Consider the following 115,343-nt stretch of genomic DNA (forward strand, 5'->3'; position numbering starts at 1 on the left):
AACTACAGTTACACAAGATAATACAGGAAAAGTAACTTTCTTGCCAAGAGGTGAAGGGGTTACTCGATATGAAATTTTTTATGGTGATGGAACAACTACTCCTGGATACGTTTCCCCAGGTGGTACTGTAGATCATATTTATAAAGAAGGTGTTTACGATGCCAAAATTGTTGGAACTACTATTGACGGAAAAAGAACCGAAGTAATTCAAAAAGTAGTTGTTGCTTTTAGAGCACCAGAAAAATTGGTTGTTACTATAGAAAATGATTTGCAAGTTTCTAAAAAAGTTACTGTGAAAGCCACAGCTGATTTTGCTTTATTCTATGATGTTTATTTTGGAGAAGCAGGAAAACCGGATCCTATTTCGGCAAATAATGGGGAATCAGTTTCATATATTTATGATCAACCAGGAGTATACAAAATTCGTGTGGTTTCTAAAAGTGCTGCCATACAAACAACGGAATATTCAGTAGATTTTACGGTTACTGTTGTGAACAAACCTTTTACTTCAGCACCAACACCACCTAACAGACAAGCTACTGATGTAATTTCTCTTTACGGATCTAAATATACCAATGTAGCAGGAACTAATTTCTTCCCAGATTGGGGACAAGCAGGTCAAGGTAGTAGTTGGACGGAGTTTGATTTGAATGGAGATAAGATGTTAAACTATATCAACTTGAGTTACCAAGGAATTGCTTTAGCTGATGGAACAACTATCGATGTTTCAGGAATGGAATACATTCATATGGATGTTTGGACAGCTGATTTGGCAAAAATTGAAACCTCATTGATTAGTAAAACTAATGGTGAGAAACCTGTAGTGAAAGATCTTGTAGCCAATCAATGGACAAGTATTGATATTCCAATTTCAGCATTTACAAGCCAAGGATTGACAGTAGCAGATATTTTTCAGTTGAAATTTGTTGGAACGCCATGGGCAAAAGGTTCAGTATTTATAGATAATATTTATTTCTATAAAGCACCTACACAAACTATTCAAATGCCTATTGATTTTGAAGCCAGTATAACTTATGCTTGGAGTGGTTTTGGTGCTTCAGATTTTGGAGCGATTCCAGCTTCTGTAGTTAATAATCCAGATAAAACAGGAGCAAATGTATCCAATAAAGTGGTTAAAATAGATAAACCATCTGGAGCACAAGTTTGGGCAGGAGCTAGTTTAAATCTTGATTCTACTGTAGATTTTACAAAAGGAACCAAAGTAAAAGTGACTGTTTGGTCGCCAAAAGTTGGTGCTAAAATTTTATTCAAGATGGAAGATTCTACATCACCAAAAGATGGCAATGGGAATCCAACAATTTTTGTTGAGGTTGAAGCGACTACTACAGTAGCTAATGCATGGCAAGTACTAACATTTGATCTTACTACTTTCGGAGCATTTAGTACGTCTAATAAATATGACAGAGTGATTTTATTCCCTGATTTTGGTGTGAATGGAACAGGTACTACTTATTACTTTGACGACATCAAACAATCCAACTAAAACTATTCAAAAATGAAAAATATTTTAAAATATATAACAGCTGCCTTTTTACTGTTACTCATGGTAAATTGTCAGGACGATAATGTAGAGTTTGGCTCTTTGGATACTCCTACGAATTTAGCTGTAAAAGTAGATATCGTAGGTAAATCTGCTACTGCTCCCAACGGAGACGGGTCAGGAAAAGTGCTTTTTACAGCTACTGCTGACAATGCAATTTCCTACAAATACATTTTTAGTGATGGAACTTCTCAAAATGCTCCAAGTGGTATTTTTGAAAAAGGCTTTGCTAAACCTGGAACGAATACTTACACCGTAACCGTATTAGCGAGCGGAAAAGGAGGTATCACGACCAATACTACTGTTGAGGTTACTGTGTTTAGTAATTTCAAAGATGAAGAAGCTGTGAAATTCTTAACTGGTGGTTCATCTAAAAAATGGTATTGGGCTCAATCTGAAGTAGGTCATTTGGGCGTTGGTCCAAATACTTCACATACTGATGCTCAATTTGGAACTCAAAACTACTATCCATCGTTCTATGGTGCCGCAGCTAATGAAAAAGCATCTACTTGTTTATACAATAGTGTGATGACATTTTCTGTTGCAGGAGATCAATTGAAATTTAATTTGGATAACCAAGGGCAAACTTACTATAATGCTGCTTTTATTGGTGGAGGAAATGATGACTGTAGAGCTTTAGACACAAGTGGACAAAAAACGGTTATTTTGAGTCCATCGGAGTCTTTTGTAACCAAAAATCCAAACGCTGCTACTCAAACTCGAGGTACCTTGATGACTATTTCTGATAACGGATTTATGGGGTATTACATTGGTACTAGTTCTTATGAAATCATTTCTATTACGGATAATCGTATGGTAGTTAGAGCGGTAATGGGAGGTAATGATTTCTTAGCTTGGTATCATACTTTTACAACTACACCTCCTGGACAAGCTACAGGACCTACTGATTATACTAACTTAGTTTGGTCTGATGAGTTCAACACTGATGGAGCTCCAGATGCAACCAAATGGGGCTTTGATTTAGGTGCTGGCGGTTGGGGTAATAATGAATCTCAAACCTATACAAATAGCGCTTCGAATGTAGTTGTTCAAGGTGGAGTATTGAAAATTACAGCGAAAAAAGAAGGTTCTACTTATACATCAGCACGTTTAAAATCTGAGGACAAATATGAGTTCACCTATGGCAAAATTGAATTTAGAGCTAAATTGCCTGCTGGTGGCGGAACATGGCCTGCGGTTTGGTCTTTAGGGCAAGATTACAAAACAAATTCTTGGCCTGCTTGTGGTGAAATCGATTTTATGGAACATGTAGGAAACTCACAGAATGTAATTCACGGTTCCTTGCATTATCCTGGGAATTCTGGTGGAAATGCGAATACAGCTAGTACTACAATTACTAATGCTTCCACAGAATTTCATGTGTATAAAACCATTTGGACCCCATCGTCAATAAAGTTTTATGTAGATGATAAATTATTTCATTCATTTGCAAACAGCAACACAGTGCCATTCAATAAAGACTTTTTCTTGATTATGAATGTGGCTATGGGTGGAAATTTTGGAGGAACAATTGACCCAGCCTTTACGCAATCTACTATGGAAGTGGATTACATTAGAGTGTACCAATAATTTAAAATACTAATACCAATAGAAGATTGATTCACAATCAATCTTCTATTTTTTAACAGCGAGCTTATGATACTCACAAAGAAAAAACAACTTGTAATGGCTTTAGTTATTGCAGGTTTACACCTCGGTTCTGTAACTGCTCAAACTAAACCCGTGGCATCTGCAGTTATCTTGGATAAAAAAGTTACTTCTTTATTAAAGAAAATGACTTTGGAGGAAAAAGTTGGACAGTTAAACCAATACAATGGTTTTTGGGATGTTACTGGTCCTTCACCAAAAGAAGGTCAAGCCGCTAAAAAATACGAAAATTTAAAGAAAGGATTAGTAGGTTCGATGCTCAATGTAAAAGGAGTAAAAGAAGTTCGAACGCTACAAAAAATTGCCGTAGAACAAACCCGATTGGGTATTCCTTTGTTATTTGGTTTTGACGTAATTCACGGCTATAAGACTATCAGTCCAATTCCGTTGGCCGAATCGGCGAGTTGGGACTTACAAGCCATTCAGCAATCGGCAGCTATGGCGGCAGAAGAAGCTGGAGCTGTTGGAATCAACTGGACATTTGCACCAATGGTAGATGTTTCTCGCGATGCACGTTGGGGTAGAGTAATGGAAGGTGCTGGCGAAGACCCATATCTTGGAAGTTTGATTGCCAAAGCTAGAGTAGTTGGTTTTCAAGGAGATTTTAGTAGCAACAAAAACATTTTGGCTTGTGCTAAACATTTTGCTGGTTATGCTTTTGCCGAAGCTGGTAGAGATTATAACACAGTCGATATTGGCGAATCTACGTTACAAAATATAGTTTTTCCACCTTTTAAGGCTGCAGTCGATGCTGGAGTAAGAACGTTTATGAATTCTTTCAACGAATTGGATGGAATTCCTGCAACAGGTAATGCCTATTTGCAACGAAAAATCTTAAAAGGAGACTGGGGATTTCAAGGTTTTATGGTGTCTGACTGGGGTTCTATTATGGAAATGCAAGCGCACGGTTATGCAAAAGATTTAAAACACGCTGCCGAGTTGGCAATCAATGCAGGTTCTGATATGGATATGGAATCTAGTGCTTATGTAGAGCATTTGGTTCAGCTTGTTCGCGAAGGAAAAGTGAAAGAAAGCACCATCGATGAAGCTGTAAAACGTATACTTAGAACCAAATTTGTTTTAGGTTTATTCGATAATCCTTATAAATATTGCAATGAGGAATATGAAAAAGCAACTGTAGGTAAACCTGAATTCCATCAACAGGTTTTAGAAATGGCTAAAAAATCAATTGTATTGTTAAAAAACAAAGATGAGATTTTACCACTTAAGAAATCAGGTCAAAAAATAGCGTTAATCGGTGCACTTGCGGCAGATAAAACTAGTCCATTGGGTAGTTGGCGTATTGCAGCCGATGACAATACCGCAGTTTCTGTTTTAGAAGGATTACAGGCATACAAAGACAATCAGTTGACCTATGCCAAAGGAGCCGATGTAGCTTTAGGGGAACCTAAATTTGTTTTTGAAACCAAAATCAATACTACAGACAAAAGCGGTTTTGAAGAGGCAATTACTGCTGCCAAAAATGCGGATGTCGTGGTAATGGTTCTTGGAGAACACGGTTTGCAATCTGGCGAAGGACGCAGTAGAACTGATATTGGTTTGCCAGGCGTGCAACAAGAATTGCTTGAGGCGGTTTATGCCGTAAATCCAAAAATTGTTTTAGTCTTAAATAATGGACGTCCACTGGCTTTACCTTGGGCAGACGAACATATTCCAGCTATTGTTGAAGCTTGGCAATTAGGAACACAAAGCGGTAACGCAATTGCTCAAGTTTTATATGGCGATTACAATCCTAGCGGAAAATTACCAATGACGTTTCCTCGAAATGTAGCTCAAGTTCCTATTTACTATAATCATAAAAACACTGGTAGACCTTCTTCAAATGAACCAGAAAGTGTTTTTTGGTCGCATTATATCGATGAAAAAAACACGCCTCTTTATCCATTTGGTTACGGATTGAGTTATTCCAAATTTGACTATTCAGATTTGAAATTATCATCTCCTTCATTTACAACAAACGGTAAAATTGAAGTTTCAGTTACGGTTACCAATTCTGGTAAAGTGGCTGGTAAAGAAGTGGTTCAAATGTATATCAGGGATTTATTTGCAAGTGTTACGCGACCTGTTTTAGAATTGAAAGGATTTGAAATGATAGAGTTGCAACCCAATGAATCCAAAAAAGTAGTTTTTACGATTGATGAAAAAACAATCGAATTCTATACTGCCAATGCAAAATGGGAAGCTGAAGCTGGTGATTTCAAAGTATTTGTTGGCGGAAGTTCAGCACAAACGTTACAGGCAGATTTTCAATTTGCCCAATAATAAAGGAGTTAGTAGTTGGTTTAACTTGTATTTCGTTTTCATTACTGCTGCAAGATGAATTAATTTTTAATGGTGTTTTTTTTTTACTTCGAACGTATACTCTTTAATGAGGATACCTGAAAAAAATTAGAAATACAAGTTTAAATCAACGCTTTATATTTTATGATTTACCCTCTCTCTGGGTAAAACAATAACGAATTAATTTTTAGGGATGAAAAAGTATATAATACTAATAGTAGGAGTGGTGAGTTGTAGTTTCGCTCAGCAAACGCAACGAAAACTTGTCTGGGAAGAAAATTTTAACGGAAAAACCCTTGACGAAAAAGTTTGGAATATCGAAATTGGCGATGGTTGTCCTAATTGCGGTTGGGGAAACAACGAACGACAATTGTACACCGATTCGAATCACGCGATTGAGAAAGGGAATTTGGTAATTAAAGCTAAAAAAGAAGGCAATAAATACACTTCGACTAGAATCAACACCAAAAGCAAAAAAGAGTTCCAATACGGACGATTTGAGATTAGAGCCAAATTACCTGTGGCCAATGGTTTATGGCCTGCCTTCTGGATGTTGGGTTCTAACTTCAAAGAAGCAGGTTGGCCAAAATGCGGTGAAATTGATATTTTGGAGTACGTAGGCCGTGAACCTCACGTTATTTTCAATTCATTGCATACACAAGACAGTCACGGTAACACCATAAATACCAAGAAAACTACGATTCCAGATATCGAAAAAGGCTTTCATTTGTATGCTATCGATTGGGATAAGGACAAAATTGCTTTCTATGTAGACAATCAATTAACCTACACTTTTCAACCCAAAGAAAAGAATGAAAACACTTGGCCGTACAATCAACCGTTTTATTTCCTAGCCAATTTGGCAATAGGAGGTAATTTTGGTGGACAAATAGTAGACGATGCGGCACTTCCGGATTATTTTTATATTGATTACATCAAAGTATATCAATAATTTTTTAAGAAATAACTTTTTCCAAAAACAAGTTATATCCAAAAATGCTGAACGAGGAAAGCCTGGTTTTATTTTTAAGAATTCAGGCTTTTTTCTATTATTTATTTAACGATAGTTCTTAATTTTTGCACTTTTTATTTGTTTATTAGGATAAAAATTTGTTAAATTTGACCATTAACTAACCAAAACCAATAAAGCCTATAGTTCAAAACTACTTTTTAGAGAATTTCCCCAAATTTAAAACTAAACTAAAAGGTAAGACTATGGCTGCTAAACAATTCACCGACGCGTATTTAGTTCAAGAGTATGTTTCTGGTAACGAAAAAGCACTAGAACTATTAATCAAACGTCACGAATCCAAAATCTTTGGATTCATTTATTCTAAAATTCCAGATCGTGATGTAGCGAATGATATTTTTCAAGATACATTCATCAAAGTAATCCGTACCTTAAAATCTACTTCGTATAACGAAGAAGGCAAGTTTTTACCTTGGGTAATGCGTATTGCGCACAATCTCATTATTGATCATTTTAGAAAAAACAAAAAAATGCCACTTTACAGAGAGACCGAAGATTTTTCGATTTTTTCCGTAATGTCCGATGATTCGCTAACTATCGAGAATCAATTGGTAGCTTCCCAAGTCGAAATGGATCTTCGTCGCATCATAAACGAATTACCCGATGATCAAAAAGAAGTGGTAATGATGCGTATGTACCAAGATATGAGTTTCAAGGAAATCTCAGAAGTAACAGGGGTTAGCATCAATACCGCCTTAGGAAGAATGCGATATGCTTTGCTTAATTTGAGAAAAGTTATCGACAAACATCAAATTATTTTAACGAATTGATACTAAAAGGTAAAATTTGCCGTTGTACTTTGATTATCAGTATAATCACTAATTATATTCATTGTATATGGCCAAAATTTACTCTAAAAAAAATGCAGTTTCAAAAGAATTAAAACCAAAAAAAGAAGTAGTTTCTTTTCTTTTAAATTATTCCAAAACATTAACTGTCCTAAAAACAAAGACTAGCAGTTTTGAAATTATATCCAATTAGGAATTGCATCAGCACTTTTTTAGCACTTCACTAAAAAAAGCAAGCCCAAAATCATTCTCGATTTTGGGCTTTTTTATATTTTTTTGCCAAGTTATTTACTTCCCTTTATAATAGTCGTCAATAACAGATTTTCGACCAATTGTTTTGGTGATAATATCTTTCTCGATATCCCAACCTCTCGCCGGCGAATATTCTCTGCCATACCAAATAATTTGCAGGTGCAAGTCGTTCCAAAGCTCTTCAGGAAACAATCGCTTGGCATCTTTTTCAGTCTGAACTACATTCTTTCCGTTGGTTAAATTCCAGCGATACATCAACCGATGAATGTGCGTGTCAACCGGAAAAGCAGGTACACCAAAAGCTTGGGACATCACTACACTAGCCGTTTTGTGTCCCACAGCAGGCAATTCCTCTAGCGCTTCAAAACTCTGTGGCACCTGACCATTATGCTTCTCAATTAAAATCTCAGACAAACCATAAATTCCCTTTGATTTCATAGGCGACAAACCACACGGACGAATGATTTCTTTAATCTCCTCTACCGATAATTTCACCATATCATACGGATTATCCGCTTTGGCAAAAAGCAGCGGTGTAATTTGGTTTACCCGCACATCTGTGCATTGTGCTGAAAGCAAAACAGCAACTAATAAAGTATAAGGGTCCTTATGATCTAAGGGAATCGGAATCGTTGGGTAGAATTCTTTTAACGTATTTATAACAAATGTTACGCGCTCCTGTTTGGTCATTTTACTACTTTTATAAAAGGTAAAAATAGCCTATTTTTTATAATGTGCCTAATCCAGCTGTACGTTACAAGTCCTCCTTCAAAACTGTATTTTTCTAAGACAAAAAAGGAGCTTCCGTTGGTCGCTCTTTTTTATCAAGAAAAAATAACAGTTTTTCAGTCCGGGCTTTCCACTACCATCTGGGGCATAACGCATTTCTTTAACGATTACGAATAGCTAAAACAAATCATAAATCAGAAGGCAGAAGGCAGAAAGTAGAAAGTAGAAGTCATCAACAACAACTTTAAACTTTTAACAATAAACAATCAACAACAAACCACAAACCACAAAAAAAACAACCTTAAACCATAAACCATAAACAACAATTTTAAACAATAAACCACAAACCATAAAAAAGTTATGACCACATTACAAAAAGGAGACCAAGCTCCATCATTTTCAGGAGTTGACCAAGACGGAAAAACACATCAATTAGCAGATTATGCTGGAAAGAAACTAGTTGTTTTTTTCTACCCAAAAGCAAATACGCCAGGTTGCACTGCCGAGGCTTGTGATTTAAGAGATAATTACGCCCGATTTGAAGCGCAAAACTATGCGTTACTTGGTGTTAGTGCCGATAGTGCCAAAGCGCAAGCTAAATTCAAAGACAAATACGAATTTCCATTCCCATTATTGGCAGACGAAGACAAATCTGTGATTCAAGCTTTTGGCGTTTGGGGACCTAAAAAGTTTATGGGAAAAGAATACGATGGCATTCATCGAACTACTTTTGTCATCGATGAAAAAGGAATCATAGAAGAAGTAATCACCGACGTAAAAACAAAAGTACACGCGTCACAGATTTTGAAATAAGAACAAATTTAGTTGTAGCTAACAAGCCAAATGATCAGTGTCATTTGGCTTACTTGTTTTGTTCAGATTCTATTTACGACTTCTTTGAATGCGTTTTTTTTCTCCATTAATTGCTATTTCTATATTCGTTTGGAGTAGCACCCACACGTTGCTTAAAGAAACGCGAAAAATGCTGAGGGTATTTAAACCCCAGTTCATACGCGATTTCATTTACGCTTAAGTGGTCTTCCAAAATCCTATTTTTAGCAAGAGTAATAATTTTATTTTGGATGTATTCTTGTGCTGACTTCCCCGTTTCTTTTTTTATCAAATCCCCAAAGTAGTTCGCCGATAAATGAAGTTCATCTGCACAATAAGCCACAGACGGAAAACCAATACTAGTGGGTTTATCCGAAGAAAAATAGGTATTTAATAGGGTTTCAAATTTTTCTAAAATGCCACGATTTACATTTTCTCGGGTTATGAATTGACGATCATAAAAACGATCACAATAATTCAGAAACAATGCTATGTTCGAGGCGATGAGCTTTTTGCTATGTTTATCAACTCCAAGCTGAAGTTCGTACTCAATTTTTGAAAAGCTATCCAATACAATTTGTCTTTCTTTTTCGGATAAATGCAGGGCCTCATTGACTTTATAACTAAAAAAAGTATGCTCAGTATTATTTTTAAGCAAAGAAGTTCCGTGCAATAAGTCAGGGTGAAATACTAAAGCATATCCTTTGGGTTGGTATACTTTGCCATCGGTTTCTATCTCCATAACCTGTCCTGGCGCTACAAAAACCAATGTGCCTTCTTGGTAGTCATAATAATTACAACCATAACGCAAATCACCACATTTGATATCTTTTAAGAAAATGCAATAAAAACCATAGTAAATTTTTACACTCTTTTCTCCTTCCCAAGACCTTTCGTTAGCTTTTGAAAAATCAATAACACTAATCAAAGGGTGTAAAGTTGGATTGTTATTAAAGGTGTTGTACTCACTAATCGTGTTGAATTGAACTACTTTGTGCATAATAGTTTTATTTTGAACTACAAATTTATGTATTTACTGAAGTCATTGGGAGATAACTTGTTGTAATAAGTAATATTGGTAGTATTTTCAGTAATCTATATACCAATACCTTGGATTTCAGGATGGAAATTTGTTACCAAGTTAAAATTAAAAGGTTAAATTAATTCTAGTAAACAATTAAATGAGGAGCGATGCCTTAATGAGTTCTTGTAGACATGAAGTGTATTAGTTAATTGTCATTAGCAATTTGAATCTAATAAATCATAAATTAAAATGAATATGAAAAAAGTAGTAATAAGTTTTCTTGTCATAATTTGTTTTCAATTTTCTTTGGCACAAGACAATAAGTCAAATACTAATGCCAAAACCTATTCAGCAATAGCACAAGAAATTTTGGACCTTTCTAAGCAAAAGTGGCTATGGATGGCAGATAAAAATGTAGAGAAGTTAAAACCTTTGTTTGACGATAAGTCAAAGTTTGTTCATATGAGTGGTACGTGGAATAAAGAGGAAGAATTGGATGTGATTAAAACCGGGAGAATTTGGTACAAAACAGCTAAAATTCACGATGCAACAGTGGAATTTTTTCATAAAACGGCAATTGTTTGGAATCGAATTACCCTTGAGGCTATCGTCAGAGGAAGCGAAGTGACCACGGAATTTACAGTTACAGAAGTTTATCAAAAAAAAGGCAAAAACTGGAAACTTTTGGCGTTAACATTCAGCAGTGTTCGAGATACACATCAAATTCAGAAATAGAAAAATAAAAATACTAACTAACAATTATTCAAATGATGAAAAAAACAATTTTCGGATTACTGATGTTTATGCTATTTGCAAGCAATTCTTATGCGCAAAATGCTAGTGGGGCAGAACAAGAAATAATAACACTTTCCAAGCAAAAGTGGCAATGGATGGCCGATAAAAATGTAGACAAACTCGAACCTTTGTTTGATGACAAATCGGTTTTTGTTCATATGGGAGGAAGTTGGGGCAAAACACAAGAAATCAATGTAATTAAAAGTGGAGGAATCCATTATAAAAAAGCCGATATTTTGGAAGTTACGGTAAACATCATTGGAAATACAGCCATACTTTTAAACAAAATTACCTTATTGGCCGTGGTAGGAGGCAATGAAGTAACGAACCCATTTATCGTAACCGAAGTGTATGTAAAAGAAAATACTACTTGGAAATTAGGTTCGTTATCTTTTACTAAATTGCTAGGACCTTAATACCAAAAAAGAGCGCTATGAAATGGTTATACCAAAAGAGTTTTTTATTTCTTTTCTTCTTTTATTTTATGGTAAGTTGTTCTTCAACTAAAGCAATAAAAGAAAAAAAATATTTAATTGTAAAGGAGCAGGGAAGTTTTGCTGTAGGAGGAACCATCATTACTAATCCAGGTACATTTAATCCCTACAAACCCACGTCTGAAGGACAGACTTTCAGAGGAGACCACGCTTATGTTTTTTACCAAATTCCTCAAAAGGCCCGAAAGTTTCCGCTTGTGATGTGGCACGGAATTGGTCAATTTTCCAAAACTTGGGAAACCACACCCGATGGACGAGAGGGCTATCAGACTATTTTTTTACGCAAGAATTTTTCAGTGTATTTGATTAATCAGCCGAGAAGGGGTAATGCGGGTAGAAGTACTGTTCCAGCTGTTATCAATCCTATTCCTGATGAGCAACAATGGTTTGATGTTTTTCGAGTAGGAGTATGGCCTAATTATTTTGAAGGGGTGCAGTTTGCCAGAGATAACGAAACGCTAAATCAATATTTTAGAGCGATGACGCCCAATATTGGATCAATTGATAGTCAGCTTAATTCAGATGCGATCGCTGCTTTGTTTCATAAAATTGGCCCTGCAATATTGGTTACGCATTCTCATTCTGGCGGAATGGGATGGTTAACCGCCGTGAAAAATCAAAATGTAAAAGCAATTGTTTCTTATGAACCTGGTAGCGGATTTTTATTTCCAGAAGGAGAAGTTCCGTCAGCTTTAACAAGTTCTGCAGGTGCTTTAGAAGCGAGTGCTGTTCCTATGAAAGATTTTTTGAAACTTACTCAATTGCCTATTGTTATTTATTATGGGGATAATATTCCAACAACTCCTTCGGATAACCCAGGAGCCGACGGATGGAGAGTGCGTCTTCAAATGGCCCGTTTATGGCGTGATGTTGTAAACAAATATGGAGGTGATGTAACTGTTGTTCATTTACCAGAAATGGGCATCAAAGGAAATACACATTTTCCATTTTCTGATTTGAATAATTTAGTGATTGCTGAGGTTATGAGTCAATGGCTCAAAGAAAATGGATTGGATAAGTAGTAGTGGGTAATTTGCCAAAAACAAAAATTACTAGTAATATAATTTAGTATATTTATTAAATTTTTGTTCCCATTATTTTATCCAAACCTAGTTATGAAAAAAGCACTATTACTTTTTACAATACTTCTGTCATTTACATCAAGCTATGCTCAAAATGACAATTCAAAATATGATGCTACATTGGCCCAACAACTTGGTGCCGATGAATATGGAATGAAAAACTATGTTTTTGTATTGCTAAAAACAGGAACCAATACCACTAAAGATAAGCAATTCATAGCGGATTGTTTTGCTGGACATATGACCAATATTGCTAAATTAGCAAATGCTAAAAAACTGATTGTGGCTGGGCCAATGGGTAAAAATGAGGCCAATTTGAGAGGCATTTTTATCCTGAATGTTGCCACGATTGAAGAAGCAAATCAATTATTAGAAACCGATCCAGCTATTAAGGCAAAATTATTAAGTGCCGAGGTCTTTCCTTGGTATGGTTCAGCGGCATTACCTGAATACTTGCCATATCACGATAAAGTTTGGAAAAAGAACCATTAATAATACAAAAGCCAAGTCTAGACTTGGCTTTTGATGTTTCTTATGCTTGTAATACTTTTTCTGGATCGTAACCAAATAAGCGTTGTTTTTTGATGATTTCTGCCACACCAGAAGGCAACATAGGTTCCCATCCTGGTTTTCCTTGGCTAATCATTTTGAGTACTTCTCTTGAGAATACTTCTAAAATAGTCGGGTCGTAATCTGTAATATCTACCACTTTTCCGTTGAATTTAAAGAACTTGTACAATTCTTTCATTCTTGGATGTACTTTAAGATTTTCTGAGGTAATAACTTCTCCCTCTTCGCCAAGCATTGGATACAAGAACACTTTCATATCACGATAGAACAATTTACCAAATGCTTCAAGAATTCCACCACTCAAGTGACGGTAGTATTTCTCGTCGAAGATATCAACCAAGTTGTTAACTCCCATCGCTAATCCCATACGGGCTTTGGTATAATTAGCAAAGTATTCTACCACTTTATAATACTCTTGGAAATTAGAAATCATTACGGTTTGACCCAAAGAGCATAACAACTCAGCTCTGTCCATAAAATCTCTCTCGTCAATTTCACCATCTGAACGTAAATTCGATAGCGTAATTTCAAAAATAACTTGGGTGTTTTCTTTTTCTACTTTGTTTTCTTCCAAAAACATTTTTATGGAGTTTTCATACATGTCCATATTTACTTTAGTAACAGGACGGAAACTACCTCTAAAAGCTAAAATGTTCTTTTTGTATAAAATGGCTGCAGGTAAGATGTTTTTTCCTTCTGGATTGAACATTACCGCATCGGTCATCCCGTTTTTTACCAATTGTAAACTCATCAATCGGTTGTCAACTTCTGCAAATCGTGGTCCTGAAAAGTTGATGGTATCAATCTCTAATTGATCTTTGTCTAAATGATCGTATAAATAGCGTAGTAATTTTTTTGGATCGTTGTATTTGTAAAAGGCGCCATAAATTAAATTTACACCAAGGATACCTAAAGTCTCTTGTTGTAAACGAGAGTCGGTTTCTTTAAAACGAATGTGAAGTATGATTTCGTTATACGCTTCTGAAGGATCCAATTGGTAACGAATACCCACCCAACCGTGGCCTTTGAATTGCTTTGCAAAATCGATGGTTGCGACAGTATTAGCGTAGCTAAAGAATAATTTGTTCGGGTGTTTAACGCGGCTTAAACGTTCTTCAATCAATTCTCCTTCAAAAGTCAACATTTTTTTAAGACGACTTTCGGTTACATATCGTCCGTCTTCTTCGATTCCGTACACAGCGTCACTAAAATCTTTATCATAAGCCGACATCGCTTTTGCAATGGTTCCAGAAGAACCTCCTGCTCTAAAAAAATGTCTTACCGTTTCTTGTCCCGCACCAATTTCAGCAAATGTTCCGTAAATATTTTCGTTGAGATTTATTCGAAGTGCTTTATCCTTGATGGATGGTATTTGCTCAATGACTTTATCTCCCTTAAGTTTGATTTTTTTTGTATCCATTTTGAATCTAAATAGTGGTGTTTTGTGACAAAGTTAATTAATTCGATTTCGAAATGAATCATAAATAATTCTATTTTTGTAAAAAAATAACACTCTTTTGAACATCTATTTTTTAGGCACTGGCACTTCTCAAGGAATTCCAATCATTGGGAGTACCCATCCTGTTTGTAAAAGCACTGATTATAAGGATAAAAGGCTTCGCGTTTCTCTATGGATGTCGTGGGAAGATCATTCTTACGTTATCGATTGCGGTCCCGACTTTAGACAGCAAATGTTGGCATCAGATTGTCAAAAAGTAGACGGAATTTTATTTACTCACGAACATTCAGACCATACTGCTGGTTTAGACGATATTCGTCCGTTTAACTTTAGACAAGGCGAAATGCCAATTTATGCTCATCAACGCGTAATCGAAAATTTGAAAAAGCGTTTTGATTACGTTTTTGAAACCGAAAACAGATATCCAGGCGCTCCTTCGGTAAAAACGATTGAAGTAATCAATAACCAACCTTTTGTATTGGGTGGTAAAACGGTTATTCCTATAGATGTTATGCATGGCGATTTGCAGGTTTTTGGATATAGAGTTGATGATTTCGCCTATTTGACGGATGTGAAAACGGTAGCTCCAGAAGAAGTTGAAAAATTGAAAAATCTTGACGTTTTGGTCTTGAATGCTTTGCGTATCACCCCTCATAACACCCATTTTAATCTCCAGGAAGCCCTCGATTTTATCGCTTTAGTGCAACCTAAAAAAGCATATTTGACGCATATTAGTCATTTGCTAGGCTTTCACGAAGATGTCCAAAAAGAATTGCCAGAAAATGTATTTTTGGCCTATGATAATTTAGTTATTACCCTTTAATTTATAATTTTAAAAATGAAAAAATCACTGTTGCTTTATGGTTTTATATTGGCTGTTTTATTCAATATCTATACCTATATGTTTTTGAACAAAGAAGTAAAATTCGAGCAAGAAAAATTCGCCAAAGTCACTGCAAAACTAAGAGATAGTATCAAAAAAGTGGAACTAAAATTGGATGATGCCAATTATTTTTCTTTGGGTAAAAACGAAAATGCCCAAAATTATTTTGAAGCAACCAATCCAGATAAAACAATTTTAATTGAAAAATTGATTCCTGTTGTGACCGAAAAGTTATTAGACTTTAATAATAGTCCTAAAGGAAATCCTTACACAGGACAAGATCCAATTGGGCCTAATAAATTTGTAATAAACAAAGTTAGAATTTTGAACCACCGATGGATAATTGCTGATTTTAGCGATGGCGAATATTGGGGAGAAGTCCTTATAAAATACTTTGTCAACACTGATGAAAGTATTTCTTTTGAAGTCAATCAGTCGTTGTTGTATAATAAATAATCATAAAAAAAGGTGCTTAAAGCACCTTTTTTTATAGCAACCAATTTTTAAAATCATAAAAATTTTGCGGCGAAACACCATGTCCGATGGGGTATTCTTTATAAGTTATTGCAACGCCTAATTTTTCCATAAAAGGAGCAGTTTTTCTGGCCCATTCTACAGGAATCACTTGGTCTACTACTCCGTGAGATGCAAAAATGCGCAACGAATGTAGGTTGTTTTTTAAGTAATCTTCCGCAATGATATCAGGATTCAAATAACCGCTCATAGCCACAATCTGTTTTACTTTTTCTGGATAAGAAAGTGCTACAGCATAACTCAGAATGGCCCCTTGACTAAAACCAATGAGCGTTACTTCTTCTTTGTTGATAGGGTAATTTTGTGTTAATTCGTCGATAAAGTTCGCAATGCAATCACGAGATTCGCGTGCTTGATCATTATCTGAAAATTTGTTTTGATCGGCATCAAAATTAATGGCATACCAAGCATAACTTCCGTATTGTAAATCATAAGGCGCTCTAGCTGAAATGATATAATAATGCTCTGGTAATTCTGATGCAAAAGAGAATAAATCTGCTTCATTACTGCCGTAACCGTGTAATAAAATCAATACTGGATTTTCTGCTAAAACAACTTTAGGCTCTCTTATCTTGTACTCTAAGGATAAATTCATGAAATGTATTTGATGTGTTATTCTATGTTTTTAAATATCTTTTGAAACTGTTCTCCCAAAAGCGGAATAAGTCTGGCTTCTCCTTGTAATGCCGCTACAAAACCGTAAATCCAAAGGATAAAATAGAATACATAAAAGGCTGACGAAATCATCCAACTATCAAAATAGCCAATGAAATAGCCAATTAAAAAGAAAGAAACAAAAATGCCTAGTGCTTGACGAATGTGGAAAGCCGCAAAAGAATCTTTCTTTTCGGAGTTCATAAAAATGGCGATAATGGAGCCAATAATGGTAAGATAACTTACAATGGCTATATTTTTTCCGTTGTCTGATGTGCTCATTTTGGTTGGGATTTAGGATAATTATTGATTCAAAATCATTTGACCTTGGTTGATACAACCATACACTTTTCCTTGTAATTTTTGTCCAAGAAAAGCGGAGTTTTTAGATTTTGACAAAATAGTTTCTTTGGTAAAAATACTTTCTCCTTCGGTAGTAAAAAGAGTCAAATTGGCTGGCTCTCCTTCGTTGATGGAGTGGGACGGAATTCCAAAAGTTGTTTTTCCTGCGGTTAATTTTTCGATGATTACAGCTGTTGGCAATACAGTAGACAACGCTCCAAAAGCACTTTCTAATCCAATAGTACCGTTTTTAGCGCCGTCAAATTCCATTTTTTTATGTTCAATGTCAATAGGATTGTGATCAGTTGTAATCATATCAATTGTTCCATCGAGAATTCCTTCTAGTAACGCTTTTCTATCCGATTCGCTTCTGAGCGGTGGCGTTACTTTATATCGAGTATCAAAACCATCTAGTAGGTCTTCGTTTAGTACTAAATGATGTACGCTAACACTACAGCTTACCTGTAAACCTTTGGCTTTGGCTTCTTTTACTAAAGCAACTGATTTTTGTGTTGAAATGGTTGGAATGTGTAATTTGCCTCCTGTATATTCTAATAAAAACAAGTTTCTTGCAATATGTAATTCTTCAGCAAGCGTTGGAATGCCTTTTAATCCTAATCTTGTTGATGCTAAACCTTCGTTAGCAACTCCATTTCCTTTTATTTTTTCGTCTTGTGCAAAAGCAATAACTAGTCCATCAAAATCTTGTACATATTGCAAAGCGATTTTCAACAAGTTAGCATTGTCTAAACTCTTGTTATAATCCCCAAAGGCAATTGCGCCTGCTTTTTTCATATCAAAAAGCTCCGCCATATCTTTTCCTTCGCTACCCACGGTTAGAGCACCAATTGGATAGAGTTGCGTTAAGGCATCTTTTGCTTTGTTTAGCACAAAATTAATCTGTCCTTGATTGTCAATAATAGGATGAGAATTAGGTTGTAAGGCAATGGCTGTAAATCCACTTTTCGCAGCTATATTTAATCCGTTGCTGATGGTTTCTCTGTCTTCAAAACCAGGTTCTCCTAAAGAAACACTGCTGTCAAACCATCCAGAAGAAACTTGCAATTCTGGCAATTGGATTTCTTGAGCTCCGCTTGTTGTCAGTGCAACTCCTATTTGTTTGATATATCCGTCTTGGATTAAAATGTCCATAGTTTGGTTGTGAAATGGACTTTTAGAATCGATAATTGTTGCTGCTCTAAGGAGAATTTTCATGGGTCTGGAAGATAAGTTTTTTTTAACTTTAGTTATTTTACAAATCGGATGATGGCCATTTCTATAAGTAAAAAGGTCAGTGCAAAGATAAGAAACCATTTCCAAATTTGTTGGTCTGTTCTATTGGTTTGTAACGTATTGAAAACGCTTCTTATACTGTCTATACTTTCAAAATTTGCTTCCAAATTTGTATTTACTTGACTTAAATCACTTTCGGTTCTTGCATAATTAAATGAAATACTTTCTTGTGCTTCATTTTTATTAAAAATCGTGTAGTTACCAGATTGTTTAGGCAAATCAGCAAATGTTATTTTTACTTTGTTGTCTAACATTTGTTGAATGGGGATGAATTGTTCATTTTTTCCTTTAACTGTAAGGACGGCTTCTTTGGTTAGTGTTGTATTTACCCAAAAAGGAGCATTGTTTCCTATGGTTGCGGCATACAATAAGGCATTTTTATTGTTTATACCCATTTTATAAAACACCGGAACAATCAATGGAGATTGTTGAAAGTTACTGTTTTTTGTATTTAAAGGTGCCGAAAAAAGGAACACCGTTCCAGTAGATTTGGCAATAGATGTTAAAAATGGCGTTTGATCTTCGTAAGCAAGAATACTCGGGTAAGAACTTTTTACTACAAAAGATTTTTCGGCTTTTGGGTATTGAAAGTTGGTGATTTTGTTTTCAAATACACCGCTAAAAAGAGGGTGGTCAAAATTGATTTTAGTGATTTGTTTGGGATTACTATTATCAGAAGCTACCATTTGTATGTTTCCTATGCTTTTTAGGAAAGAATTGGTGCTTGTAACAGTACTACTTTCTGAAGGGATGACTACTAAATTGCCTCCTTTGCTGACAAATGCTTGCAAGGTGGTTTGAAGTGCTTGTGGAATTTCAGGAAGTTCGTTAAGGACTATAGTCGTTTGTTTTTCTATACTATTGTAATCCAACAAACGTAAATCTGAGGTAATGAAATTGAATTCATTTGGGGTGTAAATTCGAGAAAGAAAGCCGCTTTTTTGAGGCTCTCCAATACTTAAAACAGCTGTTTTTTTGTTTTTAGCAATGCTAAAAAAGTATTCGTTATCATAAGGTAATCCTTTGTCGTTTATAGTGACATAGCCATTAAACTCTTGTTTTGGGATAGTAAAATTTACGTTTTTCTTTTTCGTATCTAACGTAACGATAGTTTTTGCAATCAATTTGTTTTGATTGTAAAGCGCAATTGGTAATGGGGCTAAATCCTCTCCAAAACCTTTAATACTGACTGTGATTTCATAAAAGTTATCGAGTGTTTGATTGATGAAAACACTGTCTACAGCGGCATTGTTTTTTTGTTCGGCTTCTGGTTTTATAAAATAAATTTCCTCTTTATTGTCTTGTTTTTGTTGTGTACCAACGCCATCTGAAATGAGAATAATGTCTTTTTTATAAATAGATTTTCGAGTGTTTATTTTGGCTAATTGAGCATCTAAGTCAAATGGAATAGCAGAATATTTTAGGTTTTGTAAGTCGTTTTGTATTGATTTGATATCTGTATTCCAAAAATTTTGTTCGTTTGTTAAAAGTGAAAAAGTGCTGTTTTCTGGTGTTTCTTCTAATAGTTCTTGAACAGCTCTTTTGAGTAATTCACCTCTGTTTCCTTTGGCTTGCATACTGAAGGAATTGTCTAAAATAATATACAATTCATTGTTAGCATTTTTATGGTCTTTTGCTTCAAAATAAGGTTGTGCAAAAGCTAAAATTAGAGCGGAAAGTAACAATAATCGAGTGGCTAGTAAGAGTCTTTTTTTGATTTTAGAACTTTTTCTAGATTCAATTGTTAGCTTTTTTAAGAAGCGGACATTGGTAAAATATTCGGTTTTGAATCTTCTTAACTGAAATAAATGCACCAAAATGGGCACCAATAAAAGGAATAAAAAGTATAGAATCTCAGGGTGTTTAAAATGCATTCTATGGAAGGTTTACTTTGGTCTTTGGTTAGTAATGTTTGTTTTTTGATGTTTACAGAAAAGGGTTTTGTGACTTTCTAGCCCCGATCGCAGTGACATCCTTTTTCTTTTTTCTTTAAAAAGGAAAAGATATAACGGAGAGCGGGACGATGCTAACAAATTCTCCTATTGTTTGTGCTTCAAAAATTACTTAGCAGCTCTTTTTGACCCTTCAAAAATACGAATTTGTACCTACAAATAATGCAGCTTGTTTGGTTTTTTCAAAAAGCGAATATTTGCCTTACTATATCAAAATAATGAGTATTTTCGCGACTCTAAAAAATACATATATTATGAAAAGCAAGATTTTAGTGCTACTTTTTGTTTCTTTTGTCACGACAGTTAGCGCTCAGCAAGATCTCTATCACTTGATTGTTGGTACTTATACCAATAAATGCGAAAACAAAGGAATTTATAATTTTAAATTCGATGTTAATTCTGGAAATTCTTTATTGAATGGCTCAACTGTTAATATTCAGAATCCTAGTTATTTGGCGCTTTCTTCAGATAATAAATATTTGTATGCCGTTAATGAGTCTGGGGCGACAAGTACAGTTACGTCCTTTAGTTATGACGGTAAAGCGGGCAAAATGATTGTGTTGAATAAGCAGGCGACTAAAGGAGCTGATCCTTGCCATGTTATTACAGATGATAAAAACGTAATTACTGCTAACTATTCTGGTGGAAATATTACTGTTTTTTTTAAGAATGCTGATGGTAGTTTGACCGATGCTAAACAAGTAGTACAACTATCAGGTAGTGGTCCAAATAAAGAACGTCAAGAAGCATCACACATGCACATGGTGGCTTTTTCATCTGATAAAAAATATGTTTTGGCTGTTGATTTGGGCGCTGATAAAATTTATGTTTACAATTATAATGCTGATGCAAGCAAAGATATTTTGACTTTCAAAAGTAGTGTAAGTGTAAAGCCTGGAGCGGGACCACGTCATTTGACTTTTGATGAAGACGGAAAATATGTTTATGTTTTGAATGAACTAGATGGTGGTTTGTTGACTTATAGTTTTGTTAAAGGGGAATTGACTTTGGTAGACGATACTTCAGTAATGGCTAGAGATTATAAAGGCGATTTTCGTTCTGCTGCCATTACGTTATCACCAGATGGAAAGTTTTTGTATGCTACGAATAGAGGAGAAGCAAATACTATTTCGATTTTTAAAGTATTGAAAAACGGAAAATTAGAGTTTAAAGAGGCGGTAAGTACTTTAGGTAAAGGTCCAAGAAGCTTCGTAATAGATCCGACGGGTAGTTTATTACTTGTTGCCAATCAAGCGAGTAATGAAGTGGTGGTTTTTAGAAGAGATAAAAACACAGGAAGTTTGACCGATACGGGAAAAAGAATTTCGGTTTGCGAACCTGTTCATCTGCTTTTTGAAAAGCGTTTGTAATCTATTTAAAACAAAAAAGTTAAAGCCACGAATTCACCAATTTTATTAATTTGTGAATTCGTGGCTTTTTTTATGGCTTATTTGTTGGAGTCTTTTCTTTTTTTATCTCTTGTTTTAAGCATGTTTCTATTTACAGAACCATGTGTTTTCTTTTTGGTTTTTGATGGGCCACCAAGATTAACTTTTTTGTTTTTTTTGCTTTTTTCATGAAAAGCGCCATCTCCCTCAAGCTTAACTTTTTTCATTAAAAACTTAATGGGTTGACGGTCTTTTTCGGGTTCGATTAATTTGGTAGAAACCTCAACTTCTTCTGGGAAATTAGCTATCGGTAATTCCATATTCATCAAAACTTCTACTTCAATTTTAGACTCTTCTTCACGAGGAGTAATAAAACTGATGGCTGTTCCAGTGGCATCGGCTCTTCCTGTTCTACCAATACGGTGCATGTATAGTTCTGGTAGCTCAGGCATCTCGAAGTTGATTACATGGGTAATGTTCGAAATGTCTAATCCTCTTGCCATGATATCGGTGGTGATTAAGCCTCTCAAGTTTCCTTCTTGAAATTCTGCCATCGTACTTAATCGATAGTTTTGTGATTTATTGGAATGTATGACTCCAAATTGGCCTTCAAACAATTCATCTATTCGATTGAAAAGCATGTCCGAGATTTTTTTGTTGTTCACAAAAACTAGTATTCGGGTCATGTCTTCATTTTGTTCTAACAAATACTTAAGAAGATTGATTTTTGTATTAAAATTAGGAACATTGTATGAAACTTGTGTAATGTTTTCAAGAGGAGTTCCTGAGGCAGCAAGGGTTACTTCTTCTGGGTAATCAAAGTAATCATTCAAAACAGTATCTACTTCATCTGTCATTGTTGCAGAGAATAATATGTTTTGACGTTTGGTTTTCATCATTGCCAATAGAGCCGTTAATTGCGTTCTAAACCCTAAGTTGAGCATTTCGTCAAACTCATCGATTACTAATTTTTGAGTTTCATCAAAGCGAACAACGGCATCCAAAGCCAAATCCATAGTTCTACCCGGAGTTCCTACTAAAATGTCTACTCCTTCATAAACTGCTTTCTTTTGTGTATTGATGTTTACCCCACCATAGATTCCAAGTGTTTTCACCGACATGTATTTTGTCAATTTTTCTACTTCTTCTACAACTTGTACCACTAACTCTCTTGTAGGTACTAGAATTACAATTTTTGGGGTATTGGTATGAGTGAATTTATAAAGTTTCAATAAAGGAATTAGGTAAGCAAAGGTTTTACCAGTTCCTGTTTGTGCAATTCCCATCATGTCTCTTCCAGACATAATTACAGAAAAAGTCTTTTCCTGAATAGGAGTAGGAGAGGTAAATCCTATTTCATCGATTGCTTTTTGTAAGGATTTGGGAAGATTGAATTGCTCGAAAGTGCTCATTTGCATTATTTTTTTTGCAAAGATACTAATATAAGCTGTAAATACTATTTTCTTGGATTGTAGTTAGTAGGTCACTTTTGGAGAAGAAATAGTTATATCTTTTTTTAATAACGTTTCCAAGCAATATGTTGCACTATTCTTTAGTTCACTACTCTCAAAAAAAGACATTTTATCTTGCAGGTAATCTATTGTATTTTTTGAACCAATTACTTCAAGCGTCTGTAAACTTTGTTCTTGAAGTTGTGGAGTGAATTGTTCAAATAAAGAAAGTAGTGTGGTTTCGGCTTCTTGTAGATGAAGTTTTTTTATGGTTATTAGCGCTTCTTTTTTCACGGTATTACTTTTGTATGAAAGTAATTGGATGATGGCATTGGTGTCGTTTCCATTGCTTTCATGAGCGGCAATTTTTAGTCCTAACAATAAAATTGATGTTTTTTTTGCTTTCAACCAAAAATCGATATTGCTGTTATAGGGATACTTTTGTATGTAAAAAAGGTTTTCTATTTTTTCTTTATTTCGTTTGATTGTTTTTTTGCTTTGGTAAAGGGTATTCCCTGTTGCGATATTAGTTAACGAAAGGTAAGCAACACTTGCATTGGATTGAAGTAACTGATTTTTACTTTTTAAATAAGGCATTATTTTGTTTATGCCCTTTGAATAATTCATAGTTTGATAATGATAAAAACCAAGACATTTTTTGTAGATTTTACTGTCATTGATTAAACTAGAAGAATATTTTTGCAGTTTCAGTGTTCGGTATACTAACGTTATTGTTTCTGCTTCTTCTGGACTTAGTTTCTTTTTGATGAGAATCATTTCATCTATTAACATTTCTTTGCAGTAATTACGCTGCAATGGAATTTTTTTCTTTAACTCTTTTATTTTGAGTTTAATATATTCTTTGTTATTGTAATTATTGACAACATCTATTAAAAAATGTTTGATATAAGTGAGGGCTTTTTTTTGTTGTTTTTGATGGTATTTTCGGAATTGTGGGCGTAGCAATACCAACAGAATTACCAAAACAATGAATGTAATGAGTAGTAGTGTATAAGAGTTTGGAGCAATATTGAACAAGAATTCTTTCATAATTAAAAGAGTTACTCGATTTCAAAGATAGGGAAAACATCTTAAACATTTGTTAATTAATAATTTATTGTTGTTTCTTAACCAATTTGTAGTTTTTTTATTTATTGAAAAATGGTCAAAAAGTGCATTAAAATTGGCTTAAATGCTACTGAATGTTTAATTTTTTATGACTATTCTACAATAATCGTTTAATGCGAAGAAGGAGTTCGTTAGGATTAAAAGGTTTCGCAATGAAGTCAGCTACACCCAATAAAAAGGATTCCTCTACAGTGTTTTCTTCTTCTGCTAATGTTGACAAAACCACTACTGGAACGTCTTTTTGATAGGTTGTAAAGAATTTGATTACTTCAAAGCCAGACCTTGGTGGGACAATTATGGAAACCATTGCTAAGTCGATTTTTTTCTCTTTAGCAATTGCTATGGCCTCATTTGTATCGTGAGCAATTGTAACGTGATAATTCTCCTTTGTAAGCAGGATGGTTAGAATTTCAAGTGTCATTTCATCGTTTTCTACTATCAATAGTTCTGGAATTGCTTTCATAAGGTATACTGTTAGTTAGAAAAATTCAATTTCATCGAGCATTACCATCGGTTTTTTATTTTTCCGATTGCGCCATTCTGGAAGGCTCCGCTGATTTATTATTTTGATTTTAATGGTGTCAAAATTACTAAAAATAGTAGTGTTAAATTCCCAATTTTTTGTTGTAATGTCGTAATTTTCAGTTAAATGTTCTTCTTTTTTTGATGTGATAAGTTCCCATTTGTTGTTTTTTAATCCAAAAATAGTGACTTTATTTGGTGGAAATATCCAATGCCGTTGGTCTTCTAGGAAGCCCATTTTGAGAGTTGAATAGTTTATTTTTTTTGTATCAATGATTATCTCTGGGTCTTTTCCGTACCAACCCATCCAGTTGATATTAAAATCTTTGTATCCCTTTATTCCATCCAATAATCCCTTTTCTCCCTTTCCTGAATATTCATTTGCTGGTGGAGTGATTTGGGTGATTGTCATTTTTTCTCCTAGATGTTGCGATGTGTTTTGAGCAATATTCAACCAATCTTTGTAATAGGTTTCGGGTGATGGACCGCCTTCACTGAGTTCATAAATTCCATCATTTTTGCATTCTTGTGTAAAACGCTGCACACGTTCATTTAATCCTTCTTTAATAATTTTTTCCCCATTACTGTTGGTTATAAACAATCCGTGAGCATCTGCGCCATAAAACTTGGCTTGCTCAAAATAGGTGTATTCTAAGGCAAGTCTTAATTTTTCTACTCTTTTTTGAATCGTCTTATCTTCATCTACAGCTTGCCAAGCTTTTTCTAAAAATTTATCATATTGATTCATAGCCTCAGGAGTAAGATAGGTGGTTCTATTTTGCACTGGACCTGAATAAATATCAAGATATGCCTTGCTCTTCTTTTGATTTTCGGATAATAGCTTCAAATAATTTTCAATTTCTGAGGCAGCTTTGCCATAAAAACCTCTTAGGAAGTCAGCTGTAGTAGCTTTAACATCAATAGAAGCATCCCATAAAAGTTTTGCCAAAAGGTATTGTCTTAATTCACTAAAATCACCGGGGACATCAGCATATCCTTGCACGAAAAGGCCTTTTACGTTGTTTGCTTTAAATGTTGTATAGTTCTCTTCAAAATAAGATAGATTGGGAAAAGGCGACATATAATTGGCAAATTGAACCGTATAATCCCAAACAAAAAGATTTTTGCTAGCACTTTGCCATCTTGCAAGGGCGTTAGCCACTGGTTTATTGTTGTTTTTTAACGATATTGGGTTGCCACGATCCATTTCTATTGGACAAAATAATGTTGTAATATTTGATGCTATTTTTAAGTTTATAGGTGGATTGTAGGTATGTAAGTAGGCCAATGTACATAGTTGTTTTTTAGGGAATCGCTTTGCAATTTTGTTCAAGAAAGTGTACAGAGAACCTTGTGGGCCACCGTGATCTTTGTTGAGCTTACTGCATTGAGTACATTCACAATAAATCACATCATCATTTTGACTGATAGAAAAATAGCGGGCATTGGGCTTTTCGGCGATTACTTTTTTTAGTTCACTACAAACTAGTTCGACTACTGTGTCATTTGTCATACATAATGATTCCGCTCTCCGTTTTCCTTCATATAAAGCGAACAATTTTGGATTGGTTTTAAAATGTGTTTTTGGGGGTACTAATCGATCAAAAGTATGTCCCCAAAGACCAAAATCATCATTGAACCAGTCTAATTTGTGCCATTCCCGAAAAGCTTGATCATAAGAATCAGGGTACAATAAGGTTCTGTAAGCAAATGAAGGTTGGTATTTTTGATAAAAATTTTTTGGAAAGATAAATGCATCAGGTTTTGGTATATAGGATACTGTAGCGGTAAATTTTCTGAATTCCCACTTTTCTAATAGTGTATATACAGCATATTTTAAGGACTTTAAATTGGTAGCAAATAAGGAAATGTCTTGTGAGTTACTTTTTAGTATGAACTCTTGATCTTTTAATTCTTTATTGTTTTTTTGTATCTCAAGGATAATTTGAGCATCGGTTTTTGTGATATCCTTATCTTTTATTTCAAAGGTATTGGGTAATGATTTTTCTAAATAGGAATAGAGTATTTCAGCAGCAAGTTTAGATTCAGCAGAAGAGTAGATAATGGCTACTTTTTTTTGCTGATTCGAAATTTGGATGGTGTTAGATTGTGCCATACTACTAGTTAAGGAAGCAAATCCATTCATTACTAAAAAGAGTGCTATTTTCAGTTTCATAATTACAATTTATAGTGTAATAAAAGGGATAGCTCATATTCATTTTGAAACTCATTAGGGATATATTCTTGGTAATTGTAGTTCAATTGGATACCTGTAACGAATTTTTTTAGTAACAGTTTGTAATATCCTGCACCTATTCTGTAGGAGTATAATTTGAGTCGGTTTTGCAATTGAGCAATAGTGGTTCTTTCATCAGGAGACGTTCCAAAACCTATATTTAGTGTGGCATAATCGTATTTTGTATTAAAGTAATACCGATTGTTTAATGTGAATACTGGATTGTACTTCTTCTTGTTATTGTTAAGATAAGCCTTTACAGACAACCAATAAGAGCCGATTGTTTTTGAAACTCCTGTTACCAATGTGAGAACATCAAGATTTTGGGTTTTGATGAAACGGACTCCCAAATCGGCTTCCCAACTTTTTTCCCAATTTAAATAGAAAGACCCACCCAGTTTGTATTTAGGAAAAACAAGGTCGTTACTGTAAGTAGCATCCCAGTAAGTATAGCTTCTTTTGCTGGTTTTGTAATACGATTCTATTTCAAATTGCATTCCTTTTGAAATGGAATTATTGATAGCATATCGCTCAGCATAGCTAATTCTACCAATTATTGAGCCCCATTTTTGATCATTAACATACTCTAAGTTGAGCAAGTGCCAAGGTCCAATTTCTTTTCGGTCAATAGCAGTGTAATTGTAGTTAACTCCAATCCTGTTGTTTCTCTTCTCTTGATTTATCTGTTCAAATTCCGAGAGGGTTTGGGGATCGTTAGGAAATATTTCAAGGGTTTCTTTTAAGCTTTTTATTTGTTGTTCACGCTCTTGAAGTAAACCATAGATTTCTGATTTCTTTTGATAATAAACTAGTGATTTTGGATATAGAGTTAAGGCTTTTTCTGTGGTAGCTAATCCTTCATTATACTTTTTTTCATGGATATTTAAGTTGATTAGATACAAAAAGGCTTCTTCGTATTTCGGGTTTTTATCTAGTACCATTTTGTAGTAATATCGGGCGCTATCTGTTTGTTTGATGAATTCATAATTTCTTCCTAGTAGCAATTGAAAATCTAAATACTCAGGCGCTATTTTTTTTCCCAACAAGCATTTTTCTATATTCTTTTGATAGTTATTGGAGGTTTTCATGTCTGCTATAATGGAGACGAGCAAACTATCGGTATTCATTTTTTGGGCACAAAGAGATAGTGTTCCTAAAGAGAAGAACAAAATCAAAGTATAATAATGGTATCTATAGGATTGTCTCATAAGTTTTAGATTTGTTTGGGTTGTTCATATCCTTTTCTAACCATAACTCCCCATTTTTGTTCTTTTTGATTAAAAAAGTCCCAATATCCTTTTAATGAGGTATAAATGGTTAAAGGATGGTATACGAGGGGTTCAATTATTGCCATTCCTATCAAAATAAGAAGCTCTTTGTAGTTTGCATAACTGCGATACAAAATTTCATCAATTAAAATGCAGACCAAGGTGATGAATAAATAAACCAAATAGACAAAAGCTGTCATGATAATTAGGAATTCAAAATTAATTAAGCCCCAAACATAGGTTAGTATAAGTACAAAAATTCCCAATAGCTCGATGATTGGTACCATAAATTCAAAAGCAAAAAAGAAAGGTAATGTTACAAAAGCGGTTCTACCATATTTTTTATTGTAAAACATTTTCCTATGTAAGTATAAGGTTTGAACCAATCCTCTGGCCCATCTTACGCGCTGTCTTATAAAAACAGTTCGGGTTTCAGGTACTTCTGTCCAACAAAGTGATTCCGGGATGTATTTTATCAAAAAAGGCTCTTTTTTCTCATGCATGTATTTTCTCATGCGAGTGATTAATTCCATGTCTTCGCCTAGGGATTTGTGCCAATAGCCTCCAGCTGCAATTACTGTTTCTTTATCAAACATTCCTAATCCACCAGAGACGAGTAACAAGCCATTGATTTGACTCCACGCCATTCTTCCAAAAATAAAGGAACGTACATATTCTAACTCTTGAAATCTGGGATACCATTTTTTAGGAAAATGAACTTTTATCAATAAACCATCTTTTATCTCGCACGAATTGGATATGCGAATACCAGCGCCAGTAGCAATTACTTTTGTTTCGTTTTCTATGAATGGTTTCGCTAGTTTTAGAATTGTATTTCTTTTGAGAATACAATCTACATCCGTGCATAAAAATAAAGGATACTGTGACGAATTTATGCCCGCATTCGATGCATCTGCTTTACTTTTTCCATTTTCTTTATCTACAATTAAAAGCTTTGAATAAATTGGATTTTTTGATTTATAATGCCCTCGTACAGGTCTGGTTTTTATTTTTTCTTGATAATAAAAATCCACTTTTTCGAGTTCAAATTCATCTATTAATTTTATTAAAGTATCGTCAGTACTACCATCGTTAATAATGATGATTTCATATTTAGGATAGGTGAGCGAGAGTAACGATTTTACGTTGTAGACAATATTTACCCCTTCATTAAATGCTGGAGCCACTACAGATACACCAGGCATATAGTTTGATCTTGTTACAATGTCATCTTCTAACAGCTTTTTATTATGAACATGTTTTGCTATTGCGATGTAGGATAGTATGGCTAATATGAAATAAAAAACCACATACGATAATGAGAATAGTGCAATGAAAATCTCATAACCATATAAAACTAATGCTACTAAACTTTTGATTATTTCCATACTGTTTTTACATGTTTTAACATTTTTTGCAACTCAAAATTGGTTGAAGCTAGTTGTTCTGCTTGTATAGGGTTTAATTGTTCAATGCAATAAATGGCTGACAATTGTATGTCAACATCTTTAATCTCATGTATTGTGTCACTTATAAAATTTGTTGTTTTAATTGTGCCAATATTGGCTAAACATCGATAACAATTAATTTGAAATTTTTTGGAATGGCTTGTGATAATTTCTAAAAGTTTATCTTCTGCTTCAACAAGAAGCAACTTGTTAATCGTTTTTAGCACTTCTGTTTGTACTGATTCAGATGGATGATAGAGAAGTTGCAAAATTTGATCTGTGTCTGCTCTGTGGTTGTAAAAGGCTCTGATTTTTAAGCCTATTTTTATTAATGATATGTTTTTTGATGATAAAAGAAAATCTAAACTTTTTGGATACTCTTTTTTCTTATAGTAAATAATATCCATGATTTTTATAACATTCAATTTGGATATTCGTTCGGGAGTATAGATTAAATTCTCTTCACTTAGATTGGTTAGAGCAATATATGTAACATTAGCATTGGAGCGAATTAAGTCATTTTTACTTTGCAGGTATGGTGTAATCAAATGCTTTCCTTTTCTGTACTCCATCATCATAAAATGATAAAAACCGATGCATTTTTTATAAGCTCTAAAATCACCTATTAATTTTGAAGAATATTGATTTAGTTTTAAGCTTTTATACAAAAGGCTTATTATAATTAGCTTATCTCCTTTAAGGTTCTTTTTCAACCGAATCATTTCATCAATAATCAATTCTTTGCACCAATCGCTATTAAACGGAATGCTATGTCTAAAAAGTTGAAGTTTTTGTTTTACTTTTTGCTTGTGAAATTCTTCAATTGTGATTTCAATTAAAAAATGCTGTATGAATGTGCGGTATTTTTTTTTGTTTTTGAACGACCATTGATTGTGTAATCGTTTAAAAATTAAAAAAATACTAGCAAAAAGAATTCCAACAAGAAGGATTGGAATTGCAAAGTTTTTAATATTATAGAGAAATGTATCCATATAAACATTTGTATACCAAATGTAATAAAAATAGGAATAAGTTTCTGTAATATAGGGTATTATGTTTTTAGAAGTCCTCGAAAACTCCTAGGCCAAATAAGGCAAAATCATACTTAACTGGATCTTTAGGGTCTAAAAGTCGGAGTTGAGTGTCGAGTTCATAAAGTGCTTTAGCGTCATTTTGTTTTCTGGTTAAAAGGCCTAGTTTTCTTGCTACATTTCCAGAATGTACATCAAGCGGACACGATAGTTTGGAAGGGGAAATGCTTTTCCAAATACCTAAGTCTACACCTTTTTTATCATGTCGGCACATCCACCGCAAATACATGTTAATTCTCTTCGCTGCGGAGTTATTCAGCGGGTCGGATATGTGTTTTTGGCTTCTTTGAGGTTGATTCGCTTCAAAAAAAACTTTTTTAAATTCATGTATGCTTTTTTGGACACTTGTTGCCTCTTGATGTTTTGCAAAAACAGATTCTAAACCACCATGATTGTTATAAACGTGTTGCAATCCTTTGATAAAAGATTGAAAATCCTGTCCATTAAAGGTTCGATGAACAAATGTATTGAGTTTTTCTAAATGATGTTCTGAATGCGATAAGACAAAATCATATGGAGAATTCCCCATTAAATCCATCATTTTGATACTGTTTTTGATAATCATTTTGCGGTTGCCCCAAGCAATAGTGGCACTCAAGAAACCTGCAATCTCGATATCTTCTTTTTGAGTAAATAAATGCGGAATTTGAACAGGATCACTTTCTATAAAATCTAGGGTGTTGTATTGTAGTACTTTTTCGTTAAGAAAGTCTTTAAGTTCAGCCTCAGTCATATTTTTAATAAATGCTTTTTTGGGTCCTAATCGTTAAGCACTAATTTGCCCATCAACCATCACTAATTTTCTATCTGCCATATTGGCTAACTCCTCATTGTGTGTAACAATAACAAAGGTTTGTCCCAACTCGTCTCTAAGTTTAAAGAAGAGTTGATGCAAATTTTCTGCTGATGTAGTGTCCAAATTCCCTGAAGGTTCATCTGCAAATAGGATGTCGGGTTTATTGATTAATGCTCTAGCTACCGCCACTCGTTGTTGTTCACCACCTGATAATTCGTTTGGTTTATGATGATGTCTATGCGAAAGCCCTAAATAATCCAATAATTTCTTTGCTTCAATTACTGTTTCTAATTTGTTTTTTCCAGCTATAAAAGCAGGAATACATACATTTTCTAATGCGGTAAATTCGGGTAATAACTGATGAAATTGAAAAATAAACCCTAGGTTTAAATTTCTAAAACGAGACAGAGCTTTGTCGTTCATTTTCAAGACATCTTCTCCATTAATCAACAAACTTGAATTTTCATTCGAAGTCGGTCTGTCCAAAGTGCCAAGTATTTGAAGTAAAGTGGTTTTTCCAGCACCAGAGGCTCCCACTATAGATACAATTTCTCCTTTTGTGATATGTAAATCAACTCCTTTTAAAACCTCAAGTTGGTCGTAGAATTTATGTATGTTTTTTGCAAGTATCATTCCAATCTATTTTTACAAAGAAACAAAGATTTTGTCTGCCACTCAACTATTATAAAATTTCTTTATAGTAACATTTATTAATATTTAGTTAAATCATCTTTTTTGTTTAATTAATCACTATTTTTGTTAAACAAAATTATAATTCAATTTTTAATGAATAAATCAATTGCAACATTTGCTGGAGGCTGTTTCTGGTGTACCGAGGCTGTTTTTTTACAGCTCAAAGGAGTAGAATCAGTAGTATCGGGTTATATTGGAGGTACTGTTGAAAATCCAACCTACCAACAAATATGTACAGGTACAACAGGACACGCAGAAGCTATTCAAATTACATATGATGAAGACTTAATTGCTTTTGAAACTCTTTTAGAAGTATTTTTTGCTACACACAATCCAACAACACTCAATAGACAAGGCGCCGATGTAGGAACACAATACCGTAGTGAAGTTTTTTATCATTCGGACAATCAAAAGTTACTTGCTGAAGCCTATATCCAGCAATTAGAAGAAGCTAAAGTTTTTGATTCCCCTATCGTTACTCAGCTTTCACCAGTTTCAAAGTTTTATCCTGCAGAATCGTACCATCAAAACTATTATCAACTCAATAAGCAACAATCGTATTGTCATTACGTCATTACTCCCAAAATGAACAAACTTTCTGAATCGTTTACTAGATTATTAAAATAAATAACACCTAAAATATGAACACAGTATTAGACAGAGAATTAATTGAAATTTTAGGTGATAATCACCAAGCCACTAGTGCAGATACACCTCTTAGAGCTGACGCATTTGTAAAATCGGATGCCCAGAAAATGGAACGAATTGAGCATCATTTTCACGCCATTATGGAAGAAATGGGATTGGATATGACAGATGATAGCCTGAGCGGTACCCCGTTTCGTGTAGCTAAAATGTACATTCAAGAAATTTTTAGTGGGTTAGACCCTAAAAACAAACCCAAAATTTCGGTTTTCGAGAATAGCTACCATTATGACAAAATGCTGGTTGAAGCCAACATTAATTTCAACTCTACTTGCGAACATCATTTCTTGCCAATTGTGGGTAAAGCACACATTGGTTATGTCTCTAGCGGAAAAGTGATTGGTTTGTCAAAATTAAACCGAATTGTTGATTATTATTCTCGTCGTCCCCAAGTTCAAGAGCGCTTGATTATGCAAATTTTTAATGAATTAAAAACTGTTTTGGAGACGGATAACGTTATCATTGTTGTGGAAGCCAAGCATTTGTGCGTTTCAAGCCGTGGAATCAAAGATGAAACTAGTTTTACCTCTACCATTCAATATGGTGGGATTTTTAACGAAAAAGAAAATAGAAATGATTTCTTCAATATGATTAAGCAAGAATAAAAGGCACTATTTTTGTTTGGACTTTTTCAAAAATTAAAAAATGACAAACCAAGCAGAAATTAGCGCTGAAGCTTCTCTAAAAAAAAGACATTTATTTTTAAGTATCTTGTTTGATGCCATTGGGATGGTCTCTTTTTCCATTCCATTGATTGGTGAATTCTCAGATGTTATTTGGGCACCTTTAGCGGGTTTTCTGATGACCTGGATGTACAAAGGAAGTGTAGGCAAAGTAGCAGGAGCGATTACATTTATAGAAGAAGCTTTTCCTTTCTCGGATGTTATTCCCACGTTTACTTTGACTTGGATATACACTTATCTTATCAAGAAACAGAAAAATTCTTAATTAATACCAACAAAAAAAGCTTCAGAAATGAAGCTTTTTTTTATGTTTTGAAAAGAAAACCGAGTCCCATACTTCGGAGCATTTTTTTTTCGAAAGCCCAAAAAAATCGAAATTGACCAAACAAAAATCCTATGCAAACTAAAAGTACTTGATAAATAGGAAAAATAAGTACGAGTCGGATAGGAGTGAACCAAAGTCCTAAATCGGCTTTGGTAATACCTAACCAATAACAAAACGGTTTAGATAACCATGCGGATGCTGAACCAGTGATTGCAAAAACAATAAAAATTAATGTTAATTGAAAGTTACTTTCTATTCCCCAACGTTCTTTTAATTTTTTCATTCTAAAGTGTCAATTGTACAAATATACTAAGATTATCGTATCGGGACATTGCCAAATAGCCTTTGCTGGTATCGATTTTGGAAATAAATCATATAATTGTAGATTAAATAATTCACTTCGTATCCATAATTTATCTGTGGGTCATAATTTATTGTCATTTCATATAAATTTGGGTCAAATCGTAACGGTTGTTGCGCTCTATTGTTCCATTCTGTAATATAAAATCGGTTCTTATTTTCTAAATAAAACTGCGAATAATAACCTCTTGGAAGTGCAATAGAATTCAGCCAAGTGCTAAAGCCAGGGTCAATAATGATAACCTCGTATTCAAGTGAATCATTTGCAATTCTTACCGTGTCTCCTTTAACGGCAGCGGTGGCAGGAAGAGAGGCGAGATTGTTTTTTGGAGTCGAACAAGCGCCAATTACTGCAATAAGCACGATTATAAAAGCTATCTTTTTCATGGCTTAACTATTGAAATCGAAATTTACAAAATCTGAGCCTGAAAAATGTAAATTCTATCATAAAAAAAGCGTCATTTCTTTTAAGGAAATGACGCTTTTCTCTATGTTTTTAGCTTTTATTTACCAAATAATTTACCGAGTATTCCTCCAATTCCGCCACTGCCTTTTGCTAAATCCATGGCGTCACTAATATCTACTTTACCATCTGCATTTTGGTCTAAACCAAATTGTGTTCCGTACTTAGAAATGGTATCCATAATACCGCCAGCTTGTGCACTATTACCAGCAATTGCGCCAATAATATCCGAAATTTGAAAACTATCGTTTGGGTCATTGGCTTTGCCCATCAATCCTCCTAGTATTTTCGGAATCATATCTCCAGCAACACCAGAAGCAGCTTCTCCGCTTATTCCGAATTTCTCACTCAAACTTCCAGTAAGTTGTTGTGTGATTTGTTGGACTGCAGGATTCGAACTATCCTGAGCATTATTGCCTTGCAACAAACCTGCCAATTGCTCAACTCCTCCTTCAGAAGACATTTTTTGTAAACTAGCAAAAATGGAGTTACCCGCCTCTTGCATAACTGCCTCGTTATGTTCATTTGGGATAGCGCTGTTTTTTACAACAGCATCCTCTCCAAATTGCTGTACTAATTGTGTTAATTGCTCAAGCATAGGATTTTAGATTTAAAGTATTCTCAAATTTAAATAAAAAAGGGTAATTTATAACTACTGTTAATAAATTACCCTTTTGGTATGTTGAAGGCTTAAAATTATCCTAACAATGCAATAATTTGTGAGGCTAATTCTGTTCCAATTCTGTCTTGTGCTTCTCCTGTAGCTGCACCAATATGTGGTGTCAACGAAATTTTAGAATGCATCAAAATAGCCATTTCTGGTTTTGGCTCGCTCTCAAAAACATCTAAACCTGCAAAAGCAACTTTTCCACTGTCTAAAGCTTTTACTAAAGCTACTTCGTCAATTACACCACCACGCGCACAGTTTACAATTCCTACGCCATCTTTCATAGTAGCTAATTGCTCCTCACCAATTATGTATCCGTCTTGTGCTGGTACGTGCAAAGTAATAAAGTCTGCTTCTTGAAACAACGATTCCAAAGATTGAGAAACAATAGTAGTAGTGATAGATTGCCCATCAAAAAATTCTACTTTCACATCTACTTGAGGAATAAAGCTGTCAGCAGCAATAACTTTCATACCTAATCCCAAAGCCATTTTTGCAGTAGCTTGACCAATACGTCCAATGCCTACAATTCCTAAAGTTTTTCCTCTTAGTTCAGTACCATTAGCGTAGGCTTTTTTCAAACCTTCAAAATTGGTATCGCCTTCAAGAGGCATATTTCTGTTCGAGTCGTGTAAAAAACGAACTCCTGTAAACAAATGTCCAAAAACCAATTCCGCTACCGATTCTGAGGAAGAAGCAGGAGTATTGATTACGTGAATCCCTTTGCTTTTTGCATAGTCCACATCAATATTATCCATACCAACACCGCCACGTCCAATAATTTTGATACCAGGACAAGCATCGATAATGTCTTTGCGCACTTTGGTAGCACTTCTTACCAAAATAACGCTTACGTTGTTTTCATTAATAAAATTGGCTACTTGTTCTTGCGCCACTTTTGTAGTGATTACTTCAAAACCACCTTTTTCTAAAGCTAGAATTCCACTTTTTGAAATTCCGTCATTGGCTAATACTTTCATTTTGTTTTTATTTTGTTTCTCTAATTCCTTGTTTGTAGCAAAGAATCAACTATACTATATTTTTATTTTTTTAGGAGCTAATCCCGCTATCCGTTACTATCTTTTCTATTTTTAAAGAAAAAATAGAAAAGGATATCCACTGCTATCGGGGCTAGGGGAGTGTGCTTTTAAGAAAATTTGGTTTAAGCGATTAAACCGCTGCTTCCAACGCTTTCATAACATCAACCAAAACTTGAACACTTTCTATTGGCATCGCATTGTAGATAGACGCTCTATAGCCACCTACAGAACGGTGTCCTGGAAGACCAGAAATATTAGCAGCTTTCCACATAGCGTCAAAAGTGTCTTTATGCGCTTCGTCGTTCAATAAGAAAGTTACGTTCATATTGGAACGGTCTTCTACAGCAGCTGTTCCTCTAAACAATGGATTTCTGTCGATTTCATTGTACAATAAAGCCGCTTTTTCATTATTGATTTTTTCGATGGCAGCTACACCTCCCAAGTTTTTCAACCATTGCAAAGTCAATAGCGAAGTGTATACAGGGAAAACTGGTGGAGTATTGTACATACTCTCTGCTTTGATATGTTTAGCATAATCCAACATACTTGGAATCACGCGACCGTTTTTGCCAAGAATTTCTTCTTTAACCACTACTAAAGTTGTTCCTGCTGGTCCCATGTTTTTTTGAGCACCTGCGTAAATAATATCAAATTGAGTGAAATCTAAAACACGTGAAAAAATATCCGAACTCATATCACAAACGATTGGAATATTCAATTTTGGAAATTCTTTCATTTGTGTTCCAAAAATGGTGTTGTTGCTCGTACAGTGAAAATAATCTGCATCTTCAGGTACAGTATACCCTTTTGGAATATGATTGTAGTTTTGTTCTTTTGAGGATGCAACGATTACCGTTTCACCAAAAGTTTTAGCTTCTTTAATGGCAGCACTAGCCCAAGTTCCAGAATCTAAATAGGCCGCTTTGCCTCCTTCTTTCATCAAGTTGTAAGGCGCCATAATAAACTCTAAACTAGCTCCTCCGGCCAAGAATAAAGCTTGGTAGCCTTTGCCTGTTAGACCCAATAAGTCTAAAGCAAGAGCTCTCGCTTCTTCCATTACGGCAACAAAGTCTTTACTGCGGTGGGAAATTTCTAAAATTGATAATCCTGAGTTGTTGAAATCTAAAATGGCTTGTGCCGATTTTTCAAAAACTTCTTGTGGTAAAATACATGGTCCTGCGCTGTAGTTGTGTTTTTTCATGGTTTGTAAGTATCCGAAAATTTAAAAATGCAAATTTCGACAATCATACTTGAAAACAAGCTGAATTATTCGAAATAATTATACAATTTTCTACTTTATTGTTAGTAAAAATGAAATTGTATCTACATTATCAGCATAATCCCATAATTCAGGGCTTTGGGTTTGCCCAAAGGGAATACTGTTGGAGATTAAATTATTAGAAACTATACACTGAATTTTGTCTTCTTCGTCTTGCAAACGCTTTACCACCTCATCGATGTTGTCATAAAACTCATAAAAAGTGCTCGAAATAGGAGAGCTGTAACCATTATCTTCTTTTATGGTCAAAAAGCCATTGTCAAGTAATTTGAAATTACTCATCAAAAATACCGCCTTGTTGTAGTCGTAATTATTGGCATATTTTTCATATTCAATAACTTCTTTGTATTTAAAAATGGCTTCAAAAAAAGCATCGAAAGAATAGTTTTTTGGCACAAAAAGTTTTGATACGTTGCGACATCCCAAACCAAAATAGCGGAAAATATCTTCTCCCAAAGCTTCTAGTTGTTCACGAGTTTCCTCACCAGTAAGCAATGCTACAGAGTTTCTGTTTTTTCTAATAATGGATGGTTTGTCTTTGAAATAATATTCAAAATAGCGAGCAGTGTTATTACTTCCTGTTGCGATAACAGCATCAAAGTTTTCTAGTTTTCCTTCAACAAAAGTGATTTTCTCTTTGAATTCAGGGGCAATATGAATTAGGTATTTCGCTATAAAAGGAAGTAAATGCTGGTCATTCGAAGAGGTTTTTACTAGAACATTATGTCCCGAAATCAATACCGATAAGAAATCATGAAAACCTACCAAAGGTATGTTTCCAGCAAGAATCAACGCAACGGTTTTGGGTTGTCTGTCTGTAAAATCATATGCAGAAAGCCATTGGTCTAGTTTTTCTTGTATTAATGCTTTCGACCAAGATTGAAAAGCAAAACAGACTTGTTCAGGAGTGTACCAACCATTATGCGACTGAGAAAGAGCAATTAGATTAAGACATTCGTCAAAAAATAAATCGTTGCCCAAAACATCATTTTTCGAGGGATTCTCTATAGAAGAAAATTGACTCAAGAATTTTCCTAATTCAACAAATTTACTTTTTTTTGTTTCTAATGTCATATTGCTTGTGTATGAAATCTTTTGATTGTAATTTTGCGCAAAAATAAGCTTTTTAGAAGCTAATGACAACAGTTGTTTTTATTATAAAAACAATCACTTTAAATTTTAATTAAAAAATTTAGTTAAAGATGGCAATTATTATTACAGACGAATGCATTAACTGTGGAGCTTGCGAACCAGAATGTCCAAATACTGCAATTTATGAAGGCGCAGACGATTGGCGTTATAAAGATGGAACCAAACTAAAAGGAAAAGTAATTTTACCAGATGGTACTGAAATTGATGCTGAGGCACCACAAACTCCAATTTCTGACGAAGTGTACTACATAGTACCAGGAAAATGTACAGAATGTAAAGGTTTTCATGATGAACCTCAATGTGCTGCTGTTTGTCCTGTTGATTGTTGTATTCCTGATGATAACCATGTAGAATCTGAAGAAACATTGTTGAACAGACAATCGTTTTTGCATAACGAATAGTTTCAAAATATATATAGTTTGTAAAAACCTGAGTTTTGCTCAGGTTTTTTGTTTTTTAGAATGTTAATAACTATTATTATTTTCTTACTTTTTCTTCTGTTTGGGTGCAGAATTAAAAAATAAAGTCGGCTTTATAGACATATTTTTCTTTTTTTATTTTTTTTATCAACAATTTTTTTATTTTTATCTAAAATATTAAAAGTTTCTGAATTTTAGTTAAGACATAAATCACTTCTTATGAAGAGAACACTACTTGTCTTTTTATTACTAGTTAGTTCAATTGTTCTAGCTCAAAAAATAGAAAGAACTTTGATTATTAAGGATATGGATACGCAACTTCCCTTGGAAGATGTAACTGTTTTAGTGGCTAAAACGAAACAAATTCTTATAAGCAATAAGGAAGGGGAAGTTAGTTTTATTGTAAACGGAAATTCAAATATTCAGTTGTCACATCCTTCTTATGTGGGCATGACGGTTCGTCCGGCTACTCTCAAGCAAAATGGTAATATCATTTATTTGAAAAGTAGTTTGAATAAGTTAGATGAATTGGTAGTTACTCGTCAACATCCACAAAAAATTTTAAAATCATTAGTTGCAAATTCTATTAAAAAATTTAATGTACCAGCACGTTTAAAGGTGTATTGTAGAGAGTTTTTTAAACTTAACGGTGTGTATTCCTATTACACTGACGGTTTGTTGAATTTTCAAATTGTGGGGGACCAAAAAAAATTAAACTCTACCATTCTTGTTGAGCAAAATCGTTCTTTTGGTGTTGTCGAAGAGGAAGTTAGTGCTGATTTGTTGGGATACAACTTAAATAATATAATGGAAAATTATTATACATTTAAGTATTTAGCTCCACTTTTGGACCCTAAAGCTAAGGACAGTTACTATTTTTTGGTGCGTTCTTATTCTGAAAACGATGCTTATTATGTTTTGACCGCAACTCCACTAGATAACTCCAAAGGCTTGTTAGATGAGTTTAAGATTATTTATGATAATCAGAAAAATTTAATTATCGAGGTAAGCTCTAAAATTTCAGAAATTAGTTTGGCCAGAAATTCTGGAAAAGCGGTAAAAGGCGCTAAGAATATTTATATGTCTAACGTGAAAACTACTTATAGAGTTGAAGATACTAATTATTTCCTAGTAAGTTCAAAGGAAGAAATTGGTTTTGAGAAAATGTATAAAAAGGAAACTAAGAATATAGAAGTTAGAAATTATTTAGTAACGACTAATTTTAGTAATCAAAATTATACCTATCGTGAGCCTCAGGTTTTTAAAGACAAAAGTTTGATTAATAAAGGCAATAGTATTCTAACTAATTATTGGGATTTCTCTGGTTTAGCAGCTACTGATGAAGAACAACAAATCATTGCAAAAATTGAGAGAAAAATGTAAAACTCATTGTTTTAAAACTACTTTTTTTTTCTTTTTTGCAACAATAACATAGGTATCAAAAGCATAAGTTTTTCTATCTATTACTTCAAGAATTTCAAATCCTTTCATATAAAGGAAAAGCTCAATTTCATTTAAAGTAAAAACTCTAACCGTAGAAAAATCTTCTGCTATCACTTCTTTTTCGTTATCTTGGATAGTGTAATAAGTTGCAGTCCATTCCATCAAAAAATTATCCGCCGTGGTAAGTTTCCAATTACTGTCTCTGTAATGCAGGATTCCTTCACAATTCGCTTTATGAATGATGCTTTTATTGTTTTCGCAATAAGGAACATACCTATTTGCATCAATAAAGTCAAACACAAATACGCCATCGTTATTAAGATTTTGATGAACCGAATCAAAGCAATAATAGACGTCTTCATTAGAAATTAAATAGCTAGTAGAGCGGCCTGTGATGAGGATGGAATCAACTGGATTTTCTAATGTAAACTCTCTCATGTCGCCATGAATAAACGTACTTTTAGAAGTTCTTTTTTTTGCAATTGCAATCATATCCTCACTTGCGTCAAGCCCCAAATACTTTTGATTGTTTTGAAAAAAACGAAGTGCTAAGTTTCCTGTGCCACTACCGATTTCTAGAGTTGATTGACTTCCGTATTTCTGAATAATGGTATTGTAGAAGTCATATTCTTCGTTATAATCAATGAAAGTTTGATACATAGCATCGTATACACTAGCCATTTTATCTGTAAATAATGTATTCATACTTGATAGATTAAAAAACGTAAATAATTGACTCTAAATTACTAACAAAAATAGTATTTTAAATGGTTTTAATTTTTTTTGTACAAACAATAATGGTATTTCAACAGTAAAAAATTTTTTTGAATGCAAGTTGCAATAATTATCAGCTAGGTTAATCAGTGAAGAAATATATAATAAAAAAAGCCTGCAAAAACTTTGTCTTTGCAGGCTTTTTAAGTTTTAGAAACAGAACCTATTTATCAATTGACCCCAAAACTCGTTTCATGAACGTGTTCAAAGCTTCTTTTTTATCTGTACCTGTTTTTACCATTTTATTTACTTCCAAAGCACCATACATATTCGAAATCAATTCACCTATCACATCCAACTCTTCGTCTTTCAAAGAAGGAACTTCTGTAAGTGCTTCTAAAACTTCTATAGTTTCAATGATGTAATCTTGGTCGTTTTCTTCTATAAATTGAGTCAGGTGTTTGATAACAGGTAATTTCATTGGAATAAATGTATAAAGATTGAAAATAATTGGAAGTAGGAGTAACGCGTTTTCTTAAGCGATTTCTTTTACTAAATCGGCTAAAACTTCTGCTTTATTAGTTTGTGTTTCGTTAACTAATTTTCCTCCAACAAACGTAGCAAAAGTAGGTAGGTTACTCACATTAGCTAACTTTCTAGATTCAGGTGAATTTTCAGCATCCACCAAAACAAACGTTAGGTTTTCGTTTTCAGTGGCCATTTTTTTAAATTTTGGCTTCATAATTCTGCAATTACCACACCAAGAAGCCGAATATTGAACCACTACTTTTTCGTTTTGTGCTACCAAAGCACCTAACGTATCTTCGTTTAATTCGATTAACATAATTTAAATTTTAAAATTCAATTTTTAAAATCCCAAATTCCAATTTTTGATAGTCCTAAAACGAACTACATTGGAATTTGGAATTTAAAATTTGGAGCTTGTTATTAGTTTAAGCTTAAGTATTCAGCAGTACTTTTTCTGTCAGCATTCATTGCTTCTTTACCAGCTTCCCAGTTAGCAGGACAAACTTCACCTTTTACTTGGATGTGAGTGTAAGCATCTACCATACGCAAGTATTCGTTTACGTTACGACCTAATGGCATATCGTTAACACTTTCGTGGAAAATTTTTCCAGTTTCGTCAATCAAATAAGTAGCTCTGTACGTTACGTTAGAACCTTCAAGGATTACAGAATCAGTTTCTTCGCTGTAGCTAGTAGATTCGATATCCAAAATACCTAAAATGTTAGCCAAGTTTCTGTTAGTATCAGCCAAGATTGGATACGTTACTCCCTCGATACCACCATTGTTTTTTGGTGTGTTCAACCAAGCAAAGTGTACTTCGTTAGTATCGCAAGAAGCACCAATTACAATTGTATTTCTTTTTTCAAATTCTGGTAAAGCGGCTTGAAAAGCGTGTAATTCAGTTGGACATACAAAAGTGAAATCTTTTGGATACCAGAACAACAATACTTTTTTGTTGTTGTTTACTGCTTCTTCAAAAATGTTGATTTTCAAATTGTCTCCCATTTCAGAGATAGCATCAACCGCAATACTTGGAAATTTTTTACCTACTAATGACATAATGATTATGATTTAAAATTTTGTTTATTTCTGTTCGGCAAAGGTAATTAGTAAGTATCTGAGTTGCTCAAAGTTTTAATTATAATTAACTATAATCGGATAGGAGTTGCTTATTTTGTAAAAAAATAACAGTTTTTAACGAAAACGTTGTAGATAATTTAAAATATTGATATCTAGTGGTTTGTAGGTCAATTTTGGCTAATTTTTAGGAGCAGGAAACTTTAGGCTTTTATGGAAACAAAGTCCCGCTGTCCGCTATATCTTGCTAGCCGAACCCCGTCTAGCAAGGATGCCGCTCCCATCGGGGCTAAAAAGCAGCAATGAACTTTCTTGTGAGCATTAGTCAAAAAAAAACGATAGCTTACAACTATCGTTTCTATATTTTTTACATTTAGTTATTTCAAAAGCAAAGTGACGGGTAAAGTTCCTTCGTATGCTTGGTTCAATACTATTTTTTGAGCCGCTACTTCTTGAAATTCAATAAGGTCTTGATAGGCTACGACAACAATTTTGGCCGCCATAATATTCGGAAGCACTTGCAGTGCATACGGATTTCCAAACAAATGAAAGACCACTTTTTTAGTCAACACCACTTCACTTAGCCAAGTAATAATTGCCTCTTCAATTTCAAATTTTGCCAATGGTTTGGCCTTCGGTACAAATAAAGCAATAACCAAAGTGTCATATTTGACTATTTCCTTTAGTTTTTCCTCCAGATTTTCCTCTCCCAATGCTACCGAAAAAGAATCTCCCTGAATGGTATCTTTTAATCCTTCAAAAAATGGATTCTCACAGTCTTTATAAACACTCACTTTTGCCACGCTTCCACCATTGCTAATGAAGTCAGTTATGGACGAGGTGCTGTCTTTTTTGACTAGAGTAATCGCTTTTTCTGCACATTTTTGGTTGATTATAGTTGTAGATTTCCAATCTAAATCAGTTGCTTCAATCTTACTTTCAGTAATCAATCCAGCTTGTATTTTGCATTTCCAAATACGTTCAAAACTGGCTTCAATTCTTGAAATATCAGCTCTTTTTAAAATTTCCTGAATCCCTTCGGGCACATTTTCTGCAAAACACAATACATCGTTTCCAGCATTAAAAGCTTCCCATTCCAAAATCCCTTTAGTTGGGTACAGTTTGGAAACACTATGCATATTCAAAGCATCCGAAATCACCAAACCGTCGTATCCCAATCGTTCTCTAAGCAAACCTTCAATCACTGCTTTTGAAAGTGTAGCCGAGGTATTTTCTCCGTTATTTAGAGCTGGAACCGCCAGATGCCCAATCATTATGGAGTCGACCTTGTTTTCAATTCCTTTAATAAAAGGAACTAACTCATTAGATAGTAACTCGTCTAAGTTTTCATTTAGAACAGGTAATCCTAAATGCGAATCTACATTGGTATTACCGTGACCTGGGAAGTGTTTTAAACAACCCAAAATTCCCGCAGCCGTCATTCCTTTCAAATACTCCAAAGCAAAGCTGGCAACTTTGTTTTTGTCTTCTCCAAAAGAGCGATACCCAATAACGGGATTGTTTGGGTCAGTATTAATGTCTGCCAAAGGAGACAAGTTGTAATGTATACCAGCCGATTGTAAGTCCTTTCCAATTTGTTTTCCTATTTCATAGACCAATTCTTTGTCCCCTACAGGAATAGCTCCAAGTGTAATGGCATAAGGATATTGAGGTGTTTTTTCAACACGCATCGCCAAACCCCATTCGGCATCTATACTCATCAAAAGAGGAGTTTTTGCCGCTTTTTGGTAGCGAACAATTAAGGCTTTTAAACGTTCGTAACTTTCATCATTGAATTCAATTTTTTTGTTGCCTTCATAATTGGTAGCCGCACTAGCTCGACTATGAAAAAAGGTCAAACCACCAATATTGTATTCACGAATCAATTGTTCTGTTGCCTGAATGTTTTCTTCGCTGTCGTTAATGAATACGGCAGGAAAAAAGAATTGTCCTATTTTTTGTTCGGTTGTCATTCGTTGTGTTACTGTTTTTCTGTTTCTTTTTTTCCAAAATCATAAGGAAAAATCAAAAAGCGAGATAAAATAATTCCGGGAATTGTTGCTAAAAATACCCAAATAAAGAAGTTGCCATAGCCCAAATACTCTTGAATATAACCACTTGCCATTCCGGGAAGCATCATTCCCAAAGCCATAAATCCAGTAGCGATAGAGTAGTGGGAGGTTTTGGATTCTCCTTCGGCTACATAAATTAAATACATTAAGAAAGCCGCAAAACCAAAGCCATATCCAAACTGCTCCAAAACTACAGTAATGTAAATATAAAGTATAGAGCTAGGATGAAAATGGGCTAAAAGAACAAATCCAATAATTGGCAAATGCATCGTTAAAATCATTGGGAGCATCCATTTTCCTAAACCGTCTCTCGAGATGACGATTCCGCCAATGATTCCGCCAATAACTAGAGCGGCAACTCCAAAAGTTCCGTAAATAATCCCGACATCTTCGGTGCTTAATCCCATTCCGCCTTTGGCTACATCATCAATCAAGAAAGGGGAAAGCATCTTCATCAGTTGTGATTCTCCAAGACGATATACTAATATAAATGTCAGAATCAATCCTATTTGTTTCTTTTGGAAAAAAGTAGCGAATACTTCGGTAAAACTTCCTTTATGATTGGCATTACTTTTTATGTATTCCTGTTCAATTTCTGGGTTTGGTGTCATAAAAAAGTTGTAGACCGTGATGAAAATCATAATCAAAGCCACCACAAGCATAGTATACGACCAAGCTTTGCTTTTGTCCCCGTATTTTTCTTCTAGGAATCCAGCTAAAAGTACAATTACACCATTGGCAGTAAGCATCGATAAACGGTAAAAAGTACTGCGAATCCCTAAGAAAAAAGATTGTTTGTCTTTGGTTAACGCCAATAAATAGAATCCATCAATAGCCACATCATTAGAAGCAGAAGCAAAAGCACCCACCCAAAATAAAGCCAAACTCAATACAAAAAAATGCTGCATCGGAATGGTTAATCCAACGATTAAAAAAGCAATCGAAATGACCAATTGCATCGCCAAAAACCATTTTCTTTTGGTAGCGTGCAAATCGATAAATGGGCTCCAAAGCGGTTTAATCACCCAAGGCAAGTAGAGTAAACTAGTGTACATTCCAATATCTTCATTGCTGATGCCTAAATTTTTGTACATCAAAACAGATACTGAGATGATAATGGCATACGGAAAACCTGATGCAAAATTCAAAAGTGGTATCCAATACCAAGGATTTTTTTCTGATTTCATAGAATGGTAGAAATGGTTGGGTTAGTCTTCTTTGGGTAAATCAATGATGGTTTCTTTACTTTCATTGCCATAAAAGTCAATAAAAGTAAGGGCAAAAGCTTTGTTCTTATCGACATCGCTTAGTGGAATACTAAAATTGATTATCGTTGCTTTTGGGTCAACAAAATATTTCTTCATAATTTGACTGGCTTCTTGAAGGTCGATTTTAGAGTCTCGTTTGGCACCATACACCACTACATAACGAATTTTTGTATTCAAAGGTATTTGTAAAGTAAAAGTGCAATTGGTCGAATCTATCTCAATTTTATTGACTACTGGTGTATCGATTACAATGTGTTTTGAATTCGGTACAGGTAACGGAATAGCAGGATATTTATACTGATGATTTTGTAGCAATTGTGTCACGTTTTGATGAGTATTGATAAACCATTTTGCGCTATAAAATGCATTTCCTTGCACATTAGCATAGCTTCGGGTCAAGTCAATTTGGTTGGGAATTTCGTGAATGTTGTTCCACTTTTTATCCGAATCACCTTTGATTTTGTAGGTGCTGTTTCCCATATAGAGATTAACACCATTTGTGTTTTCTGACCACCATTTTAGTAGTTTGGCATAAGAAGCCGTTTTGTGGTCAATGCTCCAATACAATTGAGGCAATAGATAGTCTATCCATTTGTTCTGCATCCAAAGAATAGGGTCGGCATACAAATCATCATAATTAGTTTGTCCAGATTGTGTGTCAGAGCCTTTAGGGTCCATTGATTTGTTTCTCCAAACACCAAAAGGGCTAATGCCAAATTGCACCCAAGGTTTATGATTCTTAATAGCAGAGTGAATGCTTTTTACAAATGTAGTTACATTGTTTCTACGCCAATCCTCAAGATTCATTCCATTGCCGTATTTTTTGAAAGAATCAGCATCGTTAAATTCTTCTCCTTTGATTTTATAAGGATAAAAGTAATCATCAAAATGGATGGCATCGATATCATATTTCATTACAACTTCTTCCACCACTTTTACTAAATGATTTTGAACTTCTGGTAAAGCTGGGTTATAATACATTTTTCCACCATAAGTAATCATCCATTGCGGATATTTGAAAATATCGTGATTAGGGCTAAGTTGCGCTTTATTCAAGTCGAAAGTGGCACGATAAGGATTAAGCCAAGCGTGGAATTCGAATCCTCTCTTGTGGGCTTCTTCAATCATCCATTCCAAAGCATCGTAATAAGGAGTAGGTGCTTTTCCTTCTTTTCCAGTCAAAAAGCGAGACCAAGGAGCTAATTCTGAAGGATAGAAGGCATCTCCTACGCTTCTAATTTGGACGATAACTGCATTGTAATTGAGTTTTTGATAGGTATCAAGAATTTGTAAATAATCCGCTTTTTGTTTAGCAACGGAGTCATTGCTTTTTTTAGGCCAGTCAATATTTACGACTGTAGCTATCCAAACACCTCTAAATTCATTTTTTGGATAATGGTCTTTTTTTTGAGCAATTCCATTAGTGATGATAGATAGTAATAAAATAAATAGAAGAAGTAATACTTTATTTTTGGTCATTATTTTTTCGTTTATAATGCATTCAAAAATAGTTTTTTTTACTTTAGAAAAAAGGATTATTATTCAATAAATTCTTTTAAAGGTTGATTGATTGGTTTATGGAAAGGCTTTCTGGAAATGATTTTTTTCTATTTCAATCTGGGAAATGAAAAAATAAAACCTCATTCAACTACTTTCTGAATGAGGTTTTATTTTTTGGGCAAAAAAGGCTAAAATTCATCTTCTTTTTATTTAGGGCTTATCTTCCAATTTTATATACAAGTTTAAAATAGTTACTGCCAATTATTGGAATTCCATTGGCGCTTTTTTTCTCTTTTGTGCTAGCGCTTCCATACATAGCACTAAGGTCTACTCTTGGTAGGACATTAAATAAATATTCTATTGCAATTGAATCTGATAAATGTATTCTGTAGGCTAGGTTGGCTCCTGCAGATATGTGAGAACTTTTTTGTTCGTAAGAAATTCCACCTCCCCAATTTCCCCATCTATTAATTAATGTAGGTTCGATAGATGGAATTATTGTTGATTTTATATTAAGATTACCAATTCTTGTATTAAGTGGAATATGATAACCAAATCCGATGGTGTTTTTGCTATACTGAATCATTGAAAAGCGCTCATATCCTACATTAATTTCGAAATTCCTTGAAACCATTGCAAATTGTAAAAGATAGTTCAAAGCACTTTCGTTATTAGTTGGGTTACTTCCTGATATTAAATTTCTTGCATCTAAAGCGCCAGAAAATGAAAGGTAGTTTTCTTTATCATTTTGCGCAAATGTTAGTGCGGTTACGAGTAATAGGATGATTGTTTTCATGATTAGGTGGTTTTTTGTTTTCTTTTTAAGTCATAGTGCGTGTTATATGAATTCCTTATTTGGAAGTGGTTTCTTTTTTGTGATTCAATTCATAAATGAAAGAACCAAGCTCTTTTGTAATATTGTCTAAATCTTTGGCTGATGCCTTGAGTAATTCAATGTATGCAAGATTTTCATCATTTGAATTATCAACATTAGTCAATAAGTTAGCTAAACCTAAAATATTGGTTAATGGTAGTCTCACTTTGTGTGAAAGGATAAACATCATTTCCTCTAATCCTTTATGAAAGTCTTTGTTAAGGTTTTTTTGAGATCTCTTCAATTCTTTGAATTGCTGAAGTAATTGCATATTTAAATCCTCCTTCTCGATTTGTAAGTCAGAAAGTGATTTTTTTAAGGTGTTAATTTCTACAACAAGTTTTCTTTTTGTTAGAACTGAATCTTCTGATTCATTGTTATAATCCATAAGTTGTCCGTAACTCTTGGCATTTGATAGATAACAATTGAAGCTATTATTTTCTTTCTTATTTTTCATTTCGTAGTATTATTAAAAATGAAACAGTGATTCGGTGAAAGAAACATACTATTTAAATTTTTGTTTTTTAAATAGTTGTAAAAAAATAGATGCCTCTATTTTTTAGTTCAAAATTCTACATTAGATCGTCTGTAAAATGGCTTGTAGTGGGCTGTTTTTCTATATTAAATTTACGAAGAAACAATCACTTTTATCTTAATTCTGGCTTAAGAGAATTAGCAAATGTTAAAATTTAACCTTTTTTGTAGTAAAAGGGTGCTAAAATTTTATTTTTCTTATTTTTTTTAAGAATTAATTGTAAGATAATTTCTTGCGTAATAATACTATTCTAAAATCAGGGTGGATTTTATTTAACATAAAATAATTAATTTAATAGTAACGCTATTGCTTTTTAACGGAGTAAAAATGCTGTTTATCTAGGAAATGAGATTTTTCCCATACTTACGGCTGGGATGCCGTTATTTTTTTTAGAACTGTTTAAGCTTCCAGAAATGGTTTCATTGGCAAGGATTGCAAATAACAATGCTTCTTTAGCATCTCCATTAATTCCAAGAGAAGTTGTTGAATCAATGGAGAATGGTAGTAGCTCTTTTAAGTATTTTAGTATTAACGGATTGTGAAAACCGCCACCTGAGACATAAACAGTTGTTGCGGTGTTTTTATCGATTTGTGTAGCTGTTACTTTTAGGATAGCTTCAGCTATTGTTTCTGCAGTAAATAGCGTTAGTGTTGCCAAAACATCTGCAACTTTTAATGATGTAGTATTAGATTGATTTAGCGCATTGTCAAGAAATGTAAGGCTAAAAAGTTCGGGACCTGTACTTTTTGGGAATTTTGCACTAAAAAAAGCATCACTTTTTAATTGCTCTAATAAGGATTGATTCACATTACCAGTTTTTGCAATGGTTGCGTCTATATCGTAATCAAGATCTGGAAAGTGTAAACGAGTGTAGGCATCTATTAGCGTATTTCCTGTGCCTGTATCGGTCACAAAAATGGAGTCAAACGAACCTGATTTAGGGAGTAATGTGAAATTTGCAATTCCACCAATATTGAGTAATATTCTATTTTCAGTAGTAGAATTAAATAAAAAGTAATCTCCATACACTGCCAAAGGTGCGCCTTCTCCACCAGCAGCTAAATGTTTTTGTCTAAAATCTGAGACTGTGATGCATTGTGTAGTTACAGCAAGATGGTCTCCATCGCCAATTTGTAAAGTTGCATTTGGAAATTTATCTTTTTGGTGGAGACTTTTAGGAGCGTGCATAACGGTTTGTCCGTGCGAAGCAATCAAGTCAACATCTGTAGTATTTAATTTCCATTGTTGTAAACAATCCAAGACGATTTTACCGTGTTTTATGCCTATCCATTCATTTAGCAAAGCTAAATGCTGAAAATCGATTGTCTTTTGAGCAAAAACTTTTCTTATTTCAGATTTGGTTTCCTCGTCATAAGGAAAAGTTGTAAAATGCACTACTTCTGCTTTAGTTGAGGTTCCTGATCCAGAAATCTTGCAATAAGCAACATCCAATCCATCAAGTGATGTCCCTGACATAAGACCAATAATATTTCGTACTGATTTTTGCGAAACGCTTATCAAAGATTGGATATTTGGATTCATAGAAGATAATTAAAGTTGAGTAATGGTTCAAAAGTAGTATAAAATTGATTCTTGAAAAATGTAGATGTGTTTTTTAAATAACTATTCCTTATCTTTTATTTTTTTGACACAAAAGAGAGGATTATTTATTGTATTTGAAGATTGTAGTCTGATTTTTAACAAGAAGAAAACTTTTAATTTTGTTGAATCACGCGTTTCACTCAATTGTTATAGTTCAATTTTTCAAAAAAAATCAAAATTGTAATCTTGATACTAAGGATATTAGTATTTTTATACCAGTGTGAATTAAATGTTAGTAAATTATAAACATAAAAACACAAATTTTTTTCTGTATGTCTATTTTATGTATATATTTGACTTTTTTAACGCAATAAAAAATAAATTGTTTTATTTATTGCTTTTTTTAAAGATAAAACAATTTTTTAAATGGGTTGTTTTAATTTTTATGATTCAATAATTTAATTTTTAGTTTTAAAAGCATTTATTTGCAAAGCATACATTAACTAACCATTACCGATAAAATTTAAAAAATGGCATTAAAAGGTTTATTTAGAAAAAAGACAGTTCAAGACATTTTAAAGCAAGTTGAGAAAAATAATTTGGACGGGCATGAAGCTTTAGGAAAGCACTTAACAGCTCGTGATCTTACCGCTTTTGGTATTGCTGCTATTGTAGGAGCAGGGATTTTTAGTACCATTGGAAAGGCAAGTGCAGATGGTGGTCCAGCGGTTATCTTTTTATTTTTGTTTACAGCAGTAGCCTGCAGTTTTGCAGCATTTGCCTATGCTGAATTCGCTTCAATGGTGCCTGTTTCAGGTAGTGCTTATACTTATTCTTATGTAGCTTTTGGTGAATTGATTGCATGGATAATTGGTTGGGCTTTGATTATGGAATATGCAGTTGGTAACATAACAGTAGCAATATCTTGGAGTGATTACTTTACGGGACTTTTAGAAAGCGGCGGGATTACGATGCCACAGTGGGTTCAAATGGATTATTTGACAGCTTCAAATGGTTTTAAAGACGCGACGGCTTTAATGCAAGGCGGAAAGTCTTTTGAAAATTTATCTGCTGCTACTCAAGCGGCATATACTGCCTGGACAACTGCTCCAACTATTGGTTCTTTCCATTTAGTAGCTGATTTACCAGCACTTTTGATTATCGTTTTGATTACTGCTTTAGTGTACCGTGGAATGAAAGAATCTCGAAATGCAAGTAATTTAATGGTTGCAATTAAGGTATGTATCGTTTTATTGGTGATAGCTGTTGGTATTTTTTATGTTGACACTGCTAATTGGTCTCCGTTTGCTCCTAATGGTATTACAGGAGTTTTGAAAGGTGTTTCTGCTGTGTTTTTTGCCTATATTGGTTTTGATGCAATTTCTACTACTGCAGAAGAGTGTAAAGATCCTCAACGCGATTTACCAAAAGGTATGATGTGGGCTATAATATTATGTACATTGTTATACATTGCAATTGCGCTAGTATTAACAGGTATGGTAAGCTATAATCAATTGAATGTTGGTGATCCATTGGCCTTTGTATTTGATAAATTAGATTTAAAATGGATGTCTGGAATTATTGCTGTTTCAGCTGTAATTGCTATGGCGAGTGTTCTATTGGTTTTTCAAATGGGACAACCTCGTATTTGGATGAGTATGAGTCGTGATGGCTTGTTGCCAAAGAAATTTTCTACCGTGCATCCTAAATTTAAAACACCTTCTTTTGCAACAATAGTTACTGGTTTTGTAGTAGCTGTGCCAGCTTTGTTTTTAAACTTGACAATGGTTACAGATTTGTGTAGTATCGGAACATTATTCGCTTTTGTTTTAGTATGTGCAGGTGTGTTGTCTTTGCAAAATAAAACAGATATTCCACGCGGGAAATTCAAAACTCCTTATGTTAATTCAAAGTTTATTATGCCAATTTTGTTGATAATAGGTCTTGTTTTTGCTTTTGGGTTCAATGAAAAAGCAACTATGGATTTTATTACTAATAAGACGCAAGTAAATTCACCTTCTTCTATTATTACTTCGTTGAATAAAGAAGAAACTAAATTGGTTTCTGATTATTTAATTGCATTAGAAGGAGAAAAAGCAGCGGAAGCTTCTTCTGATCTTGAAAACTTATTGAGCAAACATGCAGAAGATGATGTTAAATATGAAAGCGTAGTGGCTGGATTACCAGTTTCAGACGCTATTAAGTACGAAAGTGGTTTTGATTTGTTTAAACATAAAATACCCATGTGGATTTTCTTATTCTCTTTGATAGGATTGTGTGTTTGGGCATACAAGCAGAATTTGTCATTAATTCCATTATTAGGCTTAATTTGTTGTTTGTATATGATGGCTGAATTGAGTGTGTGGAATTGGATATATTTTGGAATTTGGTTGTTAATTGGTTTGGTTATTTATTTTAGTTTTAGTCGAAAAAATAGTAAGTTGAATTCAGAAGTTATTTAAATAGTAGTTTATCTAATAATTAGACCTCTTAGTTTTTTACTAAGAGGTTTTTTATTTGCATTTTCCAGCGTATTGATTCCCTTTTGTTTATGTTTATTTAATATCTTTATACATAATGTTTTACACTTTTTGTATAGTTTTTATCTATTAAAATTGAAAAACCAAAAGATAAAACTATGGTAAATTAGCATTCATTAAGATATCAATTTAAATAAAACATACTATGGAAAACAACAGCAATTCTTTTAGTGAAGGTGGAAAATGTCCTTTTTCTAGTGGTGCACAGACCAAAAGTGCCGCTTCAGGAACTAATAATAACCATTGGTGGCCTAAAGCACTCAATTTAGATATTCTTCATCAACACGATAGAAAAACCAACCCATTGGGGGAAGATTTTAATTATGCAGAAGAATTTAAAAAATTAGACCTAGAGGCTTTAAAAAATGATTTGAAAGCTTTTATGACTTCTAGTCAAGAATGGTGGCCTGCAGATTGGGGACATTATGGCGGATTAATGATTAGAATGGCGTGGCACTCAGCGGGAACTTATAGAATTTCTGACGGACGTGGTGGTGCTGGAACAGGAAATATTCGATTTGCACCTTTAAATAGTTGGCCTGATAATGGTAATTTGGACAAAGCAAGAAGGTTGTTGTGGCCTATAAAAAAGAAATATGGAAATAAAATTTCATGGGCGGATTTGATGATTCTTGCAGGAAATATGGCCTATGAGTCAATGGGATTAAAAACGTTCGGTTTCTCTGGTGGGCGTGAAGATATTTGGCACCCAGAAAAAGATGTGTATTGGGGAGCAGAAAAAGAATGGTTGGCAAAAAGTGGAAGTGAAGGAACTAGATATTCTGGGGAGCGTGATTTAGAAAATCCGTTGGCAGCCGTCATGATGGGATTAATTTATGTAAACCCTGAAGGTGTAGACGGACAGCCTGACCCTCTTAAAACTGCACATGATGTTCGCATTACTTTCCAGAGAATGGCAATGAATGATGAAGAAACAGTTGCATTAACAGCTGGTGGTCACACTGTGGGTAAAGCACACGGAAATGGCGATGCTTCAAAATTAGGCCCAGAACCAGAAGCGGGCGCTATCGAAAATCAAGGCTTGGGCTGGCTAAATCCAAAAGGTAATGGAAATGCTGGCGATACGGTTACGAGTGGATTAGAAGGCTCTTGGACCACCAATCCTACACGTTGGGACAATGAGTACTTTTATTTATTATTGAACCACGATTGGGCATTAACAAAAAGTCCAGCAGGAGCTTGGCAATGGGAGCCTACTAATATCAAAGAAGAAGATAAACCATTTGATGCACACAATCCATCGGTTAGAAGAAATCCAATTATGACTGATGCGGATATGGCAATGAAGATGGACCCGGCTTACCGTGCTATATCGGAACGTTTTTACAATGATCCTGCGTATTTTTCAGAGGTCTTTGCTAGAGCTTGGTTCAAGTTAACCCATCGTGATTTGGGGCCTAAAGACCGATATTTAGGTGCAGATGTACCAGCTGAAGATTTGATTTGGCAAGATCCTATTCCAAAAGTTGACTATACTTTAAGCGAGGCAGAAATTGAAGAATTAAAAGTTACCTTATTGAATAGTGGATTAACAAGAGCTGAATTGATCAATACCGCTTGGGATAGTGCAAGAACTTTTAGAGGTTCGGATTTTAGAGGTGGAGCCAATGGAGCAAGAATTCGATTAGCGCCACAAAAGGATTGGATTGGAAATGAACCAGAGCGTCTACAAAATGTTATAAATAAACTGACAGCAATTCAGTCTAGCTTGAGCAAAAAAGTTAGTATAGCAGATTTAATTGTTTTAGGTGGAAGTGCAGCTATCGAAAAAGCAGCTCAAGAGGGAGGATTTACAGTAAAAGTTCCATTTGCTTATGGCAGAGGAGATGCTAGTCAAGAAATGACAGATGCAGAATCATTTGAAGTTTTAGAGCCAACAAATGATGCATTTAGAAATTTTATGAAAGCTAAATATGTTGTAGAACCTGAAGAATTGATGTTGGATAAAGCACAACTTTTAGGATTAACTGCAGCCGAAATGACTGTTTTAGTTGGAGGTATGCGTGTTCTTGGAACCAATTATAAAGGAACAAAACACGGTGTATTTACCAATAATGAAGGAGTGCTTAGCAATGACTTTTTCGTTAATTTAACAGATATGAATTATAGTTGGAAACCAGCCGGAGATAATCTATACAATATTGTAGATAAAAAATCTGGAGCAACTAAATGGACGGCTACTCGCGTTGATTTGGTTTTTGGGTCTAATTCTGTGCTAAGAGCTTATGCAGAAGTATATGCTCAAGATGACAATAAAGAAAAATTTGTTGCTGATTTCGTTAAAGCATGGGTAAAAATAATGAATGCTGATCGATTTGATTTGTAATGAATGAAACTATTATGAATATAAAAAGTGGGCTTTTGAGCCCACTTTTTTGTTTATAGATTGAAATGAATTCTATCTTTTTAGTATTTTCTGCATTGTTTCTTGGCCATCCTCAAAGCGAAGGAGAATAAAATAAAGACCATCACTTAGTTGACTAACGTTGATAGTGTTGTCTTCTGGTTTTCCTTCAAGTACAGTACTTCCTTGTGAAGAGAAAACTATAAAATGATTAGCAGGTATCACAGATTGAATTTGCAAAGTATGACTCACTGGATTCGGATATACGCGAATTACGTTAGTGGTTTCGACTTTATTGGTATTTATACCTAAAGTTTTATCCGCAGGATCTCCCCAAGTATAACTAAATCCATCCGTTTTTGCAATTAAGTCTGGAGTTTGGTTAGTACTTCCTCCTGAACCATTATTAAAAATCAGATTTATTGCCGTTGGTCCAGTGATAGTATATTTATAAAAACCATTGGCGTCTGCTGTCATATTTACTCCTGGCCAGACTGCATTAGTGATACTACCACTTGGTGTAGCGCTCCAGTAATATACTTTTGGAGTTACGGTCCAGTTTGTTGGTGGTTTAAAATATACGGTAATTGTTGGTACAGTACTAAACGTATAGCTTTCTGTTTTAATTACTGAGCTCGTTCCAGCTGTGTTTCTAACAAAAGCTTTCAAGACAGTAGTTGAAGTAAAGGCAAAAGATTTACTTCCAACTGCAGATGGCGAAGCCGTAGTTGGCGTCGTTCCGTCTAGGGTATAGTAAATGGTCGAAGTGGTTTCGTTGGCCGTTAAGGTTGCATTTACTGTGGATCCTGTAGCAAAACTACCTCCAAGTTTTGAAAAGGTTAAATCAGGAGCTATGGTAGGGCATCTGTTGGCAGGTTCTCCATTCAGCCAAGCACCATCATAGTATTTAATTCCGGCTGTTGTAGATAAGTCGGCAGTTTTTAAAGTTCCATCATTGAACAGTAAATTAGAAGCCGAAACCGTACTCGGGAATGTATATTGGTACCAATCACCACAATCTTTGGTCATCGCAATTCCAGGCCAACTTACTGTTGGAGCAGTTCCTGTTGGTGACCAATAGTAAATTTTTACTGCTGCATTCCAATTGGTTGGTTTTTTGAAATACACCGTAAATGTAGCAGGAGTACTAAAAGTGTAGGTTTCCGTTTTGACAGCAGAGCTGGTTCCAGCTGTATTTTTTACAAAAACTTTAAGTGTTGTAGTGTTGGTAATGGCAATGTTTTTAGTGCCAACAGCTGAAGGCGATGCTATGGTTGGCGTCGTTCCATCGAGGGTGTAGTAGATGGTTGATGTAGTTTCGTTGGCTGTAAGTGTTACATTCACTGTGGTACCAGTAGTAAAGTTGCCACCTACTGGTGCAATAGTCACATCGGGAACAATAACAGGGCATCTATTGGCAGGTTCTCCAGCTAACCAAGCGCCGTCATAATATTTGATTCCCGCTGTAGTAGACAAGTCAACAGTTTTTAAAGTGCCATCGTTGAACAATAAATTTGAAGCACTAACTGTTGATGGGAAAGTATAACTGTACCAATCTCCACAATCTTTAGTCATCGCAATTCCGGGCCAAGTTACTGTTGGAGCTGTTCCTGTTGGTGACCAATAGTAAATTTTGACAGCAGCATTCCAATTGGTTGGTTTTTTGAAATACACCGTAAAGGTACCAGGAGTGCTAAAAGTGTACGTTTCTGTTTTAATAGCAGAGCTAGTTCCAGCGGTGTTTTTTACAAAGGCTTTAAGCACCGTAGTAGCAGTAATGACTATGTTTTTACTTCCAACAGCTGAAGGCGAAGCCGTTGTTGGGATTGTACCATCCAGCGTATAGTAAATGGTTGAGGTAGCATCATTTGCTGTAATTGTTGCATTCACTGTAGCGCCTGTAGTAAAATTACCGCCAACGGGAGCAATGGTCAAATCAGGTGCAATAGGAGTGACGTTACAACGGTTAGCAGGTTCGCTAGCTAGCCAAGCTCCATCATAAAATTTAATTCCTGCGGTTGCAGTTAAGTCGCCAGTTTTTAAAGTACCGTCGTTAAAAAGTAAGTTCGAAGCGGATACTGTACTTGGGAAGGTGTATTTATACCAATCTCCACAATCATTAGTCATAGCTACTCCTGGATAGGCTACAACTGGCGCTGTTCCTGTAGGAGACCAATAATAGATTTTTACAGCTGCATTCCAATTGGTTGGTTTTTTGAAATAAACGGTAAATTCAGGTAAAGCCCCAATTGAGATAGTTTTGGTGATAGTTTCTGAAATATTACCTTCATTATCCACGGCAAACACTTTTATAGTGGTCGTCTGGGTGATGGTGATGGTTTTGCTGCTAATTGCGCTAGCTGATGCAGTTGTTGGAACACTACCATCAATGGTGTAATAGATTTTTGGGGAAGGGTCAGTACTATCGGTTGCTTTTATGGTTACGTCGACTGTTGTTGGTGAATTTGTAATGTCTGGCGTAAACGTAAGTTTTGGAGCTACATCTAGATTTTTACCTACCCAAACATGTTGAATTTTTGATTTGGTTACGTTTCCTTTTTTATCGGTTACTTCTACGTAATAATCCACTAATTTTTCTGAAAGTCCTGCAATTTCTGCATGGTATTGATTAGCAATTACCGTAGGCAGCATGTACAAATCGGCTTGGGTACTATTAGTTACATTTCCTTTAGGAAAAACTCTTTCGGTCATTGGTAAACTTACCCAAGACCCCACTTCAGTTCCACCAGCATACGTATCATTATGATTGGAGCTTAAACTATTTTTTCCGTCATTATCAATACGGTATTTTAGTTCGGCTCTTTCAATCCCGCTTACATCATAGGCAAAAGTGTATACTGTAAAGTCAGCTGAATTCAAGAATTCTTTGTAAGCATAAGGCGCTCCATATCCTTTTTCTCCGGGATTATAAGGCCATCGCTGTGGAATAAAAACAGAAGGTTTAGTGTTGTCAACGCCTGGGTGAGCATTAAGTGTAGGTTGTGCAAACTCCACACAGCGATTGACAGCCAAGGTTGTTTTGATTTCTAAATCTTCGGCTAAACCATAATAGGCATTCCCACTGTCGTATCCGGCCATCAAAAAATGCCATGCTTTTTCAGCTGGACTTATCGCTGCTGTTGGATTTACGATTTCGCTAATGCGGAGATTGCTTCCTTCGAGTTGTTCGGCCATAATGGCGTGGTTTTCACCAGCGGTAGTTATGGCTTGGTTCATCATGTCTTCTGTCCAGCCATTAGGGTTGAATTTTTTGGTAACAGGATCAAAAAAAGGCCAAAGCCAGTTGGTAAATTGCGGATGACCAAAATCACCATCGGCATTTACCCATGCGCCGTCTTCTACGTGCACTACTTCAGATTCTGGGACAGGATGATCTTGTAAATATTGTGGAATCGTTGTAGCGTTATTTCCTTTGGCTGCCGAGGCATGCGAAAAACCAGTAACCGATTCGTTATAGTACGATGAACCGCCACCCCAGGCATTATCGCCATCATGAGCAAATAAAACCAAAGGTTGTCTTGGAGAGGTTGAAGCTTTGGCTGCAATAGGATCAATTAGAGTTGTGCCAATGGCAGAGTAGCCGTCTTCATAACTTTCGTAATCTGCCATTGGGACCACGGTAATTTTGTATTCCTGAGCGGTTTCAGGATCGATATATTTGGCTTTATAAGGCAAATACGAGTAAGGAATAGCGAATTGTCCACCACGGGCATCTTTTTGAGCAGAAAACCAAGTATTTCCTTTTGTATCTACTTGGTCGGCTTTGTTAGGAACATCACACATCGTCCCGCCAGAACCGTATTTTAGGGGATAGTCGGATAAAGTCCTTGAGAGATGGCTATTGGCAATCACAGACCACTCTATGCCGCACTCTTTTAAGGTTTTGATGATTCTTTCAGAGAAAGCACATTCTGCTGGCCAATAGCCTTTCGAATCGTGGGTACCAAACAATTGAGCACTGTAGTATTGGTGCGCTTTGATTTCTTTGGTCAAGGCTTCGTCGCTCAGCAATGGCGATAAGGCGTGGTGCATTGTAAAAGAAACCACTTCCATTCTTGGGAATCCTCCCGAAGTTTTCCAGCCTTTGGCATCCTTAATGTTTTGTGTCCACGAGGTCGAATAGCCCCATTGGTTGGCTTGGGCTAATTCCTGTACGTTTTCCATCAACGAACCTCCGTAAGTGATTTGAGCCCCAGCTTTGGGTAAATCAGCTATCGAGGAAATGGCATTTTTTGGAGCAAATTGATAGGCTGCTACACGGTCACCAGTGCTAAAAATCTCTACCAAGTTATTGGTAGGATGGGCTAGTCCGTTCTTGTCGTTGTTGGCTCCCGATGTTTTTAAATCCTGTGATTCTTTAACTATCTGGTAGCGATTGGGGTTTTTCTTGCTTACATCACCCCAATAGGTGGGTTGGTGCAAATGCCACAAATAAGAAGTGCTTATTTGTGCTTGCGCTCCCAAACCATAGACGAGAAGGGGGATAAGCCATAGTACTAGTTTTTTCATAATTTAATTTTTGGTAATTAAAACATTAAACTTTTGTTAAATTTATCAAAAAAATAGGTCCAAATTATGAATGTCATAGTTGAGGTTTCTACTACAACGTTTTAGTGTTTACAACTTTATTTCAAATGCATTTTTTGTAACAAATGAATTTAGAGATTCTTATAAAATTAACAGTATATTGAAAATGTGCTAATTTTTTAATGAAAACAATAGTTTTTAAGGGAAAAATGACAACTTTTTTAGAAGATTTAAAAAGTGAAACCCAACAGAGTATTTCCGATTTAAAATAGAGCGACTATTCTTCAGGAGCACCACATTCGTGCGCACCACACGAGTCGTCCTGCTGTTCGTTATATCTTGCTTGTTGAACCCCGACAAGCAAGGATGCCACTACCATCAGGACTAGGCGAGGGGTTTTGGTTTTCATAACATAAAAAAAACAGCAATAGTTTTTTTATATTTATGATAATGGCTTATTCTAGTAAAATTCGGTGAGGTAATAGCAACTATTTCGGGTAACAGTTTATTATGCTACGACTTATTGGCAGCTTGTACAATTTCCGTTATATCAATTTTTAGATTTTTTTTAAGTTGAAACTTGGTGTCAATCAATTCTTGTAACTTCTGATTGTCTTTGTAAAAATCTTTTAGCGTACTTCTATATTTTTCTAAGTTTCCTATTCCGGTATTTAAAAAGAGGTAAGTACCGTCTGATTTTTCAAAGGTAAAAAAGGTACCAAGTGGCGCTCCGTTTTGATTTACAGTTTGAAACTGATACAAACTAGTTTTTTTACCAATAATTAAAGGTTCAAGGAATCTTAGGTTGTTTTCAGTAATGGTTGGCTTTGAAAAGAATTGATATGCTTTTTCGTCATACATAAAACCAAAACTTTTTATATCCTCAGGCTTAAGCTTTTTGGTTTCGTTAGGACCATCATTGACTTCAACTTTAAACAAAAACTTTGAAAAGTCTACTGTTCCAAAAATTGATTTTGGTATTTTTATTTGGGTAGTAATACTATCATTAATTTTAGTAATGTAGTATCCAGAAACTGTAGCTTGGGAATAGGAATAACCAAAAAAAGTCAAATAGAGGATTAAGGAAAATAGATGTCTCATAGTGTTTTGAATTTTAGTTTCACAAGCAAGTATAGGGTGTTGTTTAAAAAAAAATGAATGTGAGGATTTTAGTAAAAATACTGGATTTAAATTGCAATAAAAAAAGAATTCTTACTAAACTTTTGGTTCTTCAATAGTGTCGCTATTATGATTCGTTTTTGTGTTGTTCATAATACTTGATTAAGATTGCTATCAGTTCCTCTGAGTCAATTGTAAGTCCAGTGGCTGAAATATTGAAAGGCGAATTGTAGTTATTAATATTAAACTGCATTAATTTACGTTTGAATCCGTTGGTCTCTTTTTCGAGCCAATAATCCGAATCTTTAACACCAATAATTATGATTCTTGTACTTTGAATGCTGATTTCATCAAAACCACTGATTTCACTCCATTTGATATAGTCTGTCAATGATTTCTTTGGATTCACGTTCAATCCTTCGGGAGCAATAATCAGAGCGATTTCAGATGTAATGACTCTTTTTAATGCTATAAATGCACCCAATCCAAAAAACAGAATCGAAGCCACTCCAATACCACGAGTCAACATTGGATTTCTGGCCCTCCAACCAGTAAAGTTCTCTGCTTCTATGACTAGCCAAAAACCTAGTGCAACAAATACAATAGAGCCTAACAATAAAACCAATGATTTCTTTTTACTAGAGTAAATCTCAATTTTTTCCATTCGAGTAGTTTTTTAATTTAATGATGAAGCCTAAATCCCTAAATTGCTATTGTTGTTTCTAGATAGCATCTTTATACCAAGTAGTTTCCTTATCAAAGCCGTATTTTTTGGACTCAATTTTCCAGTTTTCCGCCTCTTTTTTTAGTACAAATTGATGTTTTTGTACTACACCTAAACCATACTTATAGCGTGTTTCTATTACTGCGCGATTTGAAGATTTCATTATGAAGAAAATTTCAGTATCGGGATTGCTTAAATAATCGTATTTTGCTGGATTCCCAAAAGAGTTACTACCTCCTGCCAAAGGGTTAAAAGCGATTGGGGTAAGTAGTTCTTTGTAGCGAGCGGCATATTCGTCCCACAGTTCGGTCTCCCCAGGTTGTACTTGGTTGGGTTCCTTAGGATTTTTCAACTTCTGACTTCGCGCGAATATTTCTCTTTCTAAGAAGTTAATATCTTGTAATTTGTCTATTAGAAATGCTACGATTTCGTCTTTCAAATGAATGAATTTTTCAGGAGTTTCACTTGTAGTAATGTTTAAATCCTTTGCAGACACTTTCGATTGCTTATGGTTTGAATTGTCTGATTTCTTTCCAAAGAATTGGCTAAATAGTCCCATTTTTTCTGCTTTTCAAAATAGTTGTTAAAAATCTAGAAGCCTTTTATACGAGTCTCTTCGTTATTCTAAGCCCTTGAATTAATTCGTTTTATCTTTCTTAAGAGTAGTAAATCTAATAAAACTATTTCTTTTTTATGCAGACAGCTTACAAAAAAAGGAACCTATTGTTATTCCTTTTTAGAATTCTTTAAAAGTAAATTGTCGTAAAAAAAACACTTGAATTGTTAATGTAAATGTTCTCTAGGAGCACCACATTCTTGCCAACCACACGAGTCGTCCTGCTGTTCGTTATATCTTGCTTGTCGAACCCCGACAAGCAAGGATGCCACTGCCATCAGGGCTAGGCGAGGGGTTTTGGTTTTCATAACATAAAAAAAACAGCAATACTCTTTTAGAATACTGCTGTTTAAAGGCTATTGTTTGGAATGGTATAGTGTATCATTCACCAAGATAAGGGTCTTTTATCTTTTTAGCTTGGTACTGAATATTGGAAAATTTCACTTCGCATTTTGAACCTACAGGCGATTGCGCCAAAAATCCAACTTCAAAGCCTGCCTTGGCATCAAATTGTAGGTGTCTCACCAAAAACCAACGCCCACCATCGGTAGAATAATACAAGGTAATCACATTGTCCGCTTTTGCTATTTTGTAAAACACTTTATTGGTAGTAATTTCGACAGAATTACAATCATCGGATATGTTTTTTGTGACCACACTAACCACTCTTTTGGCTCCGGTATAGTCTTTTTCAAAACAAAACTTAATCCAATTCACATTGTCGCTTTTTATAACCAAAGCGCCACCGTCCCATTTATTCGAAAAAGAATGCTCTATGGCAGCCGTGAGTATGAAATTTTCATCAGCTTTGAATAGTAATTTTGGAGCATTGTCTGTGTTGTACGTCACATTGGGGTCCCGAAACATATCTGTCTTTTCTCCCGCGAGTATAACCAATTCATTATTTTTTATCGAATACGACAATGGCGTATTGTCCCAATGCAAGTCAAAAGGAATAGTCGAAATTTTTAGTTTGTCCTTTGGCTGAGCAAATGATGTAACACCAAAAAACAAAAGAGTTGATAAAACAAAAAATCTTTTCATAGGTAGTGCATTTATGGTTTATTTCATTCGAATATACTGACTGTGATGGCATAAAAAGGTTCTAAAAACCGTTTTAGAATAACAGCTTGTTCATTTTCAACGCGTCGTATCTCAAAAATAATAAAATTTATATTAAAAAAGTACAGTAAGCTGTTTTTAAAGGTTTTACGGGTGAAGTTGAGCATTGATTCAAAAAGTTTCCTCCAAACTGAGAATGGTATTCGAGTTAAAAATGCAATTGGCAAGGGGACGTTTTACAGTATTTTTCATTATAGAAGTCATTTATGTCTCTTTTTTTGATGCGAGTTCATCCCTACTGACTTTCGATAGACTTAAATACAAAATCACTGCACAAAGCACAAAATTTGCAATAGAGATAATTCTAAATAAGACATCGGACAAAATATAAAAACTATAAAGTAATGTGATTAATGCCGTAATTGTCCAAAGAAAGTAGGTAGTGGTATTAACGTTTGTTTTTTTATAAAAATACAAATCTCGTATTGTGGGAAAATAAGCAATACAGCAAACAAAACCTGCAAAAGCATAAGAGATGCTCAGTCCTTCTAAAAACAGTTCTTTCATTATACCGTATTTTTCAATTATAATGTATAACCAAGGTGTATGGTTAGAAAAGGTACTAGGGGAGAAATTGTATACTTCAAATTATCAATAGAAGTTTGGCCAGAAATTTTGGTACTATATCCAATGCCCATCCAAGGTTTTACATATAAATTGTTCTTTAACGGATGCCAGTTGTATCCTAAAGAAGGCATAATTAATAAATTACTGTATTTGCATTCTTTAGTAGCGGTATTGTCGTTGGTGTTTTTGAAATTCTGAATCCCTGTTTGTAGGCCAACAAACCATTTTCTATTACTTTCTTTAAAATAATATTCGCCAAATATTGAAATGGCGTTTTGAATTCTCACATTCCAACCTTTGTCTTTGTTATCTGAATTCATATTTACCATAAGTTTGGGTAAGTTAAGAGCATACGTTCCTGCGCCAATTATAAAATGTTGGCTATTTTTGGGTTGTATCCGAATATGAAAGGCATATCCTTTTAGTATAAACGTAGCGGGGTCAGTTTCGATAGAAAAAGTAGTTTTGGATACTTCATTCAGGGCTTGTGCAGCAATTTTTGTTGTGGTTAAACAAATAGTTGTTAGAAGTAAAAATGTGATTGTTTTCATTTTTGTGGTCATTGTGTTTAAGGATTAAGGATTACGATTTAATTAATATAGAATGAAGCGTTGGTAAGCCGCTACAACTGATAAAGCTAAAAAGATGAGGGTAGCAGGGAGGTCTTTGTATTCTTTTTTTTGCAAGTGATACACCATTGCCAATATCATAATTGTAGCAATTCCAAGAGCTGCTAAAGGGGTTAGAATTGGATAAAAACCGAATTGAATCGGAAGTAGTAGTCCTAAAGCCCCCAGAATCTTTGAGAAGCAAATAAATTTAACCATAGAAGGTGAAAAATTATTTAACCAAGATAATTTGTGTTTAAGTTGGTCTTTAAACACATAAATAATAGTACCAGATAAGGTAAAAACTGTAGCGAGAATGCCTTCGATAAGTGTTGTTGTCATTTTTTTTACATTTTATAATTAGTTATTTTTTTGAGATGGTTTCAAGAGTAGCATTGTTGTTAAATGTGAGTTCATTGGTGTGTTTTAATTGGTTCTTGTGAGCAAAATTTTCTAGCCATTTGTTTCGTTGCCATTTTCTAGCGCTTCCTGTTGTAGCTATCTTCCAAATAGGAAACGTGAAGTTGTATCCCGAAAAAGGATAGTGCCATACTTCAATAAAAGATGATGAAATCGATTTTGTACCAGAAGGAGTCAGGATGATAATTTGACCATTAGGTTTCAAAACCCTTAATGCTTCGTTCATTAATTTGGTTTTTATGGTATCCTCTACAAGAAATAATACGGAACAGAAAGTAACAACATCAAACAGTTCACTTGTAAATGCTAATGGCGCATTCATTTTTTGAATTTGAAAGGAAACATTCTTGTGAGACAATCTACTTCGAGCTTCCTTAATCATTTTTGGGTCAATGTCAATACCAATTATTTGCAGACTGGAATCCTTTTTAATCAACATTGCCGGTAGCGTTCCTGTTCCTGTGCCAATATCAAGAATACTTTTATTGTTCGTTTTCTGAGTGATGCTTTCAATTACTGGATTCAAAAAATCTTTATACCAACTGCTTTTTGTTGCTTTTGAAAAAATAGAAAGGCTTTGTGCATTTAGTGATAGGGATACTAATGCTAAAATCGTTATAATTAAAATATACTTCATATTTTGTTTATTTAGTTTAGGTCAAAAAAAATTACTCTGCGTCTAAAATTTCTTTTAAAGTTATTTGGTTCAATGCGGTCTTCATTACTTCTTCAACATTGCCCAAAGCATTAATTACTGCTTTTTTTAAGTCGTCTGGTCGTTTACTTTTCGCTCCTAACTCAAAGCTGGTTTGGAAAAGAGATTTTTGATTTTCTATAGCAATAAGTATGTCTAATAATGTTATTTTCTCTGCACTTTTGGCAAATCTTACCCCTCCATTAATGCCCTCTTTTGATTCTAAAATCCCTGCACGGATTAAATTATTGAATATAACAGCTAATGTAGGTTTAGGGATATTTAATGCTTCAGACATTATTTTGGTGGAAATATATTCTGTTTCGCCTCTTCTAATTTTATCAGAAATAAAAGCCAATACCAAAATAGATTTAGAATAAGAAAGTGAAAATGCCATAACTATATATTCTTTATATTTAGTTTACAAAGATAAAAGTGTTTTTTAGTTTTGCAACTTTATTTTTGATTTATTTACTTTTTTTTAGAGTTTAGCCGTTTTATAACTTCTTAAGCTGTTTTTTGTTAGAGCAATAATTGGTTTGCAGTGAACACGGATTGAAAATCTCGACTACTGTTGTATTGATTTTTTTTCCTTTTAAACTTTTAATTCAAAGCAAGTATCTTTCGTTTTAAAATGGAGCGAATATTTTCTCGAAGCACCACATTCGTGCACACCACACGAGTCGTCCTGCTGTTCGTTATATCTTGCTTGTCGAACCCCGACAAGCAAGGATGCCACTACCATCAGGGCTAGGCGAGGGGTTTTGATTTTCATAACATAAAAAAAACAGCAGTATTCATTTTGAATAGTGCTGTTTCATAAAATGAAATACAATATAATTGTTTACTTTCTTTATAGTTACAAATTCATAATCTTTTAAATCTCGTTATTATTGAGTTTCTGTCTCCACTTATCAACTACTTCTACATTATCGCCAAAATTAGATTCTGTATCAAACTCACTAAGAGCTTTATCTCTGGCATTTAAATAGGTTTCAATGATTCCATTGATTTTATTTACGTTTCCAGCATTTATTTTTCGGCTGTTAATCTCCTTTTCTGATTTTTTTGCAAAAAAATGTGCAATCTCGTATTTCAATTGAAAATAATTTAAGTGTTGTTGCGATGTATACTGTGGATTAACCCACGATAAATCCCTTCTAATCCCTCCATATGATTCTACAGTGATAACTCCCGTCCAAACGTTTACTTTTTTGGAATAAACGCCAAAAATCAATTCTAAATGTGCTTTCAAGTCTTTATTTACCTCAGGGGACATTTTAAAATCGGACCATTCTAAACTTTTTTTTGACCTTAAAGAAATTGTATCGCCCTTATTTGCTTTTGTCATTTCGGAAATAATTTTTTCCCATTTTTCTTGATTCTTTCCTTGACCAAATGTTAATAATGTCATAGTAAGACATAAAAACGTTAATGTAATTCTAATCATTTTTTTTAATTTATTTTCGATTTTTAATTGTAATAGTATTTTTAATAGTTCAGTTTTTGATTAACAAATGAAATTACTGAATTTATATTGTTTTATATACTGTATACTTTCTTACTAATAGCCCTTTGTTATACATTCACTAACCATTCAGAGTCGACTACCGAATTTGAATTTTCATTTACTTTATCTAGAAAAAGGCTAAAATTGTTAGTTGTTAAAGATTGGTTAGTAACAATTTTGTAAATAATTTGGTTGTCTGATTCATTGATAACTATTTTCCAAATGCGTCTATCATTTTCACTGTAGGAAGTTCTTGTAACTTCAATAATGTTTCCAATCGGGTGTTCAGTTACTTTATCATAATCGATTAAATACAAATAAGCATCATCAAAATAGAATTCTGGATTGCTGAAGTGAAACTGGTCCGAACCTAACCAAGTTATACCAGGAGATAACTTAATCAACTTCCATAAATCTAAATTCGTTCTTTCTTTAAAATCAATTTCTTGTTGCTCTTGACGGATTTGAAAATAGTTGGAAATTCCTTGAGTGTTTAGCATTAAAATGATAACTATTACGAAAGTTGCAATTATTAGGATGGTCATTTAAAATAAAATTTTTTGTTTTAAAATCACTTTGTGTTTTGAAATATGAGATACTGTTGTTGCTAAAATACTTTTACTGCAAAGTGGTTGAGATTGCATTGAGCCTCGTATTAGGATTTACCAAATAATTCCAAATTCAAGACCAATTTCAAAATAAGCTTAATACCCAAATTGCTTGTAGCGTCTGTTGGCAGTAGTGTTTTTTACCAATTAGGTTTGTTATATGTCATTCCTTCTAACTTTATTTTTTTATAAATTTTCGGATTAAGATTTGCTCTGAAAACTGATATTTCGTTAATTTTTTTTCTTATATTTTTTTCAGAATATCCAAGGCAAAAGTCTGTTCTTGGGTTTTCGTTTAGCAAAATTAAATCACTATTTTCATCAATAATTCCAAATTCTAATTGGTCTGAACCTGCGTTTATATCGGTGTAGATTTGTAGTTTTATAACATTCCCTTTAACCTTAAAATAGCCTACAATTCCGTAATCCACATTATTTACATCTTCAATTTTTGGATATGTTTTTGTTCCTTGAATTTTGAATTTACCGTTTGCATAAAAACGAATATATCTATCACTATTTTTATAAGTATCTGTATCTCTATAATAATTACTATTTGTCAAATAGTATATTGCAGTTGTGTCAATTATTTTAGTGTTAGTTAGTTTTGCAGATTTTCTTTGGTAACTAAATTTATAGTTTTTTGGTGGGCGAACAAATCCTTCATTATTGGTCAAATAATGAGAACAACTTGTCAATAATATTATTAGATTAACTGCAAATATTCTCTTCATATTTTTCGTTTTTTTGGGCAATATTACTGCCAAAGTTCTGGTACTACAGCGGGTTTGGGATTAAATTAAGCCCATTTTTCGGATTTGCCAAATATTCCAAATACAAGACAATTTTTCCATTAAACCAAATGCCCAAATCCGTTGTAGTGGCTGTTATGGGCCGGCTTTTATTTAATTTTGTTATTTAATACTTCCGTCAATTTTTTATAATAATCATTATATCTATTCTTTCCACTAGATGACGGAATAATTTCAATTGTTACATCCATACTTTCTAATACACCTTTTAAATGCTCATTAATATCTTCACAATAAAAGCTAATTTTATTTGTTATTAATAAACCTAATTCACTTTTTTTCATTCGAGCTCTTTTGTTTATAATCCACCACAAATCAATTTCAGCATAATCTAACGAAAAGCCTATGATGTGAATATTTGAATTAAAGAACAACTCTATCCACGATGAGCCACTGAAATTTTTATTTAGAAGTTTATCTGCAATAGAGATTTCTGTAATTGTTTCTTTATGCTCGGTATATCTATAAGTCCCTTTGATGTAGTTATCTATTTTTCCAATTTCTCCGCAATAATGGTCTAAACCAAGCATTATTGTTGCTGGTTTTCTAAGTTCTCCATGAATTTGCCAAAAATGTTTTTTCCTTTCATTTGTGTTTGAGATTCGTTTCAAACGCCTAATACTATAAACATCTTCAGAACTATATTCGTAAATCGGAAAATTCACTTCATTTAGTTCTTTGAGACTATCAATGAAGGCGTAATCGTAATTTGTTGTCAAATAATTTTCCGCATTTATATTAAACAAATCAATATAAGTTTGATGAGGCTTAATATTTGCCATTAAATCAGCAATCTTTGCTTTGGCTTCAAATTCATCGTTAAGTATGTCTGAATGATTATTTGGTTTTTCAAGAATTATTCTTTCGTAAATCATTGTGTTTGGCAAACTATCATTATCAAACGTTCTTGTCTCTTTTAAATCATTAAGCAGATTAGACCAAGATATGTTCTCAGGACTTAGCCTATTTATTCCATTTCCAAAAAATATCGTATTCTCCATGTTTTATTTTAGTAGTTCATTTGAAGCTTGCCCATAGTGTTCCGCCGCTTCTCGTCAGTTGCGAAGTTCGGAACGAATTATTTTCTGTTAAAGATAAAAATTCTTGCTAAACGTGAACGTGAACTTACCACAAAACTCGCAATTGCGAGAAACGGCTGTTATGCGTGGTTCTTTTAATGTCTATTTTCCAATATTCCGATTAAATTTACAAGTGAAATTGTTGCTGTCGCACAAATTGATACATCTTTTCCTGTTGCAGTTCTTTTATGAGTAACCTCATTTGCCAAACTTAAAGATGCTTTTGCATATTTTCTAAGATTTTCATTTGTTGAACCAGCAAATTCAGCTTTTATATATGCTTCAATCATTCTGTTTGCGTCAGTTTTACTCGGAGCAACATTGTCAATTGTAGGATGCCTATCTTTATCATATATAGCTTGAGCAAGCGATATAATAGTTTCACGACATAGTAAGCCAATAGCTTGATACTGTTCTTCGTTTTTTGCTATTTTAATTCTATCTTTTATTTCTTTTAAACTTCTGTCTATTCTTTCCCATCCTGTAAGGTTTACCGAAATATTCAATAAATCTGTTTGTCCCGATTCAGGAACAATTATAATTTCAGCAATTTTGATTTGTTCGTAAGGGCGTAAAATTATTTCTAATTTTTCTTGAATGGTAGATTCTGCATTCAGTTCAACTGATTGGAGTTTTACGAATCTTTCTACAGAAATTGCAATAGTTATGGTATAAAAATATATCCCGCCATTCCAATTGTCATATCCTGTTTGTTCGGCGGTAATATTAGCACTTCGTAAGATTTCAGCGAGTTCAAAATCCTCGTTAGCTTCAAGTAATTGTATTACTGTAAAAATATTTTTCTGTAAATTTTCTTTTTTTTCGAGCAAGATTTCAAATTTTAGTAGTTCTTCTATATGCAGAGGTTTAAGAATCACGCATAACGTTCCCGCGCTACACGCAGGCTGGGATTAAAGATGCGTAATCTTTCAGTTAAAAACAAATGCATCAAATACAAACTATTTTCAAATTAAACCAATTGCCGAACTTGCTTGTAGCGTGTGTTGGCAGATGGCATTTATCTAATTAATTTTAATAACTTTTCAAAATCTCCACATTGTCCAAAATTTTCCGTGTTTTGTTTCGTACCTTCGATATAAAACAAACGACATCCGAAGCACACTTTCGCCTTTCCAACTACTTTTTCATTTTTTTTGAAGATAAAAATATCTCGATATATGGGCACACACGCTGCTGCATATCCACTATCACACAGTTTTTCGCTAAAAATAGCATTAATTGAATTCAATTTAGAATTCTTGATTATTTTCTTTTCAAAATTAAACTTTTCTAAAGAGTCGGTGTGATTCATATTGGAATATGCTACTATGTCTAACAACTCTTTATCTTCTTGTGATAGTTTCTCTTTTAAGTGTAAATCGGTAGCATCATTTTCGGATATATTCTTATAATAATGTTCAACTTTATCAAAATCAAAAAACGATTTTCCAATTTTTTGATTTTTGGTTGAAGTATTTTCTTTATTAGATTCTACGCTCTTATCAGGTTTTGTTTTTTTATTACATGCAAAAAAAGAAGAGATTAATAAAAGTAGAATTATTGATTTTTTAATCATAATATAAAATTTGAGTTCGTTGACTTTGCAGCCAACGTTCTGGTACTACAGCGGGTTTGGGACTAAAGTAAGATTTATTTTTCGGTTATCACTAAACTGCCAAATACAAAACCATTTTTCCACTAAGCCAATTGCCCAAATCCGTTGTAGTAGCTGTTAGCGGTTCGGTTGCCTCTTTATAATGTTTGTCAATTCCTATCTTTAATTCAGTTTTGTGTTTCAACTTCCACAAACTTTTAAAATTTCTACTTTCCAATTTACGAATTTTAGTCTTTAGGTTTTTTTAAAATTTTGTTTTTTTAAAATTGTAAATTCCACTAGGTCTTTTACTTTTTATATAAGGAAATGATTTCGATATTAGTAGTGAATCTTTAATGTAAAATTTTTCGTTTCTAAAAATTACATAGCCAATATTTGGCGTACAATCTTTTTTTGTCTTTTCGATATTATGATTATCATTCGCAATCGTATCTTTTGGAGGTGGAGGAGGTTTAAGTATAAAACTTTCAATATAATAACATCCTTTAGGTTCAAAACTATTTAAAACTAAAGTGTCATTATTAATCTTCCACTTTCCTTTCGATATCGAATGTGAAACACAAGCAGAACGATTGAATTCAAATGTATTGTTTGAATTTATTGTTAAATTCCCATCTAAAGAATACCATTTATGTTCAAAAGCATTTGAAATAATTACTTGCTTTTTTTTACAACTCAAAAGAGTTAGAAAAACTACAGCTACAAAATAAAGATGCTTTTTTTTCATTTCTACGTTTTTTTTCACAACTGACCGCTAACTAGTGTATAGTCGCTACTATACGCCCAAACTTGGTTAGATAATCGCAGTCTTATCTCGTTTTATTGTTTTTTCAAATATATAAAATTTTCATTGCAAATCTTTTGCTTGTTGAGGGTTTGTTGATATTGGTTTATTATTTGAAGTTTATGGTTGTTGTTAAAAAAAAAACACACCCCCAGCCCCTCTCAAGAGGGGAGCTATGACTGCAAAAATTGGGATTTGTATTTTAAAAATTGAAATTTCTTCGCATAACGTTTCTAGCCCTGATGGGAGCGGCATCCTTTGGCTCTGGGGTTCAGAGCCACAGATATAGCGGACAGCAGGATTAAGCTCCTAAATAGTTGTGTAATGGAGGAATTTGCCCTTCGACTGCGCTCAGGGTGACGTTTTTGGGATTTGGGATTTAAGAATTAGGATTTATGATTTGGAATTTAAGAATTAGGATTTTCCCTTCGACTGCGCTCAGGGTGACGTTTTTTGAATTTTGAATTTGAATTTTGAATTTGAATTTTGAATTTGAAATTTAAGAATTAGGATTTGCCCTTCAACTGCGCTCAGGGTAACGTTTTTTGAATTTTGAATTTTGAATTTGGAATTTGGAATTTTGAATTTGAATTTTGATTTTTGGAATTGAAAATGTCATCTTGTCATATTTTTTTCCGCCATTTTTGGGGCAAACTGACAATTTATAGACTGACATCGGCTTGGCACAGTCCTTGACTTACCGACCTCGAGTTGTTAAAACGAGTATACAATTAAAATTAAATATAGTAAAAATGGGTAAAATAATCGGAATTGATTTAGGTACGACCAACTCTTGTGTTTCTGTAATGGAAGGTAATGAAGCAGTTGTTATTCCTAACGCAGAGGGAAAAAGAACAACGCCATCTATCATCGCTTTTGTAGAAGGTGGAGAAATTAAAGTGGGTGATCCTGCAAAAAGACAAGCAGTAACTAATCCAACTAAGACTATTGCTTCTATCAAACGTTTTATGGGACATACTTTTGCTGAAACTCAAGAAGAGGCAAAAAGAGTTCCTTACACAGTTGTAAAAGGTGACAACAATACGCCACGTGTGGATATTGACGGTCGTTTGTACACTGCTCAAGAATTGTCAGCTATGACACTTCAAAAAATGAAAAAAACTGCTGAAGACTATTTAGGTCAAACAGTAACTGAAGCAGTTATTACTGTTCCTGCTTACTTTAACGATGCACAACGTCAGGCTACAAAAGAGGCTGGTGAAATCGCTGGTTTAAAAGTTATGCGTATCATCAACGAACCAACTGCTGCGGCTTTGGCTTACGGATTGGATAAAAAAGGAACAGACCAAAAAATTGCTGTTTACGATTTAGGTGGAGGTACTTTTGATATCTCTGTATTGGAATTAGGAGACGGAGTTTTCGAAGTATTGTCTACTAATGGTGATACTCACTTAGGTGGTGATGATTTTGACCAAGTAATCATTGACTGGTTAGCTGACGAATTCAAAGCTGAAGAAGGTATTGATTTACGTTTAGACCCAATGTCATTACAACGTATTAAAGAAGCTGCTGAGAAAGCAAAAATTGAATTGTCTTCTTCTGCAGAAACTGAAATCAACTTGCCATACGTTACAGCTACGGCTTCAGGACCAAAACACTTAGTGAAAAAATTATCTCGTTCTAAATTTGAGCAATTAGCAGATAGTTTAGTAAAACGTTCTATGGCTCCAGTAGCACAAGCATTGAAAGATGCAGGTTTGTCTACTTCTGACATTGACGAAGTTATCTTGGTAGGTGGTTCTACTCGTATCCCAAGAATCGTTGAAGAAGTTGAAAAATTCTTCGGTAAAAAAGCATCTAAAGGTGTTAACCCTGATGAGGTTGTAGCTATCGGTGCTGCTATCCAAGGTGGTGTATTGTCTGGAGATGTAAAAGATGTATTGTTACTTGACGTTACTCCTTTGGCTTTAGGTATCGAAACTATGGGTGGTGTAATGACTACTTTAATCGAAGCTAACACTACTATCCCAACTAAAAAATCTCAAGTTTTCTCTACGGCTGCTGATTCTCAACCATCTGTTGAAATCCACGTATTGCAAGGAGCTAGAGCAATGGCTGCGGATAACAAAACTATTGGTCGTTTCCACTTAGACGGAATTCCACCAGCACCAAGAGGTGTTCCTCAAATTGAAGTTACTTTTGACATTGATGCTAACGGTATCATCAAAGTATCGGCTACTGACAAAGGAACTGGTAAATCTCACGATATTCGTATCGAGGCTTCTTCTGGATTAACTGCTGAAGAAATCGAGAAAATGAAAAAAGATGCTGAAGCAAATGCTGACGCAGATAGAATTGCAAAAGAAAGAGCAGAGAAATTGAACGAAGCTGACAGTATGATTTTCCAAACAGAATCTCAATTGAAAGAGCTTGGAGATAAATTATCTGACGATAACAAAGTTGCTGTAGAGTACGCTTTAACTGAATTGAGAATGGCGCACCAATCTCAAGACATTCCAGCTATTCAAACGGCTCTTGACAACATCAACGCTGCTTGGAAAAAAGCAACTGAAGCGATGTACGCTCAAGGTGAACAAGGTCAGGCTGCTGCTGAGCCACAAGCTCAAGCACAAGGAGACAATGTTGAAGACGTTGAATTCGAAGAAGTAAAATAAGTATTAAGTACTTCGTACTAAGTATTAAGATTGAAACCGAGTCATTATTGACTCGGTTTTTTTTGTTTCATTTTTATATATTAGTAGGTTATTTTTTATAATTCATCTTGTTTTTTCAAAATAATAATCTTTTATTTGTTAAAATAAATTTATTTAAAATGAAAAAATATATTGGAATGGGTTTGGCCATTATGGCCTTGTTTTTTGTAGGCTGTAGTAATGAAGATTCTTCAGAGGGTAGTGCATCGGGAACTATAACGGCAACGATTAACGGAACGCCTTGGAAAGGGTCAAAGATTGTTAATGTTTCTTTGATACAAGCAAAATCTATTGGAGAGCAGCGATTTGACATCAGTGCTCAAGATGGTAAACAAATGCTGTCATTAGCCTTTTCAAGCGAGATAACTACCAAAGGAATGCCTGTTCGCACTTATTCGTTTGATAATGATGATGCGTTATTTTTAAATACGTATCTGATAGGGAATAGTACGTTTACCGAGCATTCTCCAGTTAGTGGTCAATTAACCATTACGGCTATGGATGCGGATAAAAAAACAATCTCAGGTACCTTTAGTTTTCAAAATGAGAAAGTAGGTACCTTACAAACAGAAATTGTAACGCCTGAAATGGTAAATGTAACGGAAGGGGTTTTTACCAATCTAAGCTACAAAGTGATAACGGAAAAGTAATCTACTTTTTGGCAATGTGAACCGAGTCGGTAATGGCTCGGTTTTTTTGTGCCCTAGATTCAGATTTTGATGCAAATGGTTTGCTTTTGATTATGTAGAAAAGGAAAAGTAATACAACCTTTATTTCAATATAGTCTTATCGTTTTTTGTCATATCGAGCGTAATCGAGATATATCGAGGGTTCTCGACTGCGCTCGAACTGACAAAATGGACTATTTTATGGTTTTTCTGTAAGGTCTTTTTTTTGACTTTGTAGGCATCAGAATTCAAAATACAAACCTACAGGATTTAACTATTTGATATCCTTCAAAAAAAGGTCTCGCTATAAAACGAGACCTTTTGATATTCAACTAAAATGGTACTTGTTATTTTGGATTCAAAGCACTGTCAATTCGAGCTACTAAATCCAATAAGTGGAATTTACTCAAACGGTCCATTCTCGCTGCAGCCACTTTCATTTCATTTTTCAATCCTACCAATTGTCCTCTAGCGATAGAAGGCAAATCGGTTTGTGCTAAATTTACGGTTCTTGAATTCATACCGTAAGCCGCACCTACACTGTTAGAACGTACTACTGCATTGCCTGGTTTTAGCATAGCAATTACTTTATCTACATACAGTTTTTGGATGTTTCTGCGGTAAATGTCTATTTTGGCACCACCAGCTAATTCTGAGAAGATTCCTTTTTTCAAGTCGGTCATTAATTCATCTACAGAATAGTTTTCAGGGCTACTACTTGCGCTTTCCATCAAACGCACCATTCTGTCTCCAGCCAATAAGTTAGAAAGGGTTCCGTCTTGCATTGCTTTGATGGCTTCTACACCACTTTCTGGACTAATTTTAGATAAAACGTTAGTATCTAGTAACCATTTTGGTGTAACAAATAACTGAGTGTTCAAGAAGGTAACTGCTTCTTTTTGGATGCTTTTTGGTACTACTTCAAATTGGTTGCCAGACATGTCATAGGTTTTTGGTGTGTCATAAATACCACCTACGTTTTTGGTCACGTGTCCCATATAGCGTCTGAATTGTCCTGTCAAAGCATTGTACATTTCTTCTAGTTCTGAATAGCTTTCTCCTTTTTCGGCACTCCAAATGATTAAGTTTGGCAAAATGCGTTTTAAGTTTTTGATTCCGTATGCAGAAGCTTTCATAGCATTGTCTCCAATGTCTTCGGTTTGGTATCTTGGGTCATAAGGACTAGCCTCTGTTCCAAACCATAAACGACGGTTTTTGTAGGCTTCTTTGGTCATCTCGTTCAAGATGGCTTTTTCTGCTTTTTCATCTTTGGCGTCAGCAAAATAAGAATACCCCCATTTGATAGCCCATTTGTCATAATCACCAATTCTTGGGAATAAGTGTTTTACGCCGTCTTCTGGCTGTGCTACGTAGTTGAAACGCGCATAATCCATAATAGAAGAAGTGTGGCCATTCTTTTCTTGGAAAGCAGCATCTCTAAGTTTTTCTACTGGAGTAGCGGTACTTGCTCCCATATTGTGACGTAAACCTAAAGTATGTCCTACTTCGTGAGAAGATACAAAACGAATCAATTCGCCCATTAGGTTGTCATCAAATTGTTTTTTTCTTGCCGCTGGGTCAACCGCAGCAGTTTGGATTAAATACCAGTTTCTCAACAAACTCATGATGTTGTGGTACCATCCGATATGGCTTTCTAATATTTCACCTGATCTTGGGTCGTGTACGTTTGGCCCATATGCATTTTGGATATCGGCAGCAAAATAACGCAATACTGAGAAACGAGCATCTTCTAAGCTCATCGTTGGGTCATTCTCTGGCCAATATTCACCACGAATAGCGTTTTTCCAACCTGCTGCTTCAAAAGCTACTTGCCAGTCGTCAATTCCTTGTTTGATGAATTTTCTCCATTTGATTGGAGTAGCAGGGTCGATATAGTACACGATTGGTTTTTTCGGTTCAATCAATTCGCCTCTTTTTTGTTTGGCAGCATCATCGGCGTTTTTTGGTTCTAATTTCCAACGAACAGCAAAAATTTCGGTATCCGATTTTTGAGATTCTTCTTCAAAAACATCAATTTGGTTGGCAAAGAAACCTACACGAGCATCGAAAGTTCTTTTGCGCATAGGTACTTTTGGTAACAACAACATCGAAGTATTCAATTCAATAGTCACCACTCCTGCATCCAAACCAGCAGGTAAATTGGTTCCAATTCTAGGTGTTGGATTCAACGATAACTGTGGTGCAGTAGTAGCGTACGTTTTTACGGTTTTGATTTCAACATTAATTGGGTAACTGCTCATTTTTTGAATAAAAGAGCGGTCTTTTTGAAACCCTTGAATATTGAGTAATTGTTTTTTGATAGGGTCCAAAGAGAAAGTTTGTAAATCCGATTCAAATGTTGGAGTTACATCAATTACATAACCTGTAGTTTCTTTTCCTTCTTTTTTGAAGGCTAAAATTTCATAGTTACCAATAATTGGGTCTGCTGATGAATTTTTTACTGCTTGAGCAATAGGTTTGTCCTCATCTGGAGAAGTAATTACGTGTGTAATAGAGCGTAACAAAAGGTTGTTGTTCAATCCTTTTTCCCATTTGATAACTTGACGATTTACTTCTTCACCTCCAAAAACACCTCCACCAGCTGGAGTTTTAGAATAACGTGTAATCGTCATAATTTCTTTTCCGATAAGCGTATCGTTGATTTCAAACAAAAACTTATTATCGGTTGTTTTGTGAATATTGAAAAGTCCTTTTTGAGTAACTGCCGTAGAGTCGACTACTTTGTTATACGGTTTAGGTCCTTTTTTTTCAGGAGCTTTTTGTTCTACTTTCGGAGCTTCTTTACCCGCATCCTTCTTTTTTTTGCTTTGCGCAAAACTTACTTCGGTACAGCAAAAAAGAAGTGCCGTACTAAGTAATAGCAATTTGGTTTTTGACATGTTGATTTGAATTTTTTAGTGGTAATAGATTGATAATTTTTTTTGAAAACTCTACAATGAAATTGTTTTCTAGCTTCAAACCTATTAAAAAAAATCAAAAAATAAGTAGTTTTGTAAGTTAAAATTTAAAGATTAACAATTGTTGACGGCAATTATAAATTTATGTAAAACCTGATTTTTCTCATAAACTAAACTCTTTTTTTGCTTTATTTTTGTCAAAAATATAACTAGTGTAGACACAGTACGTTCTGTAATTTGTAAAGTCAAATGACTTGAATTCAGCTAAATATTAATTTATTTTTCGTAATATTACTAGATAAATTCAATTCATGAGAAAAATAAAATACCGTAAAGGACGAAAAGTACAGCCCAATAGTTTAGAATATACGGGTGTTCACAAAAACAAAGAGTCAGAAATGCAACTATTTGTTTATGATGAAGTTAGCTTTTCTGAGTATGTGGATTTTGAATTCAAAGACTTGAATAAGTTGGTTGATACTACTAAAAATAATTGGTTGAATATTCATGGCTTAAACAATCTTGAATTGATTAAGGCGATAGGTTCTCATTTTTCGATTGATAATTATGTTTTGTCTGATGTATTAAACACCAGTCGAAGAACAAAATTGGAAGAGTCTCACGATAGGTTGTTTTTTAATATTAAATCGATATTACCGACTGAGCATTCAGATAATATAAGTGTTGAGCAAATTAGTTTTTTGTTGAAAGATGGTTTGCTCATTTCATTTCAAGAAAAGCGTTCGGATTTTTTTACTCATATTCGAGAACGCATTCGTCAGAACTCGGTTATTTTGAGGACCAAAAAAACGGATTATCTTTTGTACTCTTTGCTCGATGCTGTAATGGAAAATTTTTATATCACTATTGAAAATGAAGAAGACCGTTTGGAAGAGATTATGAATTTATCTAAAACAAGTTCTGACCCAATAATTTTGCAGCGAATAGAAAAACATAGGGACAATTTCAATTTTTTAAAACGTGCCATTATTCCGCTACGCGATTCGTTATATGATATAAAAAGCATAAAAGACGATAATACATTTAATGTGATGCAACCCGATAGTTTTGTGTTTTTTGCTCGTTTGTATCAAAAAACATTAGAACTTTTGGAACAAATAGATTCGGATATGGGATTGTTAGAAAGTGCTTCGAATTTCTTTTTTACAACACAATCGCACAAAATGAATGAGATTATGAAAACGCTAACTATAGTATCGGCAATTTTTATTCCGCTGACTTTTATAGTAGGCGTTTATGGGATGAACTTTGATAATATGCCAGAACTGCGTTATCAAAACGGTTACTTTTATATACTACTATTGATGTTAGCTATTGGTATTTCAATGGTAATTTACTTCAAAAAGAGGCGTTGGTTTTAGTGTTTATAGAGGATTTTAGAATAGGAAAAATGATTAAAAATAGTTACAATGAATAAAGCAATATACATAGCCACTAGCGAACAAAATTGTGGTAAATCGATTATCAGTTTAGGATTAATGCAGTTGTTAATTGGTAAAACTGCTCGCGTGGGGTACTTTAGACCCATTATTGAGGATTTTGAGGAAGGACAGTTTGACAATCATATCGAAACTGTGATTTCTCATTTTGGATTGGATATGAAGTTTGAAGATGCTTATGCTTTTACGAAGAGTAAATTAATCAAGAAAAAGAACAAAGGTAAAATAGGAGAGGTACTTGATGTAATTATCGAAAAATTCAAACGACTGGAAGAAAAGTTTGATTTTGTCTTGGTAGAAGGCACAAGTTTTATTGGAGAAGGTACCGCTATAGAATTAGGGATTAATGTTCTTATTGCTAAAAATCTAGGTATCCCAACTATCATCATTGGTTCAGGTATTGGCAAAACACTAGAAGAATTGGTAGATAGTTTGTATTTGGCTTACGATACTTTCAAAGTAAAAGATGTTGAAGTGATATCAGTAATTGCCAATAAAGTACAACCCGAAAACATTGAATTGGTTACGAATGATTTGAAAAAGAACCTACCAAGTTCGGTGCTCATCAATACCATTCCATTAATTTCTAGTTTGAACAATCCAACGGTACAAGAAATTGTAAATGAGATTGGTGCCAAAGTATTATTTGGTCATGAATATTTGAACAACCAAACGGGAAGTTACAGTATTGGAGCGATGCAATTGCCAAATTATTTATTGCACCTCAAAGAAAATGGTTTGATTATTACGCCGGGTGACCGTGCCGATATTATTTTGGGAGCCTTACAAGCTAATGAGTCGGCTAATTATCCTTCGGTTTCTGGGATTGTTTTGACGGGAAATATTATGCCGGAGGAAAGTATTTTGAAGTTGATAGAAGGATTGTCAACGGTAGTTCCTATTCTTACGGTAGAAGGCGGAACGTATAATATTTCGAATCAAATTGGTGCTATTAAGTCTAAGATTTATGCCAACAATACACAGAAGATTGAAACCTCGATTGCTACTTTCGAAAAATATGTAGATATCGATGCTTTGGCTGAGAAGTTTACCTCTTTTGAATCAGATGGTATTACACCAAAGATGTTCCAATACAATTTGGTAAAACGTGCCAAAAAACACCGCAAACATATTGTACTGCCTGAAGGAAATGACGAGCGAATTTTGATTGCGGCTTCGCGTTTGCAACTTATGGATGTGGTTGATATTTCTATCATTGGTAACCGAAAACAAGTGGAGAGCAAAGTAGCTGAACTTGGTTTAGAATTTGATTTTGATAAAGTGGCCATCATTAATCCAACGGAATCAGAACATTATGAGGATTATGTAAACACCTATTATGAATTGCGAAAAGCAAAAAATGTATCCTTGGCGATGGCAAGAGATTTAATGGAAGATGTGTCTTATTTTGGTACGATGATGGTGTACAAAGGACACGCTGACGGAATGGTTTCGGGAGCGGCGCATACTACGCAACACACTATTTTGCCAGCGCTTCAATTTATCAAAACTAAACCTAATTCATCTGTGGTTTCTTCTGTGTTTTTTATGTGTTTAGAAGATAGAGTTTCTGTTTTTGGAGATTGCGCGATTAATCCGAATCCAACCGCAGAACAATTGGCAGAAATCGCAATTTCATCGGCGGATTCGAGTTTGGCATTTGGAATTGACCCTAAAGTAGCGATGTTGTCGTATTCTTCAGGAACTTCTGGTAAAGGGGATGAAGTGGAGAAAGTAAGAGCGGCTACCGAAATTGTAAAAGCCAAACGTCCTGATATTAAAATTGAAGGACCGATTCAATACGACGCTGCGGTAGATATGAGTGTGGGTAAAAGTAAAATGCCAGATTCGCAAGTTGCTGGACAAGCCAGTGTATTGATTTTTCCAGATTTGAATACAGGAAATAACACCTATAAAGCCGTTCAAAGAGAAACTGGAGCCTTAGCGATTGGTCCAATGTTGCAAGGATTAAACAAACCAGTTAACGATTTGAGTAGAGGTTGTACGGTAGATGATATCATCAATACGGTGGTAATTACAGCTATACAAGCACAAGGATTGTAAATGTATACCAAAAGGTAAGTTGTTGCCTTTTAGCCCTGGTAGGAATGAAAATCCTTTTGCCCCGATTTTTTAGGGGCAAAAGATTATAATGGATGACGGGACTTTGACCATAAGAAAGCGTATTTTTGCCGCTTCAAAAAATGAAATAAATAGGCTTAGTGGTAAGCCAAACAAAATAGTAAAATTTACATATATGAAAATTGTAATTATAAATTCAGGAAGTTCATCGATAAAGTATCAATTGATAGAAATGCCAGAACAAAAGGTAATTTGTAGTGGAATGATTGACCGAATTGGGTTGGATACTTCTAATTTGACCTACACCACAGCGACGAATAAAATTGTGGAGTCATTGCCAATTGCCAATCATAAAGTGGGTTTGCAAAAAATTGCGCAGTTGTTGATGGATGAAAAAGTTGGAGTGATTCAGTCTACTTCAGAAATTAAAGCAGTAGGGCACAGAGTGGTTCACGGAGGAAGTTCTTTTTCGAATACGGTAGTAATTACAAACGAAGTAAAAGAGGAAATCCGACAACTTTTTGAATTGGCTCCGTTGCATAATCCTGCTAATTTGGAAGGGATTATTGTGGCAGAACAAATTTTTGAGTCGGCCAAACAAGTGGCGGTTTTTGATACGGCTTTCCATCAAACAATGCCAGTTGAGGCTTATAAATATCCTATTCCGAATTATTTATTGTCAGAACATAAAATTCGTGCTTACGGATTTCACGGTACCAGCCACAAGTATGTTTCTGAAAAAGCCATTCAGTATTTAACACAAACGGCTAAGCATAAAGCTGACAAAATAGTTACCATTCATTTAGGAAATGGTTGTAGTATGACGGCTATCAAAGATGGAAAAAGTATAGACCACACGCTTGGTTTTGGACCTATGAACGGATTGATTATGGGAACTCGAAGCGGTGATGTGGACCCATCGATAATTTTCTATTTGGTAAAATCGTTGGGCTACTCTACAGATGAAGTAAATGCTTTACTTCAAAAACAAAGTGGAATGTTGGGCCTAACAGGCTACAGCGATTTGAGAGATATAGAAAGTAATGCAGAGGCAGGTAATAAGGAATGTCAGTTGGCACTAGCAATGAACGCGTACCGAATTAAAAAATTCATTGGTTCGTATGCCGCTGTTTTGAATGGTTTGGACGCTATTGTTTTTACAGCAGGAATTGGAGAGAATTCAGATTATATTCGTCGATTAGTATGTGCTGATATGGATTACTTTGGTCTTGAATTGGATGAAGAGCAAAACAGTATTCGCTCTAAAGAAATCAGAGAAATTAATACGCCAAGTTCTAAAACAAAAATATTGGTGGTTCCAACCAATGAGGAAGTGGAGATTGCCAATCAGGTGTATGATTTGCTTTCGTAGTGAATTGAAAATAAAATAAAAATAACAATCCCCTAAACTATTTTAAAAAGTTTAGGGGATTTTTTTAATCTCTATAATTCAAGGCTGGTTTACGGTCACCAAGTAAAGGTTTGTATTCATAGTCGCCTTTGCTGGATTTGAATTCTTCTTTGGCTTTTTGAACCAAAGATGGATTCGTAAACAAATCGATGGCCATATACGAAAGTGTTTTGGCAGCCACAAGCATTCCTTTGATACCTATATTGGTTCCGCCACAGGCTACGGCTTGCCAGCTGTGTGCTCCAGTTCCTGGAACCCAAGTTGCAGTTTCGATTCCAACTGTCGGAACGGTATAACTTACATCACCTACATCGGTGGAGCCTAGATTTTTCTCGATATGCATCGGATTGACTTTAGCCGCGTTGGCAATAGGAGGTTTTTTGTCGATAAAACTGCTTTGAATTTTAGTCGCAAAAGCTATTTCTTCCGGTGTATACTGTACGCCTCCAACTTTTTCTAAATTGATTTGTATGGCATCGGCCAATGTTTTGTTGATGAGCAAATCGTGAGTACCTCCGATGATTTCATATTCGGAACGGGTTCCAGTTCCCAAAGCGGCACCTTCTGCTGCTTTAGCTACTCGGTCAAAAACATTGACCGCCACAGTTTTTTCTGGGTTACGCACATAGTAATACACTTCTGCAAATTCTGGAACCACATTTGGTGCTTTGCCACCATTAGTGATGACATAATGAATTCTTGTTTCTTGCGGAATATGTTCCCGCATCATATTGACCATATAATCCATAGCTTCGACAGCATCCAAAGCGGAACGTCCTTGCTCTGGAGAAGCAGCCGCGTGCGATGAAATCCCATAAAATCGAAACTTAGCCGATTTGTTAGCCAAAGCACTAGTGTAGGTTACCGAATTATTATCCGAAGGATGCCAATGCAAGACAACATCAACATTGTTGAAAAGCCCCTCTCTCACCATATATACTTTTCCGCTTCCGCCTTCTTCTGCAGGACATCCAAAGACTTTTATTGTCCCTTTTAATTTGCCTTCTTTTATTAGATTTTTGATGGCTATACCAGCAGCAATGGAGCCAGTTCCAAATAGATGATGTCCACATCCGTGACCATTATTTTTATTCGGAATCAATGTTTTGGTAGGCGAGGTATCTTGTGATAATCCAGGAAGCGCATCGTACTCTGCTAATATCCCAATCACAGGATAACCCGAGCCATACGTAGCAACAAAAGCTGTAGGTATCCCTGCTACACCAGTAGTAACGGAGAAATCATTTTCTTTTAATTGTTGCGCGAGTAAGTTAGAACTATTTGTTTCTTTGTATCCTAATTCGGCAAAATCCCAAATATTCAAAGCTATTTTCTTGTAAGTAGCCTTTTCTTTTTCAATGCTCGTATTTGCTTCTTTCTTTAGTATTTCGATTGATTTTTGGGACCAATGTGTTTGTACAAATAAGGTTAGGGCTAGCAAAGTCCAAATTGTTTTTTTCATATCTAAAAGGTAAAAGGTCAGGTTTCTTATGATGTTTTATACTGGTCAAAAGCGTTTTATTGCAATCTTTTGATGAATAAGCTAATATACATTGATTTTGCTTATCCTAGTTACTTTTCATAAAATTCAATGGGCAACTGGTCAGGGTCTGCAATAAAAAGAAAGCGTTTGTTGGTGAATTCATCTGTGCGAATGGCTTCCATTTCGATTTGATTTTTTTGTAAATGGTCTACAATTTTATCCAAATCATCGACTTCAAAAGCCAAGTGACGCAAACCCGTAGCTTCAGGGCGTGAAGGTCTTGAAGGAGGATTGGGAAACGAAAAAAGTTCAATAATGTAGTCACCATTGAGTGCTAAATCGAGTTTGTATGACGCTCTTTCTTCTCTATAAATTTCACAAATAATCTCTAATCCCAATACTTCAATATAAAAACGTTTCGATTTTTCATAATCGGAACAAATAATTGCGATATGATGAACTTTAGTAAGCATAACTTTCGATTAGAATTTTTAACTTAAATAAAGAATAGCAGCTGGTCTACTAGTCCAATTGGTATTTGAATCCAATTTCATACACGGCTTCTTTTCGTCTGTCAAAAGGCAGTTTTCCGTTGGAGTAGCTTACATAGACTCCACTTGAAGAGGCGATAGCTGCTGTGAAATATGAAAACGAATCAAAGCTATTATTTTTTATTTCATTCGAGGCATTAATTTCTTTGAAGTATTTAAAAGAACTATTGAAAAAGAGTGTTTGGGAAGAAATCTCAGTAAGTACGGTTCTAAAACCCGCTTCGAAATGCATACGTGGGAAAGGCTTTAGATTAGGGTCACTTTTTTTTCGTAATGTATCTTTTATCGGATTTACATAATCAAAACCGAACAATAGCGTAGGAAGGGTAATGCCCGAATGCAGCATTCCTTTGTATTGGGTTAATTTTCTGAGGAAAGCAAAAGGATAATCAAGTATATTGAGTTTTGATGCGATGTTGTTTTTATCCCAAGATTTCAAGCTACCGCCCAATCGCATACCTAGCGTGCTTTGTTTTTTGGAAAAATCTTGATTTGATTCTAAGCCTGCATTCAAATCATATTTGAGAATCCAACTGTTTTTGAGTTTGAATTTTTCATTCATTTCATGCCATTCTGGGGCATTTAGTATGGCTTCGGAACTTTCGTAGGTAGCGAGCTTTCTGCGTAAATTGGCGTAGTAAACCAAATCATTTGGGGTTGTGGTTACGGTTACGCCTCCTCCAATTCGGAAGAGATTTAAAGCCAATTTGGTGTTTAGAAAATTGTAGGGATTGACTTCTTTGTTAAAAGATACATTCCCTTTTGTCTCTAGTGATATTGATTTTCCTCTTTTTATATGGCCTTTCTCAGTGATTTTTGCTCTTTCGATGTTGAGGTTGTAGGCAAATCCTAAAGCCGATTTAGTAGAATCTTTGTTTTGAAAGGTTTTCAAATCCAAATCAAAGTTATTCAACCATTTTAGATACGAAGTGTCTTTTTTTTGGATTTTTAACTCCATGAAATCTAATAAAAGCCCCCAATTTTCGGGTTGCTTTTTTAGAGAATCAACTTTTTCTATGACTTTGTTTTCTTGCAGTAGTTTGTCTTTGGATGCAATAGTTGTAAACGATTGTGCATTCAATCCGCTATATGAAGATAGAATCAGGACAAAAAATAGTAGTTTACGATTCATTCTCGAGTTTAATTTCGTTTGTAAAAAAATAGTTTTCGTCATTCTTTTCAGCCAAATCTTTTATTGTTTTATCTTCATCTAAAAGAATCTGAATCATATCGTTTATGGCTGTATTTCTAGATATAGAATTTTCTAGTTTGGCACCCCAACTCGAAAAAACTTTATCAATGGTATCGGCAATTAATGTGGCTTCAATTTTTAGATTATCCTTACTTGATAACGGATTGAAAAATGTAAGCTCCGACATTTTGATAGTATCCGCAGCATTGAATTGTTTTTTTGTCTGCCCTAATCGAAATAATGAAAACCAAGTGTCTACAAAAGCAGGGTTTTCTGTTGTCCATTTTGCCATAAATCATTTTTTTGTTTTTCTTTCAAAACGCTTTTTATTGAAGAAAGAATCTATAATTAGTGTTCTTTCAAATGTATCAATTGCTTGTAAATACCACAAGTTTATTGAGGATATTTCTTGCATTTATTTTGGTATTTAAAAGACAGCAAAAAAGCCATTTCCTGATTTTTATCATAGAATAGGCGAGTGCTGTGTTTTAATTTTAGGGTTTCTTTAATACAGAAGCTTTTACAAGAAACTAAAGCAGTTCCTTCTTAAAAAATCGGGTTAACTACCTCTAAAGCTTCTTTCAAAATACTAAAAAAAATGCTTATTGAATTCAAAAAATGGATGCTATTTCCCTTGGCATTCTTCACCTCGCTTTGCTATAGTCAAAGCACTGAACCATCAGAAAAGAAAATCGAAAATCAACCTTCACTTTTAAAACCACCCAAAGAAACCCAAGCTGCAGATAAAAAGCTTGATTTCTTAACCAAAAAAGCCAGTTATGCTGTTCTTTTTGTAGGGGATTATGCCAAAACATTTTCCTCTAATGTGGATATGAATGGCAATCACACTACCGATGATAAGGCTTCAGATAATGGTTTTTACCTTCGTTATGTTCGCTTACAAGCCAAGTTCGAAATCAATAAAATTACGGCTCAAGTGCTGATTAATTTAGCTGATTTTAAAAACAACCCACAAACCCGTGTTTTAGAATTGGCTAATTTGAAATACAAAGCCAATAACTATTTGTCGATTCAAGCTGGGCAATTTCGTCCTTATTTTGGCTTAGAAGATTTGTACCCAGCAGATATTTTAAAATCTTATAATTGGTCCAATCAGTACACTCTTTTTGGGAACAATGGCTGGCAAAGTTTTCAGATAGGTGCCGCCGTTTTCGGTTCCTTATCAGATTTAAAAATTCCGCTCAAGTACTATTATAGTTTTGTCAACGGAAATGGAAAAAATCAAGTCGCCGACTCCGATAATGCCAAGCATCATATGTTTCGGTTAGAATACAAGTTAGGCAAGTACGTTAATTTGGGTGGCAATGTTGGTTTTTCGCGTTGGGATGGGCAATCCTCTAAGGCATATGGTGCCGATTTGCAGTTTGAGAAAAAAATTAGTCCAACATTATGCTTGGCTTTGGATACAGAATATAAACGAGGCTCGAATTTGAATGCGTATACTGCTTCGAAACTTGTTCCAAAAGAATTGAATGATTATGAAATGCAAGGTGTTTATGTGATTCCTTTGGTTCGAAAAATTATAGATGTAGACAAAAAAATAGGCATAGAGTTTTCGTTTCGCTATGAATACCTCGAGAATCTAGTGAAAGCTGGTAATCCACTCCGAATTTACACACCTATGGCGAGTTATATTTTGGGAGAAGATTATATTGGAAAGTTATCGTTGGTGGGGCTTTTTGTAGATTACAACAAAAGTATTCCCAATTCGGCACAATACGATTACAACCAAGTTTTGTTGCAATACCAAATTCGATTTTAGGTAAAATAGGATGTAATATCTCGGTGATGCAAGGCTATTATCACCGAGATAATTTGAGACTTTGAAAAGATTATTTTAATTTTCTTTTTTTGGGGCTTTGTCGATTGGAAAAGAAAGATAAAATTTCAATTCGGTTTTCAGAAATACGATAGTAAAGGGTATTTAAATGTAAAATAACAGCTCTTCGAATTTCTTTTTTCTCAACTGAGGCTTGAAAAATATATGGATTTTGAGCGATAAGTTGTAATGTTTTTTCTAGAGCAACTGCTAAATTTTTAAGTTCTTTTGCAGTCCACTTTTCTTGTAGATAATTTAGTGTAGCTTCTAATTCTTGAAGTGCGTTATCGGTCCATAGAATTTTATAACCACTTTTCATATAATGCTCTTGCTTCAGAATGCTCGTTTAGTTTGCCTGATTTTGCATCTTCTAGACCAAGTTCAATGGATTGTTTCTCATTTTCAGAAATAGAATTCCACCAATCTGTGCTTTCTTTCTTTCTTAAATCCATAATTTTCTGAATAATAGCAGTATCTTCAATAGTTGAAAGCCACTGGATTAATTCTAGTTTTTGGTTCAAAATGGTTTCATTAGCATTCATACCTACACATTTTAGATTTCAAAGATACTAATTTAATGGTTTTTCTTCACATTTAGAATTATGAGTCGAATTGAATACTTTTTGGTTTCTATTTATCGTGTTTTTATATAATAACAACAACTTATTTTCTTGGCTAGTATTTATAATATACAAAAAAAACCTGACGATTTGGCCAGGTTTTTTATAGATTCAGCAGCAAGATTTCGGATTGCTTACTTTATGATTGGATTAGATAGCAGTTACAATCGCTAAGAAATCAGTTGCGTTCAAGGCAGCACCACCAATTAGACCTCCGTCTACATCAGGTTTAGAGAAAATTTCTTTCGCGTTGTCTGGTTTTACACTTCCACCGTATAAGATGGTAAGGTCTTCTGCGATATCGCTTCCGAAGGCTTTACGAACGGTTTCTCTAATAAATTCATGCATTTCTTGTGCTTGCTCTGGTGAAGCCGTTTCTCCTGTTCCGATAGCCCAAACTGGCTCGTAAGCTAAAACTACTTTTTCCCAATCAGCAGCTGTAATATGGAATAAACCATCTTTCAATTGGTTTTCCACAATGTTGAAATGATTTCCAGATTGACGGTCTTTTAATTCTTCACCAAAACAGAAAATTACCGTCATATCGTGTTCTAACGCAGTATCAACTTTTGATGCAATCAAAGCATCAGTTTCGTGGAAAATAGCTCTACGCTCAGAATGTCCTAAGATAACGTGGTTCACGCCCACACTTTTAATCATATCAGCAGAAATTTCACCTGTAAAAGCGCCGCTTTCCGCTTGGTGAAGGTTTTGTGCTGCAACTTCAATAGCGCTTCCTTCTAATTTGGTTACCGCAGCCGCTAAGTTTATAAAAGTTGGTGCTACAATTACTTCTGCAGTAGTTTCAGTAGGTATTTTTGCTAGTAAGTCAGTCAATAATTCTTGGGTTTGTGCTGCATTTTTATGCATTTTCCAGTTTCCTGCCACAATCTTCTTTCTCATTTTTTTTGTATTTAAAGGTTGTATTATTTTATTTTAAACTTTTTAATGTTTCGTCGATGGCTGCAAAATCGGTTTCAATAGCACGGTAACGCACGATTTTCCCTTTTTTGTCGATAATGATGTAACGCGGAATCCAATCGAGGTCGATGGCTTTTCCAAAAACACCTTTCATTTGGTCATTGGCCATATAATGATCGCCTTTGATTTCGTGTTTTTCAATACCCGTTTTCCATTTATCAGCGGTTTTATCCATAGAGATAAATACATAATCTACCTTTGGATGATTGGCTTGTAATTCTTTTAATTTTGGCATTGCTTTTACACAATCACCACACCAAGAGGCCCATACTTCAATGACTACTGTTTTGCCTTTATGTTTTTTTAAAACATCTTTAAAAGCTACTTGACTGTCATTTGCTGCTAATAATTTTTCATTTAAAGCTACTGACGAAAATGCTGATTTTTGAGCTTGAGTGCACGAAAAACTAGCAAAAGCAATAAAAAGAGCGATTATTTTTTTCATATTGTTGGTTTTTTCATTGCCTACAAATTTAAAGAAACTATTTCATCTAGGCACCGCTCGGATTGTTAGTTTAGTTGTTTTTTTGTTAAAAAAATACAACAATAACGTTATCGTTAATAAAATAGGGGATTTGTCGTAAAATGCGAGTGCTCTTTAGTGATTCATTCAGATTGGTGCTAAAACTAAAATTCTAAAATTGTTTTTCGATACCTTTTTAAAAGAAAATCTAGCTTTTACAAAAAAAAGAGTGCCTTCCGTTTAATGGAGGACACTCTTTTTTGTTGTTTGATTTTGAAGGGATTATAGCTTTAAATCTTCAATATCGTTGTAATGAACTTTTTGTTTGACTACTGCTTTCGAGATAATCACGACACTAGGGTTGGCTCTTTCAATGGTTTTAAGCGCAATAGCATCACAGAAATAAAAATCGAAAGTGAGACCAAACTGTTTTTTTACTTTCTCAATTTGCTCAGGAGAAGAAGCAGTCATTCCAATTACTCTATAGCCTTTAATCAAAGCTTTTTTATGCAAAGCCTCCATTTTAGCCATTCCTTCGGCGTTGGATTTGTTTAAATCATAAGCTACAATAAGTATTAATTTTTGATCTTTTAAAAATTGATCCTTATAGTCTACACCGTCTTTTTCCATAGTAAAATCATGAATTGGCGGAATGTAGCCTTCTTTGATTACTTTATCAATTCTGTCAACAAATGTGGCGCCTGCTGGGATATTCATTAACTCTTTTTCTGTAAATTCTTTTTGAACGCCATTTACTTTGTAGATAAAAACCATTTCTACTTCGCTTTTTGGAGCATTCTCTGGAATTTGCATCCCTTCGTTGATATTGTTTCCTACTTTAAAGGGTCTAAAGTCTTTTAAAGGCAAGTGATTCAATACCCAATACCCCATAAAGCAACAAAGTGCTACTGCAAGGGTAACAAGAACATTTTGTGTTTTTACTCCAAATAATGGTTGTACTAATTTTTGATTAAAGTATAGTATTAAAATAAAAAATAATAAAACAATGTCTTTCGTAAAGGATTGCCATGGCGTTAGTTTTAAAGCATCACCAAAACAACCACAATCTTTCACGACATCAAAATAGGCGGAGTAAAAGGTCAAAAAGGTAAATAAAACAATTAGAATTAATAAACTCCAAATGGTGAATTTGGTTTTGTAACCAATTAATAATAACACACCCAAAATTACTTCTAGTATTACCAAAAACAATGCAATTGCTAAAGCAAATGGTTCTAAAAAAGGCATATTAAAAACAGGTTCACTAAAATATTCGGCTAGTTTATAAGAGAATCCAACCGGGTCGTTGAGTTTGATTAATCCAGAAATGATAAATAAAATTCCAACGAAAAGTCGGGAGAATTGGGTAAGAATGTTTTTCATAGTGGGGAATAATTTATTTTTTCAAATGAAATTGCATTAAGATTAGCGCAAAAACAGCATAGTTTATCATGTCTTGATAATTGGCATCAATGCCTTCAGAAACTAATGTTTTGCCTTTGTTGTCTTCAATTTGTTTCACTCGGAGTAGTTTTTGTAAAATCAAATCGGTAAGCGAACTCACTCGCATTTCGCGCCAAGCTTCGCCATAATCGTGATTTTTAGCTTCCATCAAAGTTTTGGTAAGTTCGATTTTGGTGTCGTACCAAGTGGTAGCAGCGGTTACGTCTAAGTCGGGTTGTTCTACCACTCCCAATTCAAGCTGAATCAAAGCCATAATCGAATAATTGATAATCCCAATGAATTCGCCAGTTTCGTCTTCGTCAACTTTTCGGATGTCGTTTTCTTGTAAACTGCGGATGCGTTGTGCTTTGATAAATATTTGGTCGGTCAGCGAAGGCAATCTTAGTATGCGCCAAGCACTTCCGTAATCTTTCATTTTATTGATAAATAATTGCCGACAAATGGTTATAACCGCATCGTATTCTTGTGAAGTATTCTTCATTATTGGTGTATATTTGTATTCTGATTGCTCCAAAAATAAGCTATTTTTTTGGAATCGTTTACCAAATTTATACAACAATCAACAAAATCATGACAATCAACTGCAATGGTGAATTAATTGACTTATCTACCCCCAAAGTAATGGGGATTTTGAATGTTACACCCGATTCTTTTTTTGACGGAGGTCGTTATACTAATGATCGCGAAGTTTTACAAAGAGTAGAACAAATGCTTACAGATGGTGCTACTTTTATTGATGTAGGAGGCTATTCAAGTAAGCCCAATGCTGTAGAGGTTACTGTTCAAGAAGAAAAGGCTAGAACGATACCTGTGGTGGCTTCTATCGTACAACATTTTCCAGAAGCAATAGTGTCTATCGATACGTTTAGAAGCGATGTGGCTCAGTTGTGTTTGGACCAAGGGGCTGCTATTGTTAACGATATTTCTGCTGGACTTTTGGACCCGTTGATGTTGAAAATTGTAGCTAATTATCAAGTGCCTTACATTATGATGCACATGAAGGGTACGCCGCAAACAATGAGTGCACTTGCGCAATATGATGATTTGGTTAAAGAAATGTTGTTGTACTTTTCAGAACGAATCGCAGTTGCGCGTAGTTTGGGAATATCAGATTTGATTGTAGATCCAGGCTTTGGATTTGCTAAGACTATTGATCAAAATTTTGAATTGTTGCGTCATTTGGATGTTTTTAAAACTTTAGATTTACCAATTTTAGCTGGAGTTTCCCGAAAATCAATGATTCATAAAACATTACAAATTAAACCTGAAGAAGCCTTAAATGGCACCACTGTTTTGAATACTCTTGCCTTAGAAAAAGGAGCTTCAATTTTGAGAGTTCATGACATAAAAGAAGCAGTAGAAACCATTAAATTATGGCAAAAAGTAGTAATACAATAATAATAATGAAATCAGTTATTTTAAGTGTTTTGGCTATTCTTTTGGTAGCTTGCGAAGGAAAAAAAGAAGTTCAATTACCTAAGTCAAATCAGTCATTGGTAACAAGCATCGGGGAACATTCGCCCGTTTATATTTTCTTTGCTTTAAAGGGAAAAGACACTATTGCAGATTTGAATAGGAGCAATACTATTAGTTCGACTCATTGGGTATTCAACATTGATAAACGATTACCTCTGCGTTTAGTTATTCCCCAAGTAAGCAAGATGCAAGCTAAAAAAGAGAAAAGCATGCACAAAAGCGAAACCTCCGAAAACTATTTTTCGTATGCCGATAGCCTTCATAAAAACTTGGCTTTCGTTTCGTTTACGAACGTGACCTATAAAATGGAGAGGCCAAAAGTTGGTACTTTTATTCTTTTTACTCTAAACAATACTGTTATTGTAGATGCTAAAGAAATTAAGAAAACTGCTTTACAAGACTATTTGAATCAATTGCCAAGCGACAAAACGAGAACGCTGTATTTTGGTTTTGCAAAAGAAAGTAGTTTTGATACTTACCTACAACATCAAATCTTTATAAAAGGCTTGCAGTATAACGGATTTGACGCCAATGCGCCTCGACAAGAATTCATTTTTTAACTACAATTATAGAAATCAATAAAATGTTTCTTTTTAGTGTTTATTGATGATGGTATGGTTCGTTGCGTAAAATAGTAAATCCACGATACAATTGTTCGATAAAGAATAAACGCACCATTTGATGGGAAAAGGTCATTAATGATAGTGAAATTTTGCCTTGTGCTTTAGCATAAACTGTGTCTGAAAAACCATAAGGTCCACCAATCACAAAAACTAAGGTTTTGATACCTGAGTTCATTTTTTTCTGCAATTCGGCTGAGAAACCCACACTAGAGAAGGTTTTTCCGTTTTCGTCTAGTAAAATTAATTGATCTGTTGGTGTGATTTTCGAAAGAATCAATTCGCCTTCTTTTTCTTTTTGCTGACTCTCGGACAAGTTTTTTACATTCTTGATATCAGGAATGATTTCCAATTCAAATTTGATGTAAAACGACAATCGTTTGGTATAATCATCGATTAAGGTTTGTAGTGCTTTATTGTCGGTTTTGCCAATGGCGATCAATTTGATATTCATACGCTATTAAAGAGTTAAATAGTGATGTTTTATGGGTGTTGTAATTTATGGACTTAACAGATATACTTTCTTTAAAGAACAATAGTCTTTTGAAATTTATTGAAAAGCCATAAAAGACAAAACCCCGAAAACATTTTGTTTTCGGGGTTTTAGCGGAGAAAGAGGTTCTTTCTTAATATCGCTTCAAGCCAATGAATTCAATTGTTTACAAAAAATATATTTTACAGGGTACCAACGAGGGTACCAAAGAACTGGAAACATTCACAATACTTACAATACAAATATATAAATTATGAAATAAAAATGACAGGTTATTTATAAAACAATGATTAGAATAGAAATGAATAGATTTTTTGATTTTAAGATTAAATCAGATGTATTTTATTGTGATTAAACTACTATCGGTTTTGGCATAAAATGGGAAAGTTATATTTATCTTCGTATTAAATAATCCAATTTTATGGAAGATTACAGCAAAAGAAAACTATACAAGAAAATAATTATAAAACTTTTAAGGGAAAAAAAACTCAATTTAGATGAACTTTTATCTTCGCTAAATAGAGTATTAAAAACGGATTATGGTATTGATGCAATATCCAGAAGAACTTTTGATAGAGCAAAAGAAAGTTTATTGGAAAACGGTTATATAATCAATTCTAGAAAGTTTAATGGTCGGAATTATTTTGTTCTTGAAGGTTATCCAGAAAACCATAATCTCACAAAAGAAGAACAACTCACTTTTCCATTGCTTTTAGGATTATTAGATACCGAAAAGAATATGAATGCTGTTTCATGGCTTAAATCAGCTTTGATGGATGAATTTGATTTCAGTAAAGATGATTTAAATCCATTTCCCTATTTTGTTCATGTTCAACCTTCCCTAAATGGACAAGACAAATTACTTATACTCGCTGGTAAAATTATTGAATATATCAAAAATGGGCAAGCTATTAAATTTTTATACGACAGAAAAGGAGAAGTAAAATTTAAACAAATTGCACCGTTGCAAATTAGATATTATGATAACCGATATTATTTATTAGGAACTGATATTGATGAAAATACAAACGAGGTTGGAATATTATTGAAAACCTTTGCCCTTGATAAATTTATAGAAAAACATGTATATCCAGCGATAATAGAAACAGATGAATTTAATTTAAGTGAAAAATTTATCTATTTTGATTATCAAAAAATTCACAAGAAAAGTAATTTAGAAAACCTTTTAAAAAACAGTCTCGGAATTTGGTATGATTGGGAGAGTAGGCTAAAGACATTTAGATTAAAATTTACCGATTGGGCTATGGGAATAATAGAAAACAAAACTATTCACTCATCACAACAAATTATAGAAAAAACTAAAGATTTTACCATTTTAGAAATTACAGTTTGGGACAATCGTGAAATTGACTATTTTATTGATAGGTTTGGTGATAAATGTGAAAGGTTGAATTGATTATGGAATTAATCCACTACAAAAATCTCTTGCTAATTCATAATACCAATTAGTATTTGTCGTGGTGAGATAAAATCTGTATAAAAATGAATTGTTTGGTAAAGGATATGTATTTGGAGTGTTTTTTTTCTTCCAATAAATGATTTTACGATTCTTTAAATTTTCAGTTAAATGAATAAAAAGAGGAATGTAATCAGGAGAACCAATAAAAACTATGTCATTATCATCATTTTTATCCAATTGATTAAAATCTTGATATTGAGTCGTATTGAAATTTCTCCTTGCATTTAGGGATACATTTGTAGCTTTTGAAAATGTAATATCATATTTAGGCAATCTATAATTAGCTCTTACTAAACCCCAACCAGCTGAAAGTATATAAAGATTAGCCATAAATCTATTGTGTGACTCTAAATATACATTAGGGAGTGTTCTTGGAACATATAATCGATAAGCCTCCAAAAGATTTTTATCATTTTGATTATCTATTAAATAATCTCTCCATGTAGTTTCAGAATTTTCTTTTATATCATCAGGATGATGTTCAAAATTGTTTGATGGATTATCTACAAATTTTTCAATAGGGTATGCTGTAAAGAAAGAATTATTTTTTTGCCCAGCACAAATCATCACAACTTTAAAATTTTTACTTAAGATAATTTTTGCTTGGTTAGTATTATTTTTGGCTTGTGGAGATTTTGCTTTTGAAGTAGATTTATCTTTCTCGTTAGTAGATTTGCTTTTTGGAGTTGGAGCAAATAAATTAGTATCATTTCCATTAAAAGCAATTGTAAAATCATTAAAATTTCTGTCTTCTCCGATAATTATCCCTCCACATTCAGTAGCGTTTCGCATCGAGTTACATATTGCAGGTATTCTTTGATTCCATAGTGTTATGTTGTCAAGAATTAGGCAATGATTTTGAACCATTTTAGCAGTCATTTGATGATTACCTTGTTGATAAAGATTTAAAATGGCTTGCAATATTATTGGCTGTATTACCCCATTGGCTATGGTAATTTTATTTTGGAGACAAATTTCTATTTCATTCATGATACTTTTTTTACATTTAAACAATGTGCTTGAGTTTTTAGTCTTAAATATTACCTAATCTTTGTTTTGTATTCATGTATACGACAGCTCTTCTTATTTTATAAACTTGTGTTGAATTATCTTGTGCATTTGCTCTTGCATTTGGATTGTTTTTTAAATTTAATAAAGGTTTTATTGCTTTTATTAAATATTTTTCATCGTTATCTATTAAGAATTTATCATCTAGATACTCAATCCAATATATCTTCATATATTTTTTCATTAAGGTATTGACTAAACTTTCCGTATTAGGTATTATTAAATCATCTGCTAAAAGAGCTCCAAGTCCTGCTCTTAAAGTTGATAATGTTCCGTGGTAAACTTCACCATCTTTATGATTTTGTTCTATGTGCCATAACAGCCTTTTATAAATATTACTATTTCCTTGTTTTCCTGTGCCCGAGGTTCCTAAATAAACTAAATCATATTTTACTCCATCAATATATTTAGTATAATGAGGTTCAATAGGATGTATAGTAACAAAACCGCTTAGCACTTTGTATCTATCAGATTGCATAAACCAGAAATAAATTCCTTTTGATTTAATATTTGGTATTGGAGTGGCGTGTGGGACGAACGATTTTTCCTCTTCTAAATTATCATCTAACCATTGTTCAATGGTTGCAAAAGTATCCTTGTGATTTAATTCTCTCATGTAAAAGCGTGTGAAGTTCTATTGTCAAATATATAAAAATATTAATTCGGCAATCAATTTAACTTTGTCACTTTATGGCTAAGTTCTGAATTAATTTTGTTTTTTTAATTTAAGTAAATCCTCTTCATAATAAGCAAATACATTGAATTTATATAAACTTAAAATTAACATTTTCGGAGAACTATGGACATTAAAAAAGGTGGATTTTACAATGGAAGAGTATGAAATGTATAACTCAATCTGTTCTAAGATTGGAAAACCTATTCATGAAGCCATTATTGACCCTTTTTTCTATCATAGGCTTGGCAATGAAAATATTTCAAATTTTGAAGATTTAAACGGTAATGTTATCGATGGCTTGTTGAATTCTTCAGCAAATCAAATTGAAGTATGGTTTAAAAATAAAAAAGTTAAAAAACTAAAATTCAAAGAATTAAACTCTGAATATCTTTTGTTTCCATTATTTAATTCAGAATTGATTTCAATTTCATCAGATTTGGAGAATGGGATTTATGTAGAACAAAAAGAATTTGGTTTTTTGGGTAGTTTCGTTTTAAATATAGAAGATGAATTTAATATTGAAAATCTATTTTTTAAACTAATTCATTATGAAAGCAAGCAAATATTAATTCAAATATTGTATGATAGTGTTATAATGCCATTTAAAAAAAAAGAGCCAATAATTATTTTTCAAAATGGATTTATTGTTCAATCAAAATAAACCGCTTTTTCTCAAATTTTATATTAATAGATTTCAATAACATAATTAAAAATGATAAAAATTTCAATTCCCCCAGTACCAGTTAATGTTTATATTAAATATTCAGGTAGTAGATTAAATTTAGTGCAAAGATATAATGCTTTTGAAGATTCAAGAATTGAATTTGAAAAGACTTTTAAAAACATTAAAGAAACGATTACAGTTAAGGTTAAGCTTTTTGATGATAAAATATATCATTTAGGTTTAATTTCTAGAAATATTTATACTGAAGTAAATAATGAATTGATTCAATTTGAAAATGGATTCTTAATGCATAATGAAATAATTTTAAATAATGATATAACCTTTATTTCTGCTAGAATCACAATGGATGTGGAAGTTAATGGAGAATTAATTAATGAAAGTTATTCATTTAAAGTATTTATAAAGTATAACAATAGTAAGATTAATAAATATATAGTTGAAGCTGAAATTGAATGTGATAATTTTATAAAATGAAAAATTTAAATGATTTGTTAAAAGATATTCTTTTTGGAGTTGCGGTTGGAGATGCACTTGGAGTTCCTGTAGAATTTAAAGATAGGGCATATCTAAAAAAAAGTCCTATAACTGATATGATAGGTTATGGAACACACGACCAACCCAAGGGAACTTGGTCAGATGACAGTTCGCTTACTTTCTGTTTAGCTGAAAATATTATTGAAGGATTGGATTTGCAAAAACTGGCTAATAAATTTATTTCTTGGAAAGATGATAACTATTGGACGCCACATGGTTGGGTATTTGATATTGGTATTGCAACAAGAATTGCCATTGAAAAATTAGCGATGGGAGAAAAACCAGAGCTTGCTGGGGGAATAGGAGAAAATGATAATGGGAATGGCTCTTTAATGAGAATTCTACCTCTTTTAATTCATATCAAAGATAAACCAATCAAAGAAAGATTTGCAATTACAAAACAAGTCTCGTCTTTAACACACGCTCATATCCGTTCTGTTATTGCTTGTTTTTATTACCTAGAATTCTCTAGAAGAATTGCTCAAGGTCAAAATAAATTTGAGATATATAAAGCACTTAAAAATGAAATATCAGATTTTTTAATTAAAAATGAAATCAATCCAATTGAAATTGAATTATTTGAATCACTATTGAAAGATGATATTTTTAATTTAGAAGAAAGTGAGATAAATAGTAGCGGATATGTACTTCATACTTTAGAAGCTAGCATTTGGTGTTTGCTCAAAACCAATACTTATCAAGAAGCAGTTTTGAAAGCTGTAAATTTAGGCAAGGATACTGATACAACTGGAGCTGTGACTGGTGGAATTTCTGCTTTGCTCTATGGTTATGATGCGATTCCTAAGGACTGGATAAATTGTTTAGCAAAAAAAAATGAAATTTATAAATTATGTTAGAATAACAAATTGGAGAAACTAATATTGTAAGCATGAGGTATCCAAAACTTAAAATGAAAGATGTTAAAAATTTAAGTAAGTGTTATATAAATACCCTAAACAAGGTGATAGAAGGAAAAATAGTAATTGAGAATCAAGTAAATATGTTGTATTATTTAATTAGAGAAGATTTTTTATGTATTTGAAAGGTATTTCTCGGTAAAAGCTTTTTTGTCAACTAGATTCGGATTAGGGATTTTTTGAAGGATTCTAAATTTAGACCTTTTCGATAACTTTAAATACTTCTACGTTTACTAATTCAACTTTAGGAATTAACTTAAATATTTCTACATTTATAAAATGATTAAGACCATTATTATCGACGACGAATACAATGCTAGAGAGTTTTTAGAAAAGCTTTTAACTCGTTATTTTCCTGATAAATTTTTAATTTTAGACAAATGCGAAAGCGTTGATGAAGCAATTGAATCTATTGAAAAGTATAATCCAGAATTAATTTTTCTCGATGTTCAAATGCCTAACAAAAATGGATTTCAACTTTTTAAAGAGTTGAATAAAATTCATTTTGAAGTAATTTTCACCACTGCACATTCGGAATTTGCCATTGATGCCATCAAATGTAGTGCTTTGGATTATTTGTTAAAACCAATCAATTATATTGATTTATTAGAGACTATTAAAAAGTATGATGATAAACAAAATAAAGCATCACAAGAGGAAAAATTAAGATTGCTTTTAGAGAATATTGACACTGGTGGCTCAGAGTTTAATAGGATAGCATTACCAACAGAAAACGGTTTTGAGTTGCTTAAAACAAATGCAATCTTGTATTGTGAAGCTGATAGTAACTATTGCAAAATTGTTTGCTTAGACGGCAGAAATATTATCTTATCCAAAACCTTGAAATATATTGAAGAGTTACTGCCACGTTCCATTTTTCAAAGAATTCATAAATCCTACCTAGTAAACCTAAATTATGTGAATCGTTTTAGTAAGGCTAATGAATTACTAGTTGAATTGGCAAATGGAGAATCACTTCCCGTTTCTGTTAGACAAAAAGAAAACTTTATCAATGCTATCATACAAAAGAAATAAGTTCTCATTTATACTATTATTTTTTATTAAAATAGTTGTTGCTCAAAATATTCCAAGTGTAAATATTACAATTAATGATGGTTTACCTAGTAATGACATCAAATGTTTTTATAAAGACAGTAGAGGGTTACTTTGGATTGGCACTGAAGCTGGATTATGCTGTTATGATGGTTCAACTTTAAAAATATTTAACGAAACAAGTGGATTGAAATACGACAGTGTTTGGTCTATTGTAGAAGATGAAAAGAAAAATTTGTGGTTGTCGTTGTATGGACATGGATTGGCAAAATACGATGGTAAAAAGTTTGTCTACTATAACGAAAAAGATGGATTGGTTAATAATTCTATTCGCAAAATTCATTATTCAAAAAAATATAAATGTTTGATTCTTGCTACTGAAAAAGGACTTGGATTATTTGATGGCAAGAAGTTTAAATCACTGGCTAAATATACTCCTTGGGGGAGTTTTCAAGTTGTGGGCATAGAAGAAACTGAGGAAAAGATTTATATTACAGCTTCTTATAGTGATACATTTAATCTAATAATCAATAAAGATATTCAATATGCTAGGCTAGAGAAAATATTTCGACCAATTATATCTTATTCCTCTTTTATTAGCGACAATAAATACCTGAGTGGTGGAGCAAATCGTCTTTTGTTTACTAAAGATTTGACTACTAATAAAGAAATAACTCTCCCTTCTGCTATTATTTGGGATTTTGCAAAGGACGATGAAAACAATATTTACTGTGCTTCATGGAATGTGACTGACCCAAATGGAGGGTTGTTAAAATACCAGAAGGGCAAGTTAATAGATATAACCAAACAAGCAAATATTACTTCTACTATGCTTTGGTGCTTGCTTTATGACAAAGAAACCAAACAACTTTGGGTCGGTTCTGGTGATAAAGGAATTTATCGAGTTGATTTAAGTAAGCAGATTAATTTTTTGAGACCTACTTTTTTTGGATTGAAAGGACTGGAAATTCAAGAATTGTATAATGATGACAATAATACTACTTGGATTGGAGCAAAGGACAATATTTTACTTCTTCACAAAGACTTAAAATATACCCTATTTGATAAAGCAACTATTTGGAATAAGATTTTGATTTATCTTAAACAAAAAGGGGTAGATGTTAAGATTGATGCGGATTATAAAAAGTACAACACAAGAAATAATTTTACATCATTCAATATTGTTTCCGATAATCAAGGCAATATTTGGGTAAATACAACTATTGGAACTTTTTGTTTTGATAAAACCTATAAAATTCTTTTTCATAAATTTTTCGATGGTGGTCATTTAGTTTTTGATAAAAAAGACCAAGCCTACTATGGCAGAATGTATTCTCATATTTACTTTATACCCAATAAATTTGATTGGACTTATTATAGAGATTATTCGATTAAAGACTCATCCGTACCAAGAGGAATAATGAAAATTGTAAAAGACGGAAATAGGATTTGGTTTGCATCACATCAAAAAGGATTGTATTTGCTATATAATAATAAATTCCAATCTTTAAAATTCAATGAAAATTTCATCAAAGATTTAATTATTAACGACTCTGGTCAATTAGTAATTGGAACAAACACTGGAAAGGTTTACATCGCAAGATGGAACGGAACTGGACTCGATATTTTACACATTTACAAACCTTATAAAGAGCTATCTGGAACTTCTATTTCGTTTGTAGAACAATCAAAAGGAACTTATTTCATTGGAACAAACAAAGGAATCAATGTTGTCCAAAATAATAAATTCATCAAACTCATTAACAAATCAGAGGGTTTAACAGATATTCAATTTAACGATTGTATAAAAGACAAAAATGGTAATTTACTAATTGGAACTAATGATGGATTAATTCAACTGAATGTTGCAGAAGTTCTAAAAAGCAACATAAGTAACAAAAAACCAATCAATATTTCCACAATCAAAGTAAATGGTGAACTATTTGCAAATAGCAATATTACTTGGAATACATACAATCATAATGAATTAAAACTAGATTACAATCAAAATGATGTAGAGATTGTCTTTTCCGCAAATACTATTTTCAATGCTGATAAAAATGTTTACCGTTATAAAGTTATAGGTTTATCAAATAATTGGAACAATTTTGAATCTAATAAAAAGATTCAATTGCTTGGTATACCAAATGGAAATTATAAATTAGTTATTGAAGGAAAAAATATTGGAACAGGTGATGTATTTCAAACTAAGACACTGCTTATAATTATAACTCCTCCGTTCTGGAAAACTTGGTGGTTTTTATTAAGTAGTTTTATTATTCTATCAATTTGCGCATATCTTATTTATCTCAATAGAGTTCGACTGATTAAAAAAGAAGAAAAAGCGAAGTACGAAATTCTACAACGTCTAGCTGAGACTAAAATGGAAGCTTTACAAAGCCAAATGAACCCACATTTTATCTTTAACGCCATGAATTCTATTCAGAACTACATTATCGATAATAACACTGATGATGCACTAATGTACATGGGGGAATTTTCAAAAATTATTCGTCAAACCCTTAACAATTCATCTGTTCAACGAATTCCTTTAGGTGATGAAATTGAGTATTTGCAATCCTACATTAGGCTAGAAAATATGAGATTCAAAAATCAAGTTGATTTTGAACTAATAGTTGATGAAGAACTGGATTTGTTTGAAACCGAAATTCCTCCAATGTTGCTTCAACCTTTTATTGAAAATGTATTCGTTCATGCTTTTGATTCTAATTCGATGAATCCAAAATTGGTGCTTTCATTCAAACAGAGTGATAATTATCTTTTTTGCCAGATTATTGATAATGGAAAAGGTATGATTTCTGGAAATTTAAATAAGCTATATGCATCAAAAGGCATTGATTTAGCAAAAGAGCGTATTGCGTTATTTCAAGCAGATAATGATAATCCAATAACTATTTCCTCAAATACAAATGAAGGTACTACAGTAGTTTTGAAACTCAAAATTGAATAATTTTTGACGGTTATTTTTTAAATCATAACGAGAACTAATTCTAATCCTTTTCTTATTTCCATTATTATAGTTTTGATTGTATTAATCAAATAAACAATAATAAAATGGATAGATTTAAATTTTTGAAAAGTGCTTGCCTTGTAGTTTTAGTAGTTATTTCTTTTACTAGTTGTAGTAATTCGGATGATGAAGGTTCAATTTCAAATGAAGGCTTTTTTAAAGCTTCTCTAAACAACAAAGATTATATTTCAACTTATAAACCAACTGAGGCTTTATACGGGCCTGGTTTTTGGGATTCTTGTGATAATTTAAAAGAACTTCATTCCACCTCTTTGCCAATAATTGAGACATCAGAATTCTCAATTGATTCTTATTTAACTTATTATGGTAATGAGGTTGATTTTACAAAATATAAATCGAGTAATGCTTCAACTGCAAATTTAGATTTTCAATCTCAAGAATGCTTAGTTGATTTTACATTATTGTTATCATACGTTGATAAAAAAAGTAAAACCGATTATTACTTAAAAAAGACAGGCAATGTTAACAAAGTCACAGATGTCAAATTTGTAAGTGGAGATAACAAGGAAAGCATATATGCTGTTTCTGGTAACTACAGCGTAGTTTTCTTAAAGCCTAATGGAACAGAAATTCCCGTTAGCGGTACTTATAGAATTTTTGTTTATGTATACAAATAATAAAACTAATTAGCATAAAATTATTCAGAAATGGACATTTTTTTATTTGTAATCGAACGCTATCTTGTCAAAACCCTACGCAAACTAATTCTTAATTTTTTCATAATTTATTTGATGTAGGTTTGGAATAAATAAAAAATGGAAAAAAAATCAATGTGTCCTAGTTGTCGTATTAGCCGTAATGGAGACAAAGCGAAAAGATGTTCAAAATGTAAAACGAAAACTTGTAATAAATGTTCATTCACAGGCTTTACCTGTTGAAGCAAATCTTATGACAAGAATTATACTATTTCAAATTAATTATAAAAATACTGAAAATGAAAAAAATCACATGCCTATTGTTCGTTAGTTTTTTGTTTTTCAATTGTTCAAAACCTGATGAGCCTACTGATAATGCAAATAATCTTGTTAACGCAAAATCGTCAATAAGTTTCACAATGAATAATGCTGAGTATGAACAAGACTACACTGCTATCAAGATAAAGGATTTTGTGAGTAATGTAAATTGGGAAAAAAAAGGCATCACAACAACCAACCTTAATGAGTTTATAATTGATGCAAATCCAAAAGTAAAAGGGAAGGCTTGCGATTTTACAGAAATCTTTAGTTTGACAATCAGAACGACCGATAACACATTGATTGTCAATAAAAAATATAATTTATACACTGGATATATTGAAAGTTTTCAATTACCACTCAATGACCAAACACTTTGTTATAAAGATGTTGAATTATATTACACTGAGAATACTTTGGGTACGGTAAAAATTACGAGTTTTGATGGGAAAACATTAAAAGGAGAATTTAATTTAAGTAATTTATCCAATAAGGCGGATTATGCTCCATTAGGCTACTGTAACGGCACTCAAATAGTAGAAAAAATATTCAATATTACAAATGGTAGATTTACGGCAATTCCGTATTAAAATGTGTCTATTCAAAAATAACACGCAATATATGTTCATTTATTGACTATACATTTTTATTTGCATATCCACTCTCTTCATTGCTTATAAGCTTTAAAATATACTTTTCGGTCGTCATAAACCTCTCAATTTGAAAGGTTTTATTTTCGAATACACAGATATCTTTTAACGTTTAATTAAGGACTAACTACGATAACTAATTCCTAATTTTTTCAAAAAGAACTTACTATAGATTTGAATCGAAATATAAAATTGCTCTAAAAAATTAGAATCACAATTAAACTTTTATGCTCATACTGAAAATACAAAAGTTACTTAAGAAGTCTTTTTTTTAAAGAAGAGTTGGATTTAAAGAGAAAAAAATAGATAGTTAACTAATGAAAAAGATAATTTTTATACATGTTGGAATTCCAATAATTATTGGAGGTTTAATTTATATTTCTTTTCGAAGTCCATCTTTAAGGATGTTTGAATGGTTTAAATTGTGTAATATAGACTATTTTACTTCATTAATTCGTTGTACTATTTATCCTTTAAGAAGTAGCTATATTCCTCCTTGGTTTTATTATTCTTTACCAGATGGGCTATGGGTTTATTCTTTTTCTTCAGCTTTACTTATTTTTTGGAACAATGATTTTGGAAAAGTTAAATATTGGTTACTAATTCCAATTATTTCAGGTGTTTTAATTGAATTTTTACAAGGATTCAAGGTTTTTACTGGGACTTTTGATTTATTAGATTTAGTTTTTTCAATTTCAGGTTTACTATTAAGCATTTTTTTTATTAACAATAAATTCAAACATTATGATAATCAAGCATCTTAAAACAATTCTTTCGTTTTTAATAGTTGGAGCATTTTTATTTTTAGCTTTTGGCTCTGGTGGTTCAAAATCAGATAGCTCAAAAAATGAGAATGAGGTTAGTTCCTTAGTTATAAATGGTAACTCGGCAACCTTTACTTATGAAGTAGGATTTATGTACACTGTAGCTTATTGTGGGCTAGCCTCCGACATATGGTGGGTATTAAACCAAAATCAAAACATAACAGAACTCGAAATTAATGTTAACGAGGAATGTGAAGATAAATTTGGAAATAAAGACAAAAAGACCACCGTATTACATATTGACCAAGAATGGATTGAATCAAATGAAGTTAGAAAATATAATGATGAAGATAAATTTTGCAATTATGCAAATGACAACTCAATATTTATGGATATGTGGGTTCCTAGAGGGAACTACTGTGATTAATAAAAAGGTTTAAGAAAAATAGTATAAAGATTAAATTTTAGAATGATGAAGTATAACCTACATAAAACATTTAGTTCGACTTTAGTAGTTTTTGCATTTTTAATTATTGCGTTTGGTTCAGGAGAATCAAAGGAAACAGAAAATACTACTGAAACAGAAAATAGTGAGGTTTCAAAGACAGTTTTTAATACAAAAGATGATTTGTGGTCTTTTATAAAGTATTCAAATTATGATGATTTAAAATCAGTATGGGGCAATGGAAGATTTGATAACTTGAGGGATGCATCTAGTGTAGGTGAGCTAGATATGACAATTGATGTTTATTGGGATAATATTTTATGTGAGGGACAGCCAATTAAAATTACATTTAAAAATATTGGAATATCAAATCCAAATCCAAGTAGTGTTGATTCTTACTGCTTAAAAAGTAATGAGCTTTGTTACAATTAATCAAATTAATTTGATTAAAAATGATATTACAATTTTACTTTTTATGAGTTTTATACTATAATTTTTTGTAGTAATTAAATTAGATATATAGTAAAAAAAACACCTCAAACTCCAAACATTTATTTCACTTTCATCACCTTTAATTATGATAAACAAACTAGACAAATTAAGAGAACTTAACGAATTGCTGAAATCTGGAGCTATTTCAATACAAGAATTTGAATCTCTTAAAAATGAAATAATCAATAGTAGTGATATAGTTAATAGTCCTCCGATTCAAGATGCAAAAAAACAAATTTATCAAGATGAAAACAAAGAAAAAATTAGTTTAAAGTCATTCAATGATAACAAAGGAATATTGATTATGGCTCCAGATATTCAATATGTTAATTTTAAAAACCTAACAGAAAGCGAAATAAAACTTTTAAAACCATTTATTAAAAAAAAACATATTTATGCTTCATTTGATTTTACAAATGACGAAAAAACTCTATTAAATAAGTTTTTTTCCCGTCTTGAGATTGAACAATTTAGCTCAGAAAGAGAAGGATATAATTTTCCTCTGTTTTCAAGTTGTTCATTTTTAAGTGCGGTTTTAGCAATTTTATTAATTAAAATTAGCCCCTGTATGATGTACTTTGGAGGAATTCCGTTAATAGGCAATAGTTTAATAATGTCATTATATGTAATTACAAGAGTTTCTGCAACGAAAAGTGATAAGACAACATCAGCAGTAGCTATTATTTTAGTAGTCTTTGCATTTGTTTATTTTGGTATTACATGGCAAGAAACGATGGGTAATTAATAGAAATGAATTATAAAACCAATTCTGAAACTTATTTTTATTTAAGTAAGATTATTTTTTTGATTTTTATAGCTTTATTTATTTACGTCATAATAATTAATACTTTAAATATTAAACTCGTATGTGATTTCAAAAGAATATTTGGTAAAGAATGTGTCTCGTGTGGATTAACAAGAGGTGTCTATCAATGTGTGAAATTTAACTATTCCTCCGCTATAATGCTTAACAAGAATTCTGTTTTTTACTTTTTGTATGCAATTTGGCACTTACAATTAAGATTTACAATACTAGTGATACAACATAAATTCATAAAATATGCAGAAAGAGAGATTCAATATTTTATTTTGATTGATTTGTGTTTTATTTTATTACCCATAATAATCTATTACTATATATGAATAAAATTGAAGAAATAAAGAAGATAAAAAAAATGCTTGAAGATGGATTGCTAACTGAATCAGAATATTTTTTGTTGAAATCAGAAATAATCAATACTACTACTCATATACAAAACATTGAAAATAGTTTGATAAAAACTACTGAGCCTCAATCAAAAGATAATACATCAAAAAAAGAGACGTCTACGAATTTGAATTTACCTATTGTAAAGCCACTTTACAGTAAAAAAGGTATAATATTGTTTACAGTCATTATTGCTGGATTAATTTTATTTTATCAATTGTATAATGTTGGTTTGATTAATTTTAATCACCAATCAGAAACAAATGATGATAGTACCTCAGGTTCCAAACAAATAGAATCTATACTAACCAAGCAAGAAAATCTATTAACAATAGATGAATGGTATAAAATAGCGGATTATAGAGCAAAAGAATTTTATGACTGCACAAATAACTTAGCGAATGATTTAGAAAGTATGGTAACTTATGAAAATTGTAGCAGACAATACAGGAATGCTTGGGTTACATTTCAACTTGGAATTGATGATAAAGCGAATTTAACAGATGAACAAAAGGAGAAGGTTAAAATATATTGGAAAAATACAGAGGACGGTATGTTAGAAAAAGTTACCAAGCTTATGGATGAAAACGAAAAAAAAGTAAGACCAACATCTGATAACATAGATTTTTCTAATGAAACACAGACTCTTAATAATGAATATGAATCGACTAATAGCACCGAAGAAGTAAATGACCTAAGTAGCAATATTAATTCAGCTGATGAACTTGAAGTTGTTGATAAAACATTGAATGACTTATACAAACAAGTCTTAGCAGTTTTAAATGAAACTGAGAAAACTGAACTAAGACAAAAGCAGAGAAAATGGATAAAATATAGAGATATTTCTTGTGAAGAAGAAACAAAAGATATGAATGGAAGTTTACATAATGCATTTTTAAATAATTGTCAAAAAGAGAAAACAGAGAAAAGGATTGAAGAATTAAGAGGCATCCTTCAATCTAAGCAATAGAACCTGAGTATTTTTTTCAAGAAAAAATTTCTAAAATATTTTTTCCAAAATCCTTCTCTTAAAATTTAATTCAAAAAATCTGTAAAAAATTTTTCAGAACACCATCGTACCCACACTTTACCAATATACCACCCCTCCCTCCAAGGGAGGTAACTGGAGGGGGGGACAAATTAAAAATTAAATCATAACCAAATTAACCATTATTTCTTTTACTTTTTTTACTGTATTTGGCGAAACATTTGTTAGGGTTCCAATTTTTCTTAATGATAAATTTGGATTTGCTTTTAGCTCTTTCACCACTTTTTTATGCTTTGCTAAAATTACATCATCCGATTCAAAGGTGTCTTTTTGACGCCCCTTGTATGCTCCCCTCAAACGAGCCTGAATTATTCCTTCTGCCTGTCTTTCAAGCAGAGAGGATTTTTCTAAACTCGAAAGCTCAGAAAGGATGGTAGTGATAAGATTAAAAACAGGATTTGCTTTACCGTTAATCATTGATTCTAGTCCTAAATTATCAATCTTAACAATAACCCCCTTGTCAAAGAAAAATTTTAATGTTTGTAATACGTTTATGGTTGACCTTCCAGCACGGTCGATTGCGTGGAAAGAAACGTAATTTATCTCCTCAGCTTCAACAGCCTCAATAAGCATTTTTCCAAAGGGTCTTTCAGCAAAGGGTATAGAACCGCTAACAATATCAATAAATAATTTTTCATCTGGGTGGGCTATTGCCAATTGGCGATAATTTTTTTGCCCACTTGTACTTTGTCTTATATATCTAGCTTTTTTCATAATTTGTTCTTTTTATGAGCAATATTAGGATGGTGTATTTTGCACGGTTTTTTTAATGTATTTATTGAGCTTTAGTTTTACATTGCCATTCAAGGTTAAAGTATAACCTAATTTTGCACAGGACTGAAGGTTACTTACCTTCAATCCAGTCCAGAATATCTACCAGCATATCGCAGTACACATCATTTACTTCTTTTATAGTTTCACCTCTTTTACTGATGAATGATATAGTGTACGTATCAATCCATTTTAATTGAATTCTAACTGTTCCTTTATGTTTGAAACCTGAACATTGGAATTGCAACCCACCTTGAAAATCTTTTGATTCTGGTAATGCAATGAAGTTTTTAGAACCATAAGCCATTAGAGCCCATTTGTCAGCATATTTAATTTGTTCAATGATTGTTTTAGCGATTTCCATCTTGTTCGATTTGTAAAGTGACACTTGATTAACACACTACAAAGTAAAGCAATATTTCATTAAAAAGCAAATAATGTTTTATTTTTTATTAAATAAATTAAGCCTTACTTGATTTATTTCCTATATTTGTAAAAAATATTAGAATGGCTATACTACGATTAAAGGAAATAATGACATTAAAGGGGATTTCACGGGATGAACTATCCTCAAGAGTTGATGTGTCACCAACAACTATATCAAATATATCAAGTGAGAAAAACTTACCAACGATTCAACTCTTATTAAAGATAGCTGAAGCTCTTGATGTTGATGTGAGAGAATTATTTGTATCAACCAAAGGAACTTCTGTTGCACAATCAGAAATTGAAGAGGCTACGGTTTTACTAGAAAAAGGGCTTGGGATTTTAAAAGGGAATCGCAATAATTAATTCTATTTATCGCAACATTTTGAATCTTTCAGATATTTATAAGTAAAGAGATATAAATATGAAAATTGAATTGCAAAATAGGAGAATAGTTGAAATCGAATCTTTTAAGATTGATAAAACTTATGCTGGATTAATAATTGGCAAACCAAATGAAGTTATTAATGAAAAAATTATTGATTTAATAAGTCATTCAAGTCTTTGGGGGAATCGCAAAGTCTTTATGAAAAAGATGGATATGTATGAATCAAATAATATCTTGAAACCAGTAATCTATTCTGCTTGGCTTACATCTTCAGGAATTCCAGATAAATCAAAGAATAAAGATGTAAGCTCGATAGTTCTATTATGGTTCGGAAACGATTCAATAACTAAATCAATTTCTGAGATTATCAAAGATGGTGTTAGTGACTTTGATTGGGATAAACATGCTGAGAATTTCAACTTTTAAATAAATAAATAAATGTACACAGTTGTGTTTGTGGAAACAATCTTTTCTATTCAAAAATTTTACCACTAGTTAATACTGAAAGTTTATTAAGAAATGTTTTGAAATTAGATGGGTATTCTTCTATTCCATTTGATTTTAATCTAAAATCATCTATCCAAATTTCACATTCCCAAGAAGTACCATCACAAATAAAATTATCTTGATATTCCTTTTCCCATGATTTGCAGTAACGAGAAATATACTTGAAAAAGTTAAGTTTTCTTTCCTCCGAAATTACTAAATCTGAATCAATAGAATCGGATTGAAAAATGGCAATATGTTCATATTGATAATCATATATGAATATTGGGTTTATATTGGAAATAGTTGCAATATCTCCTGTTTTAGCTCGATAAAGGAACAGCCCTTTTTTATATTCTAAAGAGTAACTTGACCCAAAGTAAGAACCTATACTAAATTCAAATTTTTTAATATTCATAAAACTTACTATTTTTAGTGAGTTAACTTACAGCTCATCAAACTTAGCTTTCATCGTAGGATTGCCATGCGTTAATTTTTTGATGGTTAAATCTTCTGCTTTTTGATTGGCTAAGCGAAGGTTATTATCGGATGATAAGAGCGCTTCTTTTGTTTTTTGTAAATGAATGATGGTTTTATCTATTTCATCAATAGCTGTTTGAAACTTTCTGCTTGCCAAATCATAATTTCTAGCAAATCCTTCTTTGAATTGATTGATTTTTTCTTCAAAGTTGGTGATGTCTATGTTTTGATTGCGTACTAAAGCTAATTCGGCTTTATATTTTAGGGAATTCATGGCTGCATTGCGCAATAAGGTAATTATGGGAATGAAAAATTGCGGGCGCACTACATACATTTTTGGAAACTTATGCGAAACATCTACAATCCCTGTATTGTAATACTCGCTTTCGGCTTCTAACATAGAAACTAAAACAGCAAATTCGCATTTTTTCTCGTTACGGTCTTTATCCAGTTCTTTGAAAAAGTCTTCGTTTTTCTTTTTAGTTGCTGTTTCATCGCCTTCATTTTTCATTTCGAACATGATGGAGATAATTTCATTTCCTGCTTCATCTGTTTCTTTGTAAATGAAATCACCTTTACTACCAGAACGTGCATCGTTATCTTTTTCAAAATAGGCATTTTGGAAAGCGGTAGCCCGTAATTTATTGAATTCTGTTTCGCAATGTTGCTCTAAAGATTCCCCTAACATTTTTGTAGACAGTTTGGCTTTCATGTCTTTTACACGCGCAATTTCTTCGTCTTTGTATTTGATAATGGCTTCTTTGCTTTGTAGCTCTGTATTGAATTGTTGTTTTAACGCGTTTTCTATGTTTTCTTTTTCTAACTCTTTGTTTTTTACTTCATTCAAAAGCGTATCACGTTCTTTTTCAATTTTTTGAACCGCTTCGGTAATGGCTAATTTTTTAGCTACTTCGGCATTTTCTAATTGTGCTTTTATTTGTGTAATCTCGTTGCTTTTCTCCGCTTTTACTTGCGCTACTTCTGCTTCTTTTTGCGCTAACTTCTGTGTTAGTTCTACTTCTTTTTCTGATTTTAGTTTCGCCAAAGCTGCATCTTTTTGCGCCAATTGTTCTTGCAAAGCACTTTTTATAGTCGTTTCTGCTAATTTTACAGCACTTTCTTTTTCTCGTTCCGCTAATTGTAAACGATTATGCAATTCTTCTTCAAACTGATGGTCACGAATTTGTTTCAAGATATCTACAAAACCAGCTTCATCAACTTTAAATGCTTTTTTGCAATTTGGGCAAATAATTTCGTTCATAATCCTTAATGTTATTTGATTATATATTCGTTGTGGTAAAATCTAAAGCTTTTGCTTTTTTTGTTAACGCCCTGTTTTGTAATTTATTACTGAAATCCTTGTTCCGTTATCTACAATCATCAATACCCCCACTCAGTATGGCTTACAGGCAATCTATTTAACTCTTCTTTTACTTCTCTCCAATTAGGCATGAATTGATTCATTAATGCTACAAATCGTGTATTATGATTGCGTTCCAACAAATGTGTCATTTCATGAACAATAATGTACTCAAGGCAATTGCTTGGTTTTTTTGCCAATTCAAGATTGACCCAGATTCGTTGTGCCTCAATATTACAAGTTCCCCATTTGGTTTTCATTTTTTTTACTCCAAAGTCCTTTACTTCAACTGCCATAACTTTTTCCCATTTTGTAATTAGTTTAGGAATCAATTCTTTAAGCTGTGCTCTATACCATTCATCCAAAATTTCTTTTCTTTTTGCAGTATCGGTCTCAGGTCTGATATACAGTTCAATTGTATTTTGTTTGAGTTTTACATTTGGAGTTGAGTTGTTTTCGATGACTTTTAGCAAATATCTTTTTCCTGAATAGTAGTGACTTTCTTTAGTTAGGTATTCTCTTGGTGCTTCTCGCTTCTGAGCTTTTATTTTAGTTTGTTGTTTCTTAATCCAACTTAATTTGGTTATTGCATAAATACGAATGGTATCCAAACTCATTCGCATAGGAGCTGCAATTTTTACCTGACCAAAAGGTGGATATACGCTCAAATGGACATTTTTTATATCCTTTTGAGTTACCTCAATTGTAATTTCACCAAGCTGTATCTCTTGCATTTAATATTCCTTTTGATTCACAATGATTTGGAAGATACGTTCTACTTCATCGTCATCATTTAATAGATTGAACAAGGCTCTTTTAATATTTCGCTCCTTTACTAAATCCCCTCTAAAATTATCTTGCTTACTATATTGCACTGCCTCATCACAAGCCATCGCTAAATCAACATCATAATTGAGATTGTTATATAACGCTCTTTGAGATTGGGTAGTAAGTATTTCTGGAATGTTATCTTTTTTACCTTCATTCACTTTCTTAGCCAATTGGGCGATTTTCGCTAGATAGTCAGCATAGGATAAAGCTTGGTCTTTTCTTTCGTTAATAATGGCAGTTAACAAAGTAGACATTTCTTCAAAAAATGCGGGGTCAATTAAATGGTCTCTTATGATTTTCTGACGCACATTGTTTTCTATGGTTTCTGCAACAGCTTGTTGATTGGATTTTATACCTTTTGGTAATGTATCTATTGCATCCGAAATTCCCGAATTTACAATCAAATCCAACAAAGGTATGTCTTCAAATGGTGATACAACAACCGATTCTTCAGCTTGGATATAATGGTCAATTAAATGACGCATATCGGCTTCGTATGTCTTTAAATCCAATGTTTCTCCGCTATGTATTCTGATTTC

The 115,343-nt window shown here is 33.5% G+C and carries 114 protein-coding genes (2 of these 114 running past the window's edge); 44 read left to right on the forward strand and 70 right to left on the reverse strand.

Annotated elements, in window-relative coordinates; translation table 11 throughout:
• From ACSVH9_RS01810 to ACSVH9_RS01830, 5 genes are all read left to right on the forward strand, one after another.
• Positions 1–1,504, forward strand: partial view of a hypothetical protein gene (locus ACSVH9_RS01810; RefSeq protein WP_438062208.1) — the 3' portion only. Its footprint begins 119 nt before the window's first position; only the last 1,504 of its 1,623 coding nucleotides appear in the window; its start codon lies off the left edge, out of view; the stop codon is at positions 1,502–1,504.
• A gap of 12 nt (positions 1,505–1,516) precedes the next feature.
• The gene (locus ACSVH9_RS01815) at positions 1,517–3,151 is read left to right on the forward strand and encodes a glycoside hydrolase family 16 protein (RefSeq protein WP_438062209.1); all 1,635 of its coding nucleotides are present in this window, start codon (positions 1,517–1,519) and stop codon (positions 3,149–3,151) included.
• A gap of 66 nt (positions 3,152–3,217) precedes the next feature.
• Complete coding sequence (gene bglX / locus ACSVH9_RS01820; RefSeq protein WP_438062210.1) at positions 3,218–5,512, forward strand: beta-glucosidase BglX; 2,295 nt, start codon at positions 3,218–3,220, stop codon at positions 5,510–5,512.
• Between the two features lie 211 nt (positions 5,513–5,723).
• Entirely contained in the window at positions 5,724–6,482 is a 759-nt protein-coding gene (locus tag ACSVH9_RS01825) for a glycoside hydrolase family 16 protein (RefSeq protein ID WP_438062211.1), read from the forward strand.
• Between the two features lie 263 nt (positions 6,483–6,745).
• On the forward strand, positions 6,746–7,330 hold the full coding sequence (locus ACSVH9_RS01830) for an RNA polymerase sigma factor (protein ID WP_438062212.1): 585 nt from the start codon (positions 6,746–6,748) through the stop codon (positions 7,328–7,330).
• A gap of 306 nt (positions 7,331–7,636) precedes the next feature.
• Here the strand turns inward: ACSVH9_RS01830 and ACSVH9_RS01835 are convergent, their stop codons facing one another.
• Positions 7,637–8,290: an endonuclease III domain-containing protein gene (locus ACSVH9_RS01835; RefSeq protein ID WP_159683440.1), complete on the reverse strand. Its 654-nt coding sequence runs from the start codon at positions 8,288–8,290 to the stop codon at positions 7,637–7,639.
• Between the two features lie 399 nt (positions 8,291–8,689).
• On the opposite strand from ACSVH9_RS01835, the gene bcp reads away from it, so the two are divergent.
• Positions 8,690–9,142, forward strand: a complete 453-nt coding sequence (gene bcp / locus ACSVH9_RS01840; RefSeq protein ID WP_438062213.1) for a thioredoxin-dependent thiol peroxidase — start codon at positions 8,690–8,692, stop codon at positions 9,140–9,142.
• 106 nt (positions 9,143–9,248) lie between these two features.
• On the opposite strand, the gene ACSVH9_RS01845 is transcribed toward bcp, so the two are convergent.
• Positions 9,249–10,160, reverse strand: coding sequence for a helix-turn-helix domain-containing protein (locus tag ACSVH9_RS01845; RefSeq protein ID WP_438062214.1), 912 nt, complete (start codon positions 10,158–10,160; stop codon positions 9,249–9,251).
• 279 nt (positions 10,161–10,439) lie between these two features.
• Between ACSVH9_RS01845 and ACSVH9_RS01850 the strand changes: the two genes are divergently transcribed.
• From ACSVH9_RS01850 to ACSVH9_RS01865, 4 genes are all read left to right on the forward strand, one after another.
• Positions 10,440–10,919, forward strand: a complete 480-nt coding sequence (locus ACSVH9_RS01850; RefSeq protein ID WP_300977859.1) for a nuclear transport factor 2 family protein — start codon at positions 10,440–10,442, stop codon at positions 10,917–10,919.
• A 32-nt stretch (positions 10,920–10,951) separates the two neighbouring features.
• Positions 10,952–11,395, forward strand: coding sequence for a nuclear transport factor 2 family protein (locus tag ACSVH9_RS01855; protein ID WP_438062215.1), 444 nt, complete (start codon positions 10,952–10,954; stop codon positions 11,393–11,395).
• 17 nt (positions 11,396–11,412) lie between these two features.
• Positions 11,413–12,495 (forward strand): alpha/beta hydrolase, encoded by a 1,083-nt coding sequence (locus tag ACSVH9_RS01860; protein ID WP_438062216.1) that lies wholly within the window; start codon positions 11,413–11,415, stop codon positions 12,493–12,495.
• Positions 12,496–12,588: 93 nt separating this feature from the next.
• A complete protein-coding gene (locus ACSVH9_RS01865) occupies positions 12,589–13,047 on the forward strand; it encodes a YciI family protein (RefSeq protein ID WP_438062217.1) in 459 nt (152 codons plus the stop codon).
• Positions 13,048–13,087: 40 nt separating this feature from the next.
• On the opposite strand, the gene ACSVH9_RS01870 is transcribed toward ACSVH9_RS01865, so the two are convergent.
• Complete coding sequence (locus tag ACSVH9_RS01870; RefSeq protein WP_438062218.1) at positions 13,088–14,545, reverse strand: TonB-dependent receptor; 1,458 nt, start codon at positions 14,543–14,545, stop codon at positions 13,088–13,090.
• A gap of 97 nt (positions 14,546–14,642) precedes the next feature.
• Between ACSVH9_RS01870 and ACSVH9_RS01875 the strand changes: the two genes are divergently transcribed.
• On the forward strand, positions 14,643–15,407 hold the full coding sequence (locus ACSVH9_RS01875; RefSeq protein ID WP_438062219.1) for an MBL fold metallo-hydrolase: 765 nt from the start codon (positions 14,643–14,645) through the stop codon (positions 15,405–15,407).
• 15 nt (positions 15,408–15,422) lie between these two features.
• Entirely contained in the window at positions 15,423–15,923 is a 501-nt protein-coding gene (locus ACSVH9_RS01880; protein WP_438062220.1) for a hypothetical protein, read from the forward strand.
• Between the two features lie 31 nt (positions 15,924–15,954).
• Here ACSVH9_RS01880 and ACSVH9_RS01885 read toward each other — a convergent pair whose 3' ends face one another.
• From ACSVH9_RS01885 to ACSVH9_RS01900, 4 genes are read right to left on the reverse strand one after another with little or no spacing between them, the layout of a single operon-like run.
• A complete protein-coding gene (locus ACSVH9_RS01885) occupies positions 15,955–16,596 on the reverse strand; it encodes an alpha/beta hydrolase (protein WP_438062221.1) in 642 nt (213 codons plus the stop codon).
• A 17-nt stretch (positions 16,597–16,613) separates the two neighbouring features.
• Positions 16,614–16,937 carry a DUF4870 domain-containing protein gene (locus ACSVH9_RS01890; protein WP_438062222.1) on the reverse strand — a complete coding sequence of 108 codons (324 nt, stop codon included), beginning with the start codon at positions 16,935–16,937 and terminating at the stop codon, positions 16,614–16,616.
• Positions 16,938–16,958: 21 nt separating this feature from the next.
• Positions 16,959–18,212, reverse strand: a complete 1,254-nt coding sequence (locus ACSVH9_RS01895) for a dihydroorotase (RefSeq protein ID WP_438062223.1) — start codon at positions 18,210–18,212, stop codon at positions 16,959–16,961.
• 32 nt (positions 18,213–18,244) lie between these two features.
• Positions 18,245–20,164, reverse strand: coding sequence for a BatA domain-containing protein (locus ACSVH9_RS01900; protein WP_438062224.1), 1,920 nt, complete (start codon positions 20,162–20,164; stop codon positions 18,245–18,247).
• Between the two features lie 332 nt (positions 20,165–20,496).
• Here ACSVH9_RS01900 and ACSVH9_RS01905 point away from each other — a divergent pair, with 332 nt between their 5' ends.
• Positions 20,497–21,612, forward strand: coding sequence for a lactonase family protein (locus tag ACSVH9_RS01905; RefSeq protein ID WP_438062225.1), 1,116 nt, complete (start codon positions 20,497–20,499; stop codon positions 21,610–21,612).
• Between the two features lie 77 nt (positions 21,613–21,689).
• Here the strand turns inward: ACSVH9_RS01905 and ACSVH9_RS01910 are convergent, their stop codons facing one another.
• From ACSVH9_RS01910 to ACSVH9_RS01950, 9 genes are all read right to left on the reverse strand, one after another.
• Positions 21,690–23,042: a DEAD/DEAH box helicase gene (locus tag ACSVH9_RS01910; protein WP_438062226.1), complete on the reverse strand. Its 1,353-nt coding sequence runs from the start codon at positions 23,040–23,042 to the stop codon at positions 21,690–21,692.
• A gap of 63 nt (positions 23,043–23,105) precedes the next feature.
• On the reverse strand, positions 23,106–24,131 hold the full coding sequence (locus ACSVH9_RS01915) for a hypothetical protein (RefSeq protein ID WP_438062227.1): 1,026 nt from the start codon (positions 24,129–24,131) through the stop codon (positions 23,106–23,108).
• A gap of 175 nt (positions 24,132–24,306) precedes the next feature.
• Positions 24,307–24,672 carry a response regulator transcription factor gene (locus ACSVH9_RS01920; protein ID WP_438062228.1) on the reverse strand — a complete coding sequence of 122 codons (366 nt, stop codon included), beginning with the start codon at positions 24,670–24,672 and terminating at the stop codon, positions 24,307–24,309.
• Between the two features lie 15 nt (positions 24,673–24,687).
• Positions 24,688–26,907: a DUF4838 domain-containing protein gene (locus ACSVH9_RS01925; protein ID WP_438062229.1), complete on the reverse strand. Its 2,220-nt coding sequence runs from the start codon at positions 26,905–26,907 to the stop codon at positions 24,688–24,690.
• Positions 26,908–26,909: 2 nt separating this feature from the next.
• Positions 26,910–28,175 carry a YaiO family outer membrane beta-barrel protein gene (locus tag ACSVH9_RS01930; RefSeq protein ID WP_438062230.1) on the reverse strand — a complete coding sequence of 422 codons (1,266 nt, stop codon included), beginning with the start codon at positions 28,173–28,175 and terminating at the stop codon, positions 26,910–26,912.
• Positions 28,176–28,180: 5 nt separating this feature from the next.
• Positions 28,181–29,623, reverse strand: a complete 1,443-nt coding sequence (locus tag ACSVH9_RS01935) for a glycosyltransferase family 2 protein (protein ID WP_438062231.1) — start codon at positions 29,621–29,623, stop codon at positions 28,181–28,183.
• Positions 29,614–30,396 carry a hypothetical protein gene (locus tag ACSVH9_RS01940; RefSeq protein ID WP_438062232.1) on the reverse strand — a complete coding sequence of 261 codons (783 nt, stop codon included), beginning with the start codon at positions 30,394–30,396 and terminating at the stop codon, positions 29,614–29,616. The genes ACSVH9_RS01935 and ACSVH9_RS01940 overlap by 10 nt, the downstream gene beginning before the upstream one ends.
• A gap of 346 nt (positions 30,397–30,742) precedes the next feature.
• On the reverse strand, positions 30,743–31,507 hold the full coding sequence (locus ACSVH9_RS01945; protein WP_438062233.1) for a TIGR02757 family protein: 765 nt from the start codon (positions 31,505–31,507) through the stop codon (positions 30,743–30,745).
• A 33-nt stretch (positions 31,508–31,540) separates the two neighbouring features.
• Positions 31,541–32,203, reverse strand: a complete 663-nt coding sequence (locus ACSVH9_RS01950) for an ABC transporter ATP-binding protein (protein WP_438062234.1) — start codon at positions 32,201–32,203, stop codon at positions 31,541–31,543.
• A gap of 153 nt (positions 32,204–32,356) precedes the next feature.
• Between ACSVH9_RS01950 and msrA the strand changes: the two genes are divergently transcribed.
• Genes msrA through ACSVH9_RS01965 form a run of 3 tightly spaced genes read left to right on the forward strand, consistent with a single transcriptional unit; the run spans position 32,357 to position 33,916 of the window.
• Positions 32,357–32,890 carry a peptide-methionine (S)-S-oxide reductase MsrA gene (gene msrA, locus ACSVH9_RS01955; protein WP_438062235.1) on the forward strand — a complete coding sequence of 178 codons (534 nt, stop codon included), beginning with the start codon at positions 32,357–32,359 and terminating at the stop codon, positions 32,888–32,890.
• Positions 32,891–32,904: 14 nt separating this feature from the next.
• Positions 32,905–33,573 carry a GTP cyclohydrolase I FolE gene (folE, locus tag ACSVH9_RS01960; protein ID WP_438062236.1) on the forward strand — a complete coding sequence of 223 codons (669 nt, stop codon included), beginning with the start codon at positions 32,905–32,907 and terminating at the stop codon, positions 33,571–33,573.
• Between the two features lie 40 nt (positions 33,574–33,613).
• Positions 33,614–33,916 (forward strand): hypothetical protein, encoded by a 303-nt coding sequence (locus tag ACSVH9_RS01965; RefSeq protein WP_438062237.1) that lies wholly within the window; start codon positions 33,614–33,616, stop codon positions 33,914–33,916.
• A 40-nt stretch (positions 33,917–33,956) separates the two neighbouring features.
• Here ACSVH9_RS01965 and ACSVH9_RS01970 read toward each other — a convergent pair whose 3' ends face one another.
• The 6 genes from ACSVH9_RS01970 to ACSVH9_RS01995 form a co-directional block, all read right to left on the reverse strand.
• Entirely contained in the window at positions 33,957–34,259 is a 303-nt protein-coding gene (locus ACSVH9_RS01970) for a DUF6787 family protein (protein WP_438062238.1), read from the reverse strand.
• 32 nt (positions 34,260–34,291) lie between these two features.
• Positions 34,292–34,723, reverse strand: coding sequence for a DUF6146 family protein (locus ACSVH9_RS01975; RefSeq protein ID WP_438062239.1), 432 nt, complete (start codon positions 34,721–34,723; stop codon positions 34,292–34,294).
• A 116-nt stretch (positions 34,724–34,839) separates the two neighbouring features.
• Positions 34,840–35,397, reverse strand: a complete 558-nt coding sequence (locus ACSVH9_RS01980; RefSeq protein WP_438062240.1) for a DUF937 domain-containing protein — start codon at positions 35,395–35,397, stop codon at positions 34,840–34,842.
• Positions 35,398–35,495: 98 nt separating this feature from the next.
• Positions 35,496–36,446, reverse strand: a complete 951-nt coding sequence (locus ACSVH9_RS01985) for a D-2-hydroxyacid dehydrogenase (protein WP_438062241.1) — start codon at positions 36,444–36,446, stop codon at positions 35,496–35,498.
• 190 nt (positions 36,447–36,636) lie between these two features.
• On the reverse strand, positions 36,637–37,707 hold the full coding sequence (serC, locus tag ACSVH9_RS01990) for a 3-phosphoserine/phosphohydroxythreonine transaminase (protein WP_438062242.1): 1,071 nt from the start codon (positions 37,705–37,707) through the stop codon (positions 36,637–36,639).
• A 90-nt stretch (positions 37,708–37,797) separates the two neighbouring features.
• The gene (locus tag ACSVH9_RS01995; protein WP_438062243.1) at positions 37,798–38,859 is read right to left on the reverse strand and encodes an acyl-CoA reductase; all 1,062 of its coding nucleotides are present in this window, start codon (positions 38,857–38,859) and stop codon (positions 37,798–37,800) included.
• Positions 38,860–38,987: 128 nt separating this feature from the next.
• On the opposite strand from ACSVH9_RS01995, the gene ACSVH9_RS02000 reads away from it, so the two are divergent.
• Together ACSVH9_RS02000 and ACSVH9_RS02005 are read left to right on the forward strand one after the other, a co-directional pair.
• Positions 38,988–39,338 carry a 4Fe-4S dicluster domain-containing protein gene (locus ACSVH9_RS02000; protein WP_300976790.1) on the forward strand — a complete coding sequence of 117 codons (351 nt, stop codon included), beginning with the start codon at positions 38,988–38,990 and terminating at the stop codon, positions 39,336–39,338.
• Between the two features lie 237 nt (positions 39,339–39,575).
• Positions 39,576–40,739 carry a hypothetical protein gene (locus ACSVH9_RS02005; protein ID WP_438062244.1) on the forward strand — a complete coding sequence of 388 codons (1,164 nt, stop codon included), beginning with the start codon at positions 39,576–39,578 and terminating at the stop codon, positions 40,737–40,739.
• 3 nt (positions 40,740–40,742) lie between these two features.
• Here ACSVH9_RS02005 and ACSVH9_RS02010 read toward each other — a convergent pair whose 3' ends face one another.
• The 10 genes from ACSVH9_RS02010 to ACSVH9_RS02055 all read right to left on the reverse strand — a co-directional run bounded on the left by ACSVH9_RS02010 (position 40,743) and on the right by ACSVH9_RS02055 (position 50,910).
• Complete coding sequence (locus ACSVH9_RS02010) at positions 40,743–41,504, reverse strand: class I SAM-dependent DNA methyltransferase (protein ID WP_438062245.1); 762 nt, start codon at positions 41,502–41,504, stop codon at positions 40,743–40,745.
• 232 nt (positions 41,505–41,736) lie between these two features.
• Entirely contained in the window at positions 41,737–41,994 is a 258-nt protein-coding gene (locus ACSVH9_RS02015) for a DUF6952 family protein (RefSeq protein WP_298297038.1), read from the reverse strand.
• A 54-nt stretch (positions 41,995–42,048) separates the two neighbouring features.
• The gene (locus ACSVH9_RS02020) at positions 42,049–42,357 is read right to left on the reverse strand and encodes a thioredoxin family protein (RefSeq protein ID WP_159683558.1); all 309 of its coding nucleotides are present in this window, start codon (positions 42,355–42,357) and stop codon (positions 42,049–42,051) included.
• Between the two features lie 104 nt (positions 42,358–42,461).
• Positions 42,462–43,100 carry a peroxiredoxin gene (locus ACSVH9_RS02025; RefSeq protein ID WP_064714688.1) on the reverse strand — a complete coding sequence of 213 codons (639 nt, stop codon included), beginning with the start codon at positions 43,098–43,100 and terminating at the stop codon, positions 42,462–42,464.
• A gap of 395 nt (positions 43,101–43,495) precedes the next feature.
• A complete protein-coding gene (locus ACSVH9_RS02030) occupies positions 43,496–45,091 on the reverse strand; it encodes a glycoside hydrolase family 3 protein (RefSeq protein ID WP_438062246.1) in 1,596 nt (531 codons plus the stop codon).
• A gap of 8 nt (positions 45,092–45,099) precedes the next feature.
• Complete coding sequence (locus ACSVH9_RS02035) at positions 45,100–46,377, reverse strand: MFS transporter (RefSeq protein ID WP_438062247.1); 1,278 nt, start codon at positions 46,375–46,377, stop codon at positions 45,100–45,102.
• A gap of 21 nt (positions 46,378–46,398) precedes the next feature.
• A complete protein-coding gene (locus ACSVH9_RS02040; RefSeq protein ID WP_438062248.1) occupies positions 46,399–47,937 on the reverse strand; it encodes a glycoside hydrolase family 10 protein in 1,539 nt (512 codons plus the stop codon).
• A gap of 238 nt (positions 47,938–48,175) precedes the next feature.
• Positions 48,176–48,754 (reverse strand): hypothetical protein, encoded by a 579-nt coding sequence (locus ACSVH9_RS02045; RefSeq protein WP_438062249.1) that lies wholly within the window; start codon positions 48,752–48,754, stop codon positions 48,176–48,178.
• 55 nt (positions 48,755–48,809) lie between these two features.
• The gene (locus ACSVH9_RS02050; protein WP_438062250.1) at positions 48,810–49,289 is read right to left on the reverse strand and encodes a hypothetical protein; all 480 of its coding nucleotides are present in this window, start codon (positions 49,287–49,289) and stop codon (positions 48,810–48,812) included.
• Between the two features lie 412 nt (positions 49,290–49,701).
• The gene (locus tag ACSVH9_RS02055) at positions 49,702–50,910 is read right to left on the reverse strand and encodes an anhydro-N-acetylmuramic acid kinase (protein WP_438062251.1); all 1,209 of its coding nucleotides are present in this window, start codon (positions 50,908–50,910) and stop codon (positions 49,702–49,704) included.
• Positions 50,911–51,440: 530 nt separating this feature from the next.
• Between ACSVH9_RS02055 and ACSVH9_RS02060 the strand changes: the two genes are divergently transcribed.
• Both ACSVH9_RS02060 and katG read left to right on the forward strand, forming a co-directional pair.
• Positions 51,441–53,372, forward strand: a complete 1,932-nt coding sequence (locus ACSVH9_RS02060) for an amino acid permease (protein WP_438062252.1) — start codon at positions 51,441–51,443, stop codon at positions 53,370–53,372.
• Between the two features lie 223 nt (positions 53,373–53,595).
• On the forward strand, positions 53,596–55,797 hold the full coding sequence (katG, locus tag ACSVH9_RS02065; RefSeq protein ID WP_438062253.1) for a catalase/peroxidase HPI: 2,202 nt from the start codon (positions 53,596–53,598) through the stop codon (positions 55,795–55,797).
• 72 nt (positions 55,798–55,869) lie between these two features.
• On the opposite strand, the gene ACSVH9_RS02070 is transcribed toward katG, so the two are convergent.
• From ACSVH9_RS02070 to ACSVH9_RS02155, 18 genes are all read right to left on the reverse strand, one after another.
• Positions 55,870–60,345 (reverse strand): starch-binding protein, encoded by a 4,476-nt coding sequence (locus ACSVH9_RS02070; RefSeq protein ID WP_438062254.1) that lies wholly within the window; start codon positions 60,343–60,345, stop codon positions 55,870–55,872.
• Between the two features lie 531 nt (positions 60,346–60,876).
• Positions 60,877–61,464: a hypothetical protein gene (locus ACSVH9_RS02075; protein ID WP_438062255.1), complete on the reverse strand. Its 588-nt coding sequence runs from the start codon at positions 61,462–61,464 to the stop codon at positions 60,877–60,879.
• Between the two features lie 145 nt (positions 61,465–61,609).
• On the reverse strand, positions 61,610–62,146 hold the full coding sequence (locus ACSVH9_RS02080; RefSeq protein ID WP_438062256.1) for an STM3941 family protein: 537 nt from the start codon (positions 62,144–62,146) through the stop codon (positions 61,610–61,612).
• Between the two features lie 58 nt (positions 62,147–62,204).
• The gene (locus ACSVH9_RS02085; protein ID WP_438062257.1) at positions 62,205–62,765 is read right to left on the reverse strand and encodes a hypothetical protein; all 561 of its coding nucleotides are present in this window, start codon (positions 62,763–62,765) and stop codon (positions 62,205–62,207) included.
• A gap of 438 nt (positions 62,766–63,203) precedes the next feature.
• Positions 63,204–63,866 (reverse strand): DUF1349 domain-containing protein, encoded by a 663-nt coding sequence (locus ACSVH9_RS02090; protein ID WP_438062258.1) that lies wholly within the window; start codon positions 63,864–63,866, stop codon positions 63,204–63,206.
• A 282-nt stretch (positions 63,867–64,148) separates the two neighbouring features.
• Positions 64,149–64,451, reverse strand: a complete 303-nt coding sequence (locus ACSVH9_RS02095; protein WP_438062259.1) for a hypothetical protein — start codon at positions 64,449–64,451, stop codon at positions 64,149–64,151.
• A gap of 17 nt (positions 64,452–64,468) precedes the next feature.
• Positions 64,469–65,062, reverse strand: coding sequence for a hypothetical protein (locus ACSVH9_RS02100; protein ID WP_438062260.1), 594 nt, complete (start codon positions 65,060–65,062; stop codon positions 64,469–64,471).
• A 42-nt stretch (positions 65,063–65,104) separates the two neighbouring features.
• Positions 65,105–65,461: a DoxX family protein gene (locus ACSVH9_RS02105; RefSeq protein ID WP_438062261.1), complete on the reverse strand. Its 357-nt coding sequence runs from the start codon at positions 65,459–65,461 to the stop codon at positions 65,105–65,107.
• A 22-nt stretch (positions 65,462–65,483) separates the two neighbouring features.
• The gene (locus ACSVH9_RS02110; RefSeq protein ID WP_438062262.1) at positions 65,484–66,176 is read right to left on the reverse strand and encodes a class I SAM-dependent methyltransferase; all 693 of its coding nucleotides are present in this window, start codon (positions 66,174–66,176) and stop codon (positions 65,484–65,486) included.
• 31 nt (positions 66,177–66,207) lie between these two features.
• Complete coding sequence (locus tag ACSVH9_RS02115) at positions 66,208–66,630, reverse strand: RrF2 family transcriptional regulator (RefSeq protein ID WP_438062263.1); 423 nt, start codon at positions 66,628–66,630, stop codon at positions 66,208–66,210.
• Between the two features lie 480 nt (positions 66,631–67,110).
• Entirely contained in the window at positions 67,111–67,683 is a 573-nt protein-coding gene (locus tag ACSVH9_RS02120) for a hypothetical protein (RefSeq protein ID WP_438062264.1), read from the reverse strand.
• 128 nt (positions 67,684–67,811) lie between these two features.
• Positions 67,812–68,288 carry a hypothetical protein gene (locus ACSVH9_RS02125; RefSeq protein ID WP_438062265.1) on the reverse strand — a complete coding sequence of 159 codons (477 nt, stop codon included), beginning with the start codon at positions 68,286–68,288 and terminating at the stop codon, positions 67,812–67,814.
• Between the two features lie 203 nt (positions 68,289–68,491).
• A complete protein-coding gene (locus tag ACSVH9_RS02130) occupies positions 68,492–69,085 on the reverse strand; it encodes a hypothetical protein (protein WP_438062266.1) in 594 nt (197 codons plus the stop codon).
• 167 nt (positions 69,086–69,252) lie between these two features.
• Positions 69,253–70,164, reverse strand: a complete 912-nt coding sequence (locus tag ACSVH9_RS02135) for an SIR2 family protein (protein WP_438062267.1) — start codon at positions 70,162–70,164, stop codon at positions 69,253–69,255.
• 173 nt (positions 70,165–70,337) lie between these two features.
• A complete protein-coding gene (locus ACSVH9_RS02140; protein ID WP_438062268.1) occupies positions 70,338–71,072 on the reverse strand; it encodes a hypothetical protein in 735 nt (244 codons plus the stop codon).
• 188 nt (positions 71,073–71,260) lie between these two features.
• Positions 71,261–71,818 carry a hypothetical protein gene (locus tag ACSVH9_RS02145; protein WP_438062269.1) on the reverse strand — a complete coding sequence of 186 codons (558 nt, stop codon included), beginning with the start codon at positions 71,816–71,818 and terminating at the stop codon, positions 71,261–71,263.
• Between the two features lie 91 nt (positions 71,819–71,909).
• On the reverse strand, positions 71,910–72,041 hold the full coding sequence (locus ACSVH9_RS02150; RefSeq protein ID WP_438062270.1) for a hypothetical protein: 132 nt from the start codon (positions 72,039–72,041) through the stop codon (positions 71,910–71,912).
• A gap of 60 nt (positions 72,042–72,101) precedes the next feature.
• Entirely contained in the window at positions 72,102–72,584 is a 483-nt protein-coding gene (locus ACSVH9_RS02155; RefSeq protein WP_438062271.1) for a hypothetical protein, read from the reverse strand.
• Positions 72,585–73,393: 809 nt separating this feature from the next.
• Between ACSVH9_RS02155 and dnaK the strand changes: the two genes are divergently transcribed.
• Positions 73,394–75,277: an Hsp70 family protein gene (gene dnaK, locus ACSVH9_RS02160; RefSeq protein WP_438062272.1), complete on the forward strand. Its 1,884-nt coding sequence runs from the start codon at positions 73,394–73,396 to the stop codon at positions 75,275–75,277.
• 158 nt (positions 75,278–75,435) lie between these two features.
• Positions 75,436–75,966, forward strand: coding sequence for a DUF6252 family protein (locus tag ACSVH9_RS02165; RefSeq protein WP_438062273.1), 531 nt, complete (start codon positions 75,436–75,438; stop codon positions 75,964–75,966).
• Positions 75,967–76,331: 365 nt separating this feature from the next.
• Here ACSVH9_RS02165 and ACSVH9_RS02170 read toward each other — a convergent pair whose 3' ends face one another.
• Positions 76,332–78,884, reverse strand: a complete 2,553-nt coding sequence (locus ACSVH9_RS02170) for a zinc-dependent metalloprotease (RefSeq protein ID WP_438062274.1) — start codon at positions 78,882–78,884, stop codon at positions 76,332–76,334.
• Positions 78,885–79,213: 329 nt separating this feature from the next.
• Here ACSVH9_RS02170 and corA point away from each other — a divergent pair, with 329 nt between their 5' ends.
• The 3 genes from corA (at position 79,214) to ACSVH9_RS02185 (ending at position 83,816) form a co-directional block, all read left to right on the forward strand.
• Positions 79,214–80,284 carry a magnesium/cobalt transporter CorA gene (gene corA, locus ACSVH9_RS02175; RefSeq protein ID WP_438062275.1) on the forward strand — a complete coding sequence of 357 codons (1,071 nt, stop codon included), beginning with the start codon at positions 79,214–79,216 and terminating at the stop codon, positions 80,282–80,284.
• Between the two features lie 48 nt (positions 80,285–80,332).
• Positions 80,333–82,426, forward strand: coding sequence for a phosphate acetyltransferase (pta, locus tag ACSVH9_RS02180; RefSeq protein WP_438062276.1), 2,094 nt, complete (start codon positions 80,333–80,335; stop codon positions 82,424–82,426).
• A gap of 193 nt (positions 82,427–82,619) precedes the next feature.
• The gene (locus tag ACSVH9_RS02185; protein ID WP_438062277.1) at positions 82,620–83,816 is read left to right on the forward strand and encodes an acetate/propionate family kinase; all 1,197 of its coding nucleotides are present in this window, start codon (positions 82,620–82,622) and stop codon (positions 83,814–83,816) included.
• 64 nt (positions 83,817–83,880) lie between these two features.
• Here ACSVH9_RS02185 and ACSVH9_RS02190 read toward each other — a convergent pair whose 3' ends face one another.
• The 4 genes from ACSVH9_RS02190 to ACSVH9_RS02205 all read right to left on the reverse strand — a co-directional run bounded on the left by ACSVH9_RS02190 (position 83,881) and on the right by ACSVH9_RS02205 (position 87,373).
• On the reverse strand, positions 83,881–85,317 hold the full coding sequence (locus ACSVH9_RS02190; RefSeq protein ID WP_438062278.1) for an amidohydrolase: 1,437 nt from the start codon (positions 85,315–85,317) through the stop codon (positions 83,881–83,883).
• Between the two features lie 110 nt (positions 85,318–85,427).
• Positions 85,428–85,811 (reverse strand): SMU1112c/YaeR family gloxylase I-like metalloprotein, encoded by a 384-nt coding sequence (gene gloA2 / locus ACSVH9_RS02195; protein ID WP_438062279.1) that lies wholly within the window; start codon positions 85,809–85,811, stop codon positions 85,428–85,430.
• 49 nt (positions 85,812–85,860) lie between these two features.
• Positions 85,861–87,021 (reverse strand): hypothetical protein, encoded by a 1,161-nt coding sequence (locus tag ACSVH9_RS02200; RefSeq protein WP_438062280.1) that lies wholly within the window; start codon positions 87,019–87,021, stop codon positions 85,861–85,863.
• Positions 87,011–87,373, reverse strand: a complete 363-nt coding sequence (locus ACSVH9_RS02205) for a hypothetical protein (RefSeq protein WP_159683669.1) — start codon at positions 87,371–87,373, stop codon at positions 87,011–87,013. Before ACSVH9_RS02205 ends, ACSVH9_RS02200 begins: the two co-directional genes overlap by 11 nt.
• Before the next feature lie 306 nt (positions 87,374–87,679).
• On the opposite strand from ACSVH9_RS02205, the gene ACSVH9_RS02210 reads away from it, so the two are divergent.
• Positions 87,680–88,864, forward strand: coding sequence for a porin (locus ACSVH9_RS02210; RefSeq protein ID WP_438062281.1), 1,185 nt, complete (start codon positions 87,680–87,682; stop codon positions 88,862–88,864).
• A 70-nt stretch (positions 88,865–88,934) separates the two neighbouring features.
• On the opposite strand, the gene ACSVH9_RS02215 is transcribed toward ACSVH9_RS02210, so the two are convergent.
• The 6 genes from ACSVH9_RS02215 to ACSVH9_RS02240 form a co-directional block, all read right to left on the reverse strand.
• Entirely contained in the window at positions 88,935–89,240 is a 306-nt protein-coding gene (locus ACSVH9_RS02215; protein ID WP_315146016.1) for a type II toxin-antitoxin system RelE/ParE family toxin, read from the reverse strand.
• Complete coding sequence (locus tag ACSVH9_RS02220; protein WP_438062282.1) at positions 89,224–89,463, reverse strand: hypothetical protein; 240 nt, start codon at positions 89,461–89,463, stop codon at positions 89,224–89,226. The genes ACSVH9_RS02215 and ACSVH9_RS02220 overlap by 17 nt, the downstream gene beginning before the upstream one ends.
• 228 nt (positions 89,464–89,691) lie before the next feature.
• Positions 89,692–90,444, reverse strand: a complete 753-nt coding sequence (tpiA, locus tag ACSVH9_RS02225; protein ID WP_438062283.1) for a triose-phosphate isomerase — start codon at positions 90,442–90,444, stop codon at positions 89,692–89,694.
• 28 nt (positions 90,445–90,472) lie between these two features.
• The gene (locus ACSVH9_RS02230) at positions 90,473–90,967 is read right to left on the reverse strand and encodes a TlpA family protein disulfide reductase (RefSeq protein ID WP_438062284.1); all 495 of its coding nucleotides are present in this window, start codon (positions 90,965–90,967) and stop codon (positions 90,473–90,475) included.
• Between the two features lie 300 nt (positions 90,968–91,267).
• Complete coding sequence (locus ACSVH9_RS02235; protein ID WP_438062285.1) at positions 91,268–92,368, reverse strand: BT_3928 family protein; 1,101 nt, start codon at positions 92,366–92,368, stop codon at positions 91,268–91,270.
• A 13-nt stretch (positions 92,369–92,381) separates the two neighbouring features.
• The gene (locus ACSVH9_RS02240; protein ID WP_315169701.1) at positions 92,382–92,930 is read right to left on the reverse strand and encodes a DUF1599 domain-containing protein; all 549 of its coding nucleotides are present in this window, start codon (positions 92,928–92,930) and stop codon (positions 92,382–92,384) included.
• An 89-nt stretch (positions 92,931–93,019) separates the two neighbouring features.
• Here ACSVH9_RS02240 and folP point away from each other — a divergent pair, with 89 nt between their 5' ends.
• Together folP and ACSVH9_RS02250 are read left to right on the forward strand one after the other, a co-directional pair.
• Complete coding sequence (folP, locus tag ACSVH9_RS02245) at positions 93,020–93,847, forward strand: dihydropteroate synthase (RefSeq protein WP_438062286.1); 828 nt, start codon at positions 93,020–93,022, stop codon at positions 93,845–93,847.
• A gap of 5 nt (positions 93,848–93,852) precedes the next feature.
• Positions 93,853–94,485, forward strand: coding sequence for a hypothetical protein (locus ACSVH9_RS02250; RefSeq protein ID WP_438062287.1), 633 nt, complete (start codon positions 93,853–93,855; stop codon positions 94,483–94,485).
• 40 nt (positions 94,486–94,525) lie between these two features.
• Here ACSVH9_RS02250 and rlmH read toward each other — a convergent pair whose 3' ends face one another.
• Positions 94,526–94,999, reverse strand: coding sequence for a 23S rRNA (pseudouridine(1915)-N(3))-methyltransferase RlmH (rlmH, locus tag ACSVH9_RS02255; protein ID WP_300978946.1), 474 nt, complete (start codon positions 94,997–94,999; stop codon positions 94,526–94,528).
• 460 nt (positions 95,000–95,459) lie between these two features.
• Between rlmH and ACSVH9_RS02260 the strand changes: the two genes are divergently transcribed.
• A complete protein-coding gene (locus ACSVH9_RS02260) occupies positions 95,460–96,455 on the forward strand; it encodes a helix-turn-helix transcriptional regulator (RefSeq protein WP_438062288.1) in 996 nt (331 codons plus the stop codon).
• On the opposite strand, the gene ACSVH9_RS02265 is transcribed toward ACSVH9_RS02260, so the two are convergent.
• Positions 96,456–97,508, reverse strand: coding sequence for a hypothetical protein (locus tag ACSVH9_RS02265; RefSeq protein ID WP_438062289.1), 1,053 nt, complete (start codon positions 97,506–97,508; stop codon positions 96,456–96,458).
• 43 nt (positions 97,509–97,551) lie between these two features.
• Positions 97,552–98,202, reverse strand: a complete 651-nt coding sequence (locus tag ACSVH9_RS02270) for a GIY-YIG nuclease family protein (protein ID WP_438062290.1) — start codon at positions 98,200–98,202, stop codon at positions 97,552–97,554.
• Between the two features lie 211 nt (positions 98,203–98,413).
• On the opposite strand from ACSVH9_RS02270, the gene ACSVH9_RS02275 reads away from it, so the two are divergent.
• The 13 genes from ACSVH9_RS02275 (at position 98,414) to ACSVH9_RS02335 (ending at position 109,984) form a co-directional block, all read left to right on the forward strand.
• Positions 98,414–98,923, forward strand: a complete 510-nt coding sequence (locus ACSVH9_RS02275) for a hypothetical protein (protein ID WP_438062291.1) — start codon at positions 98,414–98,416, stop codon at positions 98,921–98,923.
• Between the two features lie 51 nt (positions 98,924–98,974).
• Positions 98,975–99,421, forward strand: coding sequence for a hypothetical protein (locus ACSVH9_RS02280; RefSeq protein ID WP_438062292.1), 447 nt, complete (start codon positions 98,975–98,977; stop codon positions 99,419–99,421).
• Positions 99,418–100,338, forward strand: coding sequence for an ADP-ribosylglycohydrolase family protein (locus ACSVH9_RS02285; RefSeq protein ID WP_438062293.1), 921 nt, complete (start codon positions 99,418–99,420; stop codon positions 100,336–100,338). The genes ACSVH9_RS02280 and ACSVH9_RS02285 overlap by 4 nt, the downstream gene beginning before the upstream one ends.
• 339 nt (positions 100,339–100,677) lie before the next feature.
• Positions 100,678–101,433: a LytR/AlgR family response regulator transcription factor gene (locus ACSVH9_RS02290; RefSeq protein WP_438062294.1), complete on the forward strand. Its 756-nt coding sequence runs from the start codon at positions 100,678–100,680 to the stop codon at positions 101,431–101,433.
• The gene (locus tag ACSVH9_RS02295; protein WP_438062295.1) at positions 101,411–104,422 is read left to right on the forward strand and encodes a histidine kinase; all 3,012 of its coding nucleotides are present in this window, start codon (positions 101,411–101,413) and stop codon (positions 104,420–104,422) included. The genes ACSVH9_RS02290 and ACSVH9_RS02295 overlap by 23 nt, the downstream gene beginning before the upstream one ends.
• 104 nt (positions 104,423–104,526) lie before the next feature.
• Positions 104,527–105,120 (forward strand): hypothetical protein, encoded by a 594-nt coding sequence (locus tag ACSVH9_RS02300; protein WP_438062296.1) that lies wholly within the window; start codon positions 104,527–104,529, stop codon positions 105,118–105,120.
• A 317-nt stretch (positions 105,121–105,437) separates the two neighbouring features.
• The gene (locus ACSVH9_RS02305; RefSeq protein ID WP_438062297.1) at positions 105,438–106,046 is read left to right on the forward strand and encodes a hypothetical protein; all 609 of its coding nucleotides are present in this window, start codon (positions 105,438–105,440) and stop codon (positions 106,044–106,046) included.
• Positions 106,047–106,423: 377 nt separating this feature from the next.
• Complete coding sequence (locus ACSVH9_RS02310) at positions 106,424–106,870, forward strand: hypothetical protein (protein WP_438062298.1); 447 nt, start codon at positions 106,424–106,426, stop codon at positions 106,868–106,870.
• Positions 106,851–107,297, forward strand: coding sequence for a hypothetical protein (locus tag ACSVH9_RS02315; RefSeq protein WP_438062299.1), 447 nt, complete (start codon positions 106,851–106,853; stop codon positions 107,295–107,297). Before ACSVH9_RS02310 ends, ACSVH9_RS02315 begins: the two co-directional genes overlap by 20 nt.
• Before the next feature lie 42 nt (positions 107,298–107,339).
• On the forward strand, positions 107,340–107,747 hold the full coding sequence (locus ACSVH9_RS02320) for a hypothetical protein (protein WP_438062300.1): 408 nt from the start codon (positions 107,340–107,342) through the stop codon (positions 107,745–107,747).
• Positions 107,748–107,892: 145 nt separating this feature from the next.
• Positions 107,893–108,552 (forward strand): SHOCT domain-containing protein, encoded by a 660-nt coding sequence (locus ACSVH9_RS02325; protein ID WP_438062301.1) that lies wholly within the window; start codon positions 107,893–107,895, stop codon positions 108,550–108,552.
• Between the two features lie 5 nt (positions 108,553–108,557).
• On the forward strand, positions 108,558–108,950 hold the full coding sequence (locus ACSVH9_RS02330) for a DUF2752 domain-containing protein (protein ID WP_438062302.1): 393 nt from the start codon (positions 108,558–108,560) through the stop codon (positions 108,948–108,950).
• On the forward strand, positions 108,947–109,984 hold the full coding sequence (locus tag ACSVH9_RS02335; protein WP_438062303.1) for a lysozyme inhibitor LprI family protein: 1,038 nt from the start codon (positions 108,947–108,949) through the stop codon (positions 109,982–109,984). Before ACSVH9_RS02330 ends, ACSVH9_RS02335 begins: the two co-directional genes overlap by 4 nt.
• A 177-nt stretch (positions 109,985–110,161) precedes the next feature.
• Here ACSVH9_RS02335 and ACSVH9_RS02340 read toward each other — a convergent pair whose 3' ends face one another.
• Complete coding sequence (locus ACSVH9_RS02340; RefSeq protein ID WP_438062304.1) at positions 110,162–110,776, reverse strand: recombinase family protein; 615 nt, start codon at positions 110,774–110,776, stop codon at positions 110,162–110,164.
• 130 nt (positions 110,777–110,906) lie between these two features.
• The gene (locus ACSVH9_RS02345; protein WP_438062305.1) at positions 110,907–111,197 is read right to left on the reverse strand and encodes a hypothetical protein; all 291 of its coding nucleotides are present in this window, start codon (positions 111,195–111,197) and stop codon (positions 110,907–110,909) included.
• Between the two features lie 143 nt (positions 111,198–111,340).
• On the opposite strand from ACSVH9_RS02345, the gene ACSVH9_RS02350 reads away from it, so the two are divergent.
• On the forward strand, positions 111,341–111,625 hold the full coding sequence (locus ACSVH9_RS02350; protein WP_438062306.1) for a helix-turn-helix domain-containing protein: 285 nt from the start codon (positions 111,341–111,343) through the stop codon (positions 111,623–111,625).
• 58 nt (positions 111,626–111,683) lie between these two features.
• Entirely contained in the window at positions 111,684–112,073 is a 390-nt protein-coding gene (locus ACSVH9_RS02355; RefSeq protein WP_438062307.1) for a hypothetical protein, read from the forward strand.
• 46 nt (positions 112,074–112,119) lie between these two features.
• Here ACSVH9_RS02355 and ACSVH9_RS02360 read toward each other — a convergent pair whose 3' ends face one another.
• From ACSVH9_RS02360 to ACSVH9_RS02375, 4 genes are all read right to left on the reverse strand, one after another.
• A complete protein-coding gene (locus ACSVH9_RS02360) occupies positions 112,120–112,551 on the reverse strand; it encodes a hypothetical protein (protein ID WP_438062308.1) in 432 nt (143 codons plus the stop codon).
• Between the two features lie 27 nt (positions 112,552–112,578).
• The gene (locus tag ACSVH9_RS02365; protein WP_438062309.1) at positions 112,579–113,874 is read right to left on the reverse strand and encodes a DUF2130 domain-containing protein; all 1,296 of its coding nucleotides are present in this window, start codon (positions 113,872–113,874) and stop codon (positions 112,579–112,581) included.
• A 119-nt stretch (positions 113,875–113,993) separates the two neighbouring features.
• A complete protein-coding gene (locus tag ACSVH9_RS02370) occupies positions 113,994–114,707 on the reverse strand; it encodes a M48 family metallopeptidase (RefSeq protein WP_438062310.1) in 714 nt (237 codons plus the stop codon).
• Positions 114,708–115,343, reverse strand: partial view of a type I restriction endonuclease subunit R gene (locus ACSVH9_RS02375; protein ID WP_438062311.1) — the end only. 2,418 nt of this gene lie beyond the right edge of the window; only the last 636 of its 3,054 coding nucleotides appear in the window; its start codon lies off the right edge, out of view; the stop codon is at positions 114,708–114,710. It abuts the gene before it with no gap.

The organism is Flavobacterium sp. RSSB_23, from assembly GCF_051547145.1.
Taxonomy (GTDB): Bacteria; Bacteroidota; Bacteroidia; order Flavobacteriales; family Flavobacteriaceae; genus Flavobacterium.

Bases quoted from the DNA above. Each gene is read 5' to 3' on its own strand.
- ACSVH9_RS01815 (WP_438062209.1), top strand. From the start codon at position 1,517: ATGAAAAATATTTTAAAATATATAACAGCTGCCTTTTTACTGTTACTC.
- bglX (WP_438062210.1), top strand. From the start codon at position 3,218: ATGATACTCACAAAGAAAAAACAACTTGTAATGGCTTTAGTTATTGCA.
- ACSVH9_RS01825 (WP_438062211.1), top strand. From the start codon at position 5,724: ATGAAAAAGTATATAATACTAATAGTAGGAGTGGTGAGTTGTAGTTTC.
- ACSVH9_RS01830 (WP_438062212.1), top strand. From the start codon at position 6,746: ATGGCTGCTAAACAATTCACCGACGCGTATTTAGTTCAAGAGTATGTT.
- ACSVH9_RS01835 (WP_159683440.1), bottom strand. From the start codon at position 8,290: ATGACCAAACAGGAGCGCGTAACATTTGTTATAAATACGTTAAAAGAA.
- bcp (WP_438062213.1), top strand. From the start codon at position 8,690: ATGACCACATTACAAAAAGGAGACCAAGCTCCATCATTTTCAGGAGTT.
- ACSVH9_RS01845 (WP_438062214.1), bottom strand. From the start codon at position 10,160: ATGCACAAAGTAGTTCAATTCAACACGATTAGTGAGTACAACACCTTT.
- ACSVH9_RS01850 (WP_300977859.1), top strand. From the start codon at position 10,440: ATGAAAAAAGTAGTAATAAGTTTTCTTGTCATAATTTGTTTTCAATTT.
- ACSVH9_RS01855 (WP_438062215.1), top strand. From the start codon at position 10,952: ATGATGAAAAAAACAATTTTCGGATTACTGATGTTTATGCTATTTGCA.
- ACSVH9_RS01860 (WP_438062216.1), top strand. From the start codon at position 11,413: ATGAAATGGTTATACCAAAAGAGTTTTTTATTTCTTTTCTTCTTTTAT.
- ACSVH9_RS01865 (WP_438062217.1), top strand. From the start codon at position 12,589: ATGAAAAAAGCACTATTACTTTTTACAATACTTCTGTCATTTACATCA.
- ACSVH9_RS01870 (WP_438062218.1), bottom strand. From the start codon at position 14,545: ATGGATACAAAAAAAATCAAACTTAAGGGAGATAAAGTCATTGAGCAA.
- ACSVH9_RS01880 (WP_438062220.1), top strand. From the start codon at position 15,423: ATGAAAAAATCACTGTTGCTTTATGGTTTTATATTGGCTGTTTTATTC.
- ACSVH9_RS01885 (WP_438062221.1), bottom strand. From the start codon at position 16,596: ATGAATTTATCCTTAGAGTACAAGATAAGAGAGCCTAAAGTTGTTTTA.
- ACSVH9_RS01890 (WP_438062222.1), bottom strand. From the start codon at position 16,937: ATGAGCACATCAGACAACGGAAAAAATATAGCCATTGTAAGTTATCTT.
- ACSVH9_RS01895 (WP_438062223.1), bottom strand. From the start codon at position 18,212: ATGAAAATTCTCCTTAGAGCAGCAACAATTATCGATTCTAAAAGTCCA.
- ACSVH9_RS01900 (WP_438062224.1), bottom strand. From the start codon at position 20,164: ATGCATTTTAAACACCCTGAGATTCTATACTTTTTATTCCTTTTATTG.
- ACSVH9_RS01905 (WP_438062225.1), top strand. From the start codon at position 20,497: ATGAAAAGCAAGATTTTAGTGCTACTTTTTGTTTCTTTTGTCACGACA.
- ACSVH9_RS01910 (WP_438062226.1), bottom strand. From the start codon at position 23,042: ATGAGCACTTTCGAGCAATTCAATCTTCCCAAATCCTTACAAAAAGCA.
- ACSVH9_RS01915 (WP_438062227.1), bottom strand. From the start codon at position 24,131: ATGAAAGAATTCTTGTTCAATATTGCTCCAAACTCTTATACACTACTA.
- ACSVH9_RS01920 (WP_438062228.1), bottom strand. From the start codon at position 24,672: ATGAAAGCAATTCCAGAACTATTGATAGTAGAAAACGATGAAATGACA.
- ACSVH9_RS01925 (WP_438062229.1), bottom strand. From the start codon at position 26,907: ATGAAACTGAAAATAGCACTCTTTTTAGTAATGAATGGATTTGCTTCC.
- ACSVH9_RS01930 (WP_438062230.1), bottom strand. From the start codon at position 28,175: ATGAGACAATCCTATAGATACCATTATTATACTTTGATTTTGTTCTTC.
- ACSVH9_RS01935 (WP_438062231.1), bottom strand. From the start codon at position 29,623: ATGGAAATAATCAAAAGTTTAGTAGCATTAGTTTTATATGGTTATGAG.
- ACSVH9_RS01945 (WP_438062233.1), bottom strand. From the start codon at position 31,507: ATGACTGAGGCTGAACTTAAAGACTTTCTTAACGAAAAAGTACTACAA.
- ACSVH9_RS01950 (WP_438062234.1), bottom strand. From the start codon at position 32,203: ATGATACTTGCAAAAAACATACATAAATTCTACGACCAACTTGAGGTT.
- msrA (WP_438062235.1), top strand. From the start codon at position 32,357: ATGAATAAATCAATTGCAACATTTGCTGGAGGCTGTTTCTGGTGTACC.
- folE (WP_438062236.1), top strand. From the start codon at position 32,905: ATGAACACAGTATTAGACAGAGAATTAATTGAAATTTTAGGTGATAAT.
- ACSVH9_RS01965 (WP_438062237.1), top strand. From the start codon at position 33,614: ATGACAAACCAAGCAGAAATTAGCGCTGAAGCTTCTCTAAAAAAAAGA.
- ACSVH9_RS01970 (WP_438062238.1), bottom strand. From the start codon at position 34,259: ATGAAAAAATTAAAAGAACGTTGGGGAATAGAAAGTAACTTTCAATTA.
- ACSVH9_RS01975 (WP_438062239.1), bottom strand. From the start codon at position 34,723: ATGAAAAAGATAGCTTTTATAATCGTGCTTATTGCAGTAATTGGCGCT.
- ACSVH9_RS01980 (WP_438062240.1), bottom strand. From the start codon at position 35,397: ATGCTTGAGCAATTAACACAATTAGTACAGCAATTTGGAGAGGATGCT.
- ACSVH9_RS01985 (WP_438062241.1), bottom strand. From the start codon at position 36,446: ATGAAAGTATTAGCCAATGACGGAATTTCAAAAAGTGGAATTCTAGCT.
- serC (WP_438062242.1), bottom strand. From the start codon at position 37,707: ATGAAAAAACACAACTACAGCGCAGGACCATGTATTTTACCACAAGAA.
- ACSVH9_RS01995 (WP_438062243.1), bottom strand. From the start codon at position 38,859: ATGACATTAGAAACAAAAAAAAGTAAATTTGTTGAATTAGGAAAATTC.
- ACSVH9_RS02000 (WP_300976790.1), top strand. From the start codon at position 38,988: ATGGCAATTATTATTACAGACGAATGCATTAACTGTGGAGCTTGCGAA.
- ACSVH9_RS02005 (WP_438062244.1), top strand. From the start codon at position 39,576: ATGAAGAGAACACTACTTGTCTTTTTATTACTAGTTAGTTCAATTGTT.
- ACSVH9_RS02010 (WP_438062245.1), bottom strand. From the start codon at position 41,504: ATGAATACATTATTTACAGATAAAATGGCTAGTGTATACGATGCTATG.
- ACSVH9_RS02015 (WP_298297038.1), bottom strand. From the start codon at position 41,994: ATGAAATTACCTGTTATCAAACACCTGACTCAATTTATAGAAGAAAAC.
- ACSVH9_RS02020 (WP_159683558.1), bottom strand. From the start codon at position 42,357: ATGTTAATCGAATTAAACGAAGATACGTTAGGTGCTTTGGTAGCACAA.
- ACSVH9_RS02025 (WP_064714688.1), bottom strand. From the start codon at position 43,100: ATGTCATTAGTAGGTAAAAAATTTCCAAGTATTGCGGTTGATGCTATC.
- ACSVH9_RS02030 (WP_438062246.1), bottom strand. From the start codon at position 45,091: ATGACAACCGAACAAAAAATAGGACAATTCTTTTTTCCTGCCGTATTC.
- ACSVH9_RS02035 (WP_438062247.1), bottom strand. From the start codon at position 46,377: ATGAAATCAGAAAAAAATCCTTGGTATTGGATACCACTTTTGAATTTT.
- ACSVH9_RS02040 (WP_438062248.1), bottom strand. From the start codon at position 47,937: ATGACCAAAAATAAAGTATTACTTCTTCTATTTATTTTATTACTATCT.
- ACSVH9_RS02045 (WP_438062249.1), bottom strand. From the start codon at position 48,754: ATGAAAACAATCATCCTATTACTCGTAACCGCACTAACATTTGCGCAA.
- ACSVH9_RS02050 (WP_438062250.1), bottom strand. From the start codon at position 49,289: ATGAAAAATAAGAAAGAAAATAATAGCTTCAATTGTTATCTATCAAAT.
- ACSVH9_RS02055 (WP_438062251.1), bottom strand. From the start codon at position 50,910: ATGAATCCAAATATCCAATCTTTGATAAGCGTTTCGCAAAAATCAGTA.
- ACSVH9_RS02060 (WP_438062252.1), top strand. From the start codon at position 51,441: ATGGCATTAAAAGGTTTATTTAGAAAAAAGACAGTTCAAGACATTTTA.
- katG (WP_438062253.1), top strand. From the start codon at position 53,596: ATGGAAAACAACAGCAATTCTTTTAGTGAAGGTGGAAAATGTCCTTTT.
- ACSVH9_RS02070 (WP_438062254.1), bottom strand. From the start codon at position 60,345: ATGAAAAAACTAGTACTATGGCTTATCCCCCTTCTCGTCTATGGTTTG.
- ACSVH9_RS02075 (WP_438062255.1), bottom strand. From the start codon at position 61,464: ATGAGACATCTATTTTCCTTAATCCTCTATTTGACTTTTTTTGGTTAT.
- ACSVH9_RS02080 (WP_438062256.1), bottom strand. From the start codon at position 62,146: ATGGAAAAAATTGAGATTTACTCTAGTAAAAAGAAATCATTGGTTTTA.
- ACSVH9_RS02085 (WP_438062257.1), bottom strand. From the start codon at position 62,765: ATGGGACTATTTAGCCAATTCTTTGGAAAGAAATCAGACAATTCAAAC.
- ACSVH9_RS02090 (WP_438062258.1), bottom strand. From the start codon at position 63,866: ATGAAAAGATTTTTTGTTTTATCAACTCTTTTGTTTTTTGGTGTTACA.
- ACSVH9_RS02095 (WP_438062259.1), bottom strand. From the start codon at position 64,451: ATGAAAGAACTGTTTTTAGAAGGACTGAGCATCTCTTATGCTTTTGCA.
- ACSVH9_RS02100 (WP_438062260.1), bottom strand. From the start codon at position 65,062: ATGAAAACAATCACATTTTTACTTCTAACAACTATTTGTTTAACCACA.
- ACSVH9_RS02105 (WP_438062261.1), bottom strand. From the start codon at position 65,461: ATGACAACAACACTTATCGAAGGCATTCTCGCTACAGTTTTTACCTTA.
- ACSVH9_RS02110 (WP_438062262.1), bottom strand. From the start codon at position 66,176: ATGAAGTATATTTTAATTATAACGATTTTAGCATTAGTATCCCTATCA.
- ACSVH9_RS02115 (WP_438062263.1), bottom strand. From the start codon at position 66,630: ATGGCATTTTCACTTTCTTATTCTAAATCTATTTTGGTATTGGCTTTT.
- ACSVH9_RS02120 (WP_438062264.1), bottom strand. From the start codon at position 67,683: ATGATTAGAATTACATTAACGTTTTTATGTCTTACTATGACATTATTA.
- ACSVH9_RS02125 (WP_438062265.1), bottom strand. From the start codon at position 68,288: ATGACCATCCTAATAATTGCAACTTTCGTAATAGTTATCATTTTAATG.
- ACSVH9_RS02130 (WP_438062266.1), bottom strand. From the start codon at position 69,085: ATGAAGAGAATATTTGCAGTTAATCTAATAATATTATTGACAAGTTGT.
- ACSVH9_RS02135 (WP_438062267.1), bottom strand. From the start codon at position 70,164: ATGGAGAATACGATATTTTTTGGAAATGGAATAAATAGGCTAAGTCCT.
- ACSVH9_RS02145 (WP_438062269.1), bottom strand. From the start codon at position 71,818: ATGATTAAAAAATCAATAATTCTACTTTTATTAATCTCTTCTTTTTTT.
- ACSVH9_RS02155 (WP_438062271.1), bottom strand. From the start codon at position 72,584: ATGAAAAAAAAGCATCTTTATTTTGTAGCTGTAGTTTTTCTAACTCTT.
- dnaK (WP_438062272.1), top strand. From the start codon at position 73,394: ATGGGTAAAATAATCGGAATTGATTTAGGTACGACCAACTCTTGTGTT.
- ACSVH9_RS02165 (WP_438062273.1), top strand. From the start codon at position 75,436: ATGAAAAAATATATTGGAATGGGTTTGGCCATTATGGCCTTGTTTTTT.
- ACSVH9_RS02170 (WP_438062274.1), bottom strand. From the start codon at position 78,884: ATGTCAAAAACCAAATTGCTATTACTTAGTACGGCACTTCTTTTTTGC.
- corA (WP_438062275.1), top strand. From the start codon at position 79,214: ATGAGAAAAATAAAATACCGTAAAGGACGAAAAGTACAGCCCAATAGT.
- pta (WP_438062276.1), top strand. From the start codon at position 80,333: ATGAATAAAGCAATATACATAGCCACTAGCGAACAAAATTGTGGTAAA.
- ACSVH9_RS02185 (WP_438062277.1), top strand. From the start codon at position 82,620: ATGAAAATTGTAATTATAAATTCAGGAAGTTCATCGATAAAGTATCAA.
- ACSVH9_RS02190 (WP_438062278.1), bottom strand. From the start codon at position 85,317: ATGAAAAAAACAATTTGGACTTTGCTAGCCCTAACCTTATTTGTACAA.
- gloA2 (WP_438062279.1), bottom strand. From the start codon at position 85,811: ATGCTTACTAAAGTTCATCATATCGCAATTATTTGTTCCGATTATGAA.
- ACSVH9_RS02200 (WP_438062280.1), bottom strand. From the start codon at position 87,021: ATGAATCGTAAACTACTATTTTTTGTCCTGATTCTATCTTCATATAGC.
- ACSVH9_RS02205 (WP_159683669.1), bottom strand. From the start codon at position 87,373: ATGGCAAAATGGACAACAGAAAACCCTGCTTTTGTAGACACTTGGTTT.
- ACSVH9_RS02210 (WP_438062281.1), top strand. From the start codon at position 87,680: ATGCTTATTGAATTCAAAAAATGGATGCTATTTCCCTTGGCATTCTTC.
- ACSVH9_RS02215 (WP_315146016.1), bottom strand. From the start codon at position 89,240: ATGAAAAGTGGTTATAAAATTCTATGGACCGATAACGCACTTCAAGAA.
- ACSVH9_RS02220 (WP_438062282.1), bottom strand. From the start codon at position 89,463: ATGAATGCTAATGAAACCATTTTGAACCAAAAACTAGAATTAATCCAG.
- tpiA (WP_438062283.1), bottom strand. From the start codon at position 90,444: ATGAGAAAGAAGATTGTGGCAGGAAACTGGAAAATGCATAAAAATGCA.
- ACSVH9_RS02230 (WP_438062284.1), bottom strand. From the start codon at position 90,967: ATGAAAAAAATAATCGCTCTTTTTATTGCTTTTGCTAGTTTTTCGTGC.
- ACSVH9_RS02235 (WP_438062285.1), bottom strand. From the start codon at position 92,368: ATGAAAAACATTCTTACCCAATTCTCCCGACTTTTCGTTGGAATTTTA.
- ACSVH9_RS02240 (WP_315169701.1), bottom strand. From the start codon at position 92,930: ATGAAGAATACTTCACAAGAATACGATGCGGTTATAACCATTTGTCGG.
- folP (WP_438062286.1), top strand. From the start codon at position 93,020: ATGACAATCAACTGCAATGGTGAATTAATTGACTTATCTACCCCCAAA.
- ACSVH9_RS02250 (WP_438062287.1), top strand. From the start codon at position 93,853: ATGAAATCAGTTATTTTAAGTGTTTTGGCTATTCTTTTGGTAGCTTGC.
- rlmH (WP_300978946.1), bottom strand. From the start codon at position 94,999: ATGAATATCAAATTGATCGCCATTGGCAAAACCGACAATAAAGCACTA.
- ACSVH9_RS02260 (WP_438062288.1), top strand. From the start codon at position 95,460: ATGGAAGATTACAGCAAAAGAAAACTATACAAGAAAATAATTATAAAA.
- ACSVH9_RS02265 (WP_438062289.1), bottom strand. From the start codon at position 97,508: ATGAATGAAATAGAAATTTGTCTCCAAAATAAAATTACCATAGCCAAT.
- ACSVH9_RS02270 (WP_438062290.1), bottom strand. From the start codon at position 98,202: ATGAGAGAATTAAATCACAAGGATACTTTTGCAACCATTGAACAATGG.
- ACSVH9_RS02275 (WP_438062291.1), top strand. From the start codon at position 98,414: ATGGAAGAGTATGAAATGTATAACTCAATCTGTTCTAAGATTGGAAAA.
- ACSVH9_RS02280 (WP_438062292.1), top strand. From the start codon at position 98,975: ATGATAAAAATTTCAATTCCCCCAGTACCAGTTAATGTTTATATTAAA.
- ACSVH9_RS02285 (WP_438062293.1), top strand. From the start codon at position 99,418: ATGAAAAATTTAAATGATTTGTTAAAAGATATTCTTTTTGGAGTTGCG.
- ACSVH9_RS02290 (WP_438062294.1), top strand. From the start codon at position 100,678: ATGATTAAGACCATTATTATCGACGACGAATACAATGCTAGAGAGTTT.
- ACSVH9_RS02295 (WP_438062295.1), top strand. From the start codon at position 101,411: ATGCTATCATACAAAAGAAATAAGTTCTCATTTATACTATTATTTTTT.
- ACSVH9_RS02300 (WP_438062296.1), top strand. From the start codon at position 104,527: ATGGATAGATTTAAATTTTTGAAAAGTGCTTGCCTTGTAGTTTTAGTA.
- ACSVH9_RS02305 (WP_438062297.1), top strand. From the start codon at position 105,438: ATGAAAAAAATCACATGCCTATTGTTCGTTAGTTTTTTGTTTTTCAAT.
- ACSVH9_RS02310 (WP_438062298.1), top strand. From the start codon at position 106,424: ATGAAAAAGATAATTTTTATACATGTTGGAATTCCAATAATTATTGGA.
- ACSVH9_RS02315 (WP_438062299.1), top strand. From the start codon at position 106,851: ATGATAATCAAGCATCTTAAAACAATTCTTTCGTTTTTAATAGTTGGA.
- ACSVH9_RS02320 (WP_438062300.1), top strand. From the start codon at position 107,340: ATGATGAAGTATAACCTACATAAAACATTTAGTTCGACTTTAGTAGTT.
- ACSVH9_RS02325 (WP_438062301.1), top strand. From the start codon at position 107,893: ATGATAAACAAACTAGACAAATTAAGAGAACTTAACGAATTGCTGAAA.
- ACSVH9_RS02330 (WP_438062302.1), top strand. From the start codon at position 108,558: ATGAATTATAAAACCAATTCTGAAACTTATTTTTATTTAAGTAAGATT.
- ACSVH9_RS02335 (WP_438062303.1), top strand. From the start codon at position 108,947: ATGAATAAAATTGAAGAAATAAAGAAGATAAAAAAAATGCTTGAAGAT.
- ACSVH9_RS02340 (WP_438062304.1), bottom strand. From the start codon at position 110,776: ATGAAAAAAGCTAGATATATAAGACAAAGTACAAGTGGGCAAAAAAAT.
- ACSVH9_RS02345 (WP_438062305.1), bottom strand. From the start codon at position 111,197: ATGGAAATCGCTAAAACAATCATTGAACAAATTAAATATGCTGACAAA.
- ACSVH9_RS02350 (WP_438062306.1), top strand. From the start codon at position 111,341: ATGGCTATACTACGATTAAAGGAAATAATGACATTAAAGGGGATTTCA.
- ACSVH9_RS02355 (WP_438062307.1), top strand. From the start codon at position 111,684: ATGAAAATTGAATTGCAAAATAGGAGAATAGTTGAAATCGAATCTTTT.
- ACSVH9_RS02360 (WP_438062308.1), bottom strand. From the start codon at position 112,551: ATGAATATTAAAAAATTTGAATTTAGTATAGGTTCTTACTTTGGGTCA.
- ACSVH9_RS02365 (WP_438062309.1), bottom strand. From the start codon at position 113,874: ATGAACGAAATTATTTGCCCAAATTGCAAAAAAGCATTTAAAGTTGAT.
- ACSVH9_RS02370 (WP_438062310.1), bottom strand. From the start codon at position 114,707: ATGCAAGAGATACAGCTTGGTGAAATTACAATTGAGGTAACTCAAAAG.